This is a genomic window from Bradyrhizobium sp. JYMT SZCCT0428, assembly GCF_018131075.1.
Classification (GTDB): domain Bacteria; phylum Pseudomonadota; class Alphaproteobacteria; order Rhizobiales; family Xanthobacteraceae; genus Bradyrhizobium.
The window spans coordinates 1-101,554 of the sequence record NZ_JAFCLS010000033.1; the positions used below are offsets into that span (position 1 = coordinate 1).

The window sequence follows — 101,554 nt, forward strand, 5'->3', positions numbered from 1 at the left end:
GAATCGGAATTAAGAGAACGTGGAAGCGAGTAGGCGCAGCCTTCGTAGCGCGGGTCGGGATGCAGGGTTCGAAAGCACTGGTACGCATGCGGCTTAGATAGGCGAGGCCGCCGAGAATGCGAATCCGCAATTCAATCCGCCACCGGATAATGTCGAACCGAAAGCTCGATCCGGCCGTCTGGGAGTTGCCTCCATCTTTCGATGACCGGCGTGAGGCCGCCTAGCGGCGCCCGATCGATCACTTCGCGGGCTTTGCCGCGAGCGGCTTCTAGGGACATGGTGAACATCTCAGGCTGTTGTTCGCCGGCAATACGGTTTGCCAAATCACTGGGTCGAACGAGCATGTCGGAACTCCAAGGTTTTTGATTGGTTAACCCGCCGACGGTCGTCAACATCCGAACGCCGACCCGGAAGGCGGGCAATCCGAGGCGTTGAGTTGTCCCCACTGTCCACACGCGTATATTGGACACCTGTTGGACACTAAAGCCGGCCAGCGAGCTAAGCCATTGAAAATATGGCGCTCCCTAGCGGAATCGAACCGCTCTCTCCACCGTGAAAGAGCCCCTCTGACGTTCGCCGGAGTCCGTGGGCGTCCAAAAAATCGTTAATGACATCAAGATGATAGTGCGTTAGTGTCTCGCATCGTCCGCTAACGTTCGCGCTCAGATACCGGACATTTGCTGGACATCGGGGATTACATCCGACCCCGAAGGACTGTGGCGCGGTGGAGAGCGGGCAGCTGGACATGCTGGACATCGAGCCTGTCTTGCATCCTTGCAGAGGTGGTAATGGCCCGACGAGTGATCGACACGACGCTGGACACCCGCACCGCCCGCAGCAGGCTCCAGGCGCGCGGCAAGCCGTACTGGCGGCAGCTCGAGCCCGGCCTTGCCATTGGCTACCGCAAGCCCGCCAGCGGGGCAGGGAAGTGGGTCGTACGGCATCACCTGGGCGGCAGGAACGACTACCAGACTGACACATTCGGCGTCGCAGACGATCTGTCCGACCCGGATGGGGAGGCCATCCTTAGTTTTTGGCAGGCTCAGACCCGAGCGCGCGAGCGAATGGTCGCTCGCGCTCACATCGAAAAGGAGACGCAGCGATCGCTGACCGTCGCCACCTGCATCGACCAGTACATCGAATTCCTGGATGCTCACCGAAAGTCGGGGAGGGAGGCCCGATACGCCGCCAATGCCTTCATCCGGCCGGTTCTCGGAAAGACCAAGATCGAGGACCTAACGACCGCTCAACTGCGCAAGTGGCACACCGACTTGACGAAAGAGGGTGCGAGGGTCCGGACCGGAAAAGACAATCCGCAGCGCTTCAAAGACAACCTCGCGGATCCGGAACGCCTGCGCCGGCGAAAATCGACCGCAAATCGAATTCTGACAATCCTCAAGGGTGCACTCAACCAGGCCTTTGAAGCAGGGCAGGTCGCGAGTGATACGGCCTGGCGCCGGGTCAAGCCATTCAAGGCCGTTGATTCCGCGCGCATCCGATATCTCTCTATCGACGAAGCCACTCGCTTTCTGAACGCGGCCGATGAAGATTTCCGTTCGCTCGCGCGCGGCGCGCTCGAAAGCGGGGCGCGATACGGTGAGTTGTGCGATCTGTTGGTCGCCGATTTCAACGCCGATAGCGGTACGCTCGCAATCCCTGATCCGAAGACCAGCAAGCCGCGGCACATCGTCCTGAGTAACGACGGCGTCGAGTTCTTTGAGGAAATCACCGCGGGGCGCGGTGGCAAGGAGCCGATCTTCCTAAAATCTGATGGCTCTCAATGGCTCGCGGACCACCAAGCCGATCCCATCCGCGAGACCAACAAGCGCGCCAAGATCACTCCGCCGATTAACTTTCACGGGCTGCGACATACCTGGGCATCCCACAGCGTCATGAAGGGGATGCCGCTGCTGGTGGTCGCAAAAAATCTCGGGCACTCGACGACCCGGATGGTCGAAAAGCACTACGGCCACATGGCGCCGTCGTACATTTCCCAAGCGGTGCGCGCGCACGCGCCGCGTTTTGGCAGTCTAAAGGACGTGAGGGTAAAGAGACTGCGCCGAAAGGAGCTTGCCTGACATGCTGCAAAAGGCTCCCGCTGACCTCGTTGCTGTTCGCAAAGTAGTCTTCGACCCGACCTCCCTGACGCTTCGTGACCTTTCGAGCAAGCTAAAGGTCATACAGCCGCGATTGCCGGCCGGTTGGGTTGCAGGCCGAATGCCGATTCCGTCCTGGCCCGTCGACGAATACGTGAAGGAGCTGCTCCGGAAGAGATCGATCAGTCACTCGGCCGAGGTGCAAAGCACGTTCGGAAGCTGTTCTTACGCGATAGCGAGATATGGCGTTCATCTCGCCGTGGGATTTGCACACGAACAATATCGGCGAGAAGCTGAGATCAAGGAACCGATTGTCGCCGCGCTCAAATATCTGAAAGACAACGATTCTAGATTGCGAGCGATTTTAAAGCCGACGCGTGGCCGGGTGCAGTCTGTCCTCGAAGGAGTTGAGGATCTCGGCTTTTCTCTTTCCAGAATTGAATCGCTCGCGGAAGCCTTGCTGGTTTCGGAAGAACAGCTGATCAAGGCAAGACCACTGATCAAAGCGCTTCATCTTGAGCTATCCCGCAAGCACGGCGTGGAATGGCAACGTTCGGTCTGGCGTCGATCCTTCGTCAAGGCCCTCTTTAGCGCATGGTGGTGGCTCACCGAGAAAGACCCGAAGTCATCTGCCGGCCCATTTCAGCGTTTCGTGATCGCTTCTTGGTGCAGTCTCTCGCCGGAAGCTGCACCCGATGATGCGGACTGGAAAAATGCGATCAGCGGCGCTCTGTCGAACAGCCGGCCAGGCGAGTGGCACATTCTCCCTGACGGCCGGCTGACCTGACTCTTCCTCGATAAGCTAGGTGAAAGCCCCATCGAAAACGGCGGGGTGGGTTCACCTATTTTCCGCATTCATTCGCGCTCTAAACATTGCGCTGCACGTCAGTAAACGTCAGCGACACGGAGCACATCATGACTACGAAACTGGCTTACAGGATCAATGACCTGATCAAGCCGCACGGCCCACATGGCCGCAGCACGCTCTTCAAGGCGATCCGGGAGCGAAAGCTGGTCGCGCAGAAGGAAGGGCGCAGCACCATCATCACGCACGAAAATTACGAGGCTTATCTCAAAAGTTTGCCTGTTGTGGGCTCGGAAGATTCCAGCGACGCAGCTTGAAATGGCTTTGCTGTCCACAGCCGGGAAGGCGCCCCTCAAGGATCGCGCCGACGATCTGTATGAAAGCCCGCCTGAGGCCGTGCACGCCCTGCTGCGCGCCGAGAAGCTGCCGCCGATGATTTGGGAGCCCGCTTGCGGGCCGGGATCGATCGTCCGGGTTCTCCGTGCCGCCGGTCACCGCGTCATTGCCAGCGACCTGGTCGACTATGATTCCGCTGATCAGGATTTCCACGGTTGGGATTTTCTCTCGGAGCGCCGGGCGCCCGACGGCGTTCAGGCGATCGTCACCAATCCGCCGTTCAAGCTCGCCTCGGAGTTTGCCGCTCACGCGCTAGAACTGTGCCCCCTCGTCATCATGTTACTGCGCCTGGCGTTCCTTGAGAGCGAACGTCGCACCGCGATTCTGGACGGCGGCCACCTCGCGCGGGTGCACGTGTTCAAGAACCGCCTTCCGATGATGCATCGGGCCGGCTGGACCGGCCCGAAAGTAAGCAATCCGACCCCATTCGCGTGGTTCGTCTGGGATCGGGACCACAAGGGCCCGACCCAGCTGCATAGAGTCTCGTGGGAGGCGGCCATCGGATGCTGACACTACGCAAAGATCAGCGTGAGTTGATGGACGCTGCGAGTGCGCAAATGAAGAGCGGGCATCGGCGCGTATTGATTCAAGCCCCGACGGGTTTCGGAAAAACAGTTTTGACCAGCTCGATGATGGGCACCTCGGCGCAGCGCGGCTTCCATTCCATCTTTATCGTTCATCGCCGCGAGCTGTTAGCACAAGCAAGCGCCGCGTTCACCTCGAATGGCGTTGTGCACGGCGTGATCACCGCTGGTGTAGAACCTGATTTTTCGCAGTTGGTTCATGTGGCGACGATCGGCTCGCTGGTGAAATATCTCGATCGGATGACGAGGCCCCGCTTTGTTTGTTGGGATGAGTGCCACCACTTGCCGGCTCCGGGATGGACGTCACTTCAAGAAGCTTTCGATCGAGCTTTTCACATCGGATTGTCGGCCACGCCGCGGCGCCTGGATGGGCAGGGGTTGCGTGCGCACTTTGATGTCCTGGTCTGCGGTCCGTCTGTCCGTCAGCTCCAGCGGCGCGGTCATCTAGCGCGCTGCAGACATTATGCGCCGAGCAGCATCGACCTTTCTGGCGTGCGGACCAGGCTGGGTGACTACCACCGCGGCGACTTGGTCGCCGCGGTGGGTCGCTCTACCATCGATAATGACGCGGTCAATGCTTACCAGCGCTTTGCTCCGGGCAAGCGGGCCCTTCTATTCGCCACTTCGATCGAGCAATCCGAACATACCGTTGACGTTTTCAACTTTGCCGGCATTCCGGCGGAACACGTCGACGGCAAGACATCACCGACATTGCGAGATGCTGCGATCGCTCGATTCGCCAGTGGTGACACCCAACTCCTTTCAAACGTCGACTTATTTGGTGAAGGATTTGATGTTCCTGCGATTGAGGCCGTGCTGATGCTCCGGCCCACGAAAAGCCTGGGTTTGTATCTCCAAATGATTGGACGGGCGCTACGTGTCGCACCCGGAAAAGATCATGCCATCGTGGTCGACCTCGTCGGGAATCATTCTCGCCACGGACTTGTTGAGGATGATCGCGCCTGGTCGCTCGATGCGCCGCCCGCTGCAGCGGAAGATCATAGTCGCAAATTAAGCGTTTGCGCCGCGTGTAGCGCCGTGACGCTGTCAGGGCCTTTCTGCAACGTCTGCGGCGCGCCGCCGAAGCCGCGGCGCCCGACTGATGTCGACATATGGTCAACGTTGGTAAGCCAACCGGGGCTGGCGCACCGGCTTCGCGGCATGTCTTACAGCGCGGCGGCCCGATGGGCTGACGATGATCAGAAGACACGGATTGTAGCGATGGCCCGATCGCTAAAACCTGGGTGGATTTGGCACCGCTTACGCGAGATTGCCGAGAGCCGCGATCCTGATTTCGTCATCGAAGACAATCGAGGAGAAGTTTCATGATTGCGCTGTTTCCGCTGAGGCGTCAGACGGCATTCGTCCGGCAAGTCGTTGAAGAGCTCAGAGCCCTGCCGTCGCAAAAGCGACGCGACGAAGTGATGATCAGGCATATCGGCCAGAAGTATGAGCGCGCCGTTACATTCATCGAGGATGACCTCGTCGTCGAACAGGATCTGATCCAGTTCGCCGACGAGGTTTGGTCTCAGGTGACCGGCGAGAAGCGCGGCGGTGCCGCATGAAGCAGCCGTCCTCGAAACTGCTCCGAGCCGTCAAAGCCATGACTGACCCAGAGGATCCAGTCGTGGGCCAGCGGATTAACGGCTTTGCCTACGATGACAACGTCCCTAACGCTGACTGGTTGAGCGGATGCATCGCGGACGCAAAAGGCAAGCCGCTGCCCAACCTTGCAAACGTGATGCGCGCCCTAAGATCCGATCCGGCGTTAATGGAGGCGTTTGCCTACGACGAAATGCTGTCCGCCTGCATCGTAACCCGCGCCATCGGGACGACGTGGCCGAGCAACTCAATGTTTGAGCCGCGGCCCGCCACTGACGTCGACGTCATCGAATTGCAGGAGTGGCTGCAGAACGCGGGCCTAGCCAGTGTCACGAAGAACACCGCCCACAGCGCAGTCGATTTGCGGGCAAGTGAGCGCGCATTTCACCCGGTGCGGAACTATTTAATTTCATTGACCTGGGACGGACACTCACGATTGTTTGGCTGGTTGTCCGAATACTTCCGTGCCGAGCAATCGGCTTATACCGCGAAAATCGGCGAGATGTTCTTGATCGCGATGGTGGCGCGCATCATGAAGCCCGGCTGCAAATCGGACCATATGGTGGTCTTGGAGGGTCCGCAGGGCGCGCTTAAATCGACTGCTTGCAGCATCTTGGGCGGCGACTATTTCTCGGACAGTTTACCTGACATCGTCTTCGGTAAAGATGTTTCGCAACATCTGCGAGGCAAATGGCTTATCGAAGTGAGCGAGATGCACGCACTCGACAAGACCGAGGTGGCGCTGTTGAAGGCCTTCCTCAGTAGAACGACCGAACGTTATCGTCCGAGCTACGGGCACAAAGAGGTCATCGAACCGCGGCAGTGCGCCTTCATCGGAACCACCAATCGGGCGACGTATTTGCGCGATGAGACCGGGGGGCGCCGGTTTTGGCCCGTGCCAACTGGTACTATCGATATTCCGGCACTGATCCGAGACCGCGACCAGCTCTTCGCCGAGGCTTTGCACCTTTTTCGCGCTGGGGCGCCGTGGTGGCCGGATCGCTCGTTCGAACGTGAATTTATCGCACCTCAACAGGCATCTCGTTACGAGGCAGACAGCTGGGAGGAGCCCATCGGCGAATTCTTGAAGAAAGTCAGCAGAGTGACCGTCGGGATGGTGGCGCTTGACGCTTTGCGCCTCGAGGCGAAGAAGATAGGTCGCGCCGATCAAAATCGCATCACTGCAGCAATGGAACGGATCGGTTGGGAACGCGAACGAGGCGGTAAGGCTGACTGGCAGGGCAAGCGATGGTGGGTGAAATCTTGATCCGACCACAGCTGACACAGCCGACCACAGCCGATTTTCCTTATAGTTATATACGCGCGCCCGCCCGCTATAAAACTATATGCAAAGTCAGCTGTGGTCGGCTGTGTCGGCTGTGGTGTGAGGTGTCGGCGCGCACCTGCGCGCCGAACCAATGCATTGATATCGTTGCATTTGATCGCGGGCAGGATCGGCGCCAGCGTCTTTCTCACGCGGCCTGTTGTACCAGCGCTCGACACGAGACCGCCACCAGCGCCGCTCTAATCGCGCGGGCCGCCCCTCGTGGTAAGCGCACTGGTGGCGGCTCCTTCGCTGCCAGCTGTATTGCAAGCCCGCGCTGCGAACCCGCACCAGCGACGCTGCCAGCTCGATGTAGCCCCGTTCTCGCGTCAGAATGCCTAAGTATCTTTCAAAACGACCGTCGCCATGCGACGACGATCGTTGCTGCATTTCTGCATATTTGGGCACCCGAAATCCCAGCTTTAGTGTCGTGACGAGAGGCCGATGAAATCGATTTATCTCCCAGCAAGAGGTTTCGCCCACCGGCCGCTCGCCCTGCGCCGGCGCGTACTCGAGGTGCTGGCTCGTGCCGATCGACTCACCGCTTTGGAGATTGCGAGCTGCAGCTACTCGCGAAAGATTATGTTTAGGGGTCGATCCCGTTGCTCGTCCGCGGAACTCGTGTCGGTTAGGCGAGCGCTACGTCGCCTGGTCCAAAGAGGCCGCATAGAGCGCGTTGGCTGGCACAGACGCAGGATGCTCTTTGCACTTATCGGGGACCGCTGTTGACCGATTACAATGACCGAACGGCCGATGCTCTTGAAGCTGTTGCGAGGCGGCTGCGTGATTACGCAGGCGCGCCGGACAAAACGCTTCATTTAACGGTTAAAGAGGCGGCTTTCATTCTCGGTGTAACGGACGGGCAAATGCGCAAACTGTGCGATAAGAGCCGCTTCAATAAGGATCCGGGCGGGTTCTGTGTAAAGAAAGGTTGCCGACGGTCGGTGGTGTTCGAACCTTTCATAAAAATCGTGCCGGTGGGACAGCTACACCGTGTCAAGTAGAATAATCGTGCAAGGACGCACGATTTAGCAACTTAATCGCGCATAGGCGCACGTTTCCTCTGTCGCAGCGGACCAGCCGTTCATCGCATGCTCCTGCATCAATGGAGCACTTGCCAAATGACACAGCTTGCGCACATCGCGGACCGCGTCCTCAACCGGCCGCTCATGATCCTGCCGGACAAGCTGTCGCTGATCGCGTCTGTCCTCGAGGGCAGGATCGGGATCGACGCGGCGGGCTTGAAGCCCGATCACGACATGGCGCTGCCAGATGCTTCCCGCTTCGTCGGGACGTTCGAGGAAGGCGCAGACGGCAAGCGCAAGGCGTACCGCACCACGGCGGACGGCGTGGCCGTGATCCCGGTGATCGGTTCCCTCGTCAATCGCGGCGGCTGGCTGGGTGCGATCTCGGGCATTACGTCTTACGAGAACCTCAAGTTTCAGGTCGCGGCCGCGGCAAAGGATGACAGCGTCAAGGCGATCATCCTCGACATGGACAGCCCCGGCGGCGAGGCAGTCGGCGCGTTTGAAACCGCCGACGTGGTTGGCGAAGCCGCCCAGGTCAAGCCGGTGTATGCGATGGCGACCGGACTGTGCTGCTCGGCTGCCTATGCGATCGCCAGCGCGTCGACCAAGATCATCACCAGCAAATCATCGGTGATCGGATCCATCGGCGTCGTACTGCTCCACGCCGACTACAGCCACGCGCTCCATGAACGCGGCGTGGTGCCGACGCTGATCCACGCCGGCAAAAAAAAGGTCGACGGTACGCCTTACAAGCCGCTGACCGACGACGTGAAGGCATCGCTCAAGACCGAGGTCGAGAATTTCAATTCGCTTTTTGTTGCCACGGTTGCGGAGGGGCGGCCTTCGCTGACCGCCGATGCGATCCTGGCAATGGAGGCGGGTACCTACATCGGAGCCGCCGCGGTTGCGGTCGGTCTCGCCGATGCTGTCGGCAGCTTCGAAAGCGTGCTCGCCGATCTCTCAGCAAGGGCTCAAAAGATCATCTCCAACAAGCCACGAGGTAGACTGATGACCGACCAGAACATGATCAACCGCGCCGACCACGAGGCGGCGATCGCCCAGGCGCGGGGGGAGGCAACGGTGGCGGAGCGCGCCCGGATCAAGTCCGTCACCAGCCTCGAGGAGGCTAAATGTCGGCCGGCGGCAGCGCTGAACCTAGCGCTTACAACGTTCGTCTCGGCCGCGGAGGCGAAGACAGTCCTCGCGGGCATCGAAATGGAAGTCACCGTCGGCGCATCGTGGGATGCGATTTTTGAGCGGCGCGGCATGAGCGTGGGTAACTCGGCTCCTGCTCTGCAGCAACCCGGCGCCGGTGAAATCGCGGCAGGGTGGGATGCCGTCCTGGAAAGTCGCGGCATGAAGATTGCTCGGTGACTGTATCTAGAAAATCCTTGGGATGGGAAACATGGCAAAATCGAATGATCTCCAAAACCGGCTCGAAGCAGCGCGCGGCGATCTCGCCGCCGCGCAGCTCAAATTCGACAGTGTTCTCGCCGGCGAAGCCGCGGCCGTGACTTCCTCCGAAACCTTTGGCACATGGCGCAGCGACCGGGATGCTGCGGCCGTCGAAATGGATCGCTTGGAGCGTCTCGTTACTTCGATCGAGGCAGAACTGGGTGACGAGCAACGACGCGAAGCTACGGAGACGCGCCGCAAGCGCGTCGCCGAAGTAAAAAAACGAAACACCGCTTTGGCCGCCCGAATTGTCCGCGTTGGTGGCGAGGTGACGGAAGCGCTGACATCGCTTATGCGCGACATCGCGACTGCTGATGTTGACGACAAAGAACTAAATGCTGTTCGCGGCGAAGATGATGAGTTCGTCGTTGGCGCCGAATTTCTCGCCCGTGGTCGACTAGGCATCCCACGAAAAGATGTCAAAGAAGAAATCCTGTCGCTCTGGTGCTACCAAGTCAGCGGGAATCTGGTAGGTGACCAGGATAGCGTGACTGAAACTGCGCCAAGGGTGGGTTTTCTCGGCAACCCGGCCGGCTTCTATCAGATGTGCGTCCGCCGAAAATATGCCGCGCGAACTTTTTATCCGGCAGAACAGCCGCAGGACCCGATCCCGCTGTCGACCCTGCTGCAGTTGCCGGATTTTGCAGGACCCGGAACGGTTTGGAACGGCTCGCGTATCTTTCCGCAAGAGGTTCTTCAAAAACTCGAACAGCTGCCGGCGGGCTCTCAAAAATCGAAGCGCATTCAGCAAACTGAGCTGGAACCGATCGAGCCGATCCCGGAAATTCCCCCCACTCCTATGCAGGAAACGCTCGCCAAAATTCGCCGCGATCGCGCGGCCAATCGATAGATTCTCAACACGCGCGCGCTTCGCTGTCGACGGACGGATAGGCCGCCGACTGTTTCATCGCGCGCTGGAACTCGGCGAGACCATCGCCCAGGGCACCACGGTGCTGCAGTCCTTGAAGGGCAAAGACAGGGCGATCGAGGAAGGCAGGAAGTTTTTCTCAGCCTTGGACGTGCTCGGCAAGAACATCGACCCGAAGGAAGTCCGGTCGCTGTTCGACGGCTACATTAAGGCCGTGAGCGTTGAAGGCGCCGATATGGATCTGGGTGGCGTGCTGCAGTTCGCAAAGCAGTCGCGCGCGGCCGGCGGTATCTTGTCAAATCGATTTTTGACAATGACGGCGCCGGGCCTGGCCCGCGACATGGGCGACGCGCAGCTCGGTACCTCGCTGGCCTCGGGACTGGCTCAGAACATCGGCCACGAAGGCCTCGAAGGAAATCCAGCAGGCGTATGGCTTGCGCGACGATCAGGGTGAGTTTCTCGACAGCCGGCTGGCGATGACCGACCCGGACAAATACGCATGGGATCGACTGATTCCCGCGCTCCAGAAAAAGGGCATCAGTGCCGACGACAACGTTGCCGTTAGCGGGGCGGATGTCGAAGCTGTTCTCGAACCGAATGCAAAGCCGCTACTGACCAAAGACCTCTTCGTTGCTTACGCGGGGGTCATTGCGCAGCTGCAGAACCTTGGCAACGCAGGCGCCGCTGGTAGACACTGCGGCCACGGCACTGGCGAAGCTGTCGGGCGCGATTGGCGCGCTCAACACCAAGTTTTCCGAAGGGAACACTGCGGAAAGATCGGCGCCGCTGGGGTGAGGCATCCTCGGCGCCGGCGCCGGGTATGTGGGCCTGATGGGCGCCAAAGGGCCTCTACGGATGGTTCACGGGCGGGGCTGGCGCTCTGACAGCGTCGGCAGCTGCTTTGGACGCCTCGGCGGCGGCCCTGACGGCCGCCGCTGCCGGGATCGCCGCAGGATCGGCGGCTGGACAGGTAGCGAGCGCCGCAGCAGGAGCGGGCACCGGTGCGGCCGGTGGGGGTGCAGCAGCGGGCGGCGCTGGCAGCGCTCTGGGGGCCGCCGGAACGGCCGCCCTGCCGTGGGTGGGCGCGGCTGCTGCGACGCTGGCGGCGGGCGCCGTGCTGCGCGCAACCGTCGGGGAAGAGAATGTCGGGCTGACCAGCGGCGAGCGGATGCGCAGGCGTCGCGGCGGCAAGTCGGCTCGAGAACTGATCCGCGACCAGTACAGCACCGGCTGGGACGAGCTTCCTGGGGCGGCCGGCGGCGGCTCTGGCCCGGTCAAGGCCGAGCTGACCGGAACGGCGAACGTCGAGGGCGAGGCCACGATCAAGGTCGACGTGACGGTCACTCCGTCAAGCGAGGTGATCAACGCCACCGCCACCGCGAAGTCGTCGGCGGCCCAGCTGCGCGGGATGCTCAACGCCAACGGGCCCGGCAGCACCGGCAAGTCGAGCCCGGACGCGGCGGCGCCGTCGCCTCGGGGTAACACTGTCGGGCGGACACCGTAATGCTCGGACGTGGACGGTATCAAGTGCTCGAAGCCCGCCTCGATCGTCTGGAGGCCAGAGCAAACGCTGGTTGAGGTGATTTACGGCGGCATCGTGGGGCTAGCGCTGCGCGCCGCCCCAGTCGAGATCCGCCGATAGGATCATCAGCGACTTGCGGGCCAGTCTGGGCGGCGGCGGCGCGCCAGGTTTCGCAGTCGAACCGGAAGCCCTCCACATTGAAGACCTCGCCTCGCGCAGATCATTGACGGGATTGAGGGGATTGCGCGGGGTGGTAATTGCTTTTCGTCTGACGACGCTGGTTAACGTCAGGTATCGACCAGGCAAATAATGCGAGCGAGATCGCGTCCGCCTTTTTAGAAGTTCGATGCTTATGATCAATAATGAAAATCGACCGCTCGATTAACGAAGCTCCCGCGCGATCAAAGTTCAAAATCGTTTGTGACGACTGTGGAAGCCTTTCGATAAGGGTTTCGGATCCTGTTCACGCCCCGGCTTCGACCGTTGTCGAATGCGCTCGCTGCTATGCTCCGCGTGGAACGCTCGATGCCTTGCACGATCTTGCGCGCCAGGGCCGCGATCAATTTGAGTTTTAGCAGCCTGCACATTACGTCACCTTATAAAAGGACCTGAGGATCATGGATTACCTGCCGCTGATCGCAACGGCCACGGTCCTGCTGATCGTTTTGGCGTTCGCTGCGGAGTCGAGCAGTAGCGAGTGATTAGAAAACGGCCGGCGGCCTTACTGTGTAGGTTGAGGTTCAAGTGTTACTTTGTACACAGAATAGATCGTTAAATCGTTCATGATCTTTTGTGTTGCCGCCACCGCCGCGCGGCGGCCGGATAGCCGGGTGTACAAAAGCGCTCGCGCTCGGCTATTTCGGGGTCTCATTCCCCACTCCAGCCGCCATTTGATCGCTGGACGGCCCAGGCGGTCAAACAAAACCGACCACCGGCACTTCCAAAATGACCTACACCGGAATTTGGCCAATGATCTACCCGGACACTCGACCGCTTGGACCTACGCCGAAAAATGCGTACGCTTACGTCAAGCACACCGGGACGCGATTGGCCATGAAGCGGCGCGAATTCATCGCACTGATCAGCATGTCGGCGGCATGGCCAGCTGTGGCCCAGTCACAGCAATGGCCGACGTTGGGGTTGCTCAGTTCAAGCGAGATGGCCGATTGGGCAATTAAGCCGTTTCGTGCGGGTCTCGAGCAGGGCGGCTTCGTCGAAGGCCGCAATCTGACCGTCATTTATCGTTCAGCAGAGGGCCAGTTCGATCGCTTACCGGCACTTGCGGAAGAGCTCGCAAACAGCCGGGTCTCGGTCATTTTCGCGACCGGATCGCCGGTCCCGGCGCGCTCAGCGAAAGCGGCCACGACGACGATACCAATCGTTTTTGCATATGGCGGCGATCCAGTCCGCGATAGCCTTGTGGCGAGCTTCAACCGGCCCGGAGGGAATGTCACCGGCACAACCTTCATCGGAACGGAGCTCACGTCAAAGCGGATGGGCCTGCTGCGGGAGATCCTGCCTCAAGTCTCAAACGTTGCGCTGCTTGTGAACCCGAAAGGCACGCTTGCGGAAGCGCAGATCGCCGAAGCAAAAGTGGCCGCCCAGTCCCTTGGGTTGATCCTTCGTATTGTAAACGCCACAAGCGAAAACGAATTCGACGAGGCTTTCGCCGCGATGAGCCGGTTAAACGTAGGCGCGTTTCTCCCCAGCACCGATCCCTTGTTTGGCCTCAACGGTCGAGGCCTGCACATCACGAGGGCCTACCGCTACGGGATTCCTGCAATCTGCAACGGTCGCGTGGACGCCGTGCTTGGCGGCCTTGTCAGCTACGGTCCCGATCTATCGGAGACATGGCGCCAAGCAGGTGTCTATGTCGGACGCATCCTCAAGGGCGAAAAGCCGTCCGACCTTCCGGTTGTGCAGCCCACCAAGTTCGATCTGGTGATCAATCTCAAGGCGGCGAAGCAGCTCGGCATCGACATCCCACCAACGCTGCTCGTCCGCGCCGACGAGGTGATCGAATAACGTCCGCCGACCCGTCCGCAGACTTACTTACCCGAGCTGCGCGCGATGTGGGAATTGGCGCGATCAGCGGTTCCTCGCCGCAGGATCACGTTCATTGTCGAAACGTCGCACCACTTTTTTCCGTCCGGACGCGGCTCGGCTATCATGTTCGATAGAGCTGTTCCACGCTCGCATTTCTTGTTCGTTGAACCTTCTCTGCCTGGCCGCTTCCCGCTCTACCGATGCCGACAAATCAGCCTGCGCGCGATTGCTCCGCCGTACCAGATAGACCGCCAAAGCGACGTACGCATAAAAGGGCAGCAAGAAGATTATCGCCCAAACCAAGCCGATGAGGGCAATGGCAAGCACCAAGACGCCAGCAATGAGAGCGATCGCGACTGGCATGATCTCCTCCGTCCAAATAAGACGGGAGGGCCTAGAATTGTTTCACAGTCGCCGCCGTCGCAAGCAGCGTTAAACCGTCGAGCGCTAACGCGGTTTGGAATGACATCGTCGCGGCCCTTAGATAGGCCGGCTCGATCATCGCGTTTCTGAACATCCGCACGGCGATGCCCCAATGGCTCTTCAGGTGCTGATCGGCGCTCAGGTTGCGAAGATAGTGTTCGACGTCACCGACGGTCCCGATCGTCGAGCCGTCGACCAACTCGATCTCAAACCCAAGGGGCGTTTCGCGGGTCACGTGGTCGTCGATCATGCGAGGCTTACGCTTGCGCGGCTAATGAGTTCCCTCAGCTTCCACCGGCCGCCAATCCGGCGGAGCGCGGAAGTGAACCCATTCGTCGACCGGCGCCGCGCATCGCTGGTGGTCGCGGCCCGGCGCGACCGCTTCACCGGTCGCCACGATTTCGACCCGGCGACATTCTGGGCATCTCCGGAACTCGATCGGCTCCGACAACCGATGAGGCATGTTGGGAAATCCCAGGCGATGACGGTGCTATTTCGATGATTCGAAACCTTCGCCAAGCTAATAAACCGCCGCGGAAATGCAACGACCGAGGGGCGTCGACCTGCACTATTCGTCGACCTTGAGCACTTTTCGCTCTAATCGCGCGATTTCTTCCCTGATAGCTTCAGTCGCCTCGTCATCCCATGACAACAGCTGCAGCCTCAGCCGGTATTCGATAATTTGTACCGCCAGTTCCCTGAGTTCATGCGAGTGCGGAGAATTATTCAAAGCCCTGCGAAGCCCATCCTTAGACCCAGCGTGATCACCCACGCCAGGAGGCCAGCCATAAACGCGATGATGAGATCTTCGCGTCGCAATAGGCCGCCAAGGAGGGGCGGCTTGGGCTCGCGGCTGGACATCACTTTCCTCCCTAAAAAGAGGCAAGCACGGCGGGCCTCGGCCGTTCCTGGCGAAGGGGATGAATTTTCCTTCAAATCAGATGCCGGGAACCTTGCGGGCCTTTCTTGCCGGCGCGCCTGTTTTTCGATCCAGCCCTTCTTGAGCATGCTGCTAATCGTTCCTGAGCTCGCCGGATGCAGACGCGAGGCGTGTAAAGCAGCGCCCGTCCTGTTCAACAGCTGCAGCGCGGTACGTTCGATATTGTGAGGAAGATGGCTGGGTCGCGAAGGCATCGCTGGGCCTCACCAGGTCGAGAAGTCGCAAAATACGACGTCGGATGTGATGATTGTCCCCACACAACGGTGGTAGCCTAATCCGGACGCCGGGCGGGTCGCAAGGGGAGACGGACCCGCCGACCCAACGTCTTGCGAAGATAGGAAAGAGAACCTTTGCCCAAGTTTTGGAGGCTTAAAAGCGCACGGTCCGGCGCTTCGCGTATTTCGCCGACCGTCTTCACGCCGGCTTCATTCAAGGCGTTCCGGATGCGAGCAGGAAACCTAATGCGGTCGATCAGCATATCGTCCGGCAGTTCAGGCGCGGCGTCGACTTCGTTCATCAAGCCTTCAATCTAAATTTCAACCGCAATTGACGACACGCAGTCTCAATGTCCGCCTGCGCTCTCGACTTGCTGACAGCGCCGACGGTTCCGATCAGCACGGCCCTAAAGCTTCCCTCGTTGCCCAGCTTCACGACGTCGATATTGTCCGGATCAAATCCAGCCAGTTCGCCAATCATTTGCTGAAGCTGAAAAGCAGTTTTGGCTTCAAGGGGCATGGTCAGAACAACTCAAAACTAGTCGAGACCGTCATTAGAAATGCCGACTGTCGCTGCCGGGATACGTTTACAGCCTAACCCTACCGCCGGGCGAGCAGCAAGAAGAAACCAAGCGAGACTGGGGGCGTCAAGTTCGGCCAGGTTTAGAAATGGTGGACTTTCTGGCCGAGGAGCTCGATCAAGGTCGCGGGTGCCTCCCGCAGTGATAGCGTCCCCTGCCATCTGAAGAAAGGAACGGACCGCGCGTTCGCGAGAACAAACGCGAAGTGCCCCGGCGCGTACCACCGGCTTGGATGCTCGCTGACGCAATCGACGATCTCCGCGATCCCGACGACCCCGCCGCGCGGCAACGCGGCGGGGATCGCCATTTCGAAGCGGGACTGGAATTCGTCGTCCGTGATGTTGTCGGCCGTGCGCGAAGCGTGGATGAGCACCAACCCGCGATAACTTGTCGACCACGAACGGTTCTCGACATCCTTCACGCCGCTCACGATTAGCGACGCCCAGGGTTGTCGGATGCTGATGATCTTCATGCTTGGTGTCCGCACTACAAAAGGTCCGGTAGTGCACAGTAACGGAGTGCGAGGACGCGATCACCCCTATCCCTAAAGTCTTCAACAGCGTCGCCCGTGACGAAGGCGAAGATATTCCCCGATGAGCGCGACCGTGGAGAATTAAATCTCCAAATAAGAACATAATCTTACTAGCGTTCGGCAAACTACGATCTGTAGCCGGTGCAAATTCTCTAACGTAATTCGGCGAAAGAGTTTTTCGTCTTCCCGCTACACAACGTAGTATTTCACAGCGTCGCGGGCTTTTTCCTTGGCTATTGCAGGCAAGGCGTTACGCTCTAGCTTCTTTAACGATGGAGAGGCTGGATCGCACAACGTTTAATCTGCCGAACGGCGATCACGACACAGTACTGCGTAGCGAACCGCATAAGGAGATGGTGGCGACGTGGGCCAACTTAGCTGATCAGTATGAGCGGATCACCTTGGAGACTTACGGCGTGGGTCACTTTCCAATGGCCGAGACTGTTCCGATCGTAGCCTATGCGAGCGTTTCTCGCACCGCGTTCGCGCTTTGCAGTGCTGCGGAGATTGCCGAGGGACATTTCGATCCGGTTGAGTTCGGTAAGCGATGCGAGACGATCGCGCGTGAGCAAGTGGGCCGCTACCGCAAATCCGTGAAGTCAGTGCGAGAGGCCTCACGATAGATCATAGGGAGATCAAGCCCCAACTGCGGGCGGCGGCCTCGACCCGCCGCCCCACCTTTTTACAGATGGGACTTGGACAAGTTGCGGCTCCGGCCGTCGTCTTTATAAATCGGGACACACATGGACGCTGCGCCTGCCGGCGCGGCCTTTGCCTTTAGAATCGATTGCACACGTTGCGAGGTCGGTTAGTTTTTCGGCGTATTGCCGCAAGGAATTTGTAAAATCGCCTTGTCAGCGCCCGAAACGTCAAATTCATAGAAAAGCACCGTCCCTGTGGACGCGGCCCATTGCACACGCACCCGTTTCGCTTGGCGAAGTGCCCCTGGGTTTAGGTCGTGTATTGCTGATCTCGATGTGCTGCTAACCTGCGGCATTGGTTGGTATCGGACAGGCTGCTCATCGAGGCGCCAGGATATCGTCGCCCCCTCAGGCATCTTCTCTGACAACTGCACCGCGACATACAAACGAGCGTTGAAACAGCCGATGTGTAGGTCTGCGGTTATACGTGAGGACGGTTCCTTTGCAGGAGTGGACGCATACTTAAAAACACGGTCGGTCATGCGGTCCGTAATCTGTTCAATATGCCACTCCGCCAGAGCGTTCGATATCATGACCGACCATAGGCAAAAGACGAGAATAGGTCGTTTTAAACAGTGTCCTTCTGTCATCTCGTCCCTCAACTATCGGAGCAGCTCAGTTAAGTTGTCATTTTTTGGAAGTGCTGACAGCGGGTTTCCTTGAGCTCCACCCGTCAGAACAGCTTAAAAAAACTTGAGAACGGGTTCTTGAACGCAGGCTCGCCGTCGAGGACGATCTGCCGATCGGCGGGCGACAGCGAAAGCTGATCTAGGACCGTTGTATCCGGCGCGACAGCGTAAAGCTTCGACAGGCTCAAAAGTATTCGCTTATTTAGGTCCCAGTAGCCGGCCGAATAAAAATGCGGCAGATCGCTGATGAGCATCGACTCCGCGGTCCGTGTCAGCCCCGCGTTAACGATGACAACGCGGACCTCGGGTAGGACGATTGATATCAAATGCCAACTTTGTGCCGAACCTTCGTCAATAGCGGTCCTGAGCAGGGCTGCTTGCATCGTCGTACGTTCGACACCCTGCGCGTCGTCGACCATCTCCGAAAGACGCTGCGCAATCTCCGCACTACTTTTAACGAGGTTTCGGGGGTAGCGGAGAATCGAGAGGGCTGCTGCGAATTCCTTCGTGGATTTCAGCCACTGCAGCCAGTTCATCGCCATGATTGTCGCGACGTGAGGGGACAGGCGGCTTAGCCACGATGGATGGAGCCGATTATCGCAATACGCCTCGACTGCGGATGAGAAGAATAGTTCGGGACGCGAGGAGATCATGGCGTCTTCGAGACCACCCATGTCGCGCCGAAGCATCTCACTCATTACGACTTGAACCGATGAGACGGAGGAGTCCTCCTTAAAGAGACGCGGCAGAATTTCATTTGCGACCAGCGATACGGTGTCGGCAGCAACGAGGTCTTCCCTCGCGAGCAGGACGTCCGCGACCATGTCGTTCGGGAATTCCGTCGTGAGGGACGATTTGTCTGCCAGCGCGACGATCGCGCTCTGGATCTCCTCCTTCCACGGCGACAACGCTTCCTTGTTCGCCGCGTAGTGGCGGGCTACGGTGCCGATTTCCCGCGAGGACAGCTCCTCAAGTCTGGCTCCGACCTGAGCAGGCGTGAGAGCTTCGGGAAGTACATCCGAAGTCAGGATCTGCAGAAGATCGACGGCGGAAATCGCGGCAATGAGGCGTGGCGAGCTGGGACCGATTCCTAGGATGTCGCGCTTGAGCACCGCTCCGTCCGACCCGTCCGGCAAAACCCGAAAGACGTCGAGGACTGCATCCGCACCAATTACGTCCGCGCCTTGGGAACGAATGTATAGATCGACAATCATTCGGAAATGACGCCGTGAGGCCGTGATGTCACGACCGTAGCGCCACAGGAAGCGCCGCAGCGGCGTCACTTTATTAAGTGAAGCGTCGGCGGAAGCTAAGGACACCCATTTTTCGTGGTTAAGCGAAGGCATCTCGTCGAGCGGAGCGACCTGAACGCTGTAGTCATTTTGTTCCGTTCGTTGGCTTTCGTTCAGCGATGCCGTGCAGAAAGAGAACGATGACCTGAGGCGAGGCCATTGTTGGGACCAGACGGCCAGAACGGCCTTTTCAATCTCGTTCGGTTCGCCGCTGTCGGGCGAGAGGGTAACGCGGCCGCCGGTATAATAATGGGATACGATCACCGAGATCAGGTCCGCGTTAACCGACTCAACGAACTGTGAAGAGGATGGAATGTTCAGCGGATTTCCGAAGAAGGACATTTCGTTAGCGACGGGGCGTCGGAAGAGTGGCAAGACCGCGGAGAGCGCCGGAATGGAAGCGGAGAGCTTTGGACCGAGCAGAAGCACATGGCTCCACACGCATCCGGGGCGCGGCATCTCTGGAGCGGCCCAAGTCCGGAATAGGGCGTATCGTCGCGATTCGGGAAGAGGCAATCCGGACAGATAGCTCTCCCGTTCGCCGAGACGGGCACCGCTGGCGAGATCGCTAGCGGTGCTCAGGAGATAGAGATCCTTCATCGGCAGACGCAGCGACGACGCGATCTGTCGATGCCCGTCGGCATAGCCGAAGAGCGCCTGGTCAATCGTCTGCGGTGCGGTCGCGTTCAACTCGCGGTCTCCAATCCCGCCAGCCACATCAGCGGACGGGTGATATCGTGTTCGGTGGTCTCCGGACCAACGACCTTGACGCGCTTGCTGGCAGGCATCGTCGCGAGAAGCCGTTCGCGATCGGGCCCTGGTCCGTTACCCTTTTTCGACAGCTTCCCGCCCTGCGCTGACACGCCGTAGATCCTAACATCGGTCGCGCCTTCGGAATTACCGAGATATTGGGAAAGCAGCGGGTACCGTTTCTCCAGCCATCGGGCGGGATCAGTCTCGTCCTGGGGCACCAAGTCCCAGGCGGACACTATAACAGCGACCCTCATCGGGACCATCGAGAAAGGCGCGCGCTGCAGGCATTGGAGGAGATCCACTAATTGCACCTGCAGAGGCGTCTTCGTCCCATCCCAATCGTTGGGGTCGGCGACGGCCTGGGTCTCGTCCTCTTCGGCATCGAAAGCGTCGAGGATCGTGACGGCGTCGTCATTGTGCCTGTCGGCGCTTACGAACAGCAACATGCCGCGTGCACCCTTCACGAGCTCCACGAACTTTTCGGGGCACAGCCGCGTCGCGAAGGCCTGTTCGAAGGTCTCGCCGGAGAGATCGTCGAACTCAAGAGCGACTTTGCTGGCTGATCCCGAGTCTAGGAGATTGATGCGGATGTTCTCGACCTGCGTCACCGTCGTCCGCTCCACTTCGAATCCTTCGGCCCAGGCTTCGGAGATTTCGGCGACATAGGCGAACTGCCCCGCATGTTTGCCCTTCGTCAGGACGGTCGGAATCTCCTCGCTGTCCACCTGATGCCAGAGCGCTGCGGCGAACGTCGTCTTACCGGTACGCGTGAACCCGAAAACCATGTAGCGTGCGTCCAAAGGCGAAACTCCTCAGGCGGTCTTTGAAAAGATGCGGTCGATCTGGCGGGGCGCATCGACGATCGGGCGCGGTGCCACGTCGGGCAGCTGCGCCGGCATCGTCCACCGGGTGACCAAATCCTCGAGTCCGACGATGCCGATCATCCGGTTCGCCTTCGGCAGCGCACATACTTCGTGTGACGACATCTTGAGGCCCTTGGCCTGAAAGTCCGTCACTACACGCTCCTGGTACTCCATCATGAACTCGGCGTCGGCCGGCTCGTTGGCCCGCGAGATGTCGAGCTTCGTCGAGAGGATCTCGATGGCCTTTGCGTGTGCAAGCGCTCCGTTGTCGTTCAGCGCATTGATCATCTGCCGAAAATTCCTGGAGTAGGCCGTTCGGTCGTCCTTCGAGGAGAGCCGCGCTCCGTCCAGGAGGAAGCAGACGCGTTCAGCCAGGTCGAATTCGGTCAGTGTGCCGATCAGATCGGTCGACGTGCGGGCATCGGCGTAGGTCTCGCCCGAGCGGTCCGCGATGGCTAGATCGATGGTCCTGCCGCCACTGCGCGCGAGCGCGAGATGGAAGAAGCTCAATGGATCGCGCCGGCTCGTCCGAGGCACCGTCGGCGAGAGGCGGCCCGAATTGAGGAGCGCGAATGAGTGCAGCTTTGCAAACGCTAGCAGCGTCTCGCTTCCCGCGAACGTCAGGCCGGCAAACGGTCCTTTACAGTATGCCTCGAAGATCGACGTCAGGAGCGTCGTCTTGCCGACCTTCTCCTCGCCGACGAGCGCGACGACCCGCAACTTACGGCGCCGCGACAAAGCGGAAAGTCCGGTGGTGGACAGCTTATCACTTGACCATATTGCGACAGGCGGCGCGGACCGCTGTTCGTCTTCGGTATCGGGCTCGACAGCGTCCTCGACGTCGGCGCCGTAGTTCGGGCAGCTCTCGACCGGATCGTGGTTTAACAAGCACTTTCCGTCTGACTGGACAATGCAGCCTTGCTCCTTGCAGATGACCGTTCCCGCGTTCATCAGCCAAGACCGCCGTGGGCGATGAGGGCGCGTTCGCGGAACGCCTGGACGCCGAGTTCGAATTGGGAGATCTTTACGCTGGCGACGTCCGGAACGGCCTTCGTGAATTCCGCTTCCCAAGATGCCCCGGCGGCAAACATCTGAATGGCGGTGTGGACGGGAAATAGAGACCTCACGCTCGCGGGTACGGTCGCTACTAGCTTCTGTGCGTCTTCCTGGGAAATCGTCTTGAGGGCAGTGCGGAGCGTGGTCTTGGCGTCCGCTTGTTGTCCTGCGGTCCGTCTCAAGATTCCGTGAGCACCGAACGGACCCGGAAGCTGCCGAACCATTGCGCCGAGTTCGATGCCGGAGACCATCATCTTCGCTGCCTCACCCGTCTCCGAGCGAGGGCGTTCGAGCAGTTCGTGCCAATCGCCAATGTGCCACCAGAGCATGTCGACCTCTTCGGCTAGTCTAGTCACGTCGAACCTGATCCCGGACATCGACTCCGCTACATTGTTCGACAATGCTTTGATGCCGCTCTCGGCGGACGCCAGTGTCGCGGCGACGGCGTCCTTAACGGCGGTACCGGGCACGGCATTGGCACCTGACTCGTTGAGGACGTCCATTTCAGCCTTGATCGCCGGTAGCTTCGGCGCGGAGGGAAGCTTGGATTGATCGCTTACGCGATGGTCGCGAACGGCCGCCGCGAACGCTTCCGCCGCCCGCCTGGTAGTCGCATCGTCATCCGCCGAATGCCGTCTGCCGCAATAGGACGAACAGAGCACGGCCAGAGGGATGTATGACGTACCGTCTTCCATGTCGCGCCGGAGAAGCAGAGCGGCCATGCGGCCGGCCTCTTGCCTGTCTGACTTCATGACAAAGTGCGGATCGAACTCGCGCATCGGCTGCTCGAACCAGTCGAGCGTCTCGGGCGGATCGAGCAGGAAGGCGAGCCGGCAGAGCTCATAGGTCTGCGCCATGTGCTTGAAGGTTGGCCAGAGCTTGTCGAAGCTCTTCTGCCGGGCTTCTACGACCTCGCGCGCGGCCGCCGCGTCGAGCTCCCTATAGGCTACGATGAAATCGAACTTCGTCATGCGAGCGTTTCCCCTGCCAACACCTTGTCGATCGAGCGGTCCATGTCGGGCAGGACGCCCGCTTCTTCGCTTCTCTTTACCGCGACGATCGCGATTTCGTAGTCCTTGAGATCCCGATCGCCCGGACGGTCAAGCTTCATGTGCGAGATCAGCCGGCGCTGTTCGTGCTCCTTGAGCTTGAACAGCTTGATGGTCACACTCCTTACTGACGGTTGCGGCAGCGTTGGGGTGGTCATAACTTGCGGCTCCGGCATCTTGTCCCCGTCTTCGCCATCCGGCGCGACGACCTTCGCGGCGTCCGGTTTCGGTGCGTCCCACTTAGGCAGATCGAAGCTGTTTTCCCAAACCGGCTTACCGTCCGGATCGGGAACCGTGAGGAAGCCGTCGACCTCGTACTGCCGTACCCACAGCTGAACGTTTAGGCGTCGCTCGTCAGTGGTCGCTACAGAGACGTCGATCCAGTTATACCCCGGTTTCCAGTCCGGTTGGTCCTTTTCGGGGTGCATCGCGCCCGCGCGAATCCGCAGGTGACGTTTTCCTTCCTCGACGCGCCGCGTATGTTCGTGACCGAACAGCTGGATCTTGGCCATCCGATTGCAGCGGTCCTCGAACGCGCGCCTGTTCTTGATCCAGTTAAAAGGATGGTGCGCCATCACGACATGACAGACGCCATCTTCATGCTCGATCTGCGCGGCCGCCGGATCGACCAGCATGGTGTTTTCGGCGTCGGAAGCATCGGACACCAGAACCGTGTTGAATCCCCAAAGGCGCATCGTCGATCCATCTTCGAGGATCAGATCGCGCGTCGCGAAGGGCCTGGCCGGTAGGTCGTCGACGTCCTTACCACCGTCGATGTAAGCGCGTAGCGGGCAGAGAAACTTAGCGGCGAAGCGATTGTAGTTCTCGATTGGCCCGAAGATCAGGTTGGCCGAGAGCTTGTCGCGCATCCATCGGCCGATTTCGGCGTCGAGCTGGTCCGCCGGCTTGTTCCTGAGCGACTGCCTGGCATTAACTGGAGCGGGACCCGCCTCAACCTTGCGGTCGACGTCGTGGTTGCCCGGAATGACGAATACGTCCTCGATGCTACAACCCGCGGCAGGACAGAGCGTTTCTTCGAGCCAGCGATAGGCGAAGTCGTACTCTTCTGCCTGACCAGCGAAGGCGACGTCCCCGGTCAGCCAGATGCCTTGGGCCGGCCGGCCAATCTCGGCCCGCATCCGCTTAACGTCCTCGATGATGTCGCTTCGCAAGGCTTTATTTGGGTCGTCCGGCTGGCCGACTTCCGTCTTCCGGAAGTGGATGTCTGAAAAGTGCAGGAACAGCATGACGGGAGCTCATCCGGTGCTTAGTGCAATCTGGCGCTAACCCGGCCCGAAAACCAAAGCATTTGCGGGACATTTGCTGGACACCGGGGCAGCCGTTTCGACTAACCTATTGAAATCATTGGCGCTCCCTAGCGGAATCGAACCGCTCTCTCCACCGTGAAAGGGTGGCGTCCTAACCGATAGACGAAGGGAGCAAAAACAACCGGAAAATCAGTGCTTTAGAGCATGACGCGCCGTGTTGGTCGCCGATAATCAGGTTGGATCAGGCCAGCGACCGGCGAACGTATAGTGGCGTTTTGCCGGGCGGGCAAGCGGCCTGAAACCGCCTTTTTCCGGGCGCTTCCGGCCCGCGCCGGCAAGGGTGGACCGGCCAAAACATCCGGTGTTTTGCAACGGATTTTAAAGCCGCCTGGCGTAGGGCTGGTGGCAGGGGAACTTCTGACATGGCCTTGGGCACCAAAAAGCGCGAGTCGCGCAAATCACTGCATCAATCCGGGTGGATCACGCTGGACGGCGGCTTCGCGGCGCGCCCATGCGTGGTGCAGGACATGTCCACAACGGGTGCCAAGGTCACGATCGACGATCCCAACACGCTGCCCGCCAAACTGAAGCTGGCGTTTTCGCGCGACGCACGCACGGGGCGAAACTGCGAAGTGGTCTGGCGCCGCGGCAAGTCGGTCGGCATCAAGTTCGTCCGCTAGCGCCTTATGGCGCGGAACGATAAAAGGCGGGATGCGAAAATCTCTCCTTGCGATCCCGCTCCTGGTGCTGACCGGCGTGACGGCGTTGGCCGCCGAACCATCCGGCCATCAGAAGTCCGACAAGACCGCCCCTTCGGGCAAGCTGCTTCCGCTGAAGGGAGCGACATCGAGCAATCCATGCGCGGCGTATGGGGCGGGATTCGTCAGGGTCGAGGGCACCGAGACCTGCGCGAAGGTCGGCGGTGCCGTCAGTATCGAGGCCGGCACATCGGCTCGGTCGCGCTGAGCGTCACGTCATCGGCGGGGCGATGAACTGGACAAATCCGGGACGCTCCGAGATCTGCGCGAACCAGCGCTCGAGGTTCGGAAGTTTCGGCTTGGTGACGCCCTCGACGCCGAACCAGCGCCGCGCAAAAGCGCCGAGCGCGATATCGGCGATCGTGAACTGATCGCCTTCGATATAGCGGCGCGTTGCAACTTGTGCATCGACGATCCGCCATTGCACGGCCTCGGCGTCGGCGTCTTTCTGGACCTGGACCATATCGCGTTTTTCCGGCGCCGTGCGCACCAGTGCCCAGAACACCGGCCGGTCCACCGGTTGCAGGGTCGACAGCGTCCAGTCCAGCCAGCGGTCGACGGCCGCGCGGGCCTGCGGACTTTGCGGATAGATCGGCGAATTCTGGCCGTAGGCGAGGCAGAGATAGCGCATCACCGAATTGGATTCCCACAGCACGAAATCGCCGTCGATCAGCGTCGGCACGCGGCCATTCGGATTCATCGCAAGGTAGGGCGCTTCATTATTCTTGCCGAACTGCATGCCGGCATCGATCCGGTCATAGCTGAGATCGAGCTCGCGCAGGCACCACAGCACTTTTTGAACGTTGACCGAATTGACCCGGCCCCAGATGGTGAGTTGTTGTTTGTTGTCAGCCACGTGTTTTGCTCCCAGCGTTTTTCTTGCGGTGACTTGCAACCGCTTCATAGCGGAAGTTCAGCAATTAAGCGCGGGCTGCCTTGGCCTGGACCAAACAAAACTTGGACCAAACAAAAACAGGCTCCGCCGCATCGCGACGGAGCCTGATTTCACGTACGCTTGCCGTCAGCGGCCGAAGAACAACCACAACAGAAGGATTATCGGTATCGGCACGCCCAACAGCCACAACAAAATTCCTCGTCCCATCCTCGTATCCTCCAAAATAGCAATCGAGGAGAGAACGTGCGGACGGATCGATGGTTCCTGCGCGTGACGTCGAAACCGCTGATGTTGTCAAGCGTTATGCTTTTGGAATCTCTGACAGCGACAGTCCGATTCGAAACAGCGAGTAGCCGTTTTGATCGACGGCTTCGCGCACTTCAGCATTGACATCCCCAGCCTCGCGGCTGCGCGTCAACTTCCATTCGTGTTCAGATGTGCCCGATGGAAACGGCACGTCCGCTTTCGTCACCAACCGGTAGCTGGGATGGCGGACGTGCACGAAGAAGTTGTACCGTAGCGTTTTCAAGCGAAGTGGATGCCGGTTCGCGTCGAGAAAACGCGTCAAAACAAAAAGGCCTACCAGTGGCCGGCGTTCGGCATCGAGGTCCACGGCTCGGCCGGCGGCTTCGGGTCACCCTTCTGCAAGAGTTCGATCGAATGCAGATCCGGCGAGCGGACGAACGCCATGTTGCCGTCGCGGGGCGGGCGGTTGATGGTGATGCCCATCTTCATCAGCCGGTCGCAGGTGGCGTAGATGTCGTCGACCTCATAGGCGAGGTGACCGAAATAGCGGTCTTCGCCGTATTTCTCTTCGTCCCAATTGTAGGTGAGTTCGACCAGCGGCGCGCCGCGGGTGGCCGGCGAGGCCTTGAGCAGGCCTTCGTCTTCGGCGGCGCACAGGAACACCAGCGTGAAGCGGCCCTTGTCGTTGTCGATCCGGCGCACTTCCTTCAGCCCCAGCGCATCAGAATAGAATTTCATCGCGGCATCGAGATTGCGGACGCGCAGCATGGTGTGGAGAAAACGCATGTTTCTTGGCTCCCTTTGCGAGGCTTGGTTTTTGGTTCGGGGCTTGAATAGCAGCAAAATTCGCCACGGGGCAGGGGGCATGATGCGGTTTGGGCGCTACCCTGGGCCCTTTACATGGCGGTGTGGCTGGGAAAGTGATGGCAGCATGAAATACCTGCTTGGCGCTCTTCTCATCTCCGGCACGGCTCATGCAGCCGATCAACTTCCCAGCAGCATGTTGGGAAAGTGGGCCTCTGACGCCGCTGCGTGCGGACAGCAGTCCAGCGAACTCGGGATGACGGTCGAACCCCGGACAGTGCTGTTTTACGAGCACGGCTACCAGATCAAGCGCATTACTCGGCTAAAGGACGGCTCGCTAAAGGGTACGGGATATGGATTTGCAGACGATGGTCGATCCAACGATTCAATCACGCTGAAGCTGATTGATCCGAACAAGCTTCAGGCCAAGGGAGAGATCTATCATCGGTGTGAAAAGCACAACGGAGGCGCACGATGAGTGGACCCGAAGCGGGCGGCTTCGCTGCGACTCAAGCGAAAGCCCCGCCTGGGGAAAAGCGGGGCTCTCTGAGAGAAGCGGAGATGGGGACAAATCTCGACGCTTCGATAGTTAGACGCGCGAGGCCATCAAAGGTTCAATGATGAATGAGCTATGGAAATTGACGGCTTGAAGCGAGTTCTGATCTAGGGACTGCTGGTTTGTTCCCGAGTGCGGCCTGCGCGGCCGGCGCGTCTGAACTGTGGGTAATTCGACCGTGGGCTGGACAGGCAAGCCCGTCCGCACATTATGCGTCGCGAGACGGAATCTCTGGAGGGCCTAGGGGGACAGTCTCGCTGAAGGCCACGCGGCGTAACGCCCGCGTGGCCTTTTGTTTTCGAATTATTTACGATTGCTCGTCCGCAAAATTGCGGACTCTGTTCGTTCTCCGAGAACGAAAGCGGAGTCGTGGTTTCCCTTTGAAGGTTGGACGCGGATGAAAACGCGATGCGCGAACCTCTCCTCGATGTTGCGGGGAGTGCTGACGCGGCTCTGCTTCTTGCGCTGAGCGTGCCCAGTCGCACGATTGTCCGAACACGAGCGCCGTAGGCTTCATCGGGTCACCTGCTGGAGTTGAAAATGCTGGCCCAAACTATCTTGATCGCGAGCTTGCCCTCGACGTTCTGCGTGGGCTGCGCGGCCTTATCCTGCCTACAAGGAAGGCAAGCAGTGGGTCTGGTTCGCAGGCCTGTCCGTGCTGGCCGGCGTGGGCGGCATCACCGCCCCTCAACTTTGGGCTATGGCGGCTGGCCAGCCATTGATCACCTGGCGGGTGACCCAGCGTAATCCCGAATGCAAAGAGCACATGATGGCGGCAGGCAAGCTCGCGGAAAAATTCGAGCCCGAACTCTATTCGGTGGCCAGCGTCCACGATTAGCAAGACCGACGCGCGGTTACAGCTACACAAGCGAAAGCCCCGCTCGGGGGAAGCAGGGCTTTCTGATGGGGATGAGTGTCTGGGGGACTACTCATCCATAAGTCACCGCACCGCGTAATTGGTTCAAACCGATTTTCGCGCGCAGTTGATCCACGGAGCACTTGCGAGTGTGTTCTTGTTATGTTCTATTCAGCCATTCCCTGGAGGTTGATTCATGGACATCGAGAAACAACGCGAAATCATCAGGTTCTGGAACCGCATGCGCCGGGTCGACGGCCCGATCGCCGAGGAAATCCGCATTCAGATCCTGGAATATTTTGCGCAGCAGGACCGCCCGAAACGCGCGGCCTGATGAGGTTTGCTCGCGCGCGTCGCGACGGCGTTAAGGCGCTGGCATCGAGAGCGTGATCTCGCCGCACAGATATTCGCGAGACTTCTTCCGTCATTTGCTTGGGCAAGCGGAGGAGCCAACGAACATCGATCAATGGTCTGATCGTGCGCGCGACAATGTTCTTTGTCGTTCTGCCGATCACGATACCAAAACGGCGCGGATGAAGTTGTCCGTTGCCGGGCGGTATCGGTGATCGCGCCGCATCTGATCCATTGACGGCGGACCGTTGCACCATGCCCCTACGTATTTGGATGCGTCGACCTCAGGTCGCAGTTACGCTTCTTCCCGGTGCCCGTCAGAGCCGCGGTTGAACACGCCGTAATGGCTCGACTTCTGGCCGTCGCCATCTGTCGGTGCGACCGTCAGTCCGAGCCGCAACAGCTCGCGCACCGCCGCCGCGCGGGTTGGCATCCGGTGCTTGAAGCGGAAGTCGTCGAGAACGGTCATCTCCTCGGGAGAGAGCATGATTTGTAAGCGTTCGCCCCGCATGTCGGTCATGTGCCTGCCTCAAGTTTAGACAAATGAGTAAGTGCCTAACTCGGAGCAGTTCGCTTTGGTTCCTTCAGTTGCCAAGAGAAAGTCAGTTGAGTAAAATATGCAAACAAAATCAATAAGTTAAGTGTTGATACGGGATGTGTTCGGGAGTAGATTCCATGACAAGGAGTGCTGTCATGGACAAGGAAATCAAGCTTCCGAAACTTCCCAAGGACTCAAAACCTCCCAGGCGCCCGAGCCATGAGAGGGTGATTGAAAACCTGGACAAATGGGCCACGAGCCCGGGCCTTCAGCCGCCAAAATAGGCTGCAAGGCAGGGGACCTTATCGGGACTGAAACGCCCCGCGCCGGATTGGCGAATGGCGGACGCAGTATCCCCGCACAGAGCGCGGATCGACAATGGCCGTCGCTCCGCATCAAACGCGGAAAATGAAACTGTCGGTCGCACCAGCCCTGTCCCCCGGCGGCAGGCATGTTGCCGGCAGCGCGAGGGACTAGACTCACTTCCGATGGCCTAGACCTTGACGTCGACCAATGGGGTTGGCTCGGCCTGGGCGTGTTGTTCGATCTGCGCTTGCTGCGCCTGCGCCTTGGCGTCGTAGACGGCCTTCAGGTCTTCGTTGATCGTGTTGGGCGGCGCCTTGGCGGTTTGGTCGACAAGGAGCTGGATTCTGGCCTGCGTCACTTCAACAGGTACGGGATAAACAAGCATGAGATTATCCTCCAGCCCAAAAGCTGTCAGGCGCTCGTTTACACTTTGTAAAGAGATTGGGTTAACGGCGAAGTGGGTTAACGGCGGACCGGTACCGGCAAGATGTGCAGGGGATGCCCCAGATGATTTTGGTGACAGGGAGTATTCTGGCGCGTGAGGACAGCTTCGATGAGGTGCTGGCCGCCTGCCTTGATCATGTCGAGCGCTCGCGGACGGAGCCCGGCTGCATCTCGCATGACGTGCATGTCGACTGCCAAAATCCGATGCGCCTGTTCTTCTTCGAGCAATGGGCGGACGAGGCAGCCCTGCGCACTCACTTCGCCGTTGAAGGTTCGAAAGCGTTCGTCAAATCGCTCAAGGGCCGGATCGTCGAAACCACCGGGACCAGGATCTATCGCGCGGAATCAATTCCGCGATAGCCACGCTGCAAGCGGTGAGCGCGCAACGTGCCACGCTTCTGGTCGCCTGCCGGCCTTAGTGGATCTTTTCCAGCCGTTCGGCATAAAGCCGGAATTCCTCAGCCATCTCGATAAGCTTCTTCGAGGCCTCGGGATCCTTGACGGCGTGGGCCAAACGCTTGGCTCGGATCGACTGGTCGCGGTAGTGATCTGCCTGGGTCATGTCAGCACCTTTTCGGATAGGTGCAAATCGCGCCAAAAAGGTTCGATCACGACGATGCGAACAGCCGATCGTGTCCGGAGCACGCCGATCAGGCCGGCCTGGCGGGATCGGCAAGGGGCCACGATGCGGTTTGCCGCCGGCGAGCGCTCCCGAAGTAACCCGATCTTAAGGGGCAGCCGGTCCGGAAAGCGCGCCCCCTGTTCGTTCTTCGAAGAACAAAAGGAGTCTTGCTTCGATGTTTCGACTTCGCTGGCGCAGCGCTTCGCGTGTCGCCTCAGCTGTTGGACCGATCCATTTGGTCGTGTTGTGCTAGCCCAGGCAGTGCTGATGCGTGCTCCGCTGAAGAGAAAGCTCGATGCGGTCTGTCCGCCGGCGCTGTGGACGGGTGCGCAGCAAGCGTTGGGCGCAACACCGGAAAACCCGTTTTGCCGCCCTGTGATTTGCCTGTGGATTTGCTGCGGACAAGTGCGTGCGGGATCGGTGCGGGTGCGCGCCAACCGGCGAGGTCAACGATCCCTTTCCGGAGCTCCAATAACCCTATTCAGTTAGGTTAAGACCGGGATTGCGTTGTGCTTATCAGAGGTTGCGCTAGGGATGGCTGGAGGAAGCAGCCATGGTCCCTTCGTTTCATAACGCCGACAAGCCGACCCACCGACGCGTGATGGTGGTCGGACTGCTGTTTTGCCTGGCCTTCGTCGGCATTAGTTTTTCACTGCGGTCGCAGCCGGAAACCGGACAGGTGCTGGTCAAAGCCGACAGGCTGGTCCGGACGGCGGGCGAGCCGCATAAGGCGAACTAGGATCCCACGCCTAGAGCATCATCGGTTTCAGGACCGAAGCGCTAGCCTCTTGTTTTGACGCGTTTTCTTCACGCGAACCGGTATCCACTTCGCTCGAAAACGCTTAGCGGTCCGGTAATTTGTCGCCGCGCGGTTTGTGATATTTGGCGATGCCGATAAATCCGGCAAACGCGAACACGTTCAGCAGAACTTCCAGCCATGGGGGCATCGTTGCACCTCTTTCGGGAACAAATTCCCGGAGCCGCAATTGGTTCCTTCGTGCCCGGTTTGGCGTGGATATTTGAGGGCAGGGCCTGCCAGGCGCGAAATGAAAAAACCCCGCCAGCCTCCGAAGAGGCTGACGGGGTGTTTCATGCTTCTACCTCTGGCAAGGTTGCTGCACTTGACCTGAGAACGCGCATCCGCAGGGTTCGTTCCCGGCCTTCCGAAAATTTTTTGACGGAAATGGCTTGCCGGTTCCGGGTGCTGGCGGACTTACAAAAAAGCTCAGAGCATCGCCCGGGCTTTTCGCTGATCGGACTTTGGCGCTAGCTCCAGAACGATGGGCGGTTAAATCCGCTCCAGGCTTTGCCGAGCGTGGTGGCGTAATATTCCTCGCGCTCGCGTTCGAATTTTTCCTGTGTGGCCTTGAAGCTCGCGACCCGTGCTGCGATTTCCTCGCGCGCACGCGCGAGCCTTTCGTCCTGTTCGTTCATTGCCCATCCTTTTTGGAGTCGTGTTTTTGAGTCGTCCCGGTTGCCATTGACGGTTGCGATTGGGGCGTGAATTGGGAAGCCGCGTTGCGGGATTGTGGTCGTCTGTTTGCAAAGCGATGGCGGTGGATAAGGCCAGCGCACAGCTTGTTGCGTGCGCACCTTCCCGCTAGCGACAAGCAAACCGGAGGTTCCAATGGCAAAGATCGATCTGGATGCGCTGAGCATCGAAGAGCTCGCCGCACTGCGCGAGCACGCCACCGACAAGCTGTTCGAGAAGGTCGCCGCACGCCGTGCCGAGCTCGAGGCGGAACTGGAAAAACTCGCGCAATACGGCAAGCCCGCGAAGAAAACGGAGAGCGCGCCCGTCGCCAAGGTCAAGAAGACCGAAGAGGTGCGGGAACCCAAGGAACCCGTCGCCAAAGCTGCTTGATGATGCCTGCCTAGTGACGCGCGGCTGACACTCGATCGCGCAGGGGCCGACCGAACGGCCAATCCGATTGGGCGCGCTATCGTCGGCGGCCAATTTTGTTTGACGTGTTTTCCGTTGCGGGGCAGGCTTCCGCTTGGAAACGCTTTGAAAAATCGGATGTTGACGTGATCGCACCAGACCTTCGCAGCGGCGTCGAACAGCTCGGCAACATGATCGCCGAGGCATCGTCCATCGTTCCCTTTACCGGCGCCGGCATCTCGACCGAATGCGGCATTCCCGATTTCCGCTCGCCTGGCGGATTGTGGACTCGCAATCGTCCGATTCCGTTCGACGAGTTCGTCGCCAGTTCCGACGCCCGTGACGAGGCTTGGCGGCGGCGCTTTGCGATGGAGCCGACCTTTGCTGCGGCGAAGCCCGGCCGCGGACACCGGGCGCTGGCGTCGCTCTACAAGGCTGGCAAGATCCCCGCGATCATCACCCAGAACATCGACAATCTGCACCAGACGTCCGGTTTCAAGGCCGACGACGTGGTCGAACTGCACGGCAACACGACCTACGCCCGCTGCATCGGCTGTGGGCAGGCCTACGATCTGCCCTGGGTCAAAGCCCGCTTTGACGAGACCGGCGGCGCGCCCGATTGCACGGTTTGCGACGAACCGGTCAAGACCGCGACCATTTCGTTTGGACAGGCGATGCCGGAAGACGCGATGCGCCGCGCCACGGAACTGGCCCAGCATTGCGACCTGTTCCTCGCCATCGGATCCTCGCTAGTGGTTTGGCCGGCCGCAGGTTTTCCGCTGATGGCCAAGAACTGCGGCGCCAAGCTCGTCATCATCAATAACGAGCCGACCGAACAGGACGATGTCGCCGATCTCGTGATCCGGCACGACATCGGAGAGACGCTTGGACCATTTGTAGGCAATTGATCTGCAATTGATTCGAAGCTGTGCAAGCCTGTTCATAGTTCCCGCCTGAATTGTTTTTTTAGCTATGCGCCGCATGCGGGAGTGTTATCTTTTGATTCGAGAGATTCGCGCGGCGTTATCATGAGTGGTCATGGATGGGCGCGTGTTCCGGTCCGCTACGGCGATAGCGAGCCGCATTTGAATGTGTGAGGTCCGGGGTCATGGGGTCGGACGGATTTGAGTCCAAGAAGCTCGGGGGGCCGCCGTCAGGCGGGACGGGGCAGAACAGGCTTGGACCAGGTGAATTCTCTGCCGGCGCCGAGCGCGATCCGGCGATGGATGCTCTTTCGGGTCTTGGCGATGCGGCGGCCAACCTTGTCGAAATTTCCGGCGTCATCAAATGGTTCGACGCCTCGAAAGGCTACGGCTTCATCGTTCCCGACAATGGCTGGCCCGACGTGCTGCTGCACGTCACGGTGCTGCGCCGCGACGGCTATCAGACCGCGTATGAAGGTGCGCGGCTGGTGGTCGAATGCGTGCAACGCGCCAAGGGCTATCAGGCCTTCCGCATCGTCTCGATGGATGAGTCCACTGCGATCCATCCGGCGCAGATGCTACCGCCGCGGACCCATGTCAGCGTTACGCCGACCTCGGGTCTGGAGCGCGCGCAGGTCAAATGGTTCAACCGGCTTCGCGGTTTCGGCTTCCTGACCTGCGGCGAAGGGACGCCCGACATCTTCGTGCATATGGAAACGCTGCGCCGCTTCGGCATGACCGAGCTGCGGCCCGGCCAGTATGTGCTGGTGCGGTTCGGGCCCGGCTCCAAGGGCATGATGGCCGCGGAGATCCACCCCGAGACCGGGCCATCGGCGCTGTCGTCGCATTAACCGCCCGTATTCGCTGCCCGGCCTGTCACCTGACGGAATCGTGAGCCGGTCTTTGGCTGCGCGTGCGCCGGCCTCTGGCCTTTGCCGCAATCATCGGGTTAGGATTTCCCGGCAATAGCCCTAAATCCCCCTGGATCATCCTGATGTCCGGCGTGAGTGTTGTGATGAATTTGGTTTCGATGGTTGCGCCCGTCTTGCGCGGGCGGCTGACGGCGTCGCTGCTCGCAACGCTGGGTCTGCTCGTTACCCTCGGCGCAAGCCCAATTGCGCAGGCCGCCAGCTTTCAGCCGCTCGAGATCGCCACCAAATCCGGCGTGCAGGTGTTCTCGGTCGAGTTGGCGACGACCGAAGCGGAGAAGACCACCGGGCTGATGCACCGCAAGGAATTGCCCGACGGCAAAGGCATGCTGTTCGATTTCTCTCCCGAACAGCAGATCTCGATGTGGATGAAGAACACCTACATCTCGCTCGACATGATCTTCATCCGCGCCGACGGCCGCATCCTGCGGATCGCGGAAAATACCGAGCCGATGTCGACCAAGATCATCTCGTCAGGCGGGCTCGCCAAGGGCGTGCTGGAGGTGATCGCCGGCACGGCGCAAAAATATGGCATCAGGCCCGGCGACCGGGTGGCCCACCCCCTGTTCAACGGTCGCTAGGCATAGAGCCGCCAGCGCGTTCCTGTGCCCGTTCGGCGCACATTGGGCGGGTCCTGCAGGGCCCGAACACAAAATATCGAAAACAACCCCATGCAAAGTAGAGCGGGCTCCGGCAATGAGAGCCGGCGCCAGGCCGCCCAGCGCCTTGCTGGCGGGGCCTCAAGCGTGTATCGACGTCAATTCCCAACACAGATCGGGGTATAGCGCAGCCTGGTAGCGCGGCAGTTTTGGGTACTGCAGGTCGTTGGTTCGAATCCAGCTGCCCCGACCAATAATCGTTTGAATTTACTGGTTATTTTTTCTTGATGCAGGCGCCGGCGTCCTTGAGACGGATCACCGCTGCGAGGCCTGCCACGCCAGCAGGCGATGTTCGGCCATCGACATCGCCACCGACGTTACATAGCCGGTTACACCGAGCAGGATGACGCCGGCGAACAGATCGGCCGAGCGGAAGGCTCTGGCCGAGAGCAGCACCCAATGGCCGAGACCGTCGAGGCCGGCGAGGATTTCGCAGACCACGGAGAGGATCAGCGCCACCGTCAGGCTAAGGCGCATGCCGGCCAGAATGTCGGGGCTGGCCGACGGCAGCGCGACCTTGAAGATCACAGCCAGTCTGGACATCTGCAGTGAGCGCGCGACCTCGTAGAGCCGCGGTTCGACCGCGGCAAAGCCATGGATCGTCGCCAGCATGATCGGCCAGATCGCGCCGAACGCGATCACGAACAGCGCCATCGCCTGCGTCAGCCCCAGCATCGCAATCGCGACCGGGATGATCGCCGATACCGGCAACGGCCGCAGAAACTCCAGCGACGGCGCCACATAGGTCCGCATTATCCGCGACGAGCCGATGATCGCGCCGATCGCGATACCGGCGATCGATGCGGCGAGCCAGCCATAGGCCATGTGCTCGAGCGTGCCGGCGAGTTTGCTCCAGAGATCGCCGTTGGAAAATCCACGCACCAGCGAGGCCCAGGCCCGGTCCGGGCTCGGCAGGAACACCGCCGAGACCAGCTTCAGATTGGCAACCAATTGCCACAGCGCAATGAAGGAGGCGGCGACGGCAAAGCTTGCGGCGCGCCAGAGCCAGACAGTCGCGTTGCGGTTCATGCGCTGTCTCCACTCAACGCGGCGCGGCCGAACAGGCGGTGCTGCGCCACCACCAGCAGTATATTCAGCGCGTAACCGATGGCGCCGATCCAGACCAGATAGGCCAGCATCAGGTCGGGCCGCAGCGCCTGCTGCGCCAGCATGATCCCGGCGCCCAGCCCCAGCGGATTAATCGCGATTTCGACCGTGACGGCGACGATCAGCGCGATACCGGCCGACAGCCGGAACGCCACGAAGATCCGCGGCAGCGCGGCGGGGATGATGATCTTCCAGACCCGCTGCGCAGCGGGAAGCCGCAGCGCCCGCGATACTTCCATCAGCCGCGGTTCGATGCTGCGTACCGCCGCCCGGCTCAGGATCAGGATCGGCCAGACGCAGGCGAACGCGACGATCACGATTTCCATGCGATAACCGAAACCGAGTGCGATCAGCGCGATCGGCAGCAAGGCGATCGACGGGATCGGCCTGATCGCCTCGACCGTCACCTCCATCAGGCGGTTGAGCGTGTCTGATATCCCGAAGGCAATGCCGAGTGCCAGCCCGATGACGGCGCCGATCGCGAGGCCCGCAAAGGCCGAGAACAGCGTGTCGCGCGTTGCTGCGAGGATGGAGAAGTCGGCAAAGGCGCCGGCGAGCGCCATGATGATTTCGCTTGGTGGCGCCAGGCTGTCGCTTTGCAGATGCGTCGCGCGCGCCCAGGCCTCGAAGGCGAGCAGCACCGCCAGCGGCAGTATCAGCGCCTTGACCTTTTCCTTGGCCTTATCCGTCGTCACTGCTCGGTCGCCTTGATGAAGTCGAACAATTGCCGCCGCAAGCGCAGGAATTCCGGGTGTTCGCGGGTCGAAAGCTGATCGCGCGGCCGCGGCAGATTGACCGCAAGCTCAATGCCGATCCGTCCGGGATGCGGCAACAGGCCGATGACGCGGTCGCCGAGATAGATGGCTTCGTCCAGATCATGCGTCACGAAGATCACGGTGGCGCCGCTCGCGGCCACCAGCGCCAGCACCTCATCCTGCAAGCCCTGCCGCGTCATCGCGTCCAGCGCGCCGAACGGCTCGTCCATCAATAGCGTCTTCGGCTCCTGCGCGAGGCAGCGTGCGATCTGCAGCCGCTGCTGCATGCCGCCGGACATTTCGGCGGGATACTTTCCGGCGTGGCCGGGCAGGCCGACCGTGCGCAGCAATTCCTCGATGCGGGCAGGGCGCTCGGCGGAGGGCATCCCGCCCGCTTCGAGCGCCAGCGACACATTGCCGGCCGCGGTGCGCCACGGCAGCAGCGCCTTGCCGTAATCCTGGAAGACGATGGCGATCTCGCGCCGCGGATGCAGCATCAGCTGACCGTCGAAATCCACCCTGCCGCTGGTCGGCTGGTAGAGCCCCGCCGCCAGCCGCAGCGCGGTGGTCTTGCCGCAACCGGACGCACCGACGACGCAGAGGAATTCGCCGGGCCGGACGCCAAGGCTCAAATTCTCGATGATGGTCTTGCCACCGAGCTGGAGCGTAACGCCGGTGAAGGCGATCTGCGGTCTCGGCTGGCCGGGGATGACTTCGAAGCGTTTTGCGGCGTTGACCATGGCGTCAGCTCTCGCTTCCATTGGGGTAGACGATGTCGATCGTCGAACGCAGATGCGCCTCCAGCATCGCCTGCGCGCCGGCGATATCGCGGGAAAGAACGCGGTCGGCGAGCAATTGGTGGACGCGTACGAATTTCTTGCCGCTGTCGAGGGAGCGCATCATCACGCGGCGATAGCGGTAGGCCTGGTCGTAGAGATCGGAATGCGCGGCCAGCAGCCGCTTGGAGCCGCAGCCGCTCAGAAGAGCGCTGTGGAAACCCTTGTGCAGCCGGTCGAAATCATCGGCGCCTTCGCGGAATTCATCGCCGGTCCGCTCGATGTGCCGGCGCATCTGGTGCAGCGTGCTGACGATGCCGGCTTCCCAGGCATCGTCGCCATGGGTAATCGCCAACCTGATAGCCTCGATCTCGACCGCGGTCCGCATCACGGTGATATCGTGCAGATCCTCGCGACTGACGTCCGCGACGCGAAAGCCGCGCTGTCCTGTTCCAACGATCAGCCCGCGCGACATCAGCCGTGATAAGCCCTCGCGCAGCGGCGTCGCGCCGATCTCATAGCGCTGAACCAGATCGATGATCCCAAGCCGCGATCCCGGCGCGAGATGCCCGGCCAGTATGTCGTGCTCGACCAGCGTGGCCGCTCGCTCGCTTAAAGTTGCGGCCTCAGTCGCGGGTTGGGTCGAATTGCGCTCGGTAGTCGACATTGCAACAGCCTCACTTCAGGACCAGTTTGGCGGTATCGAGCTTGGATTGCAGCATTTTCTGCGACGACATTACCTCGATCCACCAGATCAATTGCTCGGGCTTAAGCACCGGCTCGGATTGGTTCGGGGGCGTCGCCTTGACCAATTCGATCGGCTGCTTGGTGAATTTGGAGATCGACGCGGACGCCTTTTCGCGATCGCCATTGACGATCAGCGCGGATTCGGCGATCGCATCGCGAAATTTCTTGATCGCGACGGCGTTCTTGTCGGCCCATTCGCGGGATGCCGCGTAGAAAATGATCGGGTCGGTGCGCGCGAGCTCGGCTGCATAACGCGCGCCGACCGAGCCTAATCCTGCGTTCAGCATACGCGCCACGAACGGCTCGGCGGTCAGCACGGCATCGACGCCGCCTGATTTGATGATGTCGGCCATGGTCGGGAAGGTGACCTCGACGAAATTGACGCGCCTGGGATCGACACCTTTGTCCACCAGCCACTTTACGAACAGCACATGCAGGAAGGCGTTGAGGCCGGGCGCGCCGACTTTCTTGCCGACGAAATCCTTCGGCTCCTTGATGGTAATGCCGATGCGGACGAAGGCGGCGATGCTGTCCTGGTTCACCGGGCTCATCACGCTCGCGCCAGCGATGGCGACGAGGTCGAGGCCGCCGTCAACGGCCTGCAGAAACACAGTCGAGGTTGGCCCACCGATCTGAATCGAGTTGGAAAGGATCGCGGCGGGGATGTTCGAATTGATGCCGATCGGCGTCATCTCGACTTCAAGCCCGTGCTTTTTGAAGATGCCTTCGTCGATCGCCACCATGGCGGAGGCGCAATCCGACGTCGCCGTGCAACCGACCTGAATCTTGGCCTGCGCGACGGCAGCTCCCGTCAGCGCCAGGCTGACCGCAAAGGTTGCAAGGGTCCTTTTCACCGCCATCTCCCCGGTTTACATTTTTTGCGCTTGATTATCGATATTTTTTTTGATCATATATTTCATCCAAAAGCAAGAGGGCGGCACACAATGAAACTCGCAACATTCAAATCCGGCGGTCAGGAAAAGGTCGGGATCGTGCATTCCGGCGACGGCAAACTGTTCGATCTCGCCGCGGCCGCCGGCCGGAACGGCGCCGCCAATCCGGCCTTTGCATCCATGCTTGCCCTGATCGACGCCGGCGAAGGCGCGCTCGAACAGGCATCGGCGGTGTTCGACAAGCACGGCAAGGACGAAACCTTGTCGGTATCAGCTGCAACGGCCGACATCCTTGCCCCGATCCCGGAGCCGCGGCAGATGCGGGACGGCATGTCATTCCCGCTGCACATTCTCCAGGCCCCGCGCGGCCAGCTCAAGCTCGCCGCACGCGCCAGGAACGACATGGCGGAACTGGCGCGGATCGAGGCCGAGCCGCTCGGCGAATTGCCGGAGGTCTATCGCAAGCAGCCGATCTATTACATCACCAACCGCTTCAGCGTCCGCGGCACCAACACCACCGTAAAGTGGCCGCGCTACAGTCAGGTGATGGACTACGAATGCGAATTCGGCATCATCACCAAGAACAAGGGTGCCAACATTTCCGCCGCGAAAGCCAAGGATCACATCTTCGGTTATACGATCTTCAACGATTTTTCTGCGCGCGACGCCCAGCGTATCGAAATGGAGGGGCGGCTCGGTCCCGCAAAAGGCAAGAGTTTCGATGGCGGCAACGTGATGGGACCGTGGATCATCACACCGGACGAAATCGGAGACCCCTACAAGCTCAAGATGGAAGTGCGCGTCAACGGCAAGATGCGCTCGCAAGGGGTTTCCGATGGAATGCTGTTTTCATTCGAGGAGATCATCGCCCATGTCACCAGGGATGAGACCCTGATGCCCGGCGAATTCATCGGCTCCGGCACGGTCGGCAATGGCTGCGGACTGGAACTCGGCTGGTATCTCGAACACGGCGACAGCATCGAGCTTGAAGTCGAAAAGATCGGTATCCTGAAGAACCGGGTCGAACGGCAATAGGGCGCCGCGACCACGCCACCACAACAAGAACCAAAAACATTCAGCGAGGAAACGCCAATGGCGCGCAAGTTGATCGATATCTCCGTTCCCCTGCAAAACGACGTACCCGCCGATCCGCCGGGCGGTCACCCGACTATCCAGTACATCGACCACCAGCAGGGCCTGCCGCGCATGCTGCAGTTCTTTGACGGGCTGAAGGCCGAAGACTTGCCGGACGCGCAGGGCTGGGCGGTCGAGCAGGTGCAGCTCTCGACCCACAACGGCACGCATCTGGATGCGCCCTGGCACTTCCATCCCACCATGAATCGGGGCGAGCGATCCTGGACCATCGACGAGGTGCCGCTGGAATGGTGCCTGCAGCCGGGCGTGAAGCTCGACTTCCGGCATTTTGCCGACGGCTATGTGGCGACCGCCAAGGACGTGGAGAACGAGCTCAAGCGTATCGGTCATACGCTGTCGCAGCTGGAAATCGTGGTGGTCAACACCAGCGCCGGCGTCAAATACGGCCGGCAGGATTATGTCACCTCGGGCTGCGGCATGGGCTATGAGGCGACCATGTATCTCCTCGAGCGCGGTGTGCGGCTGACCGGCATCGACGGCTGGAGCTGGGATGCGCCGTTCGTCTACACCGCAAAGAAATATGCCGAGACCAAGGATGCCAGCCTGATCTGGGAAGGCCACAAGGCCGGTCGTCACATCGGCTATTGCCACATCGAGAAGTTGCACAACCTCGAGCAACTGCCATCGACCGGGTTCATGGTGTCCTGCTTCCCGGTGAAGATCGAACGCGCCTCGGCGGGCTGGACCCGGGCCGTCGCTATTCTCGACGGATAGATCCATCGCCTGCGAGAAAGGCCGGGAGGAATTTCATGATGGAATGCCTCTAGCCGTTTGGCAGATGCGTCTGCGGGAGTGAGTTCGCTTCGTCGAGTTCAGCCCGCGCCGTGGCTTCAACCTCGGTGTGGCACTGGTACTGACGACAGCGGGCGCGCGCCGCAACGCGGACACTGCGCATCTCGATTGAGCGCAGCGCGCTCATGCCAGACCTGAGTCAAGCTAACCCACCTGCTGCGCGGTGGAGGTTTCAAATTGGCGGCAAAGAAAAAGGCGTGCCGGTTGTCCGGCACACCTGATTATTGTTTAGACCGTGCGTAAATTTCGCTGATCAGTCCGGTATCAGTAATACCTGCAGACGCGAACGCCGTAGGCATTCCACCAGCAGCGCGGTCCGCCGCGCACCACGGGAACGCCGTAGAAGCCGTAGCCCCGGCCATAATAACCACGGCCGCGACCCCAGCCGCCGCCGCGATAGAAACCACGACCACCACCGCGACCCCACCCGCCGCCACGGCCTCGTCCACCGCGGGCTTCAGCCGGCGAGGTCGTCGCACCTACCAGAATGGCAGACGTGCTGGCGACGTAGACGAACAACAGAGCGAGCGCTGCAAGACAACGCGTGAGGATATTGTAGCGTTTAGCCATTCTAGAATCTCCCGGTCACTTTCTAAACCACCTGGACTTCCGCATTATCAAACTTAGACGCTCGAAAATGCTTTTGGTTCAGATGAGCTAAGATAATATCTTTACTAAGGTTCTTCCGGCAATTCGGGACTTTATTAAGACGGAAAGATAAGGTCAAGTTACACCACGACTTGCAACAAATTCTCGCGTTGCGCCGTTCATCTTCGTTCATCTTCGTTCATCTTTCTGTCCGATTGTGCACTGCAGAATTACCGAAACGAAAACTCGGCAAGACAAACCAGCCGAGAAATCGGGCAAGCCCACGCCAACAACTTGAAGTCGACATCTCGCGCACGACGATCCCCCGCCTTAAAGAGTATCCATGCCCAAACAGCACACCTATGTCCTCGGCCTGAACACCTACGACCATGACGTGAGCGCCTGCCTGCTGCGCGACGGCGCCATCGCATTCGCGATCGCCAAGGAGCGGATCACGCGGGTCAAGCATGCGTCCGGCTTCTACAAGGAGGTGATCGATTATTGCCTCGAGGCAGAAGGCATCACGCTGGATGACATCGATCTGATCGTTCGCAATTGCTACATCATGCCGGTGGGGGAAATGGAGGAGCGGCTGGTCTATTTTGACGCGCCGGGCTTCCTTCCCGAATTTGAACGGGACGACGCGGCCAAGCACCCGTTGTATTTGTCGCACTCGGACAAGGTGGTGACGATCTCCCACCATCTGGCGCACGCCTACAGCGCGTTCGCGGTATCGCCGTTCGAGGAAGGCGTGGTGATGATCGTCGATGGCGTCGGCAGCTATCGGTCCGACGTCATGGAGTCCTATCCCTCGAGCGACACCGCAACGCCGCTCGCGCGCGAATCCGAGAGCTATTACAAGTTCAAGGGTTCGACGCTCGAATGCCTGAAGAAGGTTTTCATGGAGCCGGACCGCGGCTTCCTGAGCGATGAATTCTACAACATGCCGGGGATGGGCGCGCTCTACAGCCGGGCGTCGACCTACATTTTCGGCGACTGGAATAAATGCGGCGAGTTGATGGGGCTCGCGCCCTACGGCCGCCACAACCAGGTCAAGAGCCTGATGGGGCTGACCGACGGCACGCTGCAGGTACCGCACTGGACCACCGATCTCAAGCAGCCCTACATCCAGGACGGCAGCAACTGGGAAAAGAGCCCGGCCATGCGGCACTGGGAGGATCTGGCCTGGCGGGTGCAGGACGACACCGAGAACGTGCTGCTCGCCCGCGCGCGCTGGCTTCGCGAAACCACCGGGGCCAAGAACCTGACGATGGCCGGTGGTGTTGCCCTGAACTGCGTGGCCAATGGCCGGCTCGCCCGTGAAGCCGGTTTCGACAATATCTGGATCCAGCCGGCGACCGGCGATGACGGCATTGCGATCGGCTGCGCGTATTATGGCTGGCTCGAGATCCTGAAGCAGCGCCGCAACTTCGTCATGGAGCATTCCTATATCGGCAAACCCTATAGCGATGCGGATGTCGCGGCTGCGCTGCAGCGGTTTCTGGTGCGCATCCAGATCGACGCCAGGCGCAGCGACAATGTTTGCCGCGACACCGCGAAGCTGCTCGCCGATCAGCGGGTGATCGGCTGGTTTCAGGGCGGCTCGGAGTTCGGCCCGCGGGCGCTCGGCAACCGCAGCCTGCTCGGCGATCCCCGCAAGCCCGAGATGAAGGATATCCTGAACAGCCGCGTCAAGCACCGCCAGGCGTTCCGCCCGTTCGCGCCGATCGTATTGGCCGAGCGGATGAAGGACATTTTCGAGGGCGACGCGGATTCCCCGTTCATGCTGCTTGCGAAACCGGTTCGCCCTGAATGGCGCGACAAGATTCCGGCGATCGTGCATGTCGACGGTACCGCGCGCGTCCAGACCGTGCGCGAAGCGACCAACCCGAGGCTGTACCAGTTGCTGAAGGAGTTCGACGCGCTGACCGGCGTTCCCGTGCTAATCAACACGTCATACAACATCAAGGGCGAGCCGATCGTCGAAACGCCGCGCGATGCCGTGGCCTGCTTCCTGACCACGGGGGTCGACCATCTGATCATGCACGACACGGTGGTATCGAAGACCGCCATGCACAAGATCGTCGGACCGCTGGTCGATACCTACTACGACGTGACGAACCTGGTGTCGGCGACGGCTAGACCGGCCTAAAGGTGGCCGTTTAGTGGGGGGCGGGAGCCCGATCAAGCCGCCTCGATCAGGCGGCTTTCGGCGCCGCCGGCTTGGGCAGCGGCTTGTCCTGCCGTTTCGACCAGGAAATGTAATAGGCGACGATGGTCATGATCGCGATGCCGGTTACGCTGACGAAGATCTGCGCGAACAGCGAGCCGGAGCTCAGCGACAGCTGGAAGTGCCCGACGAACGACAGGAACACGCCGACGCAGAACACCGCGAGCGATTGCTGGCCGCAGACCACCAGCGGATCGAATATTCTCCATTCCAGCGCCGGCCAATCCTTCGGGATGAAACGGATCACCAGGATCACGATCACCACGAAATGAAGGAAGCGATAGGGCGCCAAATTGGTCTTGTCGTTCGGATTGAACATCGAATAGAGCCAATGCGGGAACATGTTTCCGAAATCCGGAAACCTGCCGGCCATCGTCATGACCAGCGCCAGCAGCAGATAGGCGATACAGAAATACAGCGTCAGCGGGTGGTTGATCAGCCCCGCCGACCGCCGGGCGCCGCCGAGCGCGCACCAGGAGCCGAACACGAACAGCACCTGCCAGGCGAACGGGTTGAAGTACCAGGTTCCGGCGGGATAGGCCGCCAGGTTCCAGCCGGTCTGCCGCGACACCAGCCACAGCACGATGGCGGCGACCATGGTCCAGTTGGGCTGGCGCAGCATCATCCACAGCACCGGCGGGAACAGCCCCATCAGCACGATGTAGAGCGGCAGCACGTCGAGATTGACCGGCTTGAACTTCAGGAACAGACCCTGGCGCAACGTTTCGGTCGCGTTGTCGACCAGGCCGACGACGTTGAATTCGTTGACGAGCTCGGAATCGCCGAACCGCAGCGCGAGGTAGCTGATCGAGGCGATATAGATCACGAACAGGATGATATGGGCGACGTAGAGCTGCCAGACGCGCTTGGTCAGCCGCGTGGCGCCGACGATGAAGCCGCGGTCGAGCATCATTCGGGCATAGACGAAGGAGGCGGTGTATCCGGAAATGAAAACGAACAGGTCGGCCGCGTCACTGAAGCCGTAGTTGCGGGTCGTGATCCAGTTCACCACGTTGTCCGGGATGTGATCCAGATAGATCGCCCAGTTCGCAACCCCGCGAAACAGGTCGAGCCGCAGGTCGCGTCCTTTTTCGGGCAGGGTGGCGTTGATTTTCATGGGAGCCGCTTCGATGTGATGCTGTCGGGACGATTGCGCCGCCGGACCAGGCCTTGAATCAGGCCTCGAACCATACCCTGGCCGCATGGCGGCCGAAGATTGTCACAGTGCCGCATAATGACTATACCGGTCCGGAAATGGTACATCCGGGGTTATGGAATCACCGATCAAATCCCTGAAAGGTGTCTCTATACTATCCCGGCCGTCTGCGCCAAACGTCTCCAAGTCTAGTGTCTTTAAGTCGCACATCTCCGAAGGTTCGACCATCCATGACCGCACGCATTTTTAAGCCCGCCAAAAACGCGATGCAATCGGGGAGGGCCAAGACTCGGGAGTGGCAGCTCGACTACGAGCCCGAGCAGCCCCGGGCCATTGAACCGCTGATGGGGTGGACCTCATCCGGCGACATGAAGCAGCAGCTCACGCTCCGCTTCGATACCAAGGAAGACGCGGTGGCCTATTGCGAGCGCAAGGGCATTCCCTATCAGGTGATCGAACCCAAGGACTCCGTTCACCGGCAGGTCGCCTATGCCGACAATTTCGCTTTCCGGCGCGGCGAGCCCTGGACTCACTGAGTCCTGAACCCATTGAAGCGCTAGGGATCGCTTCGGGGCGTCGGATCCCCCGGGATCGGCAAGGGCGCATCCTTCGCGACGCCAAGGACCGGCAGGCTTCTGATGGTCCGCACCTCGGGCATGGCGGCGAACTGCCGAAGCTGCTGATGCATCCCCTCGACATCGGGCGCGACGCATTTGAGTAAAAAGTCCGCTTCTCCCGAGATGCGCCAGCTTTGCAGAACCATTGGCAGGGCCGCAATCGAGGCTTCGAACGCTTCCAGCGCCGCCTTGGCCTGGCTCGCCAGCTGGATCGATACGAACGACACGACCTCGTAGCCGAGCACCTTCTCGTCGATCGTGGCGCGGATCGCCTTGATCACGCCGCGGCTGCGCAGGGACCGCACGCGCCGCAGGCAAGGCGGCAGGGAGAGGCCGACACGACTGGCCAGTTCGTTGATCCGGATGCGTCCATCCCTCTGAAGCTCGGACAATATCTTCAGGTCGATGTCGTCGAGCTTGTGATTGACTGTCATGGCTGCTCGTCCGCGCTCGAGAGTTCGCCGCTGCTAGACAGCTGCAGCGCGCCGTGGCTTGCGGATGCTGTGGGCAGGGGCGCTCGCGGCCTGCGGCGACACGCCCGACAGCACCAGTTTCTCATGGGCGGCGATGATCGCGTCCCTGGTCAGGCGTCCGCCTGGCCGGTACCAAGTGCAGAGGCCGGTCAGAAGCGCCAGGATCGCAAACGTCGCCACCTTGACGTCAACGACCTCGAAGACGCCTTCGGAAACGCCCTCCGAGAGGATGCGCGCCAGCCGCGCCTCATAGGCGCTCCGCAGCGCCACGATCGCCTCATAGTTCTTCGGCTCCAGGCTGCGCAGCTCGGAATTGGCGATGAAGACCTCGCGCTTGCGGCTCATGTGGTAGGTGACGTGGAATGCGACGAAGGCGCGGAGCTTTTCCTCCGGGCCTTGCTTTCCTTCCAGCGCGAGGTCGAGCTGACGAATGAGCTCGTTGACGTGGTCCTGCACCAGCTCGAACAGCAGTTCCTGCTTGGTGCTGATATGATTGTAAAGCGACCCCACCTGGATCCCGACCTCGGCGGCGAGGTCGCGCAGGCTCATCGCCGAATAGCCCTGTTCGAAGATCAGGCGCAGCCCGGCCTTGCGGATCGCTTCCAGCGTCTTCGGGCCATAAGAGCCGATCGTGCGTGCCATCTGGTCCCCGAGGCAGTGGATTGAGCCGCTCATAAAGATACAAACGACCGTATGTTTATTACATGAGATATGAGGAATTTCAACGGCATGACATGCCACTTTGGTGGAAAATCGAAAATGACTACCATCCTCTTGCGGCGCGATTAAAAAAACGTATGATCGTTTTTAATTCGGAGGAGACGTGATCGTGCAAGTGGGCCCGCAATCCCGGCTGCCGGGACACTTCGCCGCAAAGATGGTACAGCCTGTCGCGCCGTTTCGCGAGAGGTCTTGTCCCGTCAGTCCTAGAGCCACGCACCAACCGCCCGTCACCCAAAGAAACGATAGGCCATGTCGCTTCATTCAACGATCGATCCCACATCCGCCGATTTTGCCCGCAACGCCGAAGTGATGCGCGGCCTCGTCGCCGACCTCAGAGAAAAACTCAAGGTGGTTGCCGGCGGCGGCGGCAAAACCTCGCGCGCGCGGCATACCTCGCGCGGCAAGATGCTGGCGCGGCAGCGTGTCGACCTGCTGGTCGATCCCGGGACCGCGTTCCTTGAGTTGTCGCCGTTGGCTGCCCACGGCCTCTATGGCGGCGACGTCCATTCCGCCAGCGTCATCACCGGGGTGGGGCGCATCTCGGGCCGCGAATGCGTCATCGTCGCCAACGACGCCACCATCAAGGGCGGCACCTACTATCCGATGACCGTGAAGAAGCATCTGCGCGCGCAGGACATCGCGCGGCAGAACAATCTGCCCTGCGTCTACATGGTCGATTCCGGCGGCGCGTTCCTGCCGCTGCAGGACGAGATCTTTCCCGACGAGCGGCATTTCGGCCGCATCTTCTACAACCAGGCGCAGATGTCGGCAGCTGGCATTCCGCAGATCGCCATTGTGATGGGCTCCTGCACGGCCGGCGGCGCCTATGTGCCCGCGATGTCGGACGAGAGCATCATCGTGCGCAACCAGGGCACGATTTTTCTCGGCGGGCCGCCGCTGGTGAAGGCCGCGACCGGCGAGGTGGTCACGGCCGAAGAGCTCGGCGGCGCCGACGTGCATTCGCGGCAATCCGGCGTCACCGACCATTACGCACAGAACGACGCCCATGCGATCGGGATCGCGCGGCGCATCGTCGCGACGCTGAAGCCGCCGACGCGCGCCACACTCAACATGCGCGAACCGCGCGAGCCGCTGTTCCCAGCGGAAGAAATCTATGGCGTGGTTTCCGCCGACGGCCGCAAGCCGTTCGACGTTCATGACATCATCGCGCGGATCGTCGATGGTTCCGAATTCGACGAGTTCAAGAAGCTTTACGGCACGACCCTGATCTGCGGCTTCGCCCATATCTGGGGCTATCCGGTCGGCATCATCGCCAATAACGGCATCCTGTTCAGCGAGAGCTCGCTGAAGGGCGCGCACTTCATCGAATTGTGCTGCCAGCGCAATATCCCGCTGGTGTTCCTGCAGAACATCACCGGCTTCATGGTCGGCAAGAAATACGAGGCCGGCGGCATCGCGCGCGACGGCGCCAAGCTGGTGACGGCAGTGGCGACCGCCGGCGTGCCGAAATTCACCGTCGTGATCGGCGGCTCCTATGGCGCCGGCAATTACGGCATGTCGGGGCGGGCCTACAGCCCGCGCTTCCTCTGGATGTGGCCGAACGCCCGCATTTCGGTGATGGGCGGCGAGCAGGCGTCGATGGTTCTGGCCCAGGTGCGGCGCGACGGTATCGAGGCCAAGGGCGACACATGGTCGGCCGAAGAGGACGAGAAGTTTCGTGCGCCAATCCGCGCCCAGTATGAGAGCCAGGGCAGTCCCTATTATGCCACCGCGCGGCTGTGGGACGATGGGGTGATCGATCCCGCCGATACGCGGCTGGTGCTCGGCCTTGGATTGTCCGCGGCTGCCAACGCGCCGATCGAACCGACGAAATTCGGCCTGTTCAGGATGTGATGCAGGAACTGATGATGGACCGCTCGAAACTATACCGGCGTTTTCGCACGCTGTTGATCGCCAACCGCGGCGAGATCGCCTGCCGCGTGATCCGCTCCGCCCGCGCCATGGGGCTGCGCACCGTGGCCGTTTATTCCGAGGCCGACCGCGACGCCATGCATGTCGCCATGGCCGATGAGGCCGTGCTGCTCGGCCCCGCACGGGCCCGCGACAGCTATCTCAACATTGAGCGGGTCATTGAAGCGGCGCGCCAGACCGGGGCCGAAGCGGTGCATCCCGGCTACGGGTTCCTGTCCGAAAATGCCGAATTCGCGCAGGCCTGCCTCGATGCCGGCCTGGTGTTCGTCGGTCCGACCGCCGCGATGATGACGGCGATGGGCTCCAAATCCGGCTCCAAGGCGCTAATGGAAAAGGCCGGCGTGCCGCTGGTACCCGGCTATCACGGCGAGGCCCAGGACGAGGCCACGCTGGCGACTGCCGCCGACAAGATCGGCTTCCCGGTACTGGTCAAGGCCTCCGCCGGCGGCGGCGGGCGCGGCATGCGCGTGGTCAATTCGGCCGGTGAATTGTCGGCCGCCATCGTCAGCGCCAAGCGCGAGGCCAAGGCGGCGTTCGGTGACGATCGCATGCTGATCGAAAAGTTCGTTCTGAACCCGCGTCACATCGAAGTGCAGATCATCGGCGACAGCCACGGCAATCTGCTGTCGCTGTTCGAGCGTGAATGCACGCTGCAGCGGCGCCATCAGAAGGTGATCGAGGAGGCCCCGTCGCCGACGCTGGACGCCGCCCAGCGCGAGACGGTCTGCGCCGCCGCGCGCAAGGCGGCTGGCGCGGTCAACTATGTCGGCGCCGGCACCATCGAATTCGTCTCCGACGGCAAGGACGTGTTCTTCATCGAGATGAACACGCGCCTGCAGGTCGAGCATCCCGTGACCGAACTGATCACCGGCGTCGATCTGGTGGAATGGCAGTTGCGGGTGGCGTTCGGCGAAAAGCTGCCGCTGGCGCAAAACGAGATCAAACTGAACGGCCATGCCATCGAGGCGCGGGTCTATGCGGAAAACCCGCAGAAGAATTTTATGCCCTCGGTCGGCCGGATCAGGACATGGCGTACGCCTGACGCTGTCGACGGCCTGCGCATCGATGCCGGCTATCGCAGCGGCGATGCGGTGTCGCCCTATTACGACGCCATGCTCGCGAAGGTGATCGCGTGGGCGCCGACGCGGCAGGCGGCGATTGAGAGGCTGAACCGCGGGCTGGAAGAAACCGACGTCCGCGGCATCGTGACCAACATTCCGTTCCTGTCGGCGCTGGTGACGCATCCGCAAGTTCGAGCGAATACCATCGACACCAGTTTCATTGAACGCGAATTGAAGGGCCTGACCGAACCGAAACACGCTTGCGGCGATCTTGAACTCTGTGCGGCGGTCGCCGCTATCGTCGTCGAGGAGCGCAAGGTCGCAGCCAAGGAGGCCCATTCGCCGTGGCAGGCGTTTGGCTGGCAGCCGGTCGGCCAGCGGCAGCGGGTGTTCGCGCTTCGCCAGGGCCAAGGTGCCGAGCAGAAAGTCACCCTGGACTATGGCAACGGAGCGTCGACGCTGTCGATCGGCGATCGCCAATTCGTTTTCACGACGTCGCCTGCCGATGATGGTGGTTTTGATCTGACGCTCGACGGGATGAAGTCCCATGTCGTCGCGGTCATCGAGGGTCACGAACTCTATCTGCGCACCCGCAACGGCCGTTTCGACCTGCATTGGGTCGATCCGTTCGGCGGCGAGACCGAGGAGCATGTTGGCGAGGACAAGATCGTGGCGCCGTTGCCGGGCACCGTGGTGGCGCTGCTGGCCGAAGAGGGCGCGACCCTGGAGAAGGGCGCTGCGATCCTGACGCTGGAAGTCATGAAGATGGAGCAGACGCTGCGCGCGCCCTATGCCGGCGTGTTGAAGAAGATCAAGTGCAAGGTCGGCGATATCGTCGGCGAAGGCGTCGAACTCGCCGAAGTCGAACCGTCAGCGTCATGAGCAATTCGGTCCGCATCATCGAGATGGGGCCGCGCGACGGCCTGCAGAACGAGAAGACGCTGGTCAGCGTCGAGGCGCGCATCGCCTTTGTCGAGGCGCTGGTGGCCGCCGGGCTCTCGACCGTCGAGGTTGGCGCCTTTGTCTCGCCAAAGGCGATCCCGCAAATGGCGAGTTCGGATCAGGTGCTGCGCGGGGTCAGGCATGTCAAGGACGCCGAATTCCACGTCCTGGTCCCGAACGAGAAGGGCTATGACGCCGCGCGTACCGCAGGAGCCGAGGTTGTCTCCGTATTTGCCGCTGCATCCGAAGGCTTTTCTCGCGCCAACATCAATTGCTCGGTCGCGGAGTCGATCGAGCGCTTCAAGCCGGTGCTGGAGCGAGCCAAGGCGGATGGCGTCAAGGTGCGCGGCTATATTTCCTGCGTGCTCGGCTGTCCGTTCGACGGCGAGATCATGCCGAAGGCGGTCGCCGATCTCGCCAGGACATTGTGGGACCTCGGCTGCTACGAGATCTCGCTCGGTGACACCATTGGGGTCGGCACGCCCCTCAAGGCCAGGCAGATGTTGCGCGCGGTCGCCGCGGAAGTGGCGACGGACAAGCTCGCGATGCATTTCCACGACACCTACGGCCAGGCGCTGGCCAATCTCTACGCCGGTATGGAGGAGGGCGTTCGCGTCATCGACTCTGCCGCCGGCGGCCTCGGCGGCTGTCCGTATGCGCCGGGCGCGACGGGGAACGTGGCGACCGAGGATGTGGTCTACATGCTCGAGGGCATGGGGATCGCGACCGGCGTTGACATGGACAAGCTACTTGCGGCGACCAACGAGGTCAGCCGCTTGATTGGCAGGCCCGCGGTCAGCCGCGTCGCTTCGGCGTTGAACGCCAAGAACCGCGCCGCGAAGTAGGCCGCTTACGCCGCCTTCAGGCCGACATTCGGCAGCATTGGCCGGTTCTTCAGCGCCTTGGCCATGATGGCTTCGACCTCCTCCTTTTCGTGCGGCAGCAGGCCCAGCCGCGGCGGGCGGGTTAGCGCGGTGCCACGGCCAATGATATGCTCGCACAGCTTGATGCATTGGACGAGGTCCGGACGGGCATCGAGATGCAGCAGCGGCATGAACCATTCGTAAAGCGGCATCGCTTCGGCGTAGCGTCCGGCCTTGGCGAGGCGGAACAAGGTCTCGCCCTCGCGTGGGAAGGCATTCGACATGCCCGATACCCAGCCGACCGCGCCCATCGCCACGCTCTCGACGATGACGTCGTCGAGCCCTGCAAACAGCACGAAGCGATCGCCGACCATGTTGCGGGTGTCGATGAACCGCCGTGTGTCGCCGGAGGAATCCTTGAAGCACACCACCGTCTCGACGTCGGCAAGCGTAGCGAGAATATCCGGCGTCACGTCGTTCTTGTAGATCGGCGGGTTGTTGTAGAGCATGACAGGCAGATCGGTCGCTGTTGCGACCGAGCGGAAGTGCGCGGCGGTTTCGTGCGGCTTGGACGAATAGACCAGCGCCGGCATCACCATGATGCCATCGATCCCGACGCGCGCGGCTTCCCTGGCGGTTTCGACGGCGAAAGCGGTCGTGAATTCGGCGATGCCGCACAACACGGGAACGCGGCCGGCGGCGACCGACTTTGCCGTTTCCATGATGGCGATTTTTTCCTTGCGCTCGAGCGAGGTGTTCTCGCCGACCGAGCCGCAGATGATCAGTCCGGACACGCCGTCGCGGATCAGGCCGTCCATCACCTTGGCCGTGGCGTTGATGTCGAGCGACAGGTCGTCATGGAATTGCGTGGTAACGGCCGGGAAGACGCCTTCCCAGGAAATGCGTGGGCTCATTGTTTCGCTCCGATTGGATTTTTCCGGCGGATTTTCTCAATCCGCCGGGAGTTGACTGGAAGAACGATGGAGAAGGTCAGAGCGTCGCGCCGACCTTGCGCAGCTCGGCGAGAACCGGCGCCTTCGGCAGCCAGATCTTGTCGAACTCGGCAATGACAGCCTCGGTATCTGCCGTCGCAACCTGCCGGATCGGGATCGGGGCGTTGCGAAAATTCTCGATCAGCTTGGGCTCGTTGCCCGCAAGCTCGTCGATCTGCGCGTCGAGCGTCGACTTGACGGTCTTGGCGATCAGCTCCTTGTCGGCTGCCGGCAGCGACTGCCACACGCGGCCGGAGACCACGGCCGCCATCGGCATGAAGAGGGCGTTCATCTGCAGGATGACCTTGGCGACCTTGTCGAAGCGCTGGTTCCAGGAGAATTCGAGGTCGGCCTCGAGCCCGTCGACCTGGCCGTTCGACATCGCGTCAAACACCTGCGGCGTCGGGATCGGCGTCGGCGCCGCGCCGAGCGAAGAATAGAAGTCGCGATAGACCGGCGTCGGATTGATGCGCAGCTTCATCCCCTTGATATCGGCCAGACCAGTCAGATCCTTGGCCGAGAAGATCGCGCGCATGCCGGTGATGCCCCAGCCCAGACCGATCGTTCCGGTTTCCTGCGGCAGCACGTCGAACAGTTTGACCGCCGCGGGGTGGCGGACGAACTTGGCCACCGACGGCGTCGAACGCACGATGTAGGGCGCATTGATCGCGGCGATATGCGGTACGCGCGAGCCGAGTTCGGCGGCCTGGATGAAGCCCATGTCGAGCGCGCCGGATTGCAGCTGCTGCATCATGGCAGGCTCGTTGCCGAGCTGGCCGGAGTGAAACACGGTCATGGTCAGGCGGCCGCTGGTGGCGGCCTTCAGGTCCTCGCCGAGCTTGAGCGCGGCCTTGTTCCAGGAATGACCGTTGGGCGTGATGAGGCCGAGGCGAAACTCCTTGGCCTGCGCCAGCGCGAGCGAGGGCGCGAACAACGGCACGGCCGCGCCGGCGGCGAGAAATCGGCCAAGAAATCGACGACGTGAAATGGTCATGACAAAGCTCCGTTAAGTTGGACGATTCACTTGATGAGGACGAGGGACAGGGAGGGATAGAGCGAGAGCAGCACCAGCAGGACGCAGGAGATCCCAAAGAAAGGCAGCGTCACGATGAACATCTTTCCCGGCTTGGCGCCGGTGACCGCGGCGGCGACGAAGAAGCAAAGGCCCACCGGCGGCGAGAGCAGGCCGAGCACCAGATTGATCACCACCACCACGCCGAAATGCCGGGGATCGATGTGATAGATCTCGGTGGCGACCGGCAGCAGGATCGGAACCGTCATGATCAGGCCGGGAATTCCGTCAATCACCGTGCCGATCACCAGCAGGATAGCGTTGCAAAGCAGCATGAAGCTGATCGGATCCTTGGCGACCGACTGGATCCACGCCGCGGTTTCCTGCGGCACCTTGCCGAAGATCAGCACCCACGAGAACACGGCGGCGGCCGCCACCAGAAACAGCACGATGGCCGAATAGATGCCGGAGCGCAGCATCATCTGCGGCAGCTGCGAGAATTCGAATTCCCTGGTCCAGTATTTTCCGATCAGGGCCGCCGCGACCGCGCCGACGGCCGCCGACTCCGTCGCATTGGCAAGCCCGCCCAGGATCGAGCCGACGATGACGATCGGAATCAGCAGTGTCGGACAGGTGCGCAGGATCGTCGCCACGCGCTGCCGCGGCGTCTGATATTCGGCCCGCGGGTAGTTGTAGACGTAGCCCATCAGCGCAATGACGAGACAGAACATCACCGTGAGGATCACGCCGGGCACGATGCCGGCGATCAGCATGTCGCTGACCGAGACCTGCGCCAGCACGCTGTAGACGACGAACATCACGGACGGCGGAATGATCGGTCCGAGCATGCCGCCATAGGCGGTCAGACCCGCCGCAAACGTCTTGTCGTAGCCCTTCTTCTCCATTTCCGGGACCATGATCTGCGCCATGATCGCGACCTGCGCGGTCGCCGAACCGAGGATGGAGGAGATGAACATGTTGGCGAGGATATTGACGTAGGCCAGCCCGCCCTTCAGCGAACCGACAAACGCCATCGCCATGTCGACGATGCGCCGGGTAATGCCGCCGCCATTCATGATCTCGCCGATCAGGATGAACAACGGTATCGCGATCAGTCCATAACTGTCGACGCCGCCGAACAATTGCAGCGGATAGGATTGAAACAGTACCGGATTGCCCGACGCGATGATGTAGACGAAACCGGCAAGGCAGAGACAAAGACCGATCGGCACGCCGACCAGCATGATCGCCATGAAGGCCGCCGAGGTGATGATCATCAGTTGACCCCGTCGAGCTCGGAGAGCTGGAAGCCCTTCAAGGCGGTTCGTGGCACGAGTTCGAGGTCCTCGAGCAGGTTTGCGATGCCGTGGATCGTGATCGACACGGCAAAGATCGGCAGCGTCAGATAGACCACCCAGGTCGGCCAATTCAGCGTCTGGGTGCGCTCGGTGTAGAGGAAGTTGAAGGTCTCGCCGGCAAATTTGCGAGCGTCGAAGCCGGCGCGGGCGAGGCCAACCGGGTCCATCCATAGCCAGCAGGTGGCGATCAGCGACACGCCGAACACCACCACCATGCCGGTTGCAATCACCTTGGCAAGCTTCTGAGTTCGCGCCGAAAGCCGTTCGGTCAGCATTGTGACGGCGAAATCGAGTCTCAGCCGGGTCATCGCGGATGCGCCGATAAACGTCAGCCAGACCACGCAATAGACGGCCGATTCATCGATCCAGTAGATCGGAAAATGCGAATAGCGGGTGACCACGTTCACCAGGATCAGGGCCGTCAGCAGATACATCAAGCCCATCAGGGCAATGCGCTCGCATGCGAGCAGGGCGCCGGAAGCCCTGACCACGACGCTGCGGGCGCTGAACGCCGGCGCATCGGAAGCCGTTTGTTCGATCATGGGGAGCCCCGCAACCCGCGAAATTTGCCGTGCATTCGCAAAATGTATAATTTATACAATCTTGCTGTCAATGGAGATTGCAGGGTGAATCATGGGCCTCGCACCGGCTTTGTGCTGGGGCGGACCACTTCAACGTGCGAAACAAGACCGCCTCGACTGGAGGGGCCGGCGATGAAGACGGAAGATCAAATGAAAGTCCCGCTAAAGCACCGGACCTTGTCGGCTGCGATCGTCGACCAGCTCAGGCAATCGATTCTCGACGGAACCTATCCGGCGGGATCGCAACTGCGACAGGACGCGCTGGGCGATGCTTATGGCGTGAGCCGCATTCCGGTTCGCGAAGCGCTGTTTCAGCTCGAAGCCGAAGGGCTGGTACGGATCGTCCCGCAAAAGGGGGCGATCGTTTCGGAACTGTCGCTCGACGAAATCAACGACGTGTTTGATCTGCGCCGGATCCTGGAGCCGCGGCTGCTGGCGCAATCCGCACCTTGCTTTGCCGCCAAGGACCTCGACGGGTTGGACGATATCCAGAAGCGCTTCGAGAAGGCGATCAAGGCGCGCAACGTCAGCGAATGGGGGCAACTCAATGCCGAGTTTCACATGGCGCTCTACGCGCAGGCACGCCAGCCCCGTACCAAGGCGATCGTCGTGGCGCTGCTGCAAACCAGCGACCGCTACACGCGCCTGCAACTATCCAACACCAAGGCGATGGGGATCGCTGAAAAGGAGCACGCCCATCTGATCGCGCTGTGCCGGGCACAGCAAATCGACGAGGCGTGCCGGTTTCTGGAACAGCATATCGAATCGGTGAGAGCGGATCTGTTGCAGGTCGTCGGCGGCGGCTCGATCGCAGTTCGTTCCAAGCGGGCAACGCGGGCAGGCGAGTAGCGCGAACGCATCAGGCGGCGACGTCGGTTGCGAGCTTCAGCAGATTGGCCGACGTCGCCGTCGCGGCACTGTAGTCCTTCCACGCGGTATCGCGCGCGATGTCGCGCCACATGGCGACGGTTGCCGCATCGAGTGCGCTGACTTTGGCGCCAGCCTTCTCATAGACCTTGGCCACTTCGATATCGTCGTCCTGTGCACCCTTCTTGCCGAAGGCTTCGAGGTCCGCGCCGACCGCGCGAATGATGTCCTGCTGGTTCTTCGGCAGCTTGTCGAAGCTCGCCTTCGACATCAACAGTGGCTCCAGCATGAACCAGTAGGAGGCGCCCGCGCCTGAGGTCAGCGATTTTGCGACCTCCTCCAGACGGAACGAGATCAGGCTGGTGGAGGAGGTAATTCCGGCATCGCAGGCGCCGCTTTGCATCGCCGCATAGAGTTCGTTGGAATTTACCGAGAGCACTGCTGCGCCCGCGGTCAGCAACACCATGTCCATCTCGCGCGAACCGCCGCGAACCTTGAGGCCCTTGGCGTCTTCCGGAGCGACGATCGGCCTGGAACGGCTGGCGACGCCGCCGGCCTGCCAGACCCAGCTCAGCAAGATGATGCCCTTGTCGGCCAGGAAATCGGTCAGCGCCTTGCCGACGGGGTGCGTTTTCCAGCGCAAGCCCTGATCGTAGGTCGACACCAGTCCGGGCATCAGGCCGATATTGGTTTCCGGCAATTCGCCGCCGGCATAGGGAAGGGGATAGAGGCTTAGATCGAGCTCACCTTTGCGCATCGCCGAGAATTGCGCGTTGGTCTTGATCAGCGAGGAGTTCGGGTGGACCTCGGCCGCGATCTCGCCGCCGCTGCGCTTGGCGACTTCCTGCGCGAACGTCCGGCACAGGCGGTCGCGGAAATCGCCCTTGTCGATGGTGCCGCCCGGAAACTGATGCGAAATCTTCAGCCTTGTTGCGGCGTGTGCGGTGCCCGTGCCGAAGCGAAGGATGGCAGGCGCGGCGAGCGCGGATCCGAGAACATGGCGGCGTGTGAGCATGGTTCTCCCCTGAATTCCATCCTTGATCGGCGTGTCCAAGCCGACCCTTGAGCGCAGCTTAACCGGCTGCCGTGCGTAGATTTTTCTGTTCTGATCGTTCGAACCAGCCTGTCGCTCAAGGCAGCAGTGGCTGATTCCAGAGCCAGACTTCAAGGTCTGCCGCAGTGCACACGTAGGAAGGAGAGGGGTTTCACGGACGACTTAACACGTCCAGGAGTGTCACGAAGAAGGACGGGGCAGGATGAAGGCGGACGCCATCGAAGGACGGCGGGATGGTGAAAGACGGCATGAACAATGGCCAAGCCGTCGTTTGTTTTTCAATCGGGTTCGCCCGCGCGGAGTCTTGAGATTTCCGGCGCGGACGCCCGCGCCCGAACGAGCGTTACTTCTTCTTGCCTTTGCCGCCGCTCTTGCGGGCCGCGTAGCGCGCATCGCGCTTGGCCTTCGCTTCGGCCTCGAGGGCTGCCTGTCTGGCGGCCTCTTCTTCCTTTTCGCGGGCGAGCTGGGCGGCAGCCGCGGCCGCAGCTTCTTCCTCGCGCGCCTTGGCTTCGGCCTTGGCGGCTTCGCGGGCTTCCTTGGCCTTGGCGCGGGCGGCCGCCTGCGCTTCGCGCTCGGCCTGACGCTGCTTCACCTCCGGATCGTCAGGGCCGGGCTGGGCCTTGAACTTGTTCAGGATGTTCTGTCTCGCTTGCTGGGCGGCCTTCTGGCGGTCGGCGAAGCTGGGTTCCTTGAATCCACTCATAAAAGGGGCCTTGTCGTTTTCTTGATTGGTTGTGAAAAGCAGGGGATTGGCGGTTTGCGCTTCAGTAGGTGAACCGGCGACAAAATGCCAGCGCCGAAGGGGGCAAACAGGGAGATTTCCGTGAACGGCCCGGTTGGTCCACCGATGCCGGTGAGCGCTTTGGCGGCGGCCTGGCCGGATCGCCGATGGCGTGCGCCTCGACACAAGCGCGAGCAAGCGCCGGCTTCCGGGCCGAGCCAGGAAGTGGCTGTTCTAATCACCCCTGAATTGGTCGCGGCGCCCCCCCGGGCCGAGAATTTTCGCAACCGTAACGGCCGTCATCGCCACGCGATCGGAAGTCCGCTGAGCCTCCAGCCTGTCGCGAGCTCCCTCCTTGATCATGAGATCGATGAGTTCGAGCCGCTTGGCATCGTCGGTCGCTTCAGCCAGTAGTTTTCGATAGCGATCGTAGTCGTAGCCCACTTCATGCTTGCTCATGGCACGCTCCGCACACGCGCTTTCCCCAAACCAACAATGTTGATCAACCTCTGCACGCGCGCAATGGATTTGCGGGACTTGTACCCCTTGCCGCGCATCTTGGCGTGCGAGTGTTGCAGAATTGATCCGGCAGGTAGCGCACAGGTTGTGGCGCGGCCGGATGTCAGGAGAGGGAACCCGATACGATCGGTAACGCCGTCCCGGCTTGGGCCGAAACCTGCCGGTGCGATCGGTCGCACCCGAAAGCTGAAAATCTGTGAATTCGCTCACATAAGGACGGCCGGCGCGGGCCTATGTTGCGGCAGTCCTGAAAGGAGCGACCACCATGATCCCGAATTGGTGCACCCCTAAAAATGTCGTTCTCGCCGCAGCGATCGTTTTGTTCGCCTGCGTCGCGGGCGGGGTCGCGACCGGACTGGCGTACCCGGAGCCGGTGTCCAGCGCCGCGCTCGGGCCGGATTGGCAGTGCAGCCGGATGGCGTTTGTCTGGACCACCTGCAGGAGGCTGACGCACGCCAAATCTGCATCGATTCGTGTAGCCAGGGAACCGGTTTGCACGCGCATCCGGTCCTAGGCGCGAGAGGGTCCGGGAACGCTGCGTTCGGTTTGCATCGCTAAAGCGCTTTCCAGCAAAATGGCTAACCGGTTCGCGTCAAGAAAACGCGTCAGATCAAGAATCCAGAGCGCCGTTCCGATTTCAGTCGGAACGGACAGGGCTCTAGACGATGGTCGTGAGCACGTACGAATGCCACGCACCCCAGTCGATTCCATCGAAAGCGCGCACATACATTGACGCGCGCGTTGCGCGCTCGGCGCCACCGAACACGCGTTCTCCGGTGTCGCTTAAGGATGCGCCACGCCCAGCGGGACGGAGGCGGTTCAGCGAGCGCTCGGTCAACGGCAAGCACGACGGCGCTGCGCGTCTTGCCTTCGCCTTTTTTCGTGTGAGGTCGTCGAGCATCACAGCCCATCGGCACGAATTTGACTAATCGCCTTCGAAGATCAATTAATTCTTGCCGCGATATTCCATCAGAAGAATTCAACATCACCGTAATAGATGCGCCAGCGGTCGAAGCGTTCCGGGTGTGAGCGGCGGTGAGGGCGGGCATGCCATTGAAGCGCGGCCCGGTCGGATCGGCAAATCGTCCTGCAGCCGGCGTTTCCCGTTCTGCGCGCTTCAGCAACCAGTATCGCCCATCACCCGGCGTCCCTTACTGAAGCATCATCGGCGAAGCGCTCGGACAGTCTGCATTGAAATGATTGAAGTCCCGGTCTATGAAATGGCCATGGCCGAGGCTCGCAAGATCTCACCCAAATTGCTTGAATTGTTGGTGTGTCCCCTGACCAAGGGGCCGCTGGAGTTTGATGAGGTAAAACAGGAACTGATCTCCCGTTCGGCACACCTCGCATACTCGATTCGCGACGGGATCCCGATCATGCTGCCGGCAGAAGCGCGAAAGCTGGATTGAAGTCTTTGGTCTACCAAAGATCCCGTCTCACACAGCGTTCGTTTGCAAGCGACTTGCGGTGAATGTGCCTTCGTTCAGCAAGGAAGATGAGATGCCAGTCGTCGGGCGAAAATATCACATGGCTTGCCGAGGTGCGTTCCGCCTTGAGGACGATGGCACCGGGATTATCGATCCGTAGGCCGCCTCAGTTGGCGGCCTCTCTCTTATGGTGCCACGCGAAGCCATCTTGGCGCTCGCCGGATCAGCGAATGTCGAACCGTTACTGCTCGGTCCGTTACCGGGCGAGCGACAACCATGAAAGCCAGGAGTTCTCTTCAATACAGAATGCGACACGGCTTTTTCGAGAAGAAGCCAGCTATCCGATTGAAAATATTGGCGATCCCAGCAGGATTCGAACCTGCAACCCACGGAGTAGAAATCCGTTACTCTATCCAGTTGAGCTATGGGACCGTCGGAGTCTTTGTAGCACACTGCCAATATGAAAAATCCGCTTCGGAGCCAAGTCCGCTCCGAACCGATTTCCTTCAGGCTGCGACAAAGCCAGACGGCGAACCATTGCCATCGGTCCGCCCATCAATCAATGCTGCGCCGGCAACCCCTGCCGGTGCGGTCCGGGACCTTGGACTGCCAGAGCCATGCCGCATGCGACTCTTTCGCAAGCCTCTTCCATCGCCATCAGTCCGTCACCTTTTCGCGCACTTTTCGTCCGTTACGAGGCGGTCGTCCGCCCAAGGAGCTCCATCATGATCGGTTTGGTTCGCGCCACAGTCGTTTGCGCCACGATGGCGCTTGGCCTGGTCGCAGCGCAGGCAGCAGACAAAGCCTTCAAACGCGACGATCTCGCCGATTCCGCGGTCAAGCTGGAGGCCCAGATCAAGAGCGAGGCGGGGCCGGTCGCCAAATCCAGCGCGACGCTGCGGACCGATGCGGATACCGCCTTCAAGCGTTCCGACTTCCGCACCGGGTTGCAAATCCTCGGACAGATCGCGGCCACCACGCCGGAGGACAGCGCCAACTGGCTCAAACTCGCCAAGACCATCTTCCAGATCCGCTCCGCAAGCTCGAGCGAACAGACTTTCCTGCTCGAGCGCGCCTCAACCGCCGCCTACATCGCCTATCAGCGCGCCGGCAACGTCGCTGAGGAGGCCGATGCGCTGGCGGTGCTGGGCCGGGCGATGTCCGACCGCAAGCTCTGGCGCCCGGCGCTGGATGCGCTGCGCCTGTCGCTCGACATGCGAGAGGTCGCCGAGGTGCGCGGCCAATATGAGAAGATGCGCGATCAGCACGGTTTTCGCCTTCTGGATTACACAGTGGACTCCGACGGCGCGTCACCGCGGGCGTGCTTCCAGTTCTCTGAAGATCTGGCAAAACGGGTCGATTTTGCGCCGTTCCTGGCGCTGGCCGGCACCGACAAGCCGGCGCTGTCGGCCGAGGGCAAGCAGCTTTGCGTCGACGGCCTGAAGCATGGCGAGCGCTACAACATCAATCTCCGTGCCGGCCTGCCGTCCACGGTCAAGGAAACCCTGCCGAAATCGGCCGAATTCAACATCTATGTCCGTGACCGCAAGCCGTTCGTGCGCTTTACCGGACGCGCCTATGTGCTGCCGCGCACCGGCCAGCGCGGCATCCCGCTGGTCAGCGTCAATACGCCTGCGGTGAACGTCAACGTGTTCCGGATCGGCGACCGTAACCTGATCAATACGGTGATCGACAGCGACTTCCAGAAGACGCTGTCGAGCTACCAGCTCGGCGATCTCGGCGACGAGAAGGGCGTCAAGGTCTGGACCGGCGAACTCGCCACCGCCACCACGCTCAACCAGGACGTCATTACCGCGTTCCCGGTCGACCAGGCGCTCGGCGACCTGCAGCCGGGCGTCTATGTGATGACGGCGTCAGCCAAAGGCCCCGGCAGCGATGATGACGGAAGGCTGGCGACGCAATGGTTCATCCTCTCCGACATGGGCCTGTCGGCGTTTTCAGGCAATGACGGCATCCACGTCTTCGTCAATTCGCTGGCCTCCACCGAGGCGGTCGGCAAGGCCGAGGTTCGGCTGATCGCCCGCAACAACGAGATCCTGGCGACCCGCAAGACCGACGATTCCGGCCACGTGCTGTTCGAGGCTGGATTGGCGCGCGGCGAGGGCGGGCTGTCGCCGGCGTTGCTGACGGTCATGAGCGAGAAGTCGGACTACGCTTTCCTGAGCCTCAAAACCAATGCGTTCGACCTCACTGACCGCGGCGTGTCAGGTCGGGTGGTGCCGGCGGGCGCCGATGCGTTCGTCTACGCCGAGCGCGGGGTCTATCGTTCCACCGAGACCGTCTATCTCACCGCGTTGCTGCGCGACGGGCAGGGCAACGCCATGGCGGGCGGACCGCTCACCCTCGTCATCGAACGCCCGGATGGCGTCGAATTCCGCCGCGCCGTGCTGCCCGATCAGGGCGCCGGTGGCCGGAGCATGGTGGTTCCGCTCAATTCCGCGGTCCCGACCGGGACCTGGCGGGTACGCGCCTTCACGGACCCCAAGGGGTCGGCGGTCGGTGAGACCACCTTCATGGTCGAGGACTACATCCCCGAACGGATCGAATTCAACATCTCAAGCAAGGAGAAAATGATCAAAGCTGAAGTTCCAGTTGAACTTAAGGTCGATGGTCGTTTCCTTTACGGCGCCCCGGCATCCGGCCTGCAGCTCGAAGGCGACATGCTGGTCACCTCGGCAGCCTCCGGGCGGCCCGGCTATCCCGGCTACCAGTTCGGCGTCGCCGACGAGGAAACTGCCAGCAACGAGCGCACACCTATTGAGAGCCTGCCGGAGGCCGACGCCAATGGCGTGGCGACGTTCCCGGTGTCGCTGGCCAAGGCGCCAACTTCGACCCGCCCGCAGGAAGCGCAAATCTTCATCCGGATGGCGGAGGCCGGCGGCCGTGCCGTCGAGCGCAAGCTGGTGCTCCCCGTGGCGCCTGCCACGCCCTTGATCGGCATCAAGCCGCTGTTCGGCGACAAGAGCGTCGCCGAGGGCGACAAGGCCGAATTCGACGTGGTGTTCGTCGCCCCTGACGGCAAACAATTGCCGCGTGACGGCCTGCGTTACGAACTCCTGAAGATGGAATCCCGTTACCAGTGGTACCGGCAGAATTCGTCCTGGGAATATGAGCCGGTCAAATCGACCTCGCGCGTCGCCGATGGCGACCTGACGCTCACGGCCGACAAGGCGGCGCGGGTGTCGCTGCCGCCGCAGCCCGGCCGCTACCGCCTCGACGTCAAATCATCCGAGGCGGACGGCCCGGTCACCTCGGTCCAGTTCGACGTCGGCTGGTATTCGGACGGCAGCGCCGACACCCCCGATCTGCTCGAAACCTCGATCGACAAGCCGGAATACGCCTCCGGCGACACCATGGTGGTGTCGGTCAACGCCCGCACGGCCGGCAAGCTGACCATCAACGTCCTGGGCGACCGCCTGCTCACCACCCAGACTGTGGACGTCAAGGAAGGCACCCAGCAGGTCAAGCTGACTGTCGGCAAGGATTGGGGCACCGGCGCCTATGTGCTGGCGACGTTGCGCCGTCCGCTCGATGCCGCGGCCCTGCGGATGCCCGGACGGGCGATCGGCCTGAAATGGTTCGGCATCGACAAGAAGGCCCGCACGTTGCAGGTGGCGCTCTCGCCCCCGCCGCTGGTCCGCCCCGGCACCGCGCTGAAGATTCCGGTCAAGCTCGGCGGGCTCAACCCCGGCGAAGACGCCAAGGTCGTGGTCGCCGCGGTCGATGTCGGCATTCTCAACCTGACCAATTACAAGCCGCCGGCGCCGGATGATTTCTATCTCGGCCAGCGCCGCCTGACGTCGGAGATCCGCGACCTCTATGGGCAATTGATCGACGGCATGCAGGGCACCCGCGGCCAGCTCAAGACCGGCGGTGACGGTGCCGGCGCCGAGCTGCAGGGCTCACCGCCCACCCAGAAACCGCTCGCGCTCTATTCCGGCATCGTCACGGTTGGACCCGACGGGTCTGCCGAGATCAGCTTTGACATTCCGGAGTTCGCCGGTACCGCGCGTGTCATGGCGGTAGCCTGGAGTTCGACCCGGCTCGGCCGGGCCACGACCGACGTCACCGTGCGCGATCCCGTGGTGCTGACGGCGACGCTGCCGCGCTTCCTGCTCAATGGCGACCGCGGCACCATGAGCTTCGACCTCGACAACGTCGAGGGCGCAGCCGGCGACTACACCATCAACGTCAAGACGACGGGCCCGGTGAAGGTGTCGGGCAATCCCAGCACCACGGTGAAGCTCGCCGCCAAGCAGCGGACCTCGATGTCGCTGGCGATCGACGGCGGTGGCGCCGGCACCGCCAATTTCGACGTCGACATCAAGGGGCCGAACGGCCTGGCGCTGGCGCGGCACTATGCGCTCGACGTCAAGGCGGCGACGCAGGTCCTGGCGCGCCGCTCGATCCGCACCCTGGCCAAGGGCGAGAGCCTGACGCTGACCTCGGACATGTTCACCGACCTGGTGTCGGGAACGGGCAGCGTGTCGCTCTCGGTCAGCCTGTCCACCGCACTCGATGCGGCGACCATCCTGAAGGCATTGGATCGTTATCCCCACGGCTGTTCCGAACAGATCACCAGCCGCGCGATGCCGCTGCTCTACGTCAACGACCTCGCCGCGGGCGCCCATCTGGCGATGGACACCGCAGTCGATCAGCGCATCCGGGACGCGATCGAGCGGCTGCTGGCGCGTCAGGGCTCGAACGGCTCGTTCGGCCTGTGGTCGGCGGGCGGCGATGACGCCTGGCTCGATGCCTATGTGACTGACTTCCTGACCCGCGCCCGTGAGAAGGGCTTTGCGGTGCCGGATGTGCTGTTCAAGAGCGCGCTCGACCGCATCCGCAACTCCGTGGTCAACGCCAACGAGCCCGAAAAGGACGGCGGCCGCGATCTGGCCTACGGCCTCTACGTGCTCGCCCGCAACGGCGCCGCCCCAATCGGCGACCTGCGCTATCTCGCCGACACCAAGCTGAACAATCTGGCGACGCCGATTGCGAAGTCGCAATTGGCGGCGGCGCTGGCGCTGGTCGGCGACAAGGCGAGGGCGCAGCGCGTCTACGGCGCAGCGCTCGATGCACTGGCGCCGAAGCCCGTGATCGAGTTCGGCCGGGTCGACTATGGCAGCGCTTTACGCGATGCCGCAGCGCTGGTCTCGCTCGCCAGCGAAGGCAACGCCCCGCGGGCGACGCTGACGCAGGCGGTGCAGCGGGTCGAAGTGGCGCGGGGACTGACGCCCTATACCTCGACGCAGGAAAACGCCTGGCTGGTTCTGGCTTCGCGCGCGCTCTCGAAGGAGACGATGGCGCTCGATATCGATGGTTCGCCGATCAAGACGGCGGCCTATCGCAGCTACAAGGCCGAGCAGATGGCGGGCAAGCCGGTCAAGATCACCAACACCGGCGACGCACCGGTACAGGCGGTGGTCTCGGTCTCGGGTTCGCCGGTCACCCCGGAGCCCGCGGCCTCGAACGGCTTCAAGATCGAGCGCAATTACTTCACGCTCGACGGCAAGCCCGCCGATATCAGCAAGGCCAAGCAGAACGACCGCTTCGCGGTGGTGCTGAAGATCACCGAGGCCAAGCCGGAGTACGGGCACATCATGGTGGCCGATTATCTGCCGGCCGGCCTCGAGATCGACAATCCGCGGCTGGTTTCATCCGGCGACAAAAACACGCTGGACTGGATCGAGGACGGCGAGGAGCCCGAGAATACCGAGTTCCGTGATGACCGCTTCACTGCGGCCATCGATCGTGCCAGCGACGACACGGCGGTGTTCACCGTCGCCTATGTCGTGCGCGCGGTTTCCCCCGGCAAATACGTGTTGCCGCAGGCCTATGTCGAGGACATGTACAACCCCTCGCGCTATGGCCGCACCGGCACCGGCACCGTGGAGGTACGTCCGGCCAAATGAGTGCAGGGCGACGCCAGCAAAGGTCTTCGTCATGCCCGGGCAAAAGCGCGAAGCGCGTCTTCGCGCAGATGTCCCGGGCATCCACGACTTTTGTTGACACGAAGCAAGACGTGGATGGCCGGGACAAGCCCGGCCATGACGGTGGTGGTAGGCGACGCATCATTCGCTTCGTATCGGCGGTGGCTGTCGTTCTCGTCGCCACGTCCGGCGCGTTCGCCGGGTGGGTCGCCTCGCTCGGCCCGCTGCCGCTGGAGCAGGCGCGCAAGGTCTCGACCTCGATCGTCGACCGCAACGGCAAACTGCTGCGGGCCTATGCGATGGCCGACGGCCGCTGGCGACTGCCGGTCGATGCCAAGACCGGCGTCGATCCCGGATATCTCAAGCTGTTGCTGGCGTATGAAGACCGCCGCTTCCATTCGCATCGCGGGGTCGATCCGCTGGCGCTCGGCCGTGCCGCGCTTCAGCTGGTGACGCGCGGCCATATCGTGTCAGGCGGTTCGACGATTACGATGCAATTGGCGCGGCTGATGGAGCCGCGGCGGGAACGCTCGGTCTACGCCAAGCTCCGCCAGATGGTGCGCGCGATCCAGATCGAGCGGCAATTGAACAAGGATCAAATCCTCGATCTCTATCTGGCGCTGGCGCCGTTCGGCGGCAATCTTGAGGGCGTCCGTGCCGCGTCGATCGCCTATTTCGGCAAGGAGCCGAAGCGGCTGTCGCTGGCGGAAGCTGCGCTTTTGGTGGCGCTGCCGCAATCGCCGGAGACCCGCCGCCTCGACCGCCATCCCGAGGTCGCCCGCGCCGCGCGCGACCGCGTACTCGAACGCATGGCGAATGAGCAGCGCGTAACCGAAGAGGATGCGGTTCAGGCCAAGGCCGTCAATGTGCCCCGACTGCGCAAGCCGATGCCGATATTGGCGCCGCATTCCTCCGATCAGTCGATGGCGACGGTGAAGGATACGCCGGTCATCAAGCTGACGCTGGAAGCAGGCCTGCAGAAGACCCTTGAAGCGCTGGCGCGCGACCGGGCGATCGCGCAGGGGCCGAACATTTCGGTGGCGATGATCGCGGTCGACAATGAAAGCGGCGACGTATTGGCGCGGGTCGGCTCATCGGATTATTTCGACGAGAGGCGTGCCGGGCAGGTCGACATGACCCGCGCTGTGCGTTCGCCGGGATCGACGCTAAAGCCCTTCATCTACGGTCTCGCCTTCGAAGACGGCTTTGTGCATCCGGAAAGCCTGATTGACGATCGTCCGATCCGGTTCGGCTCCTACGCGCCCGAAAATTTCGACATGACGTTTCAGGGCACGGTGCCCGTGCGCAAGGCGCTGCAACTGTCCCTGAACGTGCCGGCGATCGCACTGCTCGACCGCGTCGGCTCGAGCCGGCTGTCGTCGCGGCTGAAGCAGGCCGGCGGCAATCTGGTGCTGCCGAAAGACGAAGCGCCGGGCCTTGCCATGGGACTCGGCGGCGTCGGCGTTACCCTGCAGGATCTGGCGCAGCTCTATGCCGGGCTGGCGCGGCTCGGCACCACCAAACCGCTGCGTGAGATCATGATCGACAAAGACGAGCGCGATCCGATGCGCTTGATGGATCAGGCCGCAGCCTGGCAGGTCGGCAACGTCCTGATCGGCACGCCGCCGCCGGAAAACGGCGTGCACAACCGCATCGCCTTCAAGACCGGCACCAGCTACGGCTATCGCGACGCCTGGTCGCTCGGTTTCGACGGCCGCATCACCATCGGCGTATGGGTCGGGCGTCCCGACGGCGCGCCGGTGGCCGGGCTGGCCGGCCGTACCGCCGCCGCACCGATCCTGTTCGACGCTTTCGCCCGCACCGGAAAGATACCGGCGGCATTGCCGAAACCGCCGAAGGGTGCGCTGATCGCTGGTAACGCCAAGCTTCCGGTGCCGCTGCGGCGCTTCCGCCCCGTCGGCGAACTGGTCCGCACCGGCGGCGATCAGGCGCCGCGCATCCAGTTTCCGCTGAACGGTTCACGGATCGACGTTGACCGTTCCAACGACGGGCAATTCTCGGCGATGCCGGTCAAAGTCGCCGGCGGTGTGCTACCGCTGACCATGCTGGTGAACGGTATCGCGGTCGGCGAGATCGGCAGCCGGCGTCAACGCCTGGTCGAGCCGCCCGGGCCCGGCTTTGCACGCCTCACGGTCATCGACGCGACGGGTGCAGCGGACACCGTGGTGATCCGGGTGCAATGAACAGGTACAATTTGACCGATCATGGGGCCGGGGAGACCGCCGAATAGCGGGAACTGCGGTGTTGTTTGCAGTGCGGTTTCATCGTATGCGAACAAGATGGTTGAAACCGTGCAACCCCGGCGATTTGGAGCAGGCCAACAGTCTGTGAAACCTGCGAATTCCAGCCGCAGGCTGCTCGCCGCGTTTGACTTCGCCACGGCCAGCCATTTCCGCGCGATTATCTTCCTGACGCTGTGTGCCATCGTGCTTTTCGTGCCCGGTTTCTTCACGATTCCGGCCATCGACCGCGATGAGGCGCGGTTTGCACAGGCGACCAAGCAGATGGTCGAAAGCGACGAATATGTTGACATCCGCTTTCAGGATGACGTCCGCTACAAGAAGCCGGTCGGCATTTACTGGATGCAGGCAGCTGTGGTCGAAACCGCCTCAAAGCTCGGCCTGCCGCGGGCGGAATTGCGCATCTGGCTCTATCGCGTTCCCTCTCTTATTGGCGCGATCGGCGCGGTCCTGCTGACCTACTGGACGGCGCTCGCCTTCGTGACGCGGAGCGGCGCCGCGCTGGCGGCGCTGATGATGTGCAGCTGCGTCCTGCTCGGCGCCGAAGCGCGGCTCGCCAAGACCGATGCGATGCTGCTGCTGTCAGTCACCGCCGCGATGGGGGCGATGGCGCGGGTCTACCTGTCCTGGCAGCGCGGCGAGGATCCGGCGCGGCCACCGTGGAGTTCGCCTGCGATTTTCTGGACCGCACTGGCCGGGGGCATCCTGCTCAAGGGCCCGCTGATCCTGATGTTCGTGGGATTGACCATCGCGGCGCTGGCGATCCTCGACCGCTCGGCGGTCTGGCTGTGGCGCATGCGCCCGGTCTGGGGCCTGATGTGGACGCTGGTACTGGTGCTGCCGTGGTTCGTCGCGATTTTCTGGCGCGCGGGCGATGCGTTCTTCACCAATTCGCTCGGCGGCGACATGCTGAGCAAGCTCGCCGCGCAGGAGTCCCATGGCGCGCCTCCCGGCCTGTATCTGCTGCTGTTCTGGGTGACGTTCTGGCCCGGTGCGCCGCTGGCGGGGATGGCGGCCCCGGCGGTGTGGCGGGCCCGGCGCGAGCCTGGCGCGCAGTATCTGCTGGCCTGGCTGGTACCGTCATGGATCGTGTTCGAACTGGTGATGACCAAGCTTCCGCACTACGTGCTGCCGCTCTATCCGGCCATCGCCATCCTGACCGTCGGCGCCTTGGAGCGCCGGGTGTTGTCGCGCTCCTGGCTGAGGCGCGGCGCGGCCTGGTGGTTTGCGATCCCCGCGATTACGGCCGTGATCGCGATTGTCGCGGCGATCAAGCTGACGCATCAGCCGGTGTTTCCGGCCTGGCCGGTGCTGGCGGCTGCGATGATCTTCGGCCTCATCGCCTGGTGGCTGTTCGAGGAAAGCCGCGCCGAGCGCTCGCTGTTGCATGCCGTATTTGCAGCGATGTGTCTGGCGATCGCCGTCTATGGCATCGTGTTGCCTTCGTTGACGACGCTGTTTCCGAGCGCAGGCATCGCGCGAGCGCTGCGCAACGTCGTCTGCGTCGGACCGAAGGCCGCGGCTGCCGGTTTCCACGAACCAAGTCTCGTCTTCATGACCGGAACCAGTACGCTGCTCACCGACGGATCGGGCGCCGCGGATTTCCTGGGGCAGGGCACCTGCCGCTTTGCGTTGGTGGAATCGCGCTCGGAGCGCGGTTTTGTCCAGCGCGCCGAAGCGATCGGGCTGCGCTATAACGTGGCGACGCGTGTCGAGGGTTATAACATCTCGCAGGGCAAGGCGGTTTCAATCGCAATCTTCCGCTCCGAAGGCACAGAATAAGATGCCAGCGCCGACCGTCATCGCCGAATCCCAAAACTATCTCTCGCGCTTTGTGGTGCTGGGGTGGCGCTCGCTGGCCCAGCTCGTGCGTACGCCGTCACACTCGCGGCGGGCCGAGGCGGGCCGCCGGGCGGCGCGTCACGCGTTGCTGCTGTCGGCCGGCCTCGGGGCCGCCATCATTGCGTTGATGTTCGTGCTCGATGCTTGGGAGATCGGCCAGATGCCGAAGCGGGGCACGCCCGCGCTGTGGTGGATGCGCATCCTCACTGATTTCGGCAAGGATGAATATGTGCTGACGGCGCTGGGCGCGCTGTTGATCCTGGTTGCGATCGCAGCTCCCGCGTTCATGGGCATTCAGCGCTCGCTGTTGCTCGGTCTCGGCACCCGTTTGCAGTTCCTGTTCTGCGCGGTGCTGGTGTCGACGTTGATCACCGAAGTAATCAAATGGTGCGTCGGCCGTGGCCGCCCATTCGTCGGCGGCGAAGGCAACGTGTTCCATTTCTCGCACTTCGCGGGAACGGGGGCCTATTCCAGCTTTCCCTCCGGCCACGCGACATGTGCCTTCGCACTTGCTTTCGCGGTGTCGGCACTGTGGCCGCAGGCGCGGACCACGATGCTCGTCTATGCCCTCGTCATCTGTGCAACCCGTCTGGTGTTGCTGGCCCATCATCCGAGCGACGTGGTCGCAGGCGCGCTGGTTGGCACGATCGGCGCGATGTTCGTACGTTACTGGTTTGCCGCCCGCAGACTTGGCTTTGCGATCCACCAGGACGGCACCATTGTGGCGCTGGTTGGACCCTCGTCGGGACGCCTCAAAAGGGTTGCCCGGGGCCCATTCGCCCCATAAAAGCGGACGCCGCGAAGCGCCTGACGGAACCGGTTCCAGCTTCAGGTCCGAGGCTTCAGGACTATGCAAGCCGATCCACCCCCAGCCAACCGATGAGTGCCGATTTGCCTTCTTCCGACCAAGCCGCGGTGGCCGTTTCCATCGTTGTGCCCGTGCGCAACGAGGCCGACAACGTCGCGCCGCTGATTGCGGAAATCACGGCCGCGCTGGATGGCCGCTGGGCCTATGAGATCATCTATGTCAATGACGGCTCGACCGATGCCACCGCCGAGCGGCTCAAAGCGCTGATGAAGGTGCACGGCAGTCTCCGGCAGCTCCGGCATGACAAATCCTCCGGACAATCGGCGGCGGTGCGCAGCGGCGTTCGTGCGGCGCGCGGTGCCATCGTGGCGACGCTGGACGGCGACGGACAGAACAATCCGGCGTTCCTGCCGGATCTGATTTCGGCGGTCGAGAGCGGCGGCGGCCGCATCGGCCTTGCCGCGGGCCAGCGGGTCGGACGCAAGGACACCGGTTTCAAGAAGATGCAGTCGCGGATCGCCAATGCCGTGCGCAACGGGATTTTGAGCGACGGCACCCGCGATACCGGCTGCGGGCTGAAGGCCTTTCCGCGCGAGGTATTCCTGTCGATGCCTTATTTCGACGGGCTGCATCGTTTCCTGCCGGCGCTGGTGCGCCGCGAGGGTTTTGGCATCGCTTACGTCGATGTGATCGACCGCCCGCGCCATTCCGGCGTATCAAATTACGGCTTCTTTGACCGGCTATGGATCGGGATCATGGATCTGGCCGGCGTGTGGTGGCTGATCCGCCGCAAGAAGCCGACGCCCATTGCGACCGAGGTGACCTGATGCTGATTCAATACGGGCAGGCGCTCGGCGATTACCTTTACGACGTGTTCGTCGCCAAGTTCGATTTCTGGCTGGCGTTCGGCCTGGTCGCGCAATTGCTGTTCACCGCGCGCTTCCTGGTGCAGTGGATCTCGAGCGAGCGCGCCGGACAGAGCGTGGTGCCGATGGCGTTCTGGTTCTTCTCGATGGGCGGCGGGATGATGACGCTGGTCTACGGCGTCGCCAAGCGCGAACCCGTCATCATCCTCGGCCAGTCATTGGCCACCATCATCTACATCCGAAACATCATGCTGATCGTGAAGAACCGCGCCAGCGCGTCGAAGACGCTGGATCGCTAACCGCTGCGTCCTGCGGCCGGTGCGGGCAGCGCCGCCACGTCGCTTTCGGTAGCACGATAGGCGGCAAGTTCACCGGCGGCATCGAGCACGGGGTAGGCGACCGAGCAGATATGGGAGTGAATCCGCCGGAGATCGCGCAGCACGTCGAGATGAAGCGAGGTCGTCTCGATGCTCTCGGGTCGGCCCTCGCGCAGCCGGTCGAGATGCCGCTCGGTGGCGGCAAGCTCGGCGTTGCGCAGCGCGGCCTTCTCGGCCAGCAGCTTGCGGGCTTCATTGACGTCGCCGGACATGAAGACGCCGAACGCGATCCGCAGCGAATCCATCGTGCGCTTGTGGAAGGCCGAGAGCTCTTCGGCGCCCTCGGCCGAGAACTGGAACCGGCGCTTGATCTTCTTGGTCGCAAGCTCGCTCAGATTCTTGTCGATGATGTCGCCGATATGTTCGAGGTTGATGGCGAAGGAGACGATCTCCATCGCCCGCTGTCCCTCGCGCTCGTCGAGGCTGCCGCGGGTGAGCTTGGTGACATAGAGCTTGATCGCCTCGTCGAGGCTGTCGACGCTGTTGTCCATCTGCGAGACCTGGTCGACCAGCGCCCGGTCGTTGGTCATCATCGCCGCCATCACCTTGCGCAGCATGACCTCGACATGGTCGCCCATATGCAGCGTTTCACGCGCGGCGTCTGCCAGCGCCAAGGAAGGGGTCTCCAGCGCGCTCTCGTCGAGATAGCGCGGCCCGAGCGGGTCGGTCTCCCGGACGCGCGTCGGCAGCAGCTTTTTCAACAGCCGCGCCATGCCGTCGAGCAGGCCGATGAAGACGATCGCGGTCGCGACGTTGAACACGATATGGAATTGCGCCGTGGCCTTGGCGGGGTCCGGCTGCCATGACTGCATCAGCTCCGCGATCGGGTTCAGGAACGGCGCCACCAGTGCGATGCCGATCACCCGGTTGGCAAGATTACCCAGCGGCAGGCGGTAGCTGGCGGGGTTGTCGCGGCGGGCGCCTTCGACAATCGGATTGATCGCGCTGCCGAGGTTGGCGCCGAGCACCAGCGCCAATGCCGCCACCGGCGTAATGAAATGCGCAAATGCCAGCGACATCACCAACAGCACGCTGGCGACGCTGGAATGCACCACCCAGGTCACGACCGCACCGACCCCGATGCAGAGCACGGGATCGCCGGTGATGGCGTTCATGAACACGCGCATGCCCGGCGCGTTTTCGGCCGGCGCCAGCGTGTCGAGGAGGATGTGCAGCGCCAGCAGCATCAGTCCAAGCCCGATCGAGACGCGGCCGATATCCTTGATGCGCGAGCGCGGTCCGGTGCGGAACGCCACCAGACCGATGATGAACAGGACGGGGGCGACGGCGGCGATTTTGAACGACAGGATCTGCACGATCAGCGTGGTGCCGACATTGGCGCCGAGCATGATGGCAAGCGCCGGCACCAGGCTGACCAGGCCTTCCGACGTGAACGAGCTTGTGATCAGCGCCGTCGCGGTGCTGCTCTGGAGCAGCGCCGTCAGACCGAGGCCGGCCGCAAAGGCGGTGAAGCGGTTGTTGAGCCCCTTCGCCAGCAATTGACGCAGGTCAGGGCCGAACGCGCGCAGGATGCCGCTATGGACCATGTGCAGGCCCCACAGCAACAGCGCAACGCCACCCATCAGGTCGAGAAGTACGACAGTTCCCATGCGAATAGCTTCCGGCAGCGCGAGTCGAAAGTTCAGGCTATCGCCAAAAGGGCGCGGATCAACCCTTTAATTTGCCGAAAATTGCTGGCGTACCGCAGGCTGAGCACGTGCCGGCAGGCGCCAAAGGCAGCTATCGATGGCGCGATCGGCGTGAACCCGCGAGCGTGTCTGCATAAGCGCAGGGTAAGCAGAGCTGGAAAACAACCGCTACACTTCGATTACATTGCGATCGGTTCCGCTAGGCCAATTCCAACAATTCTTCTGTAAACGAAAGACACCAATTTTCTCGATCAGGGCCAGGGGCAAAGATGTTAGCGAATCGCCGCAGAAGCGAACGTCGTGTGTGTAGAAACTTTGCGAAGATACAGTTTGGGACCGGCGGGCTGCCGCGCGACTGCATGATCACGGACGTGTCGGACGGCGGAGTGAAGATTATCGCCGAATATCCGGAGATTCCCCCCGAGTTCACCGTGATTTTCTCGACCGGTCAGCGGCCGCGCCAGTGCAAGCTCGCATGGCGGATCGGCTGCGAACTCGGCGCGCAATTCGTCGACTAGTACAGGAATGCGGCGAGGCCGGGATCAGAGCCCGGCCCGTAGCCGCCTAGCCGATGCTAAACAGGCCGTTGCGGCCGCCCATTACCGTAAAGACGGCCTGCTTAACCCGAATTTAGGGTTAAGCTGTGAGCATTCTGGACAGTCGCCGGCGCGGGTCCAGTAAATGTTCCAGAAATTGTTCCAAGCATCTGAATTCGCGCGACTTCTTGCGTGTACATCATCCGCGGCGATTCTCACGCTGGGGCTTAGCGGCTGCCAGACCGCCGTGACGTCGTCGGATGTCACGGGCTCGCTCGGTGAGAAAGCCGAAACCGGCCGTGCCGTCGATCCGCGCCGCGACGTTGAGGTTTTCGAGGCGCGCTATCGTGCCAACCCGAAGGATGCCGACGCGGCCCTGCAGTATGGCAAGGCGTTGCGCGCCACCGGACAGAAGTCGCAGGCGGTCGCGGTGCTGGAGCAGGCGACCATCGCCCATTCCGGCAACAAGGCGCTGCTCGCCGGCTACGGCCGGGCGCTCGCCGACAATGGCAATTTCCAGCAGGCCTTCGACGTGCTCGGCCGCGCCCACACCCCCGACAATCCGGATTGGCGGATACTCTCCGCGCAAGGTGCGGTGCTCGACCAACTCGGCCGCTACGAGGAAGCGCGGCAGTATTATTCGAGCGCGCTGAGGATCATACCCGACCAACCGTCGGTGCTGTCCAATCTCGGCCTGTCTTACGTGCTTTCAAAAGACCTGCCGAAGGCGGAGGAGACGTTGCGCCGCGCCCATAGCCGTGCGGGCAATGATGCGCGCGTGCGGGCCAATCTGGCGCTGGTGGTCGGCCTGCGGGGTAACACGGCCGAGGCTGAAAAGATCGCGAAGGCCGACCTTCCGCCCGAGGAAGCGGCCGCCAACGTCGCGCAGTTGAAGCTGATGCTGTCGCGCAAGGAGAATGCGCGCGCCGAAATGGGCGGCAAGATGCCAGGCGCTGCGTCCGGGCGTTCGAATTGACCGCGGGCGAACGGGCGGAGGCGTGCGCCCCGTCCCGTTGTTGCCCGCCGCGCCTTAGCGGCTGCCGCCGGCGCGCAGCTTGTTGATGATCGGCATGATCGGCGCCAGCAGCGAACCGCGTGATCTCTTGGTCACGGCGTGACCCGTCAGACGTTGCGCCATCTGCAGGAACATCGTGGTGGTGCGATGACCGGCGGAGATTTGCTGGATCATCTGGCCGTTATTGGCCGCCATGCCGAACATCTTTGAATCGAACGGGATGGTCGCAATGGGCTGGCTCTCGATCGCCTTGGCGAATTCGCGCGGCGTGATTTCCGGGCGCTTGTGCATCCCGACCTGGTTGAGACAATAGAGCGGCGGCCGGTCGTTGGGCCGGGCTGCCTTGAGCACGTTCAGCATGTTCTTGGCGTTGCGCATGTTGGCGAGATCAGGTTCGGCAACGATCAGAATATCGTCCGCGCCGACCAGCGCGCGCTTGGTCCATGCCGACCATTGATGCGGGACATCGAGCACGATGCAGGGGGTGGTCATGCGCAGCGTATCGAAGATCGCATCGAAGGCGTCCGCGCCGAAATCGTAGACCTGTTCGAGCGTCGCGGGGGCTGCCAGCAGGCTGAGACGCTCGGAGCATTTCGCGAGCAGGCGCTCCATCAGCGCGCTGTCGGGCCGATCCTGCTGGAACAGCGCGTTGGCGATCCCCTGTATCGGGTCTTGGTTGTAGTCGAGGCCGGCGGTGCCGAACGCCAGATCGAGGTCGATCACGACGGAATCCAGCGCCAGGTCGCGTGCGATCGCCCAGGCCACATTGTGCGCCACCGTGGATGAACCGACGCCGCCCTTGGCGCCGACAACGGCGACGATGCGGCCGACCGCGACGGCTTCGGACGAGGAAAACAGGCTGCAGATCGCGCGCACCACATCGAGGGTTTCGACCGGCCCGACCACGTAGTCGCTGACGCCGCGACGCACCAGTTCGCGATAGGGTGTGACATCGCTGGCGCTGCCGATCACGACGACCCTTGTGCCGGCGTCGCAGACGGTGGCCAGTTCGTCGAGGCCGTCGAGCATGTCGCTGGAGTCTTCGGTTTCCAGCATGATCACGTTCGGCGTCGGGGCCTTGTGATAGGCATCGATGGCGGCCGCGATGCCGCCCATGTGAACGGACAGATTGACCTTACCGAGGCGGCGGTCTTCGCTGGCCGACCGCACCGTTGTGGCAGTCGCCACCGTTGCGCAAAACGCCTGCACCGACACGCGCGGCGCCGGCGAAATGTATTCATCGGCGGGCGGCGTAAGGCCGTGCTCTTCTTCGGAGTCTTTTCGGGACCGGCTGATCATTTACCTGTATCGCTCAGTTTGGCTTTGTCGGATTCGGGATAGGTGGTCGTGGTCGACACACCCTTGCGGTATTTTTCGAAGGCCGCGTTGCGCCGCATCGTGTAGGCGGGGGTTTCGGGCCGCGGCTGCTCGAGGTCCGCCGGGTTGTCGATCATGGCGGCGAGGTTGCGTTGGGTGGCGCAGCCAAAATTGTGGTACGGCCGGTTTTCATTGTAACCGGTGTCGTAGATGTTGGGACCGAGGTCCTCCGGCCACAAGCCGCAAGGGCCGGCCACCGCGGAGATCTTGGGATAGATCAGCTTGATGGTCGGAAGCGTTTGGGGGTTATCCGGCTGATAATGACGCAGCCTGATCGCGCTTGACGGCACGCCGCCTGCGGTCAGCATCGAGCGGATTTCCTGGTACGTTGCCTCGGCCGCGCGGGCATTGGCAGTGTTGACCGGCACGTCGGCGATGATCGCGCCGGTGCCTTCGCGGGCCCAGGTCTGGGCCAGTCCCATGACGTCGTTGCGCTGCGGGGCCGAGAGGCCGCCGCGGGCGTGCCCGACGAAAATGACGATCGAGCGGTTACCTTCCTGAACGGCGATCGGATGCCGCTGACGGTAATCGGTGGGAACGGTCGCGGTCACGATCTCGCCGGTCTGCTGGCAGGCCCCCAGCGCAGCGGACAGGCCGAGCAGCGCGCCGAGCAGTCGCCAGCTGTGGCGGTGATCGACCTTCGTTTGGGTTGTCATGGTTCTGTCCTCATCCCCGTCCGTGGAGTCGTACCGTCTCAGTCAATGATGAAGCCGAAATTGCCCTCATAGGCGCCGACCGGCCCGACGCGGGCGGCAAGGCCATAGATCCGGTTGATGCGGGCCAGCAGCGTCGATTGGGAATCGGACGCCGGTGCAAACCCGTCATCGGGGCGGGACAATTCCTTCTGGGCAACCGCGCGGACCACATAGGGCGTGACGAGAACCATCAGTTCTGTCTCGTTGTTGACGAAGTCCTGGCTGCGGAAGAGGGCGCCCAGGATCGGGAGCTGGTTGACGCCTGGCAATCCGTTGACCGCCTGCTTGGTCTGCTGCTGGATCAGGCCGGCCATCGCCATCGAACCGCCGGAGGGGATTTCCAGCGTGGTCTCGGCGCGACGGGTCCTTATCGAGGGAATCGTCAGCGCAGCGCCGTTCTGGTTCAGGGTGATGGCATTTTCGGTCGACAGTTCGGAGACTTCGGTCATCACCCGCAGGCTGATCCGTCCTTCGCTCAGCACGACAGGCGTGAAGTTCAACGAGATGCCGAATTTCTTGTACAGGATCTGCGTCGTACAGATGTGCGTGACGGGATCGCAGGAATAACCGGCGGGGATCGGAAATTCGCCGCCGGCGATGAAGGTCGCGGACTCGCCGGATATCGCCGTCAGGTTCGGCTCTGCCAGCGTGCGGACCACGCCGGCGGATTCCATCGCGCGCATGGTCGCGGTGACCGTCGGCAGGCCCTTGAGGATGCTCGAGGCGGCGAGGCCATTGTCAGACACCAGCGGACGGCCGTAGGCGGTGAAGGGATTGTTGTTGTTGAAGTTCACGACCGCGGTGCCGTAATTCATGCTGGCACTGAGATCGACGCCCATCTGCTTGATGATGTCGCGTCGCACTTCGGAAACGTTGACCTTCAACATCACCTGGTCGCGGCCGCGTACGGCGATGGAATTGACGACCTTGTCGGCACTGCCGACCAGCCGCGCGGCGAGGTCGCCGGCCTGCTGGGCCTCGATCGGGCTCGATACCGAACCGGTCAGGATGACGCCTTCACCGACGCCTTCGATATTGATCCCCGGCAGCGTTTGCCGGAGCGCCGCCCGCACACCGTTGAGGTCGCGCTTGACCGCGATGTCGTAGGAGCCGACCTGCTGGCCGTCGGCATCGAAGAACACCACGTTGGTCTGACCGACCGCAGCGCCGATGATATAGGCGCGCTGCGCCGAACGAATGACGGCGTTGGCGATCTTGGGATCCGCGACCAGCACATCCTTCACGTCGCGCGGCAGGTCGACCACCACGGACTTGCCGACGCCGAGGGAGAGGAAGCGTTGCTTGACCGGGCCCACGGCAGAAGTCGTCACTGGATCGTTGCCTGAATCCTTCGACAGCTCCCTGGCCAGCTCCCTGTCGAGCTCGGCCGCCACGACAGATGCCAACGGGTTGAACGACAGCGTGGCGATGGCCGAAAACAACAAGGCCCCGACCGCAGCCGTTCGCATCGCTGACTGATTACCCCCGAACTTCATTCCCCGCGTCCTTTCGGTCACTTCTGTGCCGTCGATTGGCTCGCAATGCTGTAGCGAACCACGTTGATGCTTGAGCCCCGCTTCGGGGCCTTGCCGACCAGCGCGTTCATGCCCTCTTTTTTCTTGGGGGCCTGGTCGATCGCCAGCACGCGGATGTTGGTCAGGATGATTTCCGATCGGATCGGTTCACCCGCGATGAAGGGGGCGCGCGCGATCGAGCCGGATTTGGCGACGAGAAGCTCCGTGGTCGGCAGTTGCGCGACCGGCTCGGCAGCGGCGGGTTTCTCGTCCGATCCGCGGGCGAGATAGGCCGCAACGCCGCCCGCACTGAGAGCGTTGGCTAGAACTACGGTACGGGCAGCATTCATACGCTTTACTGTCTACTCTTACGCTGGGTGCCATCATCCGCATGGCGTCGACGGCCATCCCACCCGCCATGACTAACGGGGCAATGGTATAAGGGAACTTGAGGGCTGAATGATTTGGTGGCGAGAACGGCGGCATTCGCCGTCATGGTGAACGCGCGGTTAGTGTCCGCGCCTGCAAGAATCCGGATTTCTACGGATAAGTCGTCGCGCCACGCGCCCGTCATCGGTCGCTGTGCAACAGCAGATCGCGAGATGGTTTGGAGAAATCGCGGGGCTGGCTAACGGCCTGCAACACCGCGAAGCTGCGGTCGCGATCGGCCTTGAGGTCATCGACACGGGCCGATGTGAAGCCGTAGCCTCAGGCTGCCTGCCGCCGATTTGGTCGCGGTGCAATAAACTCGCGCACTCGCACGCAATGATCAGACTTTCGTAGTGCTCCCGGGCTTTGGCGTCGCGGCCGGAGGTGACCGATCCGGTTTGGGATTTTTGCGGGTTGGAAGGGCGAGCGTTCGAAAAACTCAGGCGTTTGCGCCATCAAAGACGTTTTGCCGCAGCCACGACAGATAGCCAAAACACCGCCGGCCGGCGGGGTCGGGGCCGGTTTAGTTACTCACAGAATACAGAAGTCGGCCGTCAACCCCTTGACCCGGCTCGCCAGTCGGATTGTGATACGGCACAACTACCAGTCGCCGCACGTTGAGGGGCCTGCCGCGACCTACGATCCCTGTCCGGCCGTATTGCGTGTCAAACTGCCGGGTCAGATTGGCGCTTTTTTGGTCGGGGGATCATCGGGTTGGCCCAACAGCGTTCGAGGACGACAAGCCAACGTTCCCGCACGACCCCTGAAAGGCCTTGCCCATGAAACGCGTATCCCTGGTTCTCACCCTTGCCGTTGCCGCCGGCCTTTCGGCCCAGGCCGCCTCGGCGCAAACCCTCAAGACGGTCAAGGACCGTGGCATGCTGTCCTGCGGCGTCAGCCAGGGATTGCCGGGGTTCTCGTCTCCGGACGACAAGGGCAACTGGACCGGGCTGGATGTTGATATTTGCCGGGCGATCGCAGCTGCGGTCTTCAACGATCCGAGCAAGATCAAGTTCGTGCCGCTGTCGGCCAAGGATCGCTTCACCGCGCTGCAGTCCGGCGAAATCGACGTGCTGTCGCGCAACACCACCTGGACGCTGTCGCGCGATACTTCGCTCGGCGCCAATTTCACCGGCGTAACCTATTACGACGGCCAGGGCTTCATGGTGAAGAAGGCGCTGAAGGTGAATTCCGCGCTGGAATTGAACAGCGCGTCGGTCTGCGTGCAGCAAGGCACCACCACCGAGCAAAATCTCGCCGACTACTTCAAGGGTAACAACATGAAGTACGAGGTGATCGCATTCGGCACCAACGACGAGGCCGTCAAGGCCTATGAGTCCGGGCGCTGTGACGTCTTCACGACAGACGTGTCCGGCCTTTATGCCGATCGTTTGAAACTCGCGAACCCGGCCGATCACGTCGTGCTGCCCGAAGTGATTTCGAAAGAGCCGCTCGGCCCGATGGTGCGCCATGGCGACGACCAGTGGTTCGACGTCGTGAAATGGACGCTTTACGCGATGATCACCGCGGAAGAGCTGGGCATTACCCAGAAGAACGTCGATGAGATGGCGAAATCGGACAAGCCGGAGATGAAGCGGGTATTCGGCACCGACGGCAATCTTGGCGAACAGCTCGGCCTGACCAAGGATTGGGTCTCTCGGATCGTGAAGTCGGTCGGCAATTACGGCGAGTCCTTCGAGCGCAACGTCGGCGCCGGCTCCAAGCTTGGAATTGCCCGCGGCATCAACGCGCTTTGGAGCAAGGGGGGTATCCAGTACGCGCCGCCGATTCGCTGATCGCCAGCGGAGGGCTGCGGCGATGGCCATCGAACCCCGAAAACCACCGTCGCAGTTGCTTCCAAAACTGCAGAGAGCGCTTGGTGGCAGCGCGGGCTGGAGCGGTTTTGTCATCCAGCTCGTGTTCGTCGCCGCACTGGCCTGGATCGCCTACGAGATCGTCGCCAATGCCCGCGCCAATCTGCAGGCGCAGCGGATCACCGCGGGCTTCGGCTTCATGGTCAACACGGCAGGTTTTGACGTCAGTCAGAACCTGATTTCGTATTCAGGCTCCGACAACTACATCCGCGTTTTCCTGGTCGGCCTGCTCAATACGCTGCTGGTCTCGGTGATCGGAATCTTCTTCGCTACCGTGATTGGTTTCCTGGTGGCGCTCGGCCGCCTGTCGCCGAACTGGCTGCTGTCGCGCATCGCCGGCGGTTATGTGGAGCTGATCCGCAATCTGCCGCTGCTGTTCCAGATCCTGTTCTGGTATCTGGCGGTGCTCGCTGCGCTGCCCAATCCCAGGCAGAGCATATCGGTGCTCGACACATTCTTTCTCAGCAATCGCGGCCTGGTCATCCCCAAGCCGATCGGCGAGCCGGGTTTCGAACCGTTCGTCATCGCGTTGCTGATCGCGATCGTCGCTGCGATCGCGTTGTGGCGCTATTCCCGGCGTCTGCTGTTTCAGAGCGGCAAGGTGATCAAGGTCTGGCCCTATGCGCTGGGCCTGGTGATCGTTCTGCCGCTCCTTGCGACGCAAATCTTCGGCGCGCCCGTAAAGTTTGAAATACCGGTCCTGAAGGGCTTCAACTTTTCCGGTGGCTCACGGGTCATTCCGGAATTCGTCGCCCTGACATTGGCGCTGTCGACCTACACCGCCGCCTTCATCGCCGAAATCGTGCGCGCCGGAATCTTGTCCGTTCACAAGGGGCAGATGGAAGCCGGCTCCTCGCTTGGGCTGCAGCGGGGCTCGGTGCTCCGGCTGATCGTGATCCCGCAGGCCTTGCGCGTGATCCTGCCGCCGCTGACCAACCAGTATTTGAATTTGACCAAGAACTCCACGCTGGCGGTGGCGATCGGCTATCCCGACCTGGTCTCGGTGTTTGCCGGCACCACGCTGAGCCAGACCGGGCAGGCGATCGAAATCATCGGCATCACCATGGGCGTCTACCTCGTGATCTCGCTGGTCACGAGCGCGATCATGAGTTTCTACGGATGGCGTATCGGCCGGAGTATGGGGTGATGAGCGAGACCACACCATCCGTTTTCGTGCGCGGGGAACTCGTCGGCGAGCGTCCGGCACCGATCAAGACTACCGGCTTTGTCGGCTTCCTGCGCACGCGGCTGTTCAACTCGCCGACCAACGTCCTGATCACGATCGTCAGTGCGCTGCTGCTCTGGTTCGTCGTCGTTCCTGCACTGAGGTTCGTGCTGATCGATGCGGTCTGGACCGGCAACGACCGCACCGCGTGTCTCGCCAAGAACGCCGGGGACGTGGTTGGCGCGTGCTGGCCGTTCATTCAGGCGAAAATCGGTCAGTTCATTTACGGCTTCTATCCGGAGCCGGAGCGCTGGCGGGTCAATCTGGTCTTCCTGATGGCCGCGATCCTGCTGCTGCCGCTGCTGATTCCCAAGGCGCCGGCCAAGGGCCTCAACGCCGGACTGTTCTTCATAGCATTGCCCATCATCGCGTTCTTCCTGCTGCATGGCGGCGGATTGCGCGGCCTCGGTGTCAGCTGGACCGCCGGACTTTTGTCGGGGTTCAACGACAGCATCGGCGACAGCGGGCGCAAGCTGGCCGCCGCGGGTGGGGCGACGGCGGTGATCGGACCGCTGCTTTGGCTGCTCGGTCAGTTGATCGTGCTGCTCTCGACGATGGTTTCCTGGCTGCTCTTGCCGCTGACCTGGCTGCGCGACCAGATTCAGGCTTTTGGCAGTCCGCTGTGGGCCGATTTCACATTGACCACCATCATCGTCTGCGCCCTGGTGTTCTGGTTCACTGGCGGCTTGCGCGCCGGCTCACGTCCGCTGATCACCTGCCTTGCGATCTTCGCCGGAATTGGCATCGTCATCGCGGTCATGGGACTGGACCGTGGCGGCTTGCCCGTGGTCGATACGCGGCTGTGGGGCGGATTGCTGGTCACACTGGTGGTGGCAGTCACCGGCATCGTCGCATCGATGCCGATCGGCGTTGCGCTCGCGCTCGGCCGGCGTTCGTCGATTCCGCTGATCCGGATTTTCTCGATCGCCTTCATCGAGTTCTGGCGCGGCGTTCCGCTGATCACGGTGCTGTTCTTCGCAACCTATATGCTGCCGCTGTTCGTTCCGACGGGGTTTACCATCGACGGATTGGTGCGCGCCCTGATCGGGATCGCGCTGTTCACCGGTGCCTACCAGGCGGAAAACATCCGCGGCGGCCTGGCGGCGATCCCGCGCGGGCAGGGCGAGGCGGCAAGCGCGCTCGGCCTGTCCTGGGCCAAGACCACCGGGCTCATCGTGATGCCGCAGGCGTTGCGCCACGTCATCCCAAGCCTCGTCAACAGCTTCATCGGCCTGTTCAAGGACACCTCGCTGGTCTCGATCGTCGCGCTGTTCGATCTGTTGGGATCGTTGCGCGCGTCGTTTTCCGATCCAAACTGGGCGACGCCGACGACACTATTCACCGGCTTTGCGTTCACCGGGATCATCTACTTCATCTTCTGCTTTGGCATGTCGCGCTATTCGCTGTTCGTCGAGAACAGGCTGAACGCGCATCGCCGCAATTGAGTGAACGGGCATGAGCACAGATCAGATCGTCGGCATCAAGGCTCTCAACAAATGGTACGGGGACTTTCACGTCCTGCGTGACATCAACCTCGGTGTCGCCAAGGGAGAGCGTATCGTGATTTGCGGTCCCTCGGGCTCGGGCAAGTCGACGCTGATCCGCTGCATCAATGCGCTGGAGGAGTTCCAAGAAGGCGAGATCGTCGTCGAGGGTATCGAACTCGGACCCAATTTGCGGCGCGTCGACGAAGTCCGGCGCGAAGTCGGCATGGTGTTCCAGAGCTTCAACCTGTTTCCGCATTTGACCGTGCTGGAGAACTGCACGCTGGCGCCGATCTGGGTGCGCAATATCCCCAAGAAGGACGCCGAGGCGACCGCGATGAAATATCTGGAGCGGGTCAAGATCCCGCACCAGGCCAACAAATATCCGGGGCAGATGTCAGGCGGTCAGCAGCAGCGCGTGGCGATCGCCCGCGCGCTGACCATGAACCCCAAGGTCATGCTGTTCGACGAGCCGACCTCGGCGCTCGATCCGGAAATGGTCAAGGAAGTGCTCGACACCATGGTCGACCTCGCCAATGAAGGCATGACCATGCTGGTCGTCACGCACGAAATGGGATTTGCGCGCGAAGTCGCCAATCGCGTCGTGTTCATGGACGCCGGCCAGGTGATCGAATCCAACACGCCGGAAAACTTCTTCGCCAATCCGCAGCACGCGCGGACCAAGCTGTTCCTCAGCCAGATCTTGCGGCACTGACAGTTCTATCTGTCGTCATGGCCGGGGTTGAGCCGGCCATCCACGTCCTTCTGCTCAATTGAAGCAAAAACGTGGATGCCCGGCACAAGGCCGGGCATGACGACGTTCGATATTTGCCTGCTCTCACACCTTCTCGAACGGCAGATCGACCTTCGGGCGCTTCTCCAGCCATTCCGGCACCGGCAAATTCTTGGCTCGCATGAAAGCCGGATTGAACAGCTTCGACTGATAGCGGCCGCCGGAATCGGCAAGGATGGTGACGATGGTCTTGCCGGGCCCGAGCTGCTTGGCGAGCCGGATCGCGCCCGCGATGTTGACGCCGGTGGAGCCGCCGAGGCAGAGGCCCTCGTGCTCGGTCAGGTCGTAGATCACCTTTACGGCTTCCTCGTCCGAGATCAGGAAGGCGTCATCGACCTTCGCGGTCTCGATGACCGGCGTGACGCGCCCGAGCCCTATGCCTTCGGTGATCGAGTCTCCCGGTGTCGATTTGGCCGTGCCGTTCTTGAACAGCTCGTACATAGCAAAGCCATACGGATCGGCGCAGGCGTTGACGATGCCCGGATGCTTTTCCTTCAGATAGCGGCTGGTGCCGGCCAGCGTGCCGCCGGTGCCGACCGAGCAGATGAAGCCGTCGATCTTGCCGCCGGTCTGCTGCCAGATCTCGGGGCCGGTCGATTCGTAGTGCGCCTTGGCGTTATCGAGGTTGTTCCACTGGTCGGCGAACAGCACGCCGTTCGGCTCGCTCTTGCGCAGCTGCGCGGCGAGCCGCCGTCCAAGATGCTGGTAGTTGTTTGGGTTGGAGTAGGGCAGCGCCGGCACTTCGATCAATTCCGCGCCGCAGAGCCGCAGCATGTCCTTCTTTTCCTGGCTCTGGGTTTCCGGGATGAGGATCATCGTCCGGTAGCCGCGCGCGCTCGCCACGACGGCAAGGCCGATACCGGTATTGCCGGCGGTCGCTTCCAGCACCAGGCCGCCGGGCTTGAGGTCGCCGCGTTTCTCGGCTTCCAGGATCATCCATTTGCCGGCGCGGTCCTTCACCGACTGGCCGGGATTCATGAATTCGGCCTTGCCGAGAATCGTGCAACCGGTCGCTTCGGAAGCGTGCTTGAGCTTGATGAGCGGTGTGTTACCGATCGCTTCGATGACGTCTTTGTTGAAGGTCATTTGGAGTTGCCGGTTTGCTTTGCCTATTCGTTGAGCGAACCCTAAAGGACCGCTGCTGGGCATACAAGCCAGCGCTTAAGTCGCAGCCGGTCATCCGGATTTGCGAACACCACCTGACGCGCCTCGATATTTCCCCTACAGCATCAGATTAGGCCAGGGCGCGCGAAAATTGCTTCGCCAGATCGCGAGCGCCTTGGAATAATCTTGCCCGGAAAAGTGCTCGCGGATGACGGGAAAAGCGAACCGTTCGCCGAGCGAGGCGACGGTTTCTGAGGGAGGCGACAAAGTTCACGGAGCCGATGATGACAATGTGACTGTTGCCCGCCAGGCCGGAGCTCGCGATCGTGGATGGGACTGGATAATGCTTCGATAGGATCGAGGCCGCAGCATTGCCGGCGATTCCCTTTCCGACACCAAGCGACCCGCATTTGTCCCCTTGGACAAGCTGCGCAGGGAGTTCCCGGAGTATCGAATCGGCCGCAGGCGCGTTTTCACGCGCGGAGACGGATTTGGACCGCGGGAACAGGGGAAAAACCCGTGAAATCTTCGTAAGGTTCGGACGGTGCGACATCATCTCGATCGCGTTCCAAGGCCGATAAAATAAGGCTAACTTGCATTTTTGATCGTCGGTTGGCGCGCAAGTGCCAGCGACCGTCGGGATGGTTCCGGGACTGTCCGTGCCCTGATCGCAAGGGTAGTATGACGGCTCGGTTCCAACGGAAGCATTACCCCCGTGAACGGGTCGCAGACCATTCAAACGAGCGTTCATCGCGAGCCACGCCGGGATTTGCCCGGTGGAGAACGGGTGTGACCCAGCGAATGCGGTTTCCAGGTGTAAGCCGGTTGGTGCGGTCGTTCGCGGTCGTAGGGCTGGTCGCCAGTTCGGCGGGCTGCATCCTGACCAAGGATCTGCCGGATCCCGCGCTCGACGTCCCCGAAGGCTACAAGGCCGCCCGCCTGACCAAGCCGCAGGACGCACCGCCGACACTCGACTGGTGGCGCGGTTTCCGCTCGCGGGAACTGACGACGCTGATGGAAGAGGCCCAGACCGTCAATCTGGACATCGCTGCTGCCACCGCGCGCTTCGTGCAGGCCGATGCGCAGGCACGGATCGCCGGTGCGGCCTTGCTGCCGAACCTCAGCGGCACCGGTTCGGAAAGCTATTCCCGCACCTCCGGCTCGAGCGCGAGCGGCCTGACCAATGGCGGCCGCGAGGTCGTCAACTATTCCTCCTCGCTCAGCGCCAGCTATGAACTCGATTTCTGGGGCAAGAATCGCGACGCCGCCCAGGCGGCGGAAGAGACCGCAGTCGCCAACCGCTTCGACCGCGACGTCATCGCGCTGACCACGCTGACCACGGTTGCCAACGCCTATTTCCAGGTGCTCGCGGCGCAGGACCGGATTCGCACCGCAGAGCGCAACATTGCCAGTGCGATCCGGATCCTCGATGCGATCAAGCAGCGGCTGCAGGCCGGCACCGGGAACGACCTCGACGTCGCCCAGCAGGAAACCGTCTTGGCCAACCAACGCGCGCTGGTGCCGCCGCTGCGGCAAACGCTCGACCAGAACATCAACGCGCTGGCGACGCTGGTGTCGCGGCCGCCGGAATCGGTGCGCGTCATCGGCGGCACGCTGAACCAGATTGCCTCGCCCCGCGTCACGCCCGGCCTGCCGTCGGAACTCCTGACGCAACGCCCCGACATCAGGCGTCAGGAAGCGCAGTTGGCATCCGCCACCGCCAATGTCGGCAACGCCCGTGCGCAGTTTTTCCCGAGCATTCAACTAACCGGGCAGGGTGGATATCAGAGCTCCGCACTGACTTCGCTGTTTCAGCCGCACGCCGCGTTCTTCAGCATGGTCGGCAGCCTGACCCAGCCGATCTTCGACGGCGGCAGGATCCTCGGCAATTTTGAATACACCAAGGCCCGGCAGGATGAACTGCTGCAGACCTATCGCAAGACGGTGGTGCAGGCCTTTGCCGACGTCGACAATGCGTTGATGTCGATCCGCCAGACCACGGAACGGCTGCGGCTGCAGCGCGAGGTGGTGGCGTCCTCGCGGCGGGCGTTTCAACTGTCCGAGCAGCAATTGCGGGCCGGAACTGCCGACATCGTAACTGTGCTAAATACGCAATTGACGTTATTCCAGGCGGAAGATTCGCTGTCGCAGGCCCAATTGGCGCGGCTGCTCGCGATCGTCAGCCTGTATCAGGCGCTGGGGGGCGGCTGGGAGCCTAGGATGGAAAGGCCGGTCGATGCTCTTTAAGCCGGAGTCGGAGGAAGACGCCAAAACCCCCGAGGTGCGCAAGCCGGGTTTCTGGTCGCGCGTGCTCAAGCGCATGGTCTCATTGGCCGTGACGCTCGTGATCCTCGGCGGCCTCGCTTACATCGGCTGGTACGCGTTTCAGCCGAAGCCGGGTGGTGGCGGCGGCGGTGGTGGTGGTCGCGGCGGCGCGCGCCTCGATCTTCCGGTGCCGGTGCTGGCGGCGACGCCGCGCGCCCAGGACGTGCCGGTCTATCTCGATGGCGTCGGCTCCGTCCGCGCGCTGAATAACGTGCTCGTGCGCGCCCAGGTCGACGGCAAGCTGATCTCGGTGAACTTCACCGAAGGCCAGGACGTCAAGAAGGGCGACGTGCTGGGTGAAATCGATCCGGTGATCTACCAGGCGCAATACGATCAGGCAGTTGCCAAGAAGGCGCAGGACGAAGCCCAACTCGCCAACCAGAAGCTTGATCTCGCCCGCTACCAGCAGCTCGCGGCGTCCAACGCCGGATCGAAGCAGCAGGCCGATACGCAACGTGCTTTGGTGGCCCAGCAGGAAGCGCTGGTGAAGGCCGACCAGGCCGCGATCGACAATGCGCAGGCCACCCTCGGTTACACCAAGATCATCGCACCCCTGTCGGGACGCGCCGGCCTGCGCCAGGTCGACCAGGGCAACATCATCAAGGCGTCGGATGCGACCGGTCTCGTCATCATCACCCAGTTGCAGCCGATCGCGGTGCAGTTCAGCCTGCCGCAGCAACAGATCGTGCGGGTCAATGCCGCCGCGGCCAAGGGCGCACTCGCCGTCGACGTCTTCGGCAATGACGGCGTCACGGTGGTCGACACCGGCACGCTGAAAGGCATCGACAACCAGGTCGATCCGACCACGGGCACGCTGAAACTCAAGGCGGAATTTCCCAACGCGAAATTCCAGCTCTGGCCGGGCCAATTCGTCAACGTGCGGCTGAAGGTCGAAACGCTCGATAAGGCGATCGTGGTGCCGACCTCGGCGGTCCAGCGCGGTCCCGCCGGGACGTTCAGCTACGTGATCGGCCCCGGCGATATCGCGACCGCCAAGCCTGTCGTGGTGACGCAGCAGAACGAGCACGATGCCGTGATCGCGAGCGGGCTATCGACCTCCGACCGCGTGGTCACCACGGGCTTTGCCAACCTGTCCGACGGCGCCAGGGTTCTGATCGGCACCGACGACCGGGCGCCGACCGCCGACCTCGCGCCGCGCAAGCGCAGCCGCAGTCCCGACGGCAAGGGCGGTCAGGGCGGCCAAGCCAAAGAAGGCCAAGCCAAAGAAGGCCAGGCCAAGGAAGGACAAGCGAGGGACGGCGAACACCGCGGCAGGCGCGAACGCGGCGAGGGCGATCAAAAAGGACAGACCGGGCCGGCGCCGGCAGGCCAACAATCGGGCGGGCCTGCGAAATCGCAGCCATGAGGACGCAACCATGAGCGTCTCCGAACCGTTCATCCGCCGGCCGATCGCGACCTCGTTGCTCGGGATCGCGCTGTTGATCGGCGGCGCGCTCGGCTACTGGGCGTTGCCGGTATCGGCGCTGCCGCAGGTTGATTTCCCGACCGTGCAGGTCACGACCCAACTGCCGGGCGCCAGCCCGGACGTGGTGGCGTCGCTGATCACGGCGCCGCTGGAGCGTCAGCTCGGCCAGATCCCGTCGTTGTCGTCGATGCAATCGACCAGTTCGTTCGGCGTCAGCCAGATATCGCTGCAGTTCGATCTCAACCGCGACATCGACGGCGCCACTCAGGACGTGCAGGCCGCGATCAATGCGGCGGCTGGCATCCTGCCCAAAAACCTGCCGTACCCACCGACCTATGCCAAGGTCAACCCGGCCGATGCACCCGTCATGACGCTGGCGCTGACGTCGGAGACCATTTCGCTGCGCGCGATGAGCGATATCGCCGACACGATTTTGGGGCAGCGGCTCAGCCAGATTTCCGGCGTCGGCCGAGTCGCGGTGCTGGGCGGGCTGAAGCCTGCGGTACGGGTGCAGGCCGACTTGGCGCGGCTCGCCGCCTACGGCATTTCGATGGAAGATCTGCGCGCCGCCATTGCCGGGGCCAACGTCTCGGGCCCGAAGGGATCGCTCGACGGCGCGCAGCAATCCTACACCATCGCCGCCAACGACCAGATCGCGGCGGCGGAGGCCTACAAGCCGATCATCATCGCCTATCGCAACGGCGCACCGGTCACGATCGGCGACGTCGCCATCATCATCGACGGGCTGGAGAACGATCGTACCGGCGGCTGGTATCAGGGCACGCCGGCCGTCATCATCGACATCCAGCGGCAGCCCGGCGCCAATGTGATCGAGGTGGTGCGCCAGATCCGCGAGGAAATTCCAAAGGTGCAGCGCGCGATCCCGGCGGGCGTCAAGCTGACCATCGTCAGCGACCGCACCGTCACCATCCGCGCCTCCGTCCATGACGTGCAGTTCACGCTGATCCTTTCAGTGGTGCTGGTGACCCTGGTCGTGCTGCTGTTCCTGCGCTCGCTGCGTGCCACGCTGATTGCGGGCGTGGCGCTGCCGTTGTCGCTGATCACGAGCTTCGGGATCATGTATTTCGCGGGCTTCAGCCTCGACAATCTGTCGCTGATGGCCCTCACAATCGGCACCGGCTTCGTGGTCGACGACGCCATCGTGATGATCGAGAACATCGTCCGCCACATGGAGGACGGCGAGTCGGTCATGGAGGCCTCGCTGAAGGGCGCCAGCGAGATCGGCTTCACCGTGATTTCGCTGACGGTGTCGCTGATCGCGGTGTTCATCCCGCTATTGTTCATGTCCGGCCTGGTCGGCCGCATGTTCCGCGAGTTCGCGCTGACGCTGACGATCGCGGTGGTGACGTCGGCGGTCGTCTCCCTGACGCTGACGCCGATGATGTGCTCGCGGCTGCTCAAGAACGTCCACGAGGAATACGCCGTTCCGGGGCTCGCCGCCGTCAGCCGCTTCATCGATCGCACGGTCGAACTCTATCACCGCACGCTGCTGTGGGTGCTGCGGCACCAGCGCGCCACGCTGGTGGTGACGTTCCTCACCATCGTCGCGACCCTGGTCATGTATGTGATCGCGCCGAAGGGGTTTCTGCCGCTGCAGGATACGGCTTCGATCACGGCGGTGACCGAGGTCGGGCCCGACGTTTCCTTTGCCGAGATGCAAAGCCGGCAGATGGCGGCCGCCGCCGCGATCCAGGCCGATCCGGATGTGGTCGGCGTGGTCTCCGTGATCGGCGCAGGCTCGGTCAATCCGACCACCAATGTCGGCCGTCTGGTGATGACGCTGCGCCCGCGCGGCGAGCGGAGCGACGACATCCTGGTCGTGGTCAACCGGCTGAAGCAGCGCACGGCCTCGATCCCCGGCATGACCATCTATTTCCAGCCGGTGCAGGATGTGCAGATCTCGACCCAGTCGAGCCGCTCGCAATACCAGTACACGCTGACCGGCACCGATTCCGCCGAAGTAACCAAATGGGCCAACAGGCTCGTCGCCGAAATGCGGCGGGATCCGTTGTTCCGCGACGTCTCGTCGGAAGCGCAGGAGGGCGGCTTGCGCGCCGCGCTCGACATCGACCGCCAGCGCGCCGGCCAGCTCGGCGTCAGCCTGCAGGTCGTGACCGATACGCTGAACGACGCCTTTGCGCAGCGGCAGATATCGACCATCTATGGCCAGGCCAACCAGTATCGCGTGGTGCTGGAAGCCATGCCGATGTATCAGCGCGATCCTTCGATCCTCTCGAAGCTCTACGTGCCGGGCGCGTCGGCAACGCCGGGAAGCCCAGCCGGGCAGGTGCCGATCTCTGCGATCGCGACGCTGACGCGCACCACCGCGCCGCTGGCGATTTCGCATCACGCGCAATTCCCCGCGATCTCGCTCAGTTTCAACCTGGCGCCGGGCGAAGCGCTCGGCGACGCCGTCGAGGCGGTCAAGTCGATCGAAACCCGCATCGGCATGCCCGGCAGCATCGTCGGCGTCTATGCCGGCGACGCGGCCGAGTTCGCCAAATCGCTGGCCGGGCAGCCATGGCTGATCCTGGCTGCGCTCGTCACCATCTACATCGTGCTCGGCGTGCTCTATGAGAGCTACATCCACCCGATCACCATTCTCTCGACGCTGCCCTCGGCCGGCATCGGCGCCATTCTGGCGCTGATGCTGTGCGGCCAGGACCTGTCGGTGATCGGCCTGATCGGCATCATCCTGCTGATGGGCATCGTCAAGAAAAACGCGATCATGATGATCGATTTTGCGCTCGAAGCGGAGCGCCACAAGGGCATGTCCGCGAACGAAGCGATCGTGCAGGCCTGCCTGCTGCGCTTCCGCCCGATCATGATGACGACGCTGGCCGCCCTGTTCGGCGCGCTGCCGCTGGCGCTCGAAAGCGGCACCGGTGCGGAATTGCGTTTCCCGCTCGGCGTCTCGATCATCGGCGGACTGCTGCTGAGCCAGTTGCTGACGCTCTACACCACTCCGGTGATCTATCTGGCGCTCGACCGGCTCAACCGCAAAATCGACAAGGCGGTGCCGAAGCCGGGGCCTGCCGGGCCGCCCGCTGCCGGCGCCACCGAGGGGATGCAGTAATGGCATCGATCTCGATCTCGGAGCCCTTCATCCGCAGGCCGGTAGGCACCACGCTGCTGGCGATCGGGCTCTTTCTGGTCGGGGTCGTCGCTTACGTGTTTCTGCCGGTGTCGGCGGTTCCCAACGTCGATTTTCCGTCGATCCGGGTTTCCGCCACGCGCCCGGGCGCCGACCCCTCGATCATGGCGTCGACGGTTGCGGCCCCGTTGGAGCGGCGGCTCGGGCAAATCTCGGGCATCGACCAGATCACCTCGACCAGTTCGCTCGGCACCACCAGCATCCAGCTGCAGTTCGCGATCGGTCGCAACATCGACCGCGCCGCGCGTGACGTGCAGGCGGCGATCAACGCCTCGCTGGCGGATCTGCCGAGCGACCTGCCGTCACTGCCGCGGTTCCGCAAGGCCAACCCGTCGGCGGCGCCCGTGTTCGTGCTGGCGCTGACCTCGAAGACGCTGACGACGAGCGCGATGTACGACGTCGCCGACACCGTGATCGCTCAGCGCATCTCGCAGGTCCCGGGGGTGGGCGAAGTCACCGTCAGCGGCGCGGATCAGCCCGCGGTACGGATCGCGCTCAACCCGGTCGCGCTTTCCAACGCCGGGATCGCGACCGACGACGTCCGGCTGGCGATCGTCAATTCCAACCCGCTCGGCCCGGTCGGGATCTTCAACGGCGGCCGCCAGAGCGAGACGATCTCGACCAACAAGCAGATGCGCACGGCGGCCGAATTCCGTGACATCATCATCAAGAGTTCGGGCGGCAATTTCGTCCGCCTCTCCGACGTGGCCGAGGTGGAAGACTCCGTCCGCAACAGCCGCTCGATCGCCTGGTTCAACAAGCAGCCGGCGGTGCTGATCCAGATCACCAAGCAGGGCGACGCCAACGTCATCGATACCGTCGACCGGGTGAGGGCACTGCTGCCGGAATTGCAGCAATGGCTGCCTGCCGGCGTGGAGATTTCGACGCTGGTCGACCGCACCGGCACCATCCGCGCCAGCGTGCTCGACATGCAGTTTACGCTGCTGGCGACTGCGTTCCTGGTGATGGTGGTGGTGTTCGCCTTCCTGCGGCGGCTGACGCCGACGATTGCCGCCGGCGTCTCGGTGCCGCTGGCACTGGCCGGCACCTGTGCCGGGATGTGGCTGGCCGGTTTCTCGATCGACAACCTGTCGCTGATGGCGCTGGCGATTTCGGTCGGCTTCGTGGTCGACGACGCCATCGTGATGATCGAGAACATGTACCGCAATCTCGAGCAGGGCATGGCGCCGCTCGCCGCGGCGCTGGAAGGCGCCAAGCAGATTGGCTTTACCGTGCTGTCGATCAGCCTGTCGCTGATAGCGGCCTTTACGCCGCTGATCTTCATGGATGGGATCGTCGGGCGGCTGCTGCGCGAATTCTCGCTGACGCTGACCTTTGCCATCGTGGTGTCGACCGTGGTCTCGCTCACGGTCACCCCGATGATCTGCGCGCATTTTATCAAGGAGGCGACTTCCGATCGCGCCACCTGGTTCGACCGGCTGGTCGAGGGCACGCTGTCGCGCACCGTGTCGTTCTACACCTGGACGCTGCGCCGGGTGCTGGAGTTTCCGTATCTTACCCTGGTCGTGTTCTTTGCCACCATTGCATTGACGGTTACGCTCTACATCAAGACGCCGAAGGGCTATTTCCCGACCGATGACAGCGGCTTCATCATCGGATCGACCCGTGCATCCCCCGACATCTCGTTTCAGGCCATGCTCGGCCTGCAACAGCAATTGGCCGATATCGTCATGGCCGACCCTGCGGTCGCCGGGATCGGCTCCTCGCTTGGCAGCGGCGGCGGTCCCGGTGGCGGCGGCTCCAACCGCGGCACCATGTTCATCAGCCTGAAGCCGCCGGAGGAGCGGGCGGGGCAGTCGACTTCCGACGTGATCGATCGCCTGCGCCGGGCGCTCTATCGCGTCGCGGGCATCCGCCTGTTCATGTTCGCCGCCCAGGATATCCGGACCGGCGGACGGCAAAGCGATTCCGACTATCAATACACGCTGTCGAGCACCGATCTCGATCTGCTGCAGAAATGGGCCCCCATCGTCGGCAAGCGCATGGAGACCGTCGAGGGCATTACCGACGTGTCCTCTGACCGCGATCCCGGCGGGCTGCAATTGTCATTGGTGATCGACCGCAAGACGGCGTCGAGCTTGGGTGTTCGCGTCCAGGACATCGACAACGCCTTGAACAATGCGTTTGCGCAGCGGCAGATTTCGATCATCTACACCCAGCGCAACCAGTACATGGTGGTGCTGGAGATCGACCCGAAATTCCAGGCCGATCCGTCGAACCTCGAACGCATCTTCGTCGCCGGCGCCAACGACGCGCAGGTGCCGCTATCGGCCGTCGTGCGTTATCAGCGCGGCCTGTCGCCGCTGGCGGTCTATCACTCGCAGTCGTTCCCCTCGACGACGGTGTCGTTCAACCTGCTGCCCAACGTGCCGCTGGAGGTCGCGACCACCAACATCCAGCGCGCGGTCGATGAACTGCACATGCCGGAGGGCATCCGCGGCAGTTTCGACGGCAATGCCGGCGACTTCAACAAGACCAGCGGGCGGCAGCCGCTGCTGATCCTCGGCGCGCTGGTGGCGATGTATATCGTGCTCGGCGTGCTCTATGAGAGCCTCGCTCATCCCCTGACCATCATCTCGACGCTGCCTTCGGCGGGGCTCGGCGCGCTGCTCGCGCTGCAGTTGACCAACACGCCGCTGACGGTGATCGCCTTTGTCGGGATCATCCTCCTGATCGGGATCGTCAAGAAGAACGGCATCATGATGGTGGATTTCGCGCTCGACGCCGAGCGCCACCGCGGCCTGTCGTCGGCGGACGCGATCGTCGAGGCCTGCACCGCCCGGTTCCGGCCGATCCTGATGACGACGCTGGCGGCCCTGTTCGCCGGCATTCCCCTTGTCATCGCGACCGGCCCGGGCACCGAGCTGCGCCGGCCGCTCGGAATCACCATCATCGGCGGATTGTTCGTGTCCCAGATCCTCACTTTGTACACGACACCCGTGATCTACCTTCTGATCGACCGGTTGCGGCGGCGGTGGTCCGAACCGGCCGCAATCCAGGCGCCGGCGGAATAATCACCGGAACGGCCCTGAATTGTTGATGGGGTGGGCGGCGCAGCGTATAGCGGGCGGATGTCAAAACAATCCCAAGCCAAAGCCACACCTGACGCAGAAGAAGTGCCGGAGTGCGCCGATTGCGGCAAACCGCTGCCTCTGTGTATCTGTGACAGCATCACGCCGATCGAGAACAAGGTTTCTCTCCTGATCCTGCAGCATCCGCAGGAACAGGACCGGACGCTGGGTACGGCGCGCCTGACGGCGCTCCATTTTGGCGACGCCGTGCTCAAGATCGGATTGTCCTGGCCGAGCCTGTCCAAGGCGCTGGGACGGCCGGTAGACGATCCCTCGCGCTGGGCGGTGCTGTATCTCGGTTCCGCCAAGGTCAGCGAGCTCGAGACCGAGAACGAAATCGTCGCGATCAACCGCAAGGGCGAGATCGAGCCGCATCAGCGCGCCATCCTCAGCGATATCGAGGGCATCGTGCTGCTGGACGGCACCTGGAGCCAGGCCAAGGCGCTGTGGTGGCGCAATGCGTGGATGCTGAAATGCCAGCGGGTGATTCTTGGGCCCAAACGCGCCTCGCGCTATGGAAAGCTCCGCAAGGAGCCGCGTGCCGACGGGCTCTCCACGATCGAGGCCGCAGCGATGCTGCTGGCGGGGCTGGAGAAGCGGCCCGATATCGCCGAGACGCTCAACGGCAGTTTCGAGCGGTTGCTGACGCGATATCGCGAGGTTCAGGCCACTATGCCAGAACTCGCACCGAAGCCGAAGAAGCGCGATTACCGCCGCCGCAAGGGGGTTAAAGCCCGCGCCAAATAATGCTAGCGAAGGTTACGAGCGATCAGTGGAACCGCCGGGTTGTCTGTCACCAAAGCCGAAAACATCAGCGGAAAGTACCGATGCAATCGCTTGAGTCACAGCATGACGAGGTTGTCGTCGGGCCAAGCGACCGTAATTTCGGGTTCACGATGGCCGCGGGTTTTTCGCTGATCGGCGGCTACGGTCTCTACCAGGGTTCGTCTCATGCGCCGTTCTGGCTGGGCGCCGCCGCGGTGTTTGCAGGCCTGACCCTGTGGCGCCCGCAGACCCTGAACCCGGCCAACCGGGTATGGCTGAAGCTCGGGCTTCTGATGTACCGCGTGGTCAACCCCGTGATCATGGCCTTGCTTTTCTTTGGCACGATCCTTCCCATTGGGCTGGCCATGCGCCTGTTCGGCAAGGATTTCCTCAATCTCGCCAGGGACCGTTCATCGCCGACCTATTGGCTGCCGCGCTCCGATCCGAGACCACCATCGCAATCCATGCGGCAGCAGTTCTAGGGTCCGCCTGATGTCGTGCCTGCGCGAGCCATTTGTCTTTCCGGGATCGCCTTCTCGCGATACCCGTATCGGAGCATTGCCGACGGTAACCAAGGGCTCAGCGCTGACGCCGTTCGTCTGTACCCTGTTTTGAGTGGCGGCGTGCGCATCCTCGGCATCTCGGCATTCTACCACGACAGCGCAGCGGCTTTGCTGGTGGACGGCAAGATCGTCGCCGCCGCACAGGAAGAGCGCTTCACGCGCAGGAAACACGATCCGAACTTTCCGGCCGCCGCGATCCGTTATTGCCTGTCGGCGGCGGACGTCAGCGCAAGCGAACTCGACCACGTCGTGTTCTACGAAAAACCGTTCCTCAAATTCGAGCGCCTGCTCGAGACCTACCTTGCATTCGCACCGCGCGGCTTTCAGTCGTTCCGGAAGGCCATACCGGTCTGGCTAAAGGAGAAGCTGTTCCAAAAACGCCTGCTCCGCGACCATCTCCTGGAGATCGACGGCAGCGTCGATTGGGAAGCGAAACTGCTGTTCGCCGATCATCACCAAAGCCACGCGGCCTCGGCGTTCTTTGCCTCGCCGTTTGCCGAGTCCGCGATCCTGACGCTGGACGGCGTCGGCGAATGGACGACGACGTCGGCCGGCTACGGCAGGGACAATACGCTCGACCTGACGCGCGAGATCAATTTCCCGCATTCGGTGGGGCTGCTTTATTCGGCCTTCACCTATTACACCGGCTTCAGGGTCAATTCCGGCGAGTACAAGGTGATGGGCCTCGCGCCCTACGGCGAGCCGAAATATACCAAACTGATCCTCGACCATCTCGTCGACCTCAAGGAGGACGGCAGCTTCCGGCTCGATCTGCAATATTTCGATTATTGCACGGGCCTGACCATGACCAACAGGCGGTTCGACAGACTGTTCGGCGGCAAACCGCGCGAGCCGTCCGAGCGCCTGGACCAGCGCCACATGGATCTGGCCGCTTCCGTGCAGCAGGTGACGGAAGAGATCGTGCTGCGGCTGACCCGCAGTCTGGCGCGCGAGGGGCAATCGGAGAATCTGTGTCTGGCCGGCGGCGTGGCGCTCAACTGTGTCGCCAACGGAAAAATCCTGCGTGAGCGTACCTTCAAGAACATATGGGTGCAGCCCGCCGCGGGCGACGCCGGCGGGGCGGTCGGCGCGGCGTTGGCGGCGTATTATCAATTTGCAGGCAAGCCGCGTGTGGCGCCCGCCGGCGATGCCATGGCCGGCGGCTATCTCGGGCCGTCATTCGCGCAAGCCGAGATCGAGCAGCGCCTGGCGCAGGCGGGGGCGGTGTTCACTGCGCTCACTGATGACGCGCTGATCGAAAGCACCGTCAAGGCGCTGGTTGCGGAGAAAGCAGTCGGCTGGTTCCAGGGACGGATGGAATTCGGCCCGCGTGCGCTTGGGGCGCGGTCGATCCTCGGCGATCCCCGGTCACCGAGGATGCAGAGCTCGCTCAACCTGCGAGTCAAGTTCCGCGAAAGTTTTCGTCCCTTCGCACCGGCCGTGCTGCGCGAGGATGTCGCCGAGTGGTTCGAACTCGACGGCGACAGTCCGTACATGCAGATCGTCGCCGATGTGCTGAAGAAGCACCGCCGGCCCGCCAATCCCGGTGATGAAAAGCTGTTCGGCATCGAGCGGCTCAATATCCCGCGCTCGGACATCCCGGCCGTAACCCATGTGGATTATTCGGCGCGGATCCAGACCGTGCATGCCGACACCAATGCGCGCTTTCATGCGCTGCTGACGGCCTTCAAGGCCGAAACCGGGTGTCCGGTGCTGGTCAACACCAGCTTCAACGTCCGCGGCGAGCCGATCGTATGCACGCCGGAAGACGCCTTCCGCTGCTTCATGGGCAGCAATATCGAAGTGCTGGCGGTCGGCAATTGCTTCCTGCTCAAGGAGGACCAGCCGACATCGCTGAAGCTCGACTACAAGAATGCGTTCGAGCTCGACTGATCGAACAAGCGGGTCGCGCGTTTCAGAAATCCACGGACTTGGAGTTTCAGAACTTTGTCGATGGGCAAACGAGGAAGGTTGCCTAACCCATTGGCGGGCTGTATTGATCCGCCCCGATGGGGCCACGTGGCGGAGTGGTTACGCAACGGTCTGCAAAACCGTGTACACCAGTTCAATTCTGGTCGTGGCCTCCAACACTTAGCAGTAACGTGGGTTCTTCAAGTCAACATAAAGTCAACGAAGCGCTATCGGCAGCCGAAAGGTAGCGCGCGTGCCTACCTCGCTGGGCGGTCGATGTAGGCCCGGGCGCGCGGGCCGGGCTGAAGTTGTAGGGCCGAGACTGGGCGCCGGCGGCTTGGGGAAGATGTCGCGCTCAACTGGCAGCCCTTTTTGGAACGTGCCGCGCGGCATTTTAACCGGGCATATCTCGCCAGAAACCGCGCTGCGGTCCGATCGCCGCGGCCGGGAAGGCGATGTCGCCGGAGCCCAAACGCTGGCGCTGGAGGCTCTTCATGACGAGGTCGCCCATGTGGACGTGCCGGTCGCGGAGCGCTGCGACAATGCACGCCCCCGTTCGGTCCACGACAAGTACATTATGCTTGGTTAAATCGGCGCGAGCATTACGGGTGCGTGCTTGTCCGATATCAACCCTATTGAATGGGATCCCAGTTGAAGGCGCTGGGGGTCGGAGTGCCCCAGTATCCCGCAGGGGTGTCCTGTCAATCGTATTGAAACTGCTCATCTTTTTCTCGCCGCCTAGTCATAAGCCACGGTCTGGACCACGGTGAGAGCAGGGCTGACGAAACCATGTCCCAACCGCCGCGCAGTCGTCCGGAAACAAACGCGGCCTAACGTCGTTGTCGATAAAACCACGGGAACGGCGATCATGCCGGCGAACATACTCGATGCAATTTACGGACGGGTCCTCGCGGCCTCACTTCCCGGCATGTCCACGGCAGGCGGCAAAGCTGCGGTCGACCGTTCTCCCGAATCCTCAGCCGCTTGGTTGGGGAATTTGATCGAAACCATGGAAGAGGTCGGATCCTCTAATACTCCGTGCGATCCCTCAGTGAGCGAAGCCCTGTTGCAACGATTGCACCTGCCAGCGCGACTTCAGCCTCGGGCAACCCTCCACTAAGTTACTTCGTCGCGCTGGGTTCACCACCAGGCGACGAGCGGTTAGGGGACGACCGCTCGAAGGGCCAACGGCGTCCACCCCGGCCGGCTTGTATGTGATCTGCCGCACAGAAGACTTCGGCAGGTACCGTACTAATGGGGCATGCAAGCACAATTCGTCAGGAACACCGCTCACGACTACAGAAGCGCTTTGGGCAAACCCGGTAGCCGCGGCCGACGTCCAAGAACTGATAGACGTACTGAACCTCAGCTATGCCGATTTCGCTTCTGCGGAAGTCAACCAGTCAGACCTGCAACAGATCAATCTCGTTCCGCCCGGCGGGACTAAGATTCGCAAACGATCTCTCGGTTTGCATCCCTATCGATAAGTTTTCACCGGCGTTCGGCAGTCTAGTTGTCCGCAGCATATCCACAGCATACTCACAGGGCCGATTTCCGAGATGCGTGAGCGTCTGCATGGTCTTGCCGGCAACCGTCCACAGGGCCGAAAAACCCGCCGGCGTGAACCGGCGGGCTCGGCGAAGTGCACTAGCGAAACTTCAGGAAGCTGAAAGAGGGCAGCGAGAAGTGCTGGTTGATCGCGAAGTGAGAGAAGTTGCTGAGCGAATTCCAGCGCGGCGGAAGCGGCTGCGGATTCAGACCGCCCGCGACCGCGTCGAGGGCTTCGTCCGAAAGGAGATTGTTCTTAATCGCAGTTTTCAGAGTGGTCATTGTGACGTCTCCCGAATGAACAGGTTTAAGATGAAGTGCGCCGGTCAGCGCACGCGAACTATGACATTCGGAGCAAGGGCCTTCCGTGATTCATGTCACAAACTTGAGAAAGCCCGCCGGCGGGACCGTCAGACCGCTTCCGCATTCAAAACCGCAGAGCTTTATCGACCGCTCTTATAAAGTTGCGAAGCCATCCTAGTCCGTCGCCGCCACCGGTGCCCTTGCCGTTCCCGGGTTTCCGCTGGCCCCGTTTCGGGGCGTGCCGCCAGTAACGATGGAAAGTTGTTCGTCGTTGAGTTGATCGAATTTCTTGGGTCTCCTCTGTGGCGGCGATCCATTTCGTCCATGTCCTCACTATTAGCGATCCCTCAGCCGGCGCGCTGTTACCTGGGGAACAGGCGGCAACTGCCCGCGGGCGTCTCACCTCGTTCACGGACCTGTTATCGAACCCACAGCACGCTCGCAGCGAACTAACGGCGCTGGGGGATTTCAGGGCCCAGTACCTAAGCCAACGCCGCCCAGCCAACAT

Annotated in this window: 99 protein-coding genes, 4 tRNA genes and 1 pseudogene; 58 read left to right on the forward strand and 46 right to left on the reverse strand. The window is 62.0% G+C overall.

The window, feature by feature from the left end; translation table 11 throughout:
• Positions 1-131 precede the first annotated feature (131 nt).
• A complete protein-coding gene (locus tag JQ575_RS28810; protein WP_212036586.1) occupies positions 132-395 on the reverse strand; it encodes a hypothetical protein in 264 nt (87 codons plus the stop codon).
• A gap of 393 nt (positions 396-788) precedes the next feature.
• Between JQ575_RS28810 and JQ575_RS28815 the strand changes: the two genes are divergently transcribed.
• From JQ575_RS28815 to JQ575_RS28880, 14 genes are all read left to right on the forward strand, one after another.
• Positions 789-2,078 carry a site-specific integrase gene (locus tag JQ575_RS28815; protein ID WP_212036587.1) on the forward strand — a complete coding sequence of 430 codons (1,290 nt, stop codon included), beginning with the start codon at positions 789-791 and terminating at the stop codon, positions 2,076-2,078.
• Between the two features lies 1 nt (position 2,079).
• Positions 2,080-2,883, forward strand: coding sequence for a hypothetical protein (locus JQ575_RS28820; protein ID WP_212036588.1), 804 nt, complete (start codon positions 2,080-2,082; stop codon positions 2,881-2,883).
• 128 nt (positions 2,884-3,011) lie between these two features.
• Positions 3,012-3,218 (forward strand): hypothetical protein, encoded by a 207-nt coding sequence (locus JQ575_RS28825; protein WP_212036589.1) that lies wholly within the window; start codon positions 3,012-3,014, stop codon positions 3,216-3,218.
• A 1-nt stretch (position 3,219) separates the two neighbouring features.
• Positions 3,220-3,807: a class I SAM-dependent methyltransferase gene (locus JQ575_RS28830; RefSeq protein WP_212036590.1), complete on the forward strand. Its 588-nt coding sequence runs from the start codon at positions 3,220-3,222 to the stop codon at positions 3,805-3,807.
• The gene (locus tag JQ575_RS28835) at positions 3,801-5,210 is read left to right on the forward strand and encodes a DEAD/DEAH box helicase (protein ID WP_212036591.1); all 1,410 of its coding nucleotides are present in this window, start codon (positions 3,801-3,803) and stop codon (positions 5,208-5,210) included. The genes JQ575_RS28830 and JQ575_RS28835 overlap by 7 nt, the downstream gene beginning before the upstream one ends.
• The gene (locus JQ575_RS28840; protein ID WP_212036592.1) at positions 5,207-5,446 is read left to right on the forward strand and encodes a hypothetical protein; all 240 of its coding nucleotides are present in this window, start codon (positions 5,207-5,209) and stop codon (positions 5,444-5,446) included. Before JQ575_RS28835 ends, JQ575_RS28840 begins: the two co-directional genes overlap by 4 nt.
• Positions 5,443-6,750: a virulence-associated E family protein gene (locus JQ575_RS28845; RefSeq protein WP_249166956.1), complete on the forward strand. Its 1,308-nt coding sequence runs from the start codon at positions 5,443-5,445 to the stop codon at positions 6,748-6,750. Before JQ575_RS28840 ends, JQ575_RS28845 begins: the two co-directional genes overlap by 4 nt.
• A gap of 782 nt (positions 6,751-7,532) precedes the next feature.
• Positions 7,533-7,811 carry a hypothetical protein gene (locus tag JQ575_RS28850; protein WP_212036593.1) on the forward strand — a complete coding sequence of 93 codons (279 nt, stop codon included), beginning with the start codon at positions 7,533-7,535 and terminating at the stop codon, positions 7,809-7,811.
• A gap of 117 nt (positions 7,812-7,928) precedes the next feature.
• Entirely contained in the window at positions 7,929-9,209 is a 1,281-nt protein-coding gene (locus JQ575_RS28855; RefSeq protein ID WP_212036594.1) for a S49 family peptidase, read from the forward strand.
• Between the two features lie 31 nt (positions 9,210-9,240).
• Positions 9,241-10,140 (forward strand): hypothetical protein, encoded by a 900-nt coding sequence (locus tag JQ575_RS28860; protein ID WP_212036595.1) that lies wholly within the window; start codon positions 9,241-9,243, stop codon positions 10,138-10,140.
• Positions 10,141-10,303: 163 nt separating this feature from the next.
• Positions 10,304-10,612 carry a hypothetical protein gene (locus tag JQ575_RS28865; protein ID WP_212036596.1) on the forward strand — a complete coding sequence of 103 codons (309 nt, stop codon included), beginning with the start codon at positions 10,304-10,306 and terminating at the stop codon, positions 10,610-10,612.
• Entirely contained in the window at positions 10,593-11,042 is a 450-nt protein-coding gene (locus JQ575_RS28870; protein ID WP_212036597.1) for a hypothetical protein, read from the forward strand. Before JQ575_RS28865 ends, JQ575_RS28870 begins: the two co-directional genes overlap by 20 nt.
• Before the next feature lie 17 nt (positions 11,043-11,059).
• Positions 11,060-11,662 carry a hypothetical protein gene (locus JQ575_RS28875; protein ID WP_212036598.1) on the forward strand — a complete coding sequence of 201 codons (603 nt, stop codon included), beginning with the start codon at positions 11,060-11,062 and terminating at the stop codon, positions 11,660-11,662.
• Positions 11,663-12,733: 1,071 nt separating this feature from the next.
• Positions 12,734-13,705: an ABC transporter substrate-binding protein gene (locus JQ575_RS28880; RefSeq protein ID WP_212036599.1), complete on the forward strand. Its 972-nt coding sequence runs from the start codon at positions 12,734-12,736 to the stop codon at positions 13,703-13,705.
• A 63-nt stretch (positions 13,706-13,768) separates the two neighbouring features.
• On the opposite strand, the gene JQ575_RS28885 is transcribed toward JQ575_RS28880, so the two are convergent.
• Complete coding sequence (locus tag JQ575_RS28885) at positions 13,769-14,089, reverse strand: hypothetical protein (RefSeq protein ID WP_212036600.1); 321 nt, start codon at positions 14,087-14,089, stop codon at positions 13,769-13,771.
• 31 nt (positions 14,090-14,120) lie between these two features.
• On the reverse strand, positions 14,121-14,399 hold the full coding sequence (locus tag JQ575_RS28890) for a hypothetical protein (protein ID WP_212036601.1): 279 nt from the start codon (positions 14,397-14,399) through the stop codon (positions 14,121-14,123).
• 72 nt (positions 14,400-14,471) lie between these two features.
• Between JQ575_RS28890 and JQ575_RS28895 the strand changes: the two genes are divergently transcribed.
• A complete protein-coding gene (locus tag JQ575_RS28895) occupies positions 14,472-14,651 on the forward strand; it encodes a hypothetical protein (protein ID WP_212036602.1) in 180 nt (59 codons plus the stop codon).
• Between the two features lie 224 nt (positions 14,652-14,875).
• Here JQ575_RS28895 and JQ575_RS28900 read toward each other — a convergent pair whose 3' ends face one another.
• From JQ575_RS28900 to JQ575_RS28950, 11 genes are all read right to left on the reverse strand, one after another.
• A complete protein-coding gene (locus JQ575_RS28900; RefSeq protein ID WP_212036603.1) occupies positions 14,876-15,157 on the reverse strand; it encodes a hypothetical protein in 282 nt (93 codons plus the stop codon).
• A 203-nt stretch (positions 15,158-15,360) separates the two neighbouring features.
• On the reverse strand, positions 15,361-15,606 hold the full coding sequence (locus tag JQ575_RS28905; RefSeq protein ID WP_212036604.1) for a DNA-directed RNA polymerase subunit alpha C-terminal domain-containing protein: 246 nt from the start codon (positions 15,604-15,606) through the stop codon (positions 15,361-15,363).
• A complete protein-coding gene (locus JQ575_RS28910) occupies positions 15,606-15,824 on the reverse strand; it encodes a hypothetical protein (protein WP_212036605.1) in 219 nt (72 codons plus the stop codon). The genes JQ575_RS28905 and JQ575_RS28910 overlap by 1 nt, the downstream gene beginning before the upstream one ends.
• A 143-nt stretch (positions 15,825-15,967) precedes the next feature.
• On the reverse strand, positions 15,968-16,357 hold the full coding sequence (locus tag JQ575_RS28915) for an ASCH domain-containing protein (protein WP_212036606.1): 390 nt from the start codon (positions 16,355-16,357) through the stop codon (positions 15,968-15,970).
• Positions 16,358-17,225: 868 nt separating this feature from the next.
• On the reverse strand, positions 17,226-17,708 hold the full coding sequence (locus JQ575_RS28920; RefSeq protein WP_212036607.1) for a hypothetical protein: 483 nt from the start codon (positions 17,706-17,708) through the stop codon (positions 17,226-17,228).
• An 83-nt stretch (positions 17,709-17,791) separates the two neighbouring features.
• Positions 17,792-19,729, reverse strand: a complete 1,938-nt coding sequence (locus tag JQ575_RS28925; protein ID WP_212036608.1) for a hypothetical protein — start codon at positions 19,727-19,729, stop codon at positions 17,792-17,794.
• Complete coding sequence (locus JQ575_RS28930; protein WP_212036609.1) at positions 19,726-20,592, reverse strand: hypothetical protein; 867 nt, start codon at positions 20,590-20,592, stop codon at positions 19,726-19,728. The genes JQ575_RS28925 and JQ575_RS28930 overlap by 4 nt, the downstream gene beginning before the upstream one ends.
• Positions 20,593-20,604: 12 nt before the next feature.
• Entirely contained in the window at positions 20,605-21,606 is a 1,002-nt protein-coding gene (locus JQ575_RS28935) for a TRAFAC clade GTPase domain-containing protein (RefSeq protein WP_212036610.1), read from the reverse strand.
• Entirely contained in the window at positions 21,606-22,682 is a 1,077-nt protein-coding gene (locus JQ575_RS28940) for a GTPase-associated system all-helical protein GASH (RefSeq protein ID WP_212036611.1), read from the reverse strand. Before JQ575_RS28940 ends, JQ575_RS28935 begins: the two co-directional genes overlap by 1 nt.
• Positions 22,679-24,007 (reverse strand): metallophosphoesterase, encoded by a 1,329-nt coding sequence (locus tag JQ575_RS28945; RefSeq protein ID WP_212036612.1) that lies wholly within the window; start codon positions 24,005-24,007, stop codon positions 22,679-22,681. The genes JQ575_RS28940 and JQ575_RS28945 overlap by 4 nt, the downstream gene beginning before the upstream one ends.
• Before the next feature lie 119 nt (positions 24,008-24,126).
• Positions 24,127-24,201, reverse strand: a tRNA-Glu gene (locus tag JQ575_RS28950).
• A 249-nt stretch (positions 24,202-24,450) separates the two neighbouring features.
• Between JQ575_RS28950 and JQ575_RS28955 the strand changes: the two genes are divergently transcribed.
• Both JQ575_RS28955 and JQ575_RS28960 read left to right on the forward strand, forming a co-directional pair.
• Positions 24,451-24,708 carry a PilZ domain-containing protein gene (locus tag JQ575_RS28955; RefSeq protein WP_192735778.1) on the forward strand — a complete coding sequence of 86 codons (258 nt, stop codon included), beginning with the start codon at positions 24,451-24,453 and terminating at the stop codon, positions 24,706-24,708.
• 31 nt (positions 24,709-24,739) lie between these two features.
• A complete protein-coding gene (locus JQ575_RS28960) occupies positions 24,740-24,994 on the forward strand; it encodes a porin (RefSeq protein WP_212036613.1) in 255 nt (84 codons plus the stop codon).
• 3 nt (positions 24,995-24,997) lie between these two features.
• On the opposite strand, the gene JQ575_RS28965 is transcribed toward JQ575_RS28960, so the two are convergent.
• The 3 genes from JQ575_RS28965 to JQ575_RS28975 form a co-directional block, all read right to left on the reverse strand.
• Positions 24,998-25,642, reverse strand: coding sequence for a glutathione S-transferase family protein (locus JQ575_RS28965; RefSeq protein WP_409364831.1), 645 nt, complete (start codon positions 25,640-25,642; stop codon positions 24,998-25,000).
• Positions 25,643-25,982: 340 nt separating this feature from the next.
• Positions 25,983-26,294, reverse strand: coding sequence for a hypothetical protein (locus JQ575_RS28970; RefSeq protein WP_212036615.1), 312 nt, complete (start codon positions 26,292-26,294; stop codon positions 25,983-25,985).
• Positions 26,261-26,713, reverse strand: a complete 453-nt coding sequence (locus tag JQ575_RS28975; RefSeq protein WP_212036616.1) for a VOC family protein — start codon at positions 26,711-26,713, stop codon at positions 26,261-26,263. Before JQ575_RS28975 ends, JQ575_RS28970 begins: the two co-directional genes overlap by 34 nt.
• Positions 26,714-26,858: 145 nt before the next feature.
• Here JQ575_RS28975 and JQ575_RS28980 point away from each other — a divergent pair, with 145 nt between their 5' ends.
• From JQ575_RS28980 to JQ575_RS28990, 3 genes are all read left to right on the forward strand, one after another.
• On the forward strand, positions 26,859-27,209 hold the full coding sequence (locus tag JQ575_RS28980) for a hypothetical protein (RefSeq protein WP_212036617.1): 351 nt from the start codon (positions 26,859-26,861) through the stop codon (positions 27,207-27,209).
• Positions 27,210-27,942: 733 nt separating this feature from the next.
• Positions 27,943-28,125, forward strand: coding sequence for a hypothetical protein (locus tag JQ575_RS28985; RefSeq protein ID WP_212036618.1), 183 nt, complete (start codon positions 27,943-27,945; stop codon positions 28,123-28,125).
• A gap of 214 nt (positions 28,126-28,339) precedes the next feature.
• Complete coding sequence (locus JQ575_RS28990) at positions 28,340-28,477, forward strand: hypothetical protein (protein WP_212036619.1); 138 nt, start codon at positions 28,340-28,342, stop codon at positions 28,475-28,477.
• Positions 28,478-28,789: 312 nt separating this feature from the next.
• Here JQ575_RS28990 and JQ575_RS28995 read toward each other — a convergent pair whose 3' ends face one another.
• Complete coding sequence (locus tag JQ575_RS28995; protein ID WP_192735784.1) at positions 28,790-29,014, reverse strand: hypothetical protein; 225 nt, start codon at positions 29,012-29,014, stop codon at positions 28,790-28,792.
• A gap of 511 nt (positions 29,015-29,525) precedes the next feature.
• Entirely contained in the window at positions 29,526-29,723 is a 198-nt protein-coding gene (locus JQ575_RS29000) for a hypothetical protein (protein WP_192735785.1), read from the reverse strand.
• 122 nt (positions 29,724-29,845) lie between these two features.
• On the opposite strand from JQ575_RS29000, the gene JQ575_RS29005 reads away from it, so the two are divergent.
• Positions 29,846-30,142 carry a putative quinol monooxygenase gene (locus JQ575_RS29005; protein ID WP_212036620.1) on the forward strand — a complete coding sequence of 99 codons (297 nt, stop codon included), beginning with the start codon at positions 29,846-29,848 and terminating at the stop codon, positions 30,140-30,142.
• A gap of 55 nt (positions 30,143-30,197) precedes the next feature.
• On the opposite strand, the gene JQ575_RS29010 is transcribed toward JQ575_RS29005, so the two are convergent.
• Positions 30,198-30,344, reverse strand: a complete 147-nt coding sequence (locus JQ575_RS29010) for a hypothetical protein (protein WP_212036621.1) — start codon at positions 30,342-30,344, stop codon at positions 30,198-30,200.
• 613 nt (positions 30,345-30,957) lie between these two features.
• Between JQ575_RS29010 and JQ575_RS29015 the strand changes: the two genes are divergently transcribed.
• Positions 30,958-31,143: a hypothetical protein gene (locus JQ575_RS29015; protein WP_212036678.1), complete on the forward strand. Its 186-nt coding sequence runs from the start codon at positions 30,958-30,960 to the stop codon at positions 31,141-31,143.
• 527 nt (positions 31,144-31,670) lie between these two features.
• Here the strand turns inward: JQ575_RS29015 and JQ575_RS29020 are convergent.
• On the reverse strand, positions 31,671-31,838 hold the full coding sequence (locus tag JQ575_RS29020) for a hypothetical protein (protein ID WP_212036622.1): 168 nt from the start codon (positions 31,836-31,838) through the stop codon (positions 31,671-31,673).
• 193 nt (positions 31,839-32,031) lie between these two features.
• On the opposite strand from JQ575_RS29020, the gene JQ575_RS29025 reads away from it, so the two are divergent.
• The 5 genes from JQ575_RS29025 to JQ575_RS29045 all read left to right on the forward strand — a co-directional run bounded on the left by JQ575_RS29025 (position 32,032) and on the right by JQ575_RS29045 (position 34,990).
• Positions 32,032-32,268 (forward strand): hypothetical protein, encoded by a 237-nt coding sequence (locus tag JQ575_RS29025; RefSeq protein WP_212036623.1) that lies wholly within the window; start codon positions 32,032-32,034, stop codon positions 32,266-32,268.
• 164 nt (positions 32,269-32,432) lie between these two features.
• Positions 32,433-33,194 carry a Sir2 family NAD-dependent protein deacetylase gene (locus JQ575_RS29030; RefSeq protein ID WP_212036624.1) on the forward strand — a complete coding sequence of 254 codons (762 nt, stop codon included), beginning with the start codon at positions 32,433-32,435 and terminating at the stop codon, positions 33,192-33,194.
• A 200-nt stretch (positions 33,195-33,394) separates the two neighbouring features.
• Positions 33,395-34,060, forward strand: coding sequence for a cold-shock protein (locus JQ575_RS29035; RefSeq protein WP_212036625.1), 666 nt, complete (start codon positions 33,395-33,397; stop codon positions 34,058-34,060).
• 164 nt (positions 34,061-34,224) lie between these two features.
• A complete protein-coding gene (locus tag JQ575_RS29040; protein WP_212036626.1) occupies positions 34,225-34,719 on the forward strand; it encodes a DUF192 domain-containing protein in 495 nt (164 codons plus the stop codon).
• 194 nt (positions 34,720-34,913) lie between these two features.
• Positions 34,914-34,990: transfer RNA gene (locus JQ575_RS29045), tRNA-Pro, on the forward strand.
• A 62-nt stretch (positions 34,991-35,052) separates the two neighbouring features.
• Here JQ575_RS29045 and JQ575_RS29050 read toward each other — a convergent pair.
• Genes JQ575_RS29050 through JQ575_RS29070 form a run of 5 tightly spaced genes read right to left on the reverse strand, consistent with a single transcriptional unit; the run spans position 35,053 to position 39,036 of the window.
• Positions 35,053-35,826 (reverse strand): ABC transporter permease, encoded by a 774-nt coding sequence (locus tag JQ575_RS29050; RefSeq protein WP_212036627.1) that lies wholly within the window; start codon positions 35,824-35,826, stop codon positions 35,053-35,055.
• Positions 35,823-36,599, reverse strand: coding sequence for an ABC transporter permease (locus tag JQ575_RS29055; RefSeq protein ID WP_212036628.1), 777 nt, complete (start codon positions 36,597-36,599; stop codon positions 35,823-35,825). Before JQ575_RS29055 ends, JQ575_RS29050 begins: the two co-directional genes overlap by 4 nt.
• Positions 36,596-37,399, reverse strand: coding sequence for an ABC transporter ATP-binding protein (locus tag JQ575_RS29060; RefSeq protein WP_249166957.1), 804 nt, complete (start codon positions 37,397-37,399; stop codon positions 36,596-36,598). Before JQ575_RS29060 ends, JQ575_RS29055 begins: the two co-directional genes overlap by 4 nt.
• 4 nt (positions 37,400-37,403) lie before the next feature.
• A complete protein-coding gene (locus tag JQ575_RS29065) occupies positions 37,404-38,102 on the reverse strand; it encodes a GntR family transcriptional regulator (RefSeq protein WP_212036630.1) in 699 nt (232 codons plus the stop codon).
• Between the two features lie 10 nt (positions 38,103-38,112).
• A complete protein-coding gene (locus JQ575_RS29070; protein WP_312016042.1) occupies positions 38,113-39,036 on the reverse strand; it encodes an ABC transporter substrate-binding protein in 924 nt (307 codons plus the stop codon).
• 90 nt (positions 39,037-39,126) lie between these two features.
• On the opposite strand from JQ575_RS29070, the gene JQ575_RS29075 reads away from it, so the two are divergent.
• Positions 39,127-40,110: a fumarylacetoacetate hydrolase family protein gene (locus tag JQ575_RS29075; protein ID WP_212036632.1), complete on the forward strand. Its 984-nt coding sequence runs from the start codon at positions 39,127-39,129 to the stop codon at positions 40,108-40,110.
• Between the two features lie 57 nt (positions 40,111-40,167).
• A complete protein-coding gene (locus JQ575_RS29080; RefSeq protein ID WP_212036633.1) occupies positions 40,168-40,944 on the forward strand; it encodes a cyclase family protein in 777 nt (258 codons plus the stop codon).
• 342 nt (positions 40,945-41,286) lie between these two features.
• Here the strand turns inward: JQ575_RS29080 and JQ575_RS29085 are convergent, their stop codons facing one another.
• Positions 41,287-41,592, reverse strand: a complete 306-nt coding sequence (locus tag JQ575_RS29085; protein ID WP_212036634.1) for a hypothetical protein — start codon at positions 41,590-41,592, stop codon at positions 41,287-41,289.
• Between the two features lie 361 nt (positions 41,593-41,953).
• Between JQ575_RS29085 and JQ575_RS29090 the strand changes: the two genes are divergently transcribed.
• Positions 41,954-43,762 (forward strand): carbamoyltransferase C-terminal domain-containing protein, encoded by a 1,809-nt coding sequence (locus JQ575_RS29090; RefSeq protein WP_212036635.1) that lies wholly within the window; start codon positions 41,954-41,956, stop codon positions 43,760-43,762.
• A gap of 45 nt (positions 43,763-43,807) precedes the next feature.
• Positions 43,808-43,894: a hypothetical protein gene (locus JQ575_RS46595; RefSeq protein ID WP_409364833.1), complete on the forward strand. Its 87-nt coding sequence runs from the start codon at positions 43,808-43,810 to the stop codon at positions 43,892-43,894.
• Here JQ575_RS46595 and JQ575_RS29095 read toward each other — a convergent pair.
• Positions 43,866-45,044: pseudogene (locus tag JQ575_RS29095) on the reverse strand (OpgC domain-containing protein); the annotation flags it as partial. The gene JQ575_RS46595 and the pseudogene JQ575_RS29095 overlap by 29 nt on opposite strands.
• 182 nt (positions 45,045-45,226) lie before the next feature.
• Between JQ575_RS29095 and JQ575_RS29100 the strand changes: the two are divergent.
• The gene (locus JQ575_RS29100; protein ID WP_212036637.1) at positions 45,227-45,532 is read left to right on the forward strand and encodes an ETC complex I subunit; all 306 of its coding nucleotides are present in this window, start codon (positions 45,227-45,229) and stop codon (positions 45,530-45,532) included.
• 20 nt (positions 45,533-45,552) lie between these two features.
• Here the strand turns inward: JQ575_RS29100 and JQ575_RS29105 are convergent, their stop codons facing one another.
• Positions 45,553-46,047, reverse strand: coding sequence for an Lrp/AsnC family transcriptional regulator (locus JQ575_RS29105; RefSeq protein ID WP_212036638.1), 495 nt, complete (start codon positions 46,045-46,047; stop codon positions 45,553-45,555).
• Positions 46,048-46,080: 33 nt separating this feature from the next.
• The gene (locus tag JQ575_RS29110; protein WP_212036639.1) at positions 46,081-46,728 is read right to left on the reverse strand and encodes a TetR/AcrR family transcriptional regulator; all 648 of its coding nucleotides are present in this window, start codon (positions 46,726-46,728) and stop codon (positions 46,081-46,083) included.
• A 330-nt stretch (positions 46,729-47,058) separates the two neighbouring features.
• Between JQ575_RS29110 and JQ575_RS29115 the strand changes: the two genes are divergently transcribed.
• From JQ575_RS29115 to JQ575_RS29125, 3 genes are read left to right on the forward strand one after another with little or no spacing between them, the layout of a single operon-like run.
• Positions 47,059-48,663 (forward strand): carboxyl transferase domain-containing protein, encoded by a 1,605-nt coding sequence (locus tag JQ575_RS29115; protein WP_212036640.1) that lies wholly within the window; start codon positions 47,059-47,061, stop codon positions 48,661-48,663.
• Between the two features lie 14 nt (positions 48,664-48,677).
• The gene (locus tag JQ575_RS29120) at positions 48,678-50,684 is read left to right on the forward strand and encodes an acetyl/propionyl/methylcrotonyl-CoA carboxylase subunit alpha (RefSeq protein WP_212036641.1); all 2,007 of its coding nucleotides are present in this window, start codon (positions 48,678-48,680) and stop codon (positions 50,682-50,684) included.
• Positions 50,681-51,589 carry a hydroxymethylglutaryl-CoA lyase gene (locus JQ575_RS29125; RefSeq protein WP_212036642.1) on the forward strand — a complete coding sequence of 303 codons (909 nt, stop codon included), beginning with the start codon at positions 50,681-50,683 and terminating at the stop codon, positions 51,587-51,589. The genes JQ575_RS29120 and JQ575_RS29125 overlap by 4 nt, the downstream gene beginning before the upstream one ends.
• A gap of 5 nt (positions 51,590-51,594) precedes the next feature.
• Here JQ575_RS29125 and JQ575_RS29130 read toward each other — a convergent pair whose 3' ends face one another.
• The 4 genes from JQ575_RS29130 to JQ575_RS29145 all read right to left on the reverse strand — a co-directional run bounded on the left by JQ575_RS29130 (position 51,595) and on the right by JQ575_RS29145 (position 55,511).
• Positions 51,595-52,521 carry a dihydrodipicolinate synthase family protein gene (locus JQ575_RS29130; RefSeq protein WP_212036643.1) on the reverse strand — a complete coding sequence of 309 codons (927 nt, stop codon included), beginning with the start codon at positions 52,519-52,521 and terminating at the stop codon, positions 51,595-51,597.
• Positions 52,522-52,597: 76 nt separating this feature from the next.
• Positions 52,598-53,593, reverse strand: a complete 996-nt coding sequence (locus tag JQ575_RS29135; RefSeq protein ID WP_212036644.1) for a TRAP transporter substrate-binding protein — start codon at positions 53,591-53,593, stop codon at positions 52,598-52,600.
• A gap of 26 nt (positions 53,594-53,619) precedes the next feature.
• Positions 53,620-54,885: a TRAP transporter large permease gene (locus JQ575_RS29140; protein WP_212036673.1), complete on the reverse strand. Its 1,266-nt coding sequence runs from the start codon at positions 54,883-54,885 to the stop codon at positions 53,620-53,622.
• A gap of 2 nt (positions 54,886-54,887) precedes the next feature.
• On the reverse strand, positions 54,888-55,511 hold the full coding sequence (locus JQ575_RS29145; RefSeq protein ID WP_212036645.1) for a TRAP transporter small permease: 624 nt from the start codon (positions 55,509-55,511) through the stop codon (positions 54,888-54,890).
• 189 nt (positions 55,512-55,700) lie between these two features.
• Between JQ575_RS29145 and JQ575_RS29150 the strand changes: the two genes are divergently transcribed.
• The gene (locus tag JQ575_RS29150; RefSeq protein ID WP_212036646.1) at positions 55,701-56,399 is read left to right on the forward strand and encodes a GntR family transcriptional regulator; all 699 of its coding nucleotides are present in this window, start codon (positions 55,701-55,703) and stop codon (positions 56,397-56,399) included.
• 10 nt (positions 56,400-56,409) lie between these two features.
• Here the strand turns inward: JQ575_RS29150 and dctP are convergent, their stop codons facing one another.
• The 4 genes from dctP to JQ575_RS29170 form a co-directional block, all read right to left on the reverse strand.
• Positions 56,410-57,432, reverse strand: coding sequence for a TRAP transporter substrate-binding protein DctP (gene dctP, locus JQ575_RS29155; RefSeq protein ID WP_212036647.1), 1,023 nt, complete (start codon positions 57,430-57,432; stop codon positions 56,410-56,412).
• A 382-nt stretch (positions 57,433-57,814) separates the two neighbouring features.
• Positions 57,815-58,174: a DUF6481 family protein gene (locus JQ575_RS29160; protein WP_192735814.1), complete on the reverse strand. Its 360-nt coding sequence runs from the start codon at positions 58,172-58,174 to the stop codon at positions 57,815-57,817.
• A gap of 252 nt (positions 58,175-58,426) precedes the next feature.
• Positions 58,427-58,651 carry a hypothetical protein gene (locus JQ575_RS29165; protein ID WP_212036648.1) on the reverse strand — a complete coding sequence of 75 codons (225 nt, stop codon included), beginning with the start codon at positions 58,649-58,651 and terminating at the stop codon, positions 58,427-58,429.
• A 718-nt stretch (positions 58,652-59,369) separates the two neighbouring features.
• The gene (locus JQ575_RS29170) at positions 59,370-59,612 is read right to left on the reverse strand and encodes a hypothetical protein (protein WP_212036649.1); all 243 of its coding nucleotides are present in this window, start codon (positions 59,610-59,612) and stop codon (positions 59,370-59,372) included.
• Between the two features lie 319 nt (positions 59,613-59,931).
• Between JQ575_RS29170 and JQ575_RS29175 the strand changes: the two genes are divergently transcribed.
• Entirely contained in the window at positions 59,932-60,120 is a 189-nt protein-coding gene (locus JQ575_RS29175; RefSeq protein WP_212036674.1) for a Trm112 family protein, read from the forward strand.
• A gap of 373 nt (positions 60,121-60,493) precedes the next feature.
• Here the strand turns inward: JQ575_RS29175 and JQ575_RS29180 are convergent.
• Positions 60,494-60,570, reverse strand: a tRNA-Arg gene (locus tag JQ575_RS29180).
• 293 nt (positions 60,571-60,863) lie between these two features.
• Here JQ575_RS29180 and JQ575_RS29185 point away from each other — a divergent pair.
• The 6 genes from JQ575_RS29185 (at position 60,864) to JQ575_RS29210 (ending at position 72,165) form a co-directional block, all read left to right on the forward strand.
• Entirely contained in the window at positions 60,864-66,071 is a 5,208-nt protein-coding gene (locus JQ575_RS29185) for an alpha-2-macroglobulin (RefSeq protein WP_212036650.1), read from the forward strand.
• Between the two features lie 68 nt (positions 66,072-66,139).
• A complete protein-coding gene (gene pbpC, locus JQ575_RS29190) occupies positions 66,140-68,293 on the forward strand; it encodes a penicillin-binding protein 1C (RefSeq protein WP_212036651.1) in 2,154 nt (717 codons plus the stop codon).
• A gap of 96 nt (positions 68,294-68,389) precedes the next feature.
• Positions 68,390-70,132, forward strand: a complete 1,743-nt coding sequence (locus JQ575_RS29195; RefSeq protein WP_212036652.1) for a glycosyltransferase family 39 protein — start codon at positions 68,390-68,392, stop codon at positions 70,130-70,132.
• Between the two features lies 1 nt (position 70,133).
• Positions 70,134-70,979: a phosphatase PAP2 family protein gene (locus JQ575_RS29200; RefSeq protein ID WP_212036653.1), complete on the forward strand. Its 846-nt coding sequence runs from the start codon at positions 70,134-70,136 to the stop codon at positions 70,977-70,979.
• A 92-nt stretch (positions 70,980-71,071) separates the two neighbouring features.
• Positions 71,072-71,827: a glycosyltransferase family 2 protein gene (locus JQ575_RS29205; protein ID WP_212036654.1), complete on the forward strand. Its 756-nt coding sequence runs from the start codon at positions 71,072-71,074 to the stop codon at positions 71,825-71,827.
• A complete protein-coding gene (locus tag JQ575_RS29210) occupies positions 71,827-72,165 on the forward strand; it encodes a lipid-A-disaccharide synthase N-terminal domain-containing protein (protein ID WP_192735822.1) in 339 nt (112 codons plus the stop codon). The genes JQ575_RS29205 and JQ575_RS29210 overlap by 1 nt, the downstream gene beginning before the upstream one ends.
• Here JQ575_RS29210 and JQ575_RS29215 read toward each other — a convergent pair.
• The gene (locus tag JQ575_RS29215) at positions 72,162-73,853 is read right to left on the reverse strand and encodes a Na/Pi cotransporter family protein (protein ID WP_212036655.1); all 1,692 of its coding nucleotides are present in this window, start codon (positions 73,851-73,853) and stop codon (positions 72,162-72,164) included. The two genes, JQ575_RS29210 and JQ575_RS29215, sit on opposite strands and share 4 nt — an antisense overlap.
• Positions 73,854-74,161: 308 nt before the next feature.
• Here JQ575_RS29215 and JQ575_RS46190 point away from each other — a divergent pair, with 308 nt between their 5' ends.
• Together JQ575_RS46190 and JQ575_RS29225 are read left to right on the forward strand one after the other, a co-directional pair.
• Positions 74,162-74,410: a PilZ domain-containing protein gene (locus tag JQ575_RS46190; RefSeq protein ID WP_192735824.1), complete on the forward strand. Its 249-nt coding sequence runs from the start codon at positions 74,162-74,164 to the stop codon at positions 74,408-74,410.
• A 163-nt stretch (positions 74,411-74,573) separates the two neighbouring features.
• Positions 74,574-75,404 (forward strand): tetratricopeptide repeat protein, encoded by an 831-nt coding sequence (locus JQ575_RS29225; RefSeq protein WP_212036656.1) that lies wholly within the window; start codon positions 74,574-74,576, stop codon positions 75,402-75,404.
• Between the two features lie 54 nt (positions 75,405-75,458).
• Here the strand turns inward: JQ575_RS29225 and JQ575_RS29230 are convergent, their stop codons facing one another.
• Genes JQ575_RS29230 through JQ575_RS29245 form a run of 4 tightly spaced genes read right to left on the reverse strand, consistent with a single transcriptional unit; the run spans position 75,459 to position 79,379 of the window.
• A complete protein-coding gene (locus tag JQ575_RS29230; protein ID WP_212036657.1) occupies positions 75,459-76,742 on the reverse strand; it encodes an AAA family ATPase in 1,284 nt (427 codons plus the stop codon).
• On the reverse strand, positions 76,739-77,476 hold the full coding sequence (locus tag JQ575_RS29235; protein ID WP_212036658.1) for a CpaD family pilus assembly protein: 738 nt from the start codon (positions 77,474-77,476) through the stop codon (positions 76,739-76,741). Before JQ575_RS29235 ends, JQ575_RS29230 begins: the two co-directional genes overlap by 4 nt.
• Before the next feature lie 38 nt (positions 77,477-77,514).
• On the reverse strand, positions 77,515-79,011 hold the full coding sequence (locus JQ575_RS29240; protein ID WP_409364832.1) for a type II and III secretion system protein family protein: 1,497 nt from the start codon (positions 79,009-79,011) through the stop codon (positions 77,515-77,517).
• Positions 79,012-79,028: 17 nt separating this feature from the next.
• Complete coding sequence (locus JQ575_RS29245) at positions 79,029-79,379, reverse strand: hypothetical protein (RefSeq protein WP_212036659.1); 351 nt, start codon at positions 79,377-79,379, stop codon at positions 79,029-79,031.
• Positions 79,380-80,237: 858 nt separating this feature from the next.
• Here JQ575_RS29245 and JQ575_RS29250 point away from each other — a divergent pair.
• The 4 genes from JQ575_RS29250 to JQ575_RS29265 are packed head-to-tail and all read left to right on the forward strand — an operon-like array spanning position 80,238 to position 84,756.
• The gene (locus JQ575_RS29250) at positions 80,238-81,254 is read left to right on the forward strand and encodes an amino acid ABC transporter substrate-binding protein (protein WP_212036660.1); all 1,017 of its coding nucleotides are present in this window, start codon (positions 80,238-80,240) and stop codon (positions 81,252-81,254) included.
• 22 nt (positions 81,255-81,276) lie between these two features.
• On the forward strand, positions 81,277-82,479 hold the full coding sequence (locus tag JQ575_RS29255) for an amino acid ABC transporter permease (protein WP_212036661.1): 1,203 nt from the start codon (positions 81,277-81,279) through the stop codon (positions 82,477-82,479).
• Positions 82,479-84,002 carry an amino acid ABC transporter permease gene (locus tag JQ575_RS29260; RefSeq protein ID WP_212036662.1) on the forward strand — a complete coding sequence of 508 codons (1,524 nt, stop codon included), beginning with the start codon at positions 82,479-82,481 and terminating at the stop codon, positions 84,000-84,002. The genes JQ575_RS29255 and JQ575_RS29260 overlap by 1 nt, the downstream gene beginning before the upstream one ends.
• Positions 84,003-84,012: 10 nt before the next feature.
• Entirely contained in the window at positions 84,013-84,756 is a 744-nt protein-coding gene (locus JQ575_RS29265) for an amino acid ABC transporter ATP-binding protein (RefSeq protein ID WP_249119262.1), read from the forward strand.
• 123 nt (positions 84,757-84,879) lie between these two features.
• Here the strand turns inward: JQ575_RS29265 and JQ575_RS29270 are convergent, their stop codons facing one another.
• Entirely contained in the window at positions 84,880-85,920 is a 1,041-nt protein-coding gene (locus JQ575_RS29270; protein ID WP_212036663.1) for a cysteine synthase A, read from the reverse strand.
• Between the two features lie 819 nt (positions 85,921-86,739).
• Here JQ575_RS29270 and JQ575_RS29275 point away from each other — a divergent pair.
• The 9 genes from JQ575_RS29275 to JQ575_RS29315 all read left to right on the forward strand — a co-directional run bounded on the left by JQ575_RS29275 (position 86,740) and on the right by JQ575_RS29315 (position 99,784).
• The gene (locus JQ575_RS29275; RefSeq protein WP_212036677.1) at positions 86,740-88,185 is read left to right on the forward strand and encodes an efflux transporter outer membrane subunit; all 1,446 of its coding nucleotides are present in this window, start codon (positions 86,740-86,742) and stop codon (positions 88,183-88,185) included.
• Complete coding sequence (locus JQ575_RS29280; RefSeq protein WP_212036664.1) at positions 88,175-89,629, forward strand: efflux RND transporter periplasmic adaptor subunit; 1,455 nt, start codon at positions 88,175-88,177, stop codon at positions 89,627-89,629. Before JQ575_RS29275 ends, JQ575_RS29280 begins: the two co-directional genes overlap by 11 nt.
• A 10-nt stretch (positions 89,630-89,639) precedes the next feature.
• A complete protein-coding gene (locus JQ575_RS29285) occupies positions 89,640-92,786 on the forward strand; it encodes an efflux RND transporter permease subunit (RefSeq protein ID WP_212036665.1) in 3,147 nt (1,048 codons plus the stop codon).
• A complete protein-coding gene (locus tag JQ575_RS29290) occupies positions 92,786-95,899 on the forward strand; it encodes an efflux RND transporter permease subunit (RefSeq protein ID WP_212036666.1) in 3,114 nt (1,037 codons plus the stop codon). The genes JQ575_RS29285 and JQ575_RS29290 overlap by 1 nt, the downstream gene beginning before the upstream one ends.
• 57 nt (positions 95,900-95,956) lie before the next feature.
• A complete protein-coding gene (locus tag JQ575_RS29295) occupies positions 95,957-96,703 on the forward strand; it encodes a tRNA-uridine aminocarboxypropyltransferase (protein WP_212036667.1) in 747 nt (248 codons plus the stop codon).
• Positions 96,704-96,783: 80 nt separating this feature from the next.
• Entirely contained in the window at positions 96,784-97,203 is a 420-nt protein-coding gene (locus JQ575_RS29300; protein WP_212036668.1) for an SxtJ family membrane protein, read from the forward strand.
• 141 nt (positions 97,204-97,344) lie between these two features.
• The gene (locus JQ575_RS29305; RefSeq protein WP_212036669.1) at positions 97,345-99,177 is read left to right on the forward strand and encodes a carbamoyltransferase; all 1,833 of its coding nucleotides are present in this window, start codon (positions 97,345-97,347) and stop codon (positions 99,175-99,177) included.
• Between the two features lie 120 nt (positions 99,178-99,297).
• Positions 99,298-99,371 (forward strand) — tRNA-Cys (locus tag JQ575_RS29310).
• Positions 99,372-99,541: 170 nt separating this feature from the next.
• The gene (locus tag JQ575_RS29315) at positions 99,542-99,784 is read left to right on the forward strand and encodes a hypothetical protein (RefSeq protein ID WP_212036670.1); all 243 of its coding nucleotides are present in this window, start codon (positions 99,542-99,544) and stop codon (positions 99,782-99,784) included.
• 1,058 nt (positions 99,785-100,842) lie between these two features.
• On the opposite strand, the gene JQ575_RS29320 is transcribed toward JQ575_RS29315, so the two are convergent.
• Positions 100,843-101,025, reverse strand: a complete 183-nt coding sequence (locus tag JQ575_RS29320; protein ID WP_212036671.1) for a hypothetical protein — start codon at positions 101,023-101,025, stop codon at positions 100,843-100,845.
• Positions 101,026-101,554: the final 529 nt, after the last annotated feature.

Excerpts from the sequence above, each read along its gene's own strand:
- JQ575_RS29175 (WP_212036674.1), top strand. The coding sequence starts at position 59,932 with ATGGCCATGGCCGAGGCTCGCAAGATCTCACCCAAATTGCTTGAATTG.
- JQ575_RS29100 (WP_212036637.1), top strand. The coding sequence starts at position 45,227 with ATGACCGCACGCATTTTTAAGCCCGCCAAAAACGCGATGCAATCGGGG.
- JQ575_RS29050 (WP_212036627.1), bottom strand. The coding sequence starts at position 35,826 with ATGAACCGCAACGCGACTGTCTGGCTCTGGCGCGCCGCAAGCTTTGCC.
- JQ575_RS29060 (WP_249166957.1), bottom strand. The coding sequence starts at position 37,399 with ATGGTCAACGCCGCAAAACGCTTCGAAGTCATCCCCGGCCAGCCGAGA.
- JQ575_RS29170 (WP_212036649.1), bottom strand. The coding sequence starts at position 59,612 with ATGCTCGACGACCTCACACGAAAAAAGGCGAAGGCAAGACGCGCAGCG.
- JQ575_RS29315 (WP_212036670.1), top strand. The coding sequence starts at position 99,542 with ATGTCGCGCTCAACTGGCAGCCCTTTTTGGAACGTGCCGCGCGGCATT.
- dctP (WP_212036647.1), bottom strand. The coding sequence starts at position 57,432 with ATGCTCACACGCCGCCATGTTCTCGGATCCGCGCTCGCCGCGCCTGCC.
- JQ575_RS29185 (WP_212036650.1), top strand. The coding sequence starts at position 60,864 with ATGATCGGTTTGGTTCGCGCCACAGTCGTTTGCGCCACGATGGCGCTT.
- JQ575_RS29145 (WP_212036645.1), bottom strand. The coding sequence starts at position 55,511 with ATGATCGAACAAACGGCTTCCGATGCGCCGGCGTTCAGCGCCCGCAGC.
- JQ575_RS28960 (WP_212036613.1), top strand. The coding sequence starts at position 24,740 with ATGCGAAAATCTCTCCTTGCGATCCCGCTCCTGGTGCTGACCGGCGTG.
- JQ575_RS29230 (WP_212036657.1), bottom strand. The coding sequence starts at position 76,742 with ATGATCAGCCGGTCCCGAAAAGACTCCGAAGAAGAGCACGGCCTTACG.
- JQ575_RS29255 (WP_212036661.1), top strand. The coding sequence starts at position 81,277 with ATGGCCATCGAACCCCGAAAACCACCGTCGCAGTTGCTTCCAAAACTG.
- JQ575_RS28955 (WP_192735778.1), top strand. The coding sequence starts at position 24,451 with ATGGCCTTGGGCACCAAAAAGCGCGAGTCGCGCAAATCACTGCATCAA.
- JQ575_RS28980 (WP_212036617.1), top strand. The coding sequence starts at position 26,859 with ATGAAATACCTGCTTGGCGCTCTTCTCATCTCCGGCACGGCTCATGCA.
- JQ575_RS29260 (WP_212036662.1), top strand. The coding sequence starts at position 82,479 with ATGAGCGAGACCACACCATCCGTTTTCGTGCGCGGGGAACTCGTCGGC.
- JQ575_RS29015 (WP_212036678.1), top strand. The coding sequence starts at position 30,958 with ATGGTCCCTTCGTTTCATAACGCCGACAAGCCGACCCACCGACGCGTG.
- JQ575_RS29295 (WP_212036667.1), top strand. The coding sequence starts at position 95,957 with ATGTCAAAACAATCCCAAGCCAAAGCCACACCTGACGCAGAAGAAGTG.
- JQ575_RS28920 (WP_212036607.1), bottom strand. The coding sequence starts at position 17,708 with ATGACAGAAGGACACTGTTTAAAACGACCTATTCTCGTCTTTTGCCTA.
- JQ575_RS29115 (WP_212036640.1), top strand. The coding sequence starts at position 47,059 with ATGTCGCTTCATTCAACGATCGATCCCACATCCGCCGATTTTGCCCGC.
- JQ575_RS29240 (WP_409364832.1), bottom strand. The coding sequence starts at position 79,011 with ATGAAGTTCGGGGGTAATCAGTCAGCGATGCGAACGGCTGCGGTCGGG.
- JQ575_RS28820 (WP_212036588.1), top strand. The coding sequence starts at position 2,080 with ATGCTGCAAAAGGCTCCCGCTGACCTCGTTGCTGTTCGCAAAGTAGTC.
- JQ575_RS28890 (WP_212036601.1), bottom strand. The coding sequence starts at position 14,399 with ATGATCGACGACCACGTGACCCGCGAAACGCCCCTTGGGTTTGAGATC.
- JQ575_RS28845 (WP_249166956.1), top strand. The coding sequence starts at position 5,443 with ATGAAGCAGCCGTCCTCGAAACTGCTCCGAGCCGTCAAAGCCATGACT.
- JQ575_RS29065 (WP_212036630.1), bottom strand. The coding sequence starts at position 38,102 with ATGTCGACTACCGAGCGCAATTCGACCCAACCCGCGACTGAGGCCGCA.
- JQ575_RS28885 (WP_212036600.1), bottom strand. The coding sequence starts at position 14,089 with ATGCCAGTCGCGATCGCTCTCATTGCTGGCGTCTTGGTGCTTGCCATT.
- JQ575_RS29110 (WP_212036639.1), bottom strand. The coding sequence starts at position 46,728 with ATGGCACGCACGATCGGCTCTTATGGCCCGAAGACGCTGGAAGCGATC.
- JQ575_RS29265 (WP_249119262.1), top strand. The coding sequence starts at position 84,013 with ATGAGCACAGATCAGATCGTCGGCATCAAGGCTCTCAACAAATGGTAC.
- JQ575_RS28905 (WP_212036604.1), bottom strand. The coding sequence starts at position 15,606 with ATGAACGAAGTCGACGCCGCGCCTGAACTGCCGGACGATATGCTGATC.
- JQ575_RS29235 (WP_212036658.1), bottom strand. The coding sequence starts at position 77,476 with ATGACAACCCAAACGAAGGTCGATCACCGCCACAGCTGGCGACTGCTC.
- JQ575_RS29270 (WP_212036663.1), bottom strand. The coding sequence starts at position 85,920 with ATGACCTTCAACAAAGACGTCATCGAAGCGATCGGTAACACACCGCTC.
- JQ575_RS29125 (WP_212036642.1), top strand. The coding sequence starts at position 50,681 with ATGAGCAATTCGGTCCGCATCATCGAGATGGGGCCGCGCGACGGCCTG.
- JQ575_RS28855 (WP_212036594.1), top strand. The coding sequence starts at position 7,929 with ATGACACAGCTTGCGCACATCGCGGACCGCGTCCTCAACCGGCCGCTC.
- JQ575_RS29005 (WP_212036620.1), top strand. The coding sequence starts at position 29,846 with ATGATTTTGGTGACAGGGAGTATTCTGGCGCGTGAGGACAGCTTCGAT.
- JQ575_RS28810 (WP_212036586.1), bottom strand. The coding sequence starts at position 395 with ATGTTGACGACCGTCGGCGGGTTAACCAATCAAAAACCTTGGAGTTCC.
- JQ575_RS28940 (WP_212036611.1), bottom strand. The coding sequence starts at position 22,682 with ATGACGAAGTTCGATTTCATCGTAGCCTATAGGGAGCTCGACGCGGCG.
- JQ575_RS29025 (WP_212036623.1), top strand. The coding sequence starts at position 32,032 with ATGGCAAAGATCGATCTGGATGCGCTGAGCATCGAAGAGCTCGCCGCA.
- JQ575_RS29010 (WP_212036621.1), bottom strand. The coding sequence starts at position 30,344 with ATGACCCAGGCAGATCACTACCGCGACCAGTCGATCCGAGCCAAGCGT.
- JQ575_RS29075 (WP_212036632.1), top strand. The coding sequence starts at position 39,127 with ATGAAACTCGCAACATTCAAATCCGGCGGTCAGGAAAAGGTCGGGATC.
- JQ575_RS28990 (WP_212036619.1), top strand. The coding sequence starts at position 28,340 with ATGGACATCGAGAAACAACGCGAAATCATCAGGTTCTGGAACCGCATG.
- pbpC (WP_212036651.1), top strand. The coding sequence starts at position 66,140 with ATGTCCCGGGCATCCACGACTTTTGTTGACACGAAGCAAGACGTGGAT.
- JQ575_RS28915 (WP_212036606.1), bottom strand. The coding sequence starts at position 16,357 with ATGAAGATCATCAGCATCCGACAACCCTGGGCGTCGCTAATCGTGAGC.
- JQ575_RS29300 (WP_212036668.1), top strand. The coding sequence starts at position 96,784 with ATGCAATCGCTTGAGTCACAGCATGACGAGGTTGTCGTCGGGCCAAGC.
- JQ575_RS29225 (WP_212036656.1), top strand. The coding sequence starts at position 74,574 with ATGTTCCAGAAATTGTTCCAAGCATCTGAATTCGCGCGACTTCTTGCG.
- JQ575_RS29000 (WP_192735785.1), bottom strand. The coding sequence starts at position 29,723 with ATGCTTGTTTATCCCGTACCTGTTGAAGTGACGCAGGCCAGAATCCAG.
- JQ575_RS28900 (WP_212036603.1), bottom strand. The coding sequence starts at position 15,157 with ATGCTCAAGAAGGGCTGGATCGAAAAACAGGCGCGCCGGCAAGAAAGG.
- JQ575_RS46190 (WP_192735824.1), top strand. The coding sequence starts at position 74,162 with ATGTTAGCGAATCGCCGCAGAAGCGAACGTCGTGTGTGTAGAAACTTT.
- JQ575_RS28835 (WP_212036591.1), top strand. The coding sequence starts at position 3,801 with ATGCTGACACTACGCAAAGATCAGCGTGAGTTGATGGACGCTGCGAGT.
- JQ575_RS28945 (WP_212036612.1), bottom strand. The coding sequence starts at position 24,007 with ATGCTGTTCCTGCACTTTTCAGACATCCACTTCCGGAAGACGGAAGTC.
- JQ575_RS29275 (WP_212036677.1), top strand. The coding sequence starts at position 86,740 with ATGCGGTTTCCAGGTGTAAGCCGGTTGGTGCGGTCGTTCGCGGTCGTA.
- JQ575_RS28840 (WP_212036592.1), top strand. The coding sequence starts at position 5,207 with ATGATTGCGCTGTTTCCGCTGAGGCGTCAGACGGCATTCGTCCGGCAA.
- JQ575_RS29215 (WP_212036655.1), bottom strand. The coding sequence starts at position 73,853 with ATGGGAACTGTCGTACTTCTCGACCTGATGGGTGGCGTTGCGCTGTTG.
- JQ575_RS29080 (WP_212036633.1), top strand. The coding sequence starts at position 40,168 with ATGGCGCGCAAGTTGATCGATATCTCCGTTCCCCTGCAAAACGACGTA.
- JQ575_RS29195 (WP_212036652.1), top strand. The coding sequence starts at position 68,390 with ATGGTTGAAACCGTGCAACCCCGGCGATTTGGAGCAGGCCAACAGTCT.
- JQ575_RS28880 (WP_212036599.1), top strand. The coding sequence starts at position 12,734 with ATGAAGCGGCGCGAATTCATCGCACTGATCAGCATGTCGGCGGCATGG.
- JQ575_RS29245 (WP_212036659.1), bottom strand. The coding sequence starts at position 79,379 with ATGAATGCTGCCCGTACCGTAGTTCTAGCCAACGCTCTCAGTGCGGGC.
- JQ575_RS29040 (WP_212036626.1), top strand. The coding sequence starts at position 34,225 with ATGAATTTGGTTTCGATGGTTGCGCCCGTCTTGCGCGGGCGGCTGACG.
- JQ575_RS29020 (WP_212036622.1), bottom strand. The coding sequence starts at position 31,838 with ATGAACGAACAGGACGAAAGGCTCGCGCGTGCGCGCGAGGAAATCGCA.
- JQ575_RS28815 (WP_212036587.1), top strand. The coding sequence starts at position 789 with ATGGCCCGACGAGTGATCGACACGACGCTGGACACCCGCACCGCCCGC.
- JQ575_RS29150 (WP_212036646.1), top strand. The coding sequence starts at position 55,701 with ATGAAAGTCCCGCTAAAGCACCGGACCTTGTCGGCTGCGATCGTCGAC.
- JQ575_RS29120 (WP_212036641.1), top strand. The coding sequence starts at position 48,678 with ATGGACCGCTCGAAACTATACCGGCGTTTTCGCACGCTGTTGATCGCC.
- JQ575_RS28860 (WP_212036595.1), top strand. The coding sequence starts at position 9,241 with ATGGCAAAATCGAATGATCTCCAAAACCGGCTCGAAGCAGCGCGCGGC.
- JQ575_RS29105 (WP_212036638.1), bottom strand. The coding sequence starts at position 46,047 with ATGACAGTCAATCACAAGCTCGACGACATCGACCTGAAGATATTGTCC.
- JQ575_RS29135 (WP_212036644.1), bottom strand. The coding sequence starts at position 53,593 with ATGACCATTTCACGTCGTCGATTTCTTGGCCGATTTCTCGCCGCCGGC.
- JQ575_RS28975 (WP_212036616.1), bottom strand. The coding sequence starts at position 26,713 with ATGCGTTTTCTCCACACCATGCTGCGCGTCCGCAATCTCGATGCCGCG.
- JQ575_RS29090 (WP_212036635.1), top strand. The coding sequence starts at position 41,954 with ATGCCCAAACAGCACACCTATGTCCTCGGCCTGAACACCTACGACCAT.
- JQ575_RS29210 (WP_192735822.1), top strand. The coding sequence starts at position 71,827 with ATGCTGATTCAATACGGGCAGGCGCTCGGCGATTACCTTTACGACGTG.
- JQ575_RS29200 (WP_212036653.1), top strand. The coding sequence starts at position 70,134 with ATGCCAGCGCCGACCGTCATCGCCGAATCCCAAAACTATCTCTCGCGC.
- JQ575_RS29290 (WP_212036666.1), top strand. The coding sequence starts at position 92,786 with ATGGCATCGATCTCGATCTCGGAGCCCTTCATCCGCAGGCCGGTAGGC.
- JQ575_RS29320 (WP_212036671.1), bottom strand. The coding sequence starts at position 101,025 with ATGACCACTCTGAAAACTGCGATTAAGAACAATCTCCTTTCGGACGAA.
- JQ575_RS29280 (WP_212036664.1), top strand. The coding sequence starts at position 88,175 with ATGCTCTTTAAGCCGGAGTCGGAGGAAGACGCCAAAACCCCCGAGGTG.
- JQ575_RS29165 (WP_212036648.1), bottom strand. The coding sequence starts at position 58,651 with ATGAGCAAGCATGAAGTGGGCTACGACTACGATCGCTATCGAAAACTA.
- JQ575_RS28995 (WP_192735784.1), bottom strand. The coding sequence starts at position 29,014 with ATGACCGACATGCGGGGCGAACGCTTACAAATCATGCTCTCTCCCGAG.
- JQ575_RS29285 (WP_212036665.1), top strand. The coding sequence starts at position 89,640 with ATGAGCGTCTCCGAACCGTTCATCCGCCGGCCGATCGCGACCTCGTTG.
- JQ575_RS28830 (WP_212036590.1), top strand. The coding sequence starts at position 3,220 with ATGGCTTTGCTGTCCACAGCCGGGAAGGCGCCCCTCAAGGATCGCGCC.
- JQ575_RS28935 (WP_212036610.1), bottom strand. The coding sequence starts at position 21,606 with ATGAACGCGGGAACGGTCATCTGCAAGGAGCAAGGCTGCATTGTCCAG.
- JQ575_RS29035 (WP_212036625.1), top strand. The coding sequence starts at position 33,395 with ATGGGGTCGGACGGATTTGAGTCCAAGAAGCTCGGGGGGCCGCCGTCA.
- JQ575_RS28910 (WP_212036605.1), bottom strand. The coding sequence starts at position 15,824 with ATGCCCCTTGAAGCCAAAACTGCTTTTCAGCTTCAGCAAATGATTGGC.
- JQ575_RS29250 (WP_212036660.1), top strand. The coding sequence starts at position 80,238 with ATGAAACGCGTATCCCTGGTTCTCACCCTTGCCGTTGCCGCCGGCCTT.
- JQ575_RS29085 (WP_212036634.1), bottom strand. The coding sequence starts at position 41,592 with ATGGCTAAACGCTACAATATCCTCACGCGTTGTCTTGCAGCGCTCGCT.
- JQ575_RS29160 (WP_192735814.1), bottom strand. The coding sequence starts at position 58,174 with ATGAGTGGATTCAAGGAACCCAGCTTCGCCGACCGCCAGAAGGCCGCC.
- JQ575_RS29205 (WP_212036654.1), top strand. The coding sequence starts at position 71,072 with ATGAGTGCCGATTTGCCTTCTTCCGACCAAGCCGCGGTGGCCGTTTCC.
- JQ575_RS29130 (WP_212036643.1), bottom strand. The coding sequence starts at position 52,521 with ATGAGCCCACGCATTTCCTGGGAAGGCGTCTTCCCGGCCGTTACCACG.
- JQ575_RS28825 (WP_212036589.1), top strand. The coding sequence starts at position 3,012 with ATGACTACGAAACTGGCTTACAGGATCAATGACCTGATCAAGCCGCAC.